Below are 111,866 nucleotides of genomic sequence, written 5' to 3'. Positions count from 1 at the left end.
GACGCGCTTTCACTATGAGTGAAATGAATTCAGTTTCTTACGAGGGCCGTCCTATCCATGGCGAAGAAAAATGGTGGCGGAGGAAGACGCGCAGCCCCCTTGGTCGGAAACGGCACGGATGCTGAAGAAAGCAAGCATCCAGAAATTATCAATCCAGAAAATTTGTACAATTTTTCTTGGTGGTCGAAGACCGCCGAAGCAAAAATTTCGTCTATTATTTCGTCTATCGATGTCCATGCTCGCGGGGAGCGTGACAGAACGCCTTTGATGATGGCAGCACGGAACGGGTCCCCCAGCCAAATCCGCATATTGTTAAACGCCGGTGCCGATGTAAATGCGCAAGATGATACCGGTTGGACGGCGCTACTGTGGGCCACCCGATCAGAAAAGCCAGAGAATATAGAGGTTTTGCTCAATGCTGGCGCTGATAGCAACTTGCGTGACAAGCACAATCGAACAGCGTTTAGCTACGCTCAAGAATGCAAGGTCCTTCGGGGCACAGTGCCGTACTGGCGATTGGCGAATGACCCGGATGCGCAACGAAAACCACTCGCCGACGTAGTAAAAGAGATACTCCGTTACTCCGCCGATGAAGGGAGTGACTTGATCATGGGAGGTGAACCGAGCTTCGTGAACCTCTCCTTAGTCTTTGACAAGGATAGGAGCCCCATAGTCACAAAAGAGGCATGGATCACAGCGCTCAAGGCAGGCGAGCATAAGCGAATAATTGGTGCAAGGATAGACGAGCCAGGCCTTATAGCCATAAGAGAACATGACTTGCCAAACCTACTCTCGCTTGAAGAGGTGGAAGATGCTCAAGCCGCAAATGAATTAGAAAAACAGATCCGACGGTTCATGAAAGATCGCCTAAAAGAAGGGCCGCCATACTTTCGAGCCATCGGCGGCCACCCGCATTGGGGCTATCAAGAAAAGCACTCGTTCAGAATCTATTCAGACCACAATGTGGAACCCGATAAGATTAAGTCGAAAATTGAAAAATTCTGGAGGTACGGCGCAAGCGCTCATATTTCCCATCAAGTTCTTTCCGTAAGCTACCGAGACAATATCGGCGTCTATATTGAGAAGCCTGACGAGGCGCTAATACTTTCATGGGCGGGCCAAAGCGCAAGTGATGGCGACGAGAATATTATTTCGCGAAGCAGCATGAGAATGAAGGATTCGGCTAAGCGGTACAAACGGCTTGTCTACGCAAGACTTGCTGAGAAGACGGCCATGTCGATCTACTCGTCTCTGTCAAACGAGACGGTCGAAGACTGCTCCATACTTCAAACCGGGGGAAAGGATAACCGATGGCGAGATTTCGATATCTGGGCGAGCAGGCCTCTAGATGTCAAGAATGCGACCATCTATCGACAAAATGCTCGTCAGAACTTTGTTCCCAAGTTCAAGAGGTCAGGATGCCACGATGTTGTGATTTCAGCTTTTGCGACTGCGCGCGGTACTTTTGGTGGGATTGAACAAACCTATCTCGGAGAGGTTTCACAAAACGATCTGGAGTTATCGAGATCGGCGGTTAAACGCGCTTTCCCCGGCCTGGAGACAATACAAGTTCGCTTTGATGATCAGCATCTCCCAGCGTGGTCATTCGAGTATCCCTTTGGGCATTTAAATTATGAAGAGCTGTTCGACGCATACTTTCTGCTTGCTGAACGGCCGGAATCGATCCTTGCTGCGGCTCTTGCCGCTGGAAATGTTCACGAGATCGGCGCATACACGCGGCTGAGTGCTCGACAGAGGCGGATTATTGATTCATTTTCGCAGGCAGTTCTCGAGTCGACATACTCGAAGAGAACAATCGTATTATTCGCAGTTTCGGGGTTTATCTCCGAGGCCTTGTCAGGCGGGGCGCCACTCAGGTTTGTAAGATTTTTTCGAAAGCTTTTCCAAATGGAGGAGCTCGGAAGGCGCTACGGGGACGGTGTTGGCGCAAAAAAATGCCCTCCTTTTCCTGAAAGCAAGACTGGTGGTCTCCCCGACCCACTACATTCAGTACGCAACATGTTCGACTTGCTCGAACGTGCAGCGGAGGCAATTTCAGAATCTGGTCTCGATTTCGAGGCGTTTCATGCGCAAAATCCACATGTCCTTCTCGGACGCCTTAAAGGCGGAAGGCAGATCACAGTTTATGCTTATTGTGGCGGGCGATCGGAAGCCGGCATTCCTTGCGACACATTTCCTCTTATATTGGGGAAAAATGATACTTGTCATAGATGCGGAAAACTCGTGTGCCATGAATGCGGTTTCTGTAGCAGTGGTTGTAAGTAGGTATCTCAACAAAAACTTGCCTGAAAGGACGTCGCGGTCAGTGAGACATGCGCGTCCAGCGGTGGAAGCAGCTCGAACGCCTTCGGCTCACGCGCGAAATTCCAGAGGCGAAACAGGGACCATTCCGAACGCCGCTCCTCGGCGACGGCCAGTTCATTCCGACTGATGTGGAAAGGCGTGCGCTCCCATCCATTCGTCGTCTTCACCTCGATCAGGCGCGGGCGTCCGTTCGGCGCGAAGCTGGCGATATCGTAGCCAGCACCATCCCCATCCTCTTCCGAAACCCACCGGACCTTGCGCGCAAGGTCATCGCGGCCCGCTGATTTAAGGGCTGCACGCTCGTGCGCCAGGACGCGCTCCTCACCGGCACGGCCGAGCGTGCGGTTCCGCTCGTCTCTCGCCGCGACATCGAACTTTCGCGCGATGTGCAGCATCTGCTCCAGCTCCTGTGGCGGTGGCTGGTTCGACAGTGTCGGCGGTGGCCCGATCCAGATCGGCGCGGCGTCAGCCAGGCCGGTCGGCGGTCGCACAGCAGGATGGCGACCAAGCCAAGCCGGGTTCAGCGCCAGCCAGCGCGCCACGGCATCCAGCAATGTCATCTGGAAATTGAAAGCAGGCTTGTAGCCAGGGATCCAATCTTCCCCGAGCCCCTTGAGTACTGCGCTGATGTTCTGATGCTTGAACTCGACCGATCCCTCGGACCGACCTTTCAACAATGGCATAAGCGCCCGTCGATGCTCGGCCTTGTTATAGCGGTGCCCAGCGATGTCATCGGCTAGCATCGCAAAGTAATCTGCGACGATCAGGTCGTTTTCTTCGTTTGTCCAGGGCCCATTCGACATGCCACCAGGCTATGAGCGGAAAGTCTCTTTGTCATCAGAGACTTCTCGCGATCGTTCGCGCCAACACGCACAACCACGCCGCCTTCGGGTGTCTCTGTTCGCTTCGATAGCAGCCGAACTCACCTCAACTGCGGCGCAATCATATTTCCCTAACTACCTGAAATGTAGACAACTTTTTAATCCGCCTCGATCTGAGTGAAGGGCGGGTGGAAAGAGACGCCGGGCGTTCAGAGACTGATTTCGGGCCAAAGGCCAGTCTCCGAAAGTCGGATGGCTCCGCTAAACCCCTTTGAAACAAAAAGAAAAAAGGCCCGCATCGGGGCCTCGTCTCGAGTTCGCGAATGGTTTGTGGCGGAGACGAAGGGATTCGAACCCTCGAGACCCTTCCGGGCCTACTCCCTTAGCAGGGGAGCGCCTTCGACCACTCGGCCACGTCTCCGTCGACGGGTTTATCTAGGCTTGCAGGCAGGGACAAGAGGAAAATCGCACATTCTTCACAAAGCTTCCAATTGGCAGAAAAGCCCCCTCAACAGCGCAAGATCGCCCTACCACTGTGGGCGAGCGACAACGCCGGGCATCAAGTGCCGGGCGCAACGCAATGAAACATGGACAGGATGACGCAATTTCCATAGGCAGGAAGGGACTGATCTTTTAGAATTTGGATTGCCGCTACCATGGTTCGCCATTTGCCTCCCCGCCCTGCCTCAGTGCATCGCCGCCACGGCCTTACGGGTGTTGCAGGCGGCAGGCGAAAAATGGTGCTGCTGTCAGGGGTTGCGGCGGTTTGCCTGTGGCCAATACAGGCGGGCGCGGAAGATCCGTTTACCGCACCTCTGGCACCGTCGCATAACCTCTATGGCATGCCCGGGCTGATCGATATGCCGACCGCGGACATGTCACCTGATGCACAGCTGACGACCACCGTTGGACATTTCGCCGGCACCACGCGTGCGAGCCTAAGTTTCCAGATCCTGCCACGGCTGACCGGTAGCTTCCGCTATTCGGCGCTGGCAGGCTATGTTCCGGACAACTACGATCTGAGCACCTATTACGACCGCAGCTTCGATCTGCGCTATCAACTGGTCGAAGAGGGCGACCTGCGCCCAGCGATTGCAGTTGGCCTGCGGGATTTCATTGGCACCGGACTTTATGGCGGTGAGTATATCGTGGCCACCAAAGGGATTGGTGATAAGCTGCGCGTGACGGCAGGTCTGGGTTGGGGCCGACTGGGCAGTCACGGCTCCATTGGCAGCACCGGCACCCGCCCGAGTGAGTTGCTGGGCGAAGGTGGTATCCCCACCTATGATCGCTGGTTCCGCGGTGATGTGGCGCCATTTGGCGGTATTTCCTATCAGGTCACTGAGCGGCTGGCGGTTTCGGCAGAATATTCCTCGGACGCTTATGAGCCCGAGCGCGGCATCAGCCCGATCAGCGAATACGGCAATACCGAGCCAGCGCTGTTTGACCGCAAATCCTCACTAAACTTCGGGATCGATTACCGGTTCAAAAACGGCAATCAGCTGTCTGTCTATTCGCTTTATGGCGATACGATTGGCGCGCAGCTGACCCTGTCAACAAACCCGCGTTATGCCAATACGCCGACCGGCCTTGAAAAAGCCCCTGCCCCGATCATCCCACGTCAAAGGGCCAGCCTGAACGATCTGGGTTGGAGCACGGATGACACCCAGATCAACAGCGCCAAACGCACGCTTCGCGCCGCGCTGGAAGGTGATGGGTTGGCCTATCAGAACCTAAGCCTGTCGCCGCGTGAGGCGACGCTGCAGATCCGCAATCCGCGATACAGCGCCGAACCACAGGCCATCGGCCGCGCAGCGCGTCAAATGGCGCGGGTGCTCCCTGCATCGGTCGAAGTGTTCCACATCATCCCGACGTCCAAAGGCATGCCGCTGGCGAACATCACCATCAAGCGCAGCGATCTGGAAGCGTTGGAACACGCCCCTGCCGAGGCTTTGCTGGAACGAGTTGCGGTGACGGATGCCGCAGGTCTGGGTCTTGGGCAGGAGGCGGGACTGCCGGCGCGAAGCAGCCTCAGCCTGGCGCCCTATCTGACCTTCAGCGTCTTTGACCCCGACAACCCAATTCGGATCGACACCGGTCTGCGCCTGAGCGGCAGCTATTTCGTGACACCTGGGCTGGAGCTGTCGGGCTCCGTCACTCATAAGCTGGCGGGCAACCTGGACAGTGTGACCCGTGAAATCCCCTCCAACCTACCCCGGGTGCGCACCGATTATGCCGAATACAGCCGGCAAGGCGATACCGCGATTGAGCATCTGACCCTCAGCCATTTTGGTCGCCCTGGCAAAGACCTCTACAGCCGGGTCACGGCGGGCTACCTTGAAACCATGTATGCCGGGATCTCGGGCGAAGTGTTGTGGAAACCGGTGGACAGCCGCCTGGCGCTTGGCGCGGAGGTCAATCATGTTAAACAACGAGACTTCGATCAGAAGTTCGGGCTGCGGGAATATGAAACCACAACCGGCCACCTGTCGGCCTATTACGATTTTGGCAATGGTTTCCACGGTCAAGTCGACGCCGGGCGTTATCTGGCAGGCGATATCGGGGCAACCTTCTCGCTGGACCGCGAATTTTCCAACGGCTGGCGTATCGGCGCCTATGCAACCTTCACCGATGTCAGCGCTGAGGAATACGGCGAAGGCTCCTTTGACAAAGGTATCCGCCTGACGATCCCGATGAGCTGGGCCCTGGGCAAACCAAGCCGCCGTGACAACACCGTGACTCTGCAATCCCTGACCCGGGACGGCGGCGCGCGCGTGAATGTGCGGGACCGTTTGTACCAGCGTGTGCGCGATTATCACCAACCCGAATTGAACAAAGAATGGGGGCGCGTGTGGCGATGATACGCGGACTGAGCCTTGTTTTCTGCGCCGCAATTGGCCTTGCAGGCTGTGGCACACTGTATGAAACCGGATCTGCAACAGGGGAAAGCAACGATGGATTTGCCAACCGCCTGTTAGGGCGCGGCAAGGACGCGGGACCACAGCAGGTGGATGTGCAGAAGATCCTGACAGAAACGACCGGTCCGCTGGCGATCCTGTCGCAAGAGCAAACGCAGGTGACAATCCTGCTGCGCAAGATCGCCCAGAATGGCGGACATAGCACCTATGTCAGCGATGATGGTCAGTCGCTCAGCTTCCGGCGTGGCATCATCACGGCCACCCGCGGCGGCGGCAATGACCTGATGGCCACCGAGATGGAAAGCTCTGTTGCCCTGATCAGCAGCAAACGCGAAGGCAAAAGCAACCGGCGCATGCATTACCTGAACGGGGAGGGTGAGCGTTTTTCACTGTCGTTTGACTGTGAGGTGCTGCGGGGCAAACGTGAACCCTTCGTCAGCGGTCTGATTTCGACCACCACCCAACTGATGGTCGAGCAATGTAGAAGTGATCAGTATGAGTTTGCCAATACCTATCTGATCAGCAGTGACGGCCAAGTCTTGGGGTCACGCCAGTGGATCAACCCGCAGGTGGGCAGCGTCGTCTTCCAGATGATCCGTCGATAGTCGGTATCGGTTGGTGGCCCGTCTTGAGCGTCACCACACCATTCGACTAAGATAACTGGTCAAAAAAATGAAAAGGCCCCGCGCACTGCGCCGGGCCTTCTGAATTCATATGATCGTAAGATCAGGAATCGCCAGCTGCCATTACACCAACCAGGATAAGACCACCGAGGATCAGTGCAGGCGAGATGCCGCCACCGGCGGTTACAACCGGGGCCTCAACAACAGGGTTCGAGAACGGGTCGATGGCACCTGCGGTTGCAGGAACTGCGGAAGCCAGGGCCAGGGTCGCTGCGATAGCGAGGGTAACTTTTTTCATAGTGCTGCTCCAGACGTCAAGAATTGAAGGGCCCAGAGAATCCCCGAGCCGGCTAGCCCCTAAAACGTAGCATGAAATTCTTCGTTGCGCCTATAGCGGAAACACGGGAAACAGTAAAATATGTCCAAAATCCCACAATTCACGCTACCGAATTGGGTTTTTTGGCCTGTTTGCGGGCTTTTCCAATGGAATTGACGGCGACGCAGACGCGAATCCCGGCAAAATTATCGGGATGGGAAGATGTCTGCGGGGTGGTCAATCCACCCCGCCTTTTGTGTCAGGTGTTAAAAAGGAAGTGCATGACGTCGCCGTCCTTCACTTCATACCCCTTTCCTTCAGCGCGCATTTTGCCCGCTTCTTTGGCACCTTGCTCACCATTGTTGGCAACGTAATCGTCATAGGCGATGGTTTCTGCACGGATGAAGCCGCGCTCAAAGTCGCCGTGGATCACACCTGCGGCCTGCGGGGCCATGGTGCCGACCTTGATCGTCCAGGCACGCGCCTCTTTCGGGCCAACGGTGAAGTAGGTTTCCAGATGCAGCAGGCCGTAACCGGCGCGGATCAGGCGATCCAGACCCGGCTCTTCGAGCCCCATTTCGCCCAGGAACATCTCAGCTTCTTCCGCTTCCAGCTGGCTGATCTCTTCTTCGATCTTGGCGGAGATAATCACGTGGCTGTTGCCCTGCGCAGCCGCCATTTCGGCAACACGCGCGGAGTGTTCATTGCCGGTCGCGGATTCATCTTCGGCGACGTTGCAGACATAGAGAACCGGCTTGGTGGTCAGCAGCTGCAGCATCTTCCACGCCTTGAGGTCTTCGTCATCCACCTCAACCAAACGGGCGGGCTTGCCATCTTCCAGCATGGCCTGTGCTTCGGCCAGCAAGCGGTCCTGCTGCTGGGCTTCTTTGTCGTTGCCTTTAAGCTTACGCACCAGATTGGCGCGGCGCTTCTCGATCGATTCCAGATCGGCCAGCATCAGCTCGGTCTCAATGGTGTCGGCATCGGTCACCGGATCCACGCGACCTTCAACATGGGTCACGTCGCCATCTTCAAAGCAGCGCAGCACATGGGCGATGGCGTCCACTTCGCGAATATTGGCCAGGAACTGGTTGCCCAGACCTTCGCCCTGCGAAGCGCCTTTCACCAGACCGGCAATGTCCACAAAGGTCATACGGGCCGGAATGATGTTGGCGGACTTGGCGATGCCGGCCAATGTGTCCAGACGCTGATCAGGCACATTCACCTCACCGACGTTCGGCTCAATGGTGCAAAACGGGAAGTTTGCCGCCTGCGCCGCAGCGGTTTTCGTCAGTGCGTTGAACAGGGTCGATTTGCCCACGTTCGGCAGACCCACGATTCCCATCTTGAAGCCCATGACCGGCCCTTTCTCAATCCTTGTTTCAAGGGGCTTCTAGGCAGTTGCTGACCGCGTGGCAAGACACCTGTTCTGCGAAGGCGCCAAGCAGCATTGATTTTCGGCGACAAAGCAGGCACATGCAAAGGACGTGATTTTGAAGGACTGCCCGCATGACCCGCATTGACGCCAAATTCGCCGAATTGAAAGCTGAAGGCAAAAAGGCTTTTGTCTCTTATATCATGGCGGGTGACCCCGACTATGACACCTCGCTGGAGATCGTCAAAGCGCTGCCCAAGGCGGGTGTTGATATCATTGAACTTGGCCTGCCCTTCACCGATCCGATGGCCGATGGTGAAACCATCCAACTGGCCGGTCAGCGCGCGCTGGAAGCAGGTCAAACCCTGCAACGCACCCTGGATCTGGCAGCCGAGTTCCGCAAAGAAGACAACACCACCCCGATCGTTCTGATGGGGTACTACAACCCGATCTACAATCGCGGTGTGGAACAGTTCCTGCAGGATGCCAAAGCAGCCGGCATCGACGGGCTGATCGTTGTGGACCTGCCCCCCGAAGAAGATGACGAGCTGTGCATCCCCGCGCAGGCCGCTGGGCTGAACTTCATCCGGCTAGCGACCCCAACAACCGATGACAAACGCCTGCCAACGGTTCTGCAAAACACCAGCGGTTTTGTCTATTACGTTTCGGTCACCGGCATCACCGGTTCGGCCGAGGCCCAGGCGGGCAACGTCGGCCCTGAAGTTGCCCGCATCAAGGCGGCAACCGATCTGCCGGTCATCGTTGGCTTTGGCATCAACACGCCCGAGGCTGCAGAAAACATCGCCTCAGTTGCAGATGGCTGTGTTGTTGGCTCCGCCATCGTGAAAGAAATCGGCGCTAGCAAATCGGTGGAGGATGTGGCCAATTTCGTTGCCTCGCTGGCCGACGGAGCCCATCGCGCCTAACCAGATTTTTCATGCAAGTTTGAAAGGCACGCCATGACGGCGTGCCTTTTTTCTTGGGGCTCTGCCCCAACCCCCGGAGTATTTCGGGAAACATTGAAAGGAAAATGGGCGAGAACGGCGCAAAAATCCGCGAAATTGGTTCGCATTCTGCATCGGGGGATTGCCCCAACCTCATCTCATTGGTAAGGAAACTTCACCAATACAGGGCCAAACTGAGGGGAAAGTGAGTCACCATGCCCGTGATTACCAATATTGAAGACCTCAAACGGATCTATAAGCGCCGCGCGCCGCGGATGTTTTACGACTATGCGGAAAGCGGCAGCTGGACCGAACAGACCTTCCGCGAAAACTGTTCCGACTTTGATCAGCTGTATCTGCGCCAGCGCGTGGCCGTAGACATGACAGGCCGCACCACCGCCAGCCAGATGATTGGCCAAGACGTTGCGATGCCGGTTGCCCTGGCCCCGGTTGGCCTGACCGGCATGCAATGCGCCGATGGTGAGATTAAAGCGGCACGGGCGGCGGAGAAGTTTGGCGTGCCCTTTACGCTTTCGACCATGTCGATCAACTCAATCGAGGATGTGGCCGAGGCGACCAGCAAACCGTTCTGGTTTCAGCTTTACACCATGAAGGATCAGGACTTCGTCAGCCGGTTGATCCAACGCGCCAAAGACGCCAAATGCTCGGCCCTGGTGATCACGCTGGACCTGCAAATTCTGGGGCAGCGTCATAAAGACCTGAAAAACGGCCTGTCTGCCCCGCCCAAACTGACCCCATCGACCATCGCCAACCTGATGACCAAATGGTCCTGGGGTCTGCAGATGCTGGGGGCGAAACGGCGCAACTTTGGCAATATCGTCGGACATGTCGACGGGGTGACCGACACAGCAAACCTTGGCGCCTGGACGGCAGAGCAGTTTGACCCTTCGCTGGACTGGGGCAAGATCGCCAAGATCAAAGAGGAATGGGGCGGCCCGGTGATCCTCAAAGGTATTCTGGACGCCGAAGATGCCAAAATGGCCCTTTCAGTTGGCGCGGATGCACTTGTTGTCTCAAACCACGGCGGCCGTCAGCTGGATGGCGCGATGAGTTCGATCAAGGCGCTGCCCTCCATTCTGGATGCGGTCGGCGATCAGGTTGAGGTCCATCTGGACAGCGGCATCCGGTCAGGTCAGGATGTGCTGAAGGCTTTGGCGATGGGCGCAAAAGGCACCTACATCGGCCGCGCGTTTGTCTATGGTCTGGGCGCTATGGGCGAAGCAGGCGTCACCAAAGCACTGGAGGTGATCCATAAAGAGCTGGATGTTTCCATGGCGCTGTGCGGTCGCCGCCGGGTGGATGAGCTGGACAAGGACATCCTGCTGATCCCCGATGACTTTGAAGGGCGCTGGCAATAACAACGCCTATCACCGAGAAAGCAGGGCCCGGGGGTTTTGACACCCCGGGCCTTTTCAGTGCAGGGTGAGCCGAAAGCGCCCGACGGCGCGCAAGAGGTTGTTCATGCTGGTTTTTGTCGACGCCAATATTGCCCTGTTTGCGGTGCCTAAAACCGGCTCTACCGCCTATCATCTGGCGTTGAAAAGCAAGGCCGACATCACGTTGGCGGGCAAACAGGCGCTGAAGCACATGCCCCTGCGCAAATATGACCGCCATTTTGCACCTTTCCTAAAAGAGGCCTACAATCTCACGCCCGAAAGGGTCGCCGTGATGCGCGATCCCGTTGAACAGATCCGCAGCTGGTACAAATACCGCAGCCGCGACAAGGTGCGCGGCGGCAATGCGGTGCCCGAGGGGATGAGCTTCGACGATTTTGTGGCGGAGGTCATCGACCGCAAGCCACACCCCTGCGCCAAATTGGGCAGTCAGTTTACCTTTCTGACCTCCGATGACGGCGCATTGCGCACCGATCACCTGTTTGCCTATGAGCGCCCGGTGAAGCTGGTCACCTTCCTGCAGGACCGCATCGGTAAACCGTTTGAGACCCAGCAGAAAAACGTCTCCCCCCATCGTGATGCACCCTTGAGCGGTGAGATGGAGGCAGAGCTGCGCCAAGCCCGAGCTGAAGAATTTGCCCTTTATGACCGGGTGATGCAGGCCGGTGGACATCTTCACACCCCAATCGAAACCTAATCGGGCCGCATCAGACTGTAGTGAACTCAGACCAACCTGCTGCACCCGTATTACAGCGCATAACTTTCGACAAAAACATTGACCACCACACACCTACAGCCGCCAAATCCCATCAAAACCGTATGGATCGCCCTTAAGGAGCTTGCGCGGTTCCTCGCGCTATTGCTGCCCGGGTTCCTTGCCCTGTTTTTGATCGTGCGCGCTTTTGTGAATGGTCACGTCAGCGACATCACCTTTGCCCTTTGGCTGCTGGTCATGCAGGCGCTGTCCCTGCTGGTGCCGAACCCGATAACCGAAACGCGGGTGGACCGGAAGGCCATCCTGATCAAGCTGGCCGCGCTATTGCCGGCGATCCTAATGCTTTTCCCGCTGACTGTGGTGGTGTTGATTTTCGGTGAACTGGACACGGCCGCCTTTGTTTTCCATCTGGCGTTTGGCATTGGCGGCACCCCGCTTGGAGAGTTTGTGCCCTATCTCGTCACCGTTGCGATTTACTGGTGCGCGATCCTGATCACCCTCTACCGTTTGCGCAATTGGCTGCGCCGCATCCCGTTCTGGTGGAGCCTGTGCTGTTTTGGCCTGATCGCCGGAAACCCATTGGTCCGCGATGTGCTCTTCAATCAGTTTCAGGCAAAATACAGCCGGGGCGAAAGCCTGATCACCGCGTTTCAGGACCCCGTGTTGATCGCGCCAACTGAAGGGGAAAACCCGGACCTCATCATCCTGTACCTCGAAGGGATGGAACGCACCTACGGGATCAAAGACAGCTTTGGTGAGATCTATGCCCCAATTGAACGGCTTGCTGAAAGCGGTGTTTCCTTTTCCGATGTGGCACAGATCGACGGCACCGGCTGGAGCTTGGCCGGTATGACCGCCACCCAATGTGGGATGCCGCTGATGCCGATGGGGTCACTCCCCCTCAACCGCACCGCGGATATGAAGCAGATTGGCGCAGGCGTGACTTGCCTCACCGATATCTTGCACGCGCGCGGATACCACTCAACCTATGCTTCCACGACCGAAATCATAGGCAGCGATCGGGGTCACTATGGTTTTGATAACTTCTACCGGACGCATCAACTCGACCAGATTGTGGACAAGGCCAATGCGATGACACCCGGGGCCATTGCTGCGCGCGAGGCCGGTGACACCTCCTGGGCGCTACGGGACGGCGAAGGCTACGCCATCGCCCTGGCCCATGTGGAGGCGCGGTTGAAAAGCGATCAACCCTATGCGCTGATATTGTCGACAATGGACACCCACGGCCCCAAGGCCCATATGTCCGAAAAATGCGTGACAGACGGCCAGCCAAAGGTGTCTGATGACCTCACCGATGCTGTGGCCTGCACCAGCAAGCTGACCGAAACCTTTATCGCTGAATTGCGCGACCTGACCAAGCACCGCAACACCCGCATTGTGGTGGCCAGCGATCATCTGGCGCATCACAACAACCTGTCCCCGCAACTGGATCAACACCCCCGGCGAAACATGGTGATGTTCCTGAACGGGCCGGATGCGCCCCGGGTGATTGATAAACCTGCCGCCATGCCGGATGTCTTTCCGACGCTCCTGCACTGGCTGGGTTGGCTGGACAGTGGTGCGCCGCAGGCTGCTGGCATTGGCAAATCCCTCCTCCATGATCCGACAACTTTGATCGAAACCTTTGGGATTGACGGGGTCAATGACAGGCTGCGCAGGGATGTGGAACTGGCCGCGAAGTTCTGGCATTCTGCGCCATAGGACCCTGGCCAATGGACCCAAGGAAATAAGCCCTTTCAAAATTCCCCGGACTCGTCTATACGCGCGGCTTCATGCGGGCATACAGCCTTGGAGGATGCCCGTGATTCTAACTAATTTATGGAGAATTCCAAATGGCTGGAACTATTCCTGACCTCCACGCAGAGGTCCGCACGGGGACAGGCAAGGGCGCCGCTCGTCAAGCACGCCGTGAAGGCAAAGTACCCGGTGTTGTATTCGGTGGCGAAGCAGAGCCGCTGGCGATCAACGTTCCCTTCAACGACCTGCTGAAGCGCCTGAAAGCTGGCCGCTTCAAGTCGACCCTCTTCAACCTGAAAGTTGAAGGCCAAGAAGATGTACGTGTGATCTGCCGTGACGTTCAGCGTGACGTGGTCAAAGACCTGCCGACCCACGTTGACTTCATGCGTCTGCGCCGCACCACCCGCATCGCGCTGTTCATCAACGTGAACTTCGAAAACCAGGAAACCTGCCCCGGCATCAAAAAAGGTGGCGTACTGACCGTTGTACGTCCCGAAGTTGAGCTGGAAGTTCTGGCCGGCGACATCCCTGAGTCGATCACCATCGACCTGGCAGAAGCCAACGTCGGCGACGTTCTGCACATCAGCGACGTAACCCTGCCGGAAGGCGCCAAGCCGACCATCGATCGTGACTTCGTGATTGCAAACATCTCGGCTCCGTCGGGTCTGCGTTCGGAAGAGAACGAAGCCGAAGACGGCGAAGAAGCTGCAGCAGAAGAGTAATCTCTGCGCCCGTCGCACCTCTGCGCTGATTGCTAAGGTGCTGACGAACGGCTTTGACGAAAAAGAAACGCGGACCTTCGGGTCCGCGTTTTTTGTTTGGCGGCGCTTAGGCGCTTTCATGCAGGACGGTTTTGAAACCTTCAAACTGCGGCGGGCCAACCAGAACGTCTTTGGTTGCTGAACGGCCTGCATTGGCATGGGCTGCACGGAACTGTTCCGATTTGGTCCAGGCAAGGAAATCCTCTTCGGTCGCCCATGTGGTGTGAGACGAATAGAGGCAATAGTCCTCAGTGGCGGCGCCTTTCAGCATGCGGAACTCTTGGTAGCCCTTCATTTCATTCAGGCGCCCTTCGCGCGCGCGCCAGATCTCTTCAAATGCCTCTTCCTGGCCCAGGGCGACCTTGAAGCGGTTCATGGCGATGTAGGACATGCCATTTCCTTTCATGTTTCGTATTTTCGGGATAGCTGGCATGAACGCGCCCGTTCGGCTGGCAGCTCTCCTCTTGCACGGGATCGGTGCAAAAGGTCAATCACTCTGCGCTGATTGAATTTGCCGCAGTGACGCTTTAGTCAGTGGACAAGATCTAATCGAGGGAAAGCAACGATGCAGCTGTTTGTGGGACTGGGCAACCCGGGTGCAAAATATGCGGGCAACCGTCACAACATCGGCTTCATGGCGCTGGATGAGATTGCCCGCGACCATGGCTTTGCCCCCTGGCGGTCCAAGTTTCAGGGCCAGGTCAGCGAAGGTCGTCTGGGCCGTGAAAAGGTGATCCTGCTCAAGCCTGAAACCTTCATGAACCTTTCCGGCCAATCGGTGGGCGAGGCGATGCGGTTTTACAAGCTGACCTCGGACGATGTGGTGGTCTTTCACGATGAACTGGATCTTGCCCCGGGCAAATGCCGCGTAAAACAGGGTGGTGGTCATGCCGGCCACAACGGGCTGCGGTCCATTCATCAGCATATAAGCCCGGAGTATACCCGGGTGCGCTTGGGCATCGGCCATCCGGGTCACAAAGACCGCGTTGCCGGCTATGTGCTGGCGGATTTTGCCAAGGCCGAACAGGGCTGGCTGGATGACCTGATGCGCGGCATTTCTGATGGGGCCGCCCATCTGGCCGAAGGTGACAACGGCAAGTTTCAAAATGCCGTGGCGCTGCGGGTCAACCCGCCGCGCAGTTCGGGCGGCCAGAAAAATGGCGCGAACAAGGGACCAAAGGACAACAAGCCAAAGGCGACGGATGGCAAACAAACCGCTGCCAAACCGGCAGCTCCGGCGCAAGACGATCAACCTGACACCCGTTCTGCGATGGAGCGTTTGTTGAACAAGTTCAAGTGACGGCGACGCTTTCCGATTAGCTTAGAAGTAAACCAAAGCCTTTAAGCACTCGGATCTCAATCGGGCTGAGCCTCTGACCCGATGGGTTGCCAATTGATCTGGGACGCATGGATTTGCACAAGCGCCTGTTTCAAACCAACTGACCCAGCGGCACCCTTGCCCCCTGCCCCATCCGCGTGATGAGTAAAGGCACTAACCTTTGGGAGGGGTTCAGATGTTGAGAGTGTTGCTGCGCGTTCTGGTGGTTTTGGTACTGGCCATTGCCGTTGTCGCCTTTTGGAAGAAGGACGAAATCAGCCGTCTGCTGGCGGTGAACAGCCTGTTTGCCGAAGATAAAATCGTCCACAACTTCTCACACATGGATCAGCTGTTCTGGACCAAGGAGATCAACCGCGGCACCGGCCCTGTGTCGCCCCTGCCCGCGGGTACTGAAATGGCCCTGCCAGCGGGCAGCGATGATTGGATCAGCAGCCGCGCCCTGACCGCCCTTGTTGTTCTGAAAGACGGGGAACTGCGGCACGAAAGCTATTATCTGGACACCGGGGCCGAAGATCGCCGTATCAGCTGGTCGGTTGCCAAATCCTATATTTCGGCCCTGCTGGGCATCTTGGAGGCCGAAGGCGCGCTGACACTTGAGGATCAGCTGACCCAACATGTGCCCAGCCTGAAAGGATCCGCCTATGACGGTGCACGCATCATTGATGCGTTGCATATGTCCAGCGGCATTGAGTTTGATGAGGACTATCTCGACTTCAACTCTGACATCAACAAAATGGGGCGTGTTCTGGCGCTTGGCGGGTCCATGGATGCCTTTTCTGCCGGCCAGGATCGCACCCGCGGCACCCCCGGTGCGGCCTGGCACTACGTCTCGATCGATACGCACGTGATCGGCATGGCCATTCGCGGCGCCACGGGTCGCGACATCCCCGATCTAATGCAGGAAAAGCTGATCGCCCCCTTGGGGTTGGAGGCCAGCCCGTTGATGATCACCGATGGGAATGGCGTCAGCTTTGTGCTGGGTGGCTTGAACCAGCGCACCCGCGACTATGCGCGTTTCGGTCAGATGGCACTGCAGGACGGCATGTGGCAAGGCCAGCGCATCCTGCCAGAGGGCTGGATCACACGCTCAGCCCAGTTCACCGCCCCGACAGAGGCCGGTGAGGAAGCCTATGGTCTGCACTGGTGGGGCGCCGTTGACCCACGCGAAGGTGAGTTTTATGCACGCGGCGTTTATGGTCAGTATATCTATATCAACAAACCGCTGAACGTGGTGATTGCTGTTAACTCCGCCGACCGGCAGTTCCGGGAAGACGGCGTGAACGTTGAAATGATCGCCATGTTCCGCAAAATCGCCGAAGCTGCGCAAAACTGATCTCAGTCACCCGATCACGGGGCGCGTGGCACAGTAGATGGAGATATCCATGGTCACGCCCCTGCCCGCCATCAATGTGCTTGGCTCCGCGCTAAAGCCGTGTTCCCAAGATCCCAAAACCGGGTTCTTCCGCGATGGGTCCTGCAACACCTGCCGGGAAGATCGCGGCTCCCATACGGTCTGCGCCGTGATGACGGCGGAGTTTTTGGCGCTGTCCAAATACCTTGGCAACGATCTGTCCACACCGGTTCCGGAATATGGCTTTCCGGGGCTGAAACCTGGTGACCAATGGTGCCTCTGCGCCAGCAGGTTCCTGCAGGCGCATGCTGAAGACTGTGCCCCCAAGGTTCATCTAGCGGCCACGCACCAGCAAGCCTTGGAAATTGTACCCCTGGAAGTACTGGAGGCCTACGCCTGCGATTGATCTGCAGGCGCGGCTTCGAGTGACCCGTCCATCATGTCCTCAATGAACAGGCTGAGCAGTTGGGCCCGGCTGCTGACCTCCGCCTTGCGGTAAATCGCATTGCTCTGCGCTTTCACTGTACCGGGGGAGGTTTGGCGTAGACCTGCGATTTCTTCCACGCTGAACCCTTTCAGGGAAAACAGCGCCACCTCACGTTCGGCCGGCGTCAGCTGCCATTCCCGAAAGCGGCTTTCCAGATGGTCATGAAACGCCCCTTGCAACAGGCGCAGGCTGGCTTCAGCAGCTTCCGTGCGCTGCATTGAACGGCGATAGGCAATCCAGCCCAGCACCACCCCCATCACAAGGCCCAGCGCAGCGCCGACCTCCAGCAATTCACGTGTTTGCCAGCTGATTGGTGCGGCGCGCACGCCAATGACCGTGGCCAGAATGTCCGAGACAAAGAAGACCGCGCAGACGCTTTGCAACAGGATCAGAATAAGAAGAGGCCAGGGTGTTTTCACGTCACGCCCCGTGCGAGATCTGGACCGAGAGAGGAAGGCGGTCATCAATCATCCTCGCCTTCATCATCTTCACCGTCGTCTTCTTCATCATCCTCCTCATTGTCTTCTTCGTCGTCTTCCTCGTCGTCCTCCTCATCCTCTTCTTCGTCATCTGCCTCATCGTCAGAAGAATCGTCTGCTTCGTCCTCTTCGTCTTCGGCATCATCTTCTTCATCTTCGGGGTCTTCCCCATCTTCTACAGTCTTATCCCCAGCAACCCGGCGCCCAGTCCCGATCAAGCCCACTGCGTCCTCGGCGTCTTCGGCTTCCCAATAGTCGCGCAGAATTTCCCCGGTGCGCGGGTTCAGGATGATTTCACGTTCGGCATTACCGCCAGTGGCCTCAATTCGAATGCGCCCCAGAAACGTGCGGGAGACGACGATGCGCGTATATCCCTGCTGGGCCAGCTGATCGGTGACGCGATCCACCAAAGGATCGGCCTGCGCCGGGTTGGCAAGCACGGCAAACGCCAAGGCTACAATTGTCCTGCGGGTCATGTTCTTTCCTCACTTCGGCCCCGTTGCGAGCAAATGGATGCGCCGGCATCGGTTGTGGAACTCGATGCCGGCCAGAGAGAGTGGGACCCTCCCCCTAAGGTCTGAGATACCAGTGCTTCTACCACTCCCTCATCCCGGAAGGCAAAACCATCGGCACTTAGCCCGCCAGCAGCAGCGGGCGTAGTGCGTTTGGATCAATCGTCGCCTTCTTCGTCATCTTCCTCGTCGTCTTCTTCATCGTCGTCATCATCTTCTTCGTCGTCATCATCTTCTTCGTCGTCATCGTCTTCTTCGTCGTCATCGTCTTCTTCGTCGTCATCGTCTTCTTCATCATCATCGTCATCTTCTTCATCATCCTCCTCGTCCTCTTCGTCTTCTTCATCCTCCTCTTCTTCTTCCTCCTCCTCGTCATCTTCATCGTCATCTTCTTCGACTTCGTGCGAGAGGACCGCCCCGGTTTCTGCGTCATAGACAGTTTCAATGACAAAGCCGTCCTTCACCGCCTCAACGGTGACTTCCATACCGTCGACATAGACTTCCACTTCTTCGTAGCCTTCCCGTGCGAAGTGTTCGACAACGGCGCGCACAAAGTCCGAGGCCTGCGCCTGCGCCTGTACGGCGAAGCCTACAACAAGGGCGGTAGAGGTAATCAAAAGGCGTTTCATGTGGGGGCTCCTTGATCTGCGATAGTGATCTGCAATTGGGTCTGTTCGGCACACGCCTCATGCGTTGCCTGCTGACAGATCAGCCGGTCACGAGCCCCAATAGCTATTCACCGCAGGATTAGACCGGCGCACACCAAACGCCGGTTTATGTCCATAAACCTGAGTTTATGCGTTTCATTTCAGAGGCTTCTAAAACAGAAGCGCCCCCTGCCGTGTGATCAGAGCTGTTTTTCCATCTCAATCAGATGGTCTTCGAACTCGGAGCAGAATATCACTTCGCGCCGTTCAGGATCGTAGAAGGCATTGGCCTCGCCGCAGCTTTCCTCGACAATCCGCAGGGGCGCTGACAGGGACAGCTCATCGTTTAAGGCGGCAACTTCATCGGCAATGATCCGGGCGCTGAAACTGTCGGCCTCGCCGTCAAACACAAGGGTTGAACCAGCGCCACGTTCAATCAATTCATCCAACACCGCGCCCCAGCTGGCCTCGGCCTGTTCAAATTCGATCGGACAGTAGGCAGCGCGTTCTTCGGGCAGTTCAAACTCGGCTGCAAAATCTTCGCGTGCGTCGGGGTTGGCCCCGTAGAAGATGCAGACCGTGTTGTAGAAACGTTGTTCATCCGGGCCATGAGTATCCCACCACGGAATATCTTCCAGACCGCCACCGCGCATTTCAGCTTCGCCGATGAAGCCCCAGGCGGCCTCATAAGCCAATTCCTGCGCGACCTCTTCTTCGTAGAGCGCGTGGATCATGAGGATGGAAAACACATCCGCCGCATCCTCTTCCTGACCGAAGATCGGCACCCCTTCGATGTCGATCAGCGCATGGGCCAGTTCGTGATAGAAAATCCCCAGGACATTGGCCTCAACAAAGGCGCTGCCCTCATCCTGCGCAGCGGCAGAAAGCGGCAGGGCCATAAGGGCAAGAGCGGCGGTGAGTTGTTTCATCATGATCTCCCTCGAAGCGGTGATATCAGTATGCCGCGCCCTGTCGCCATCGGCTAGGAAAATGCGCCCGATGCAAAACGGCCCGGGACATGCCCGGGCCGCTCCTTCACTCTTTCAACGACACGAGGTCGCTCAGCAGGCCTTTGGTGCCGTTGTGCACCGTCAGGCGCTCAACCTTACCGGCCACTTTTTCCAGCGCTTCCAGTTCTTTCAGCCGCAGCATGACCGGGTTTTCAGCCATGACCTTAGCCGTGTTCAGAAGCGCCCGGGTGGCGTTGGTTTCTTCGCGACGCCGGATCACGTTGGCCTCAGCCTCTTTTTCAGCGGTCACAACCTTGTTCAGGATGTCCCGCATCTCACCCGGCAGGATCACGTCCTTCAACGCAATCTCACCGACCTCAAGGCCCAGTCCGGACATCTCTGCCCGCACCTTTTCAGCCGCCTCGGCGTCCACCGTCACCTTCTCAGCCAGGAGCCGGTCCAGCGTCAGCGCACCCAGCGTTTTCCGGAAGGCCAGTTGCAGTGCCTTGTGCAGGGCTTCTTCGAAGTCCTTCACTTTGGTGACCGCCACTTCGGCGTCCACAACCCGGAACTGCGCCGTCAGGTTCACCCGCAGGGTCACCCGGTCTTTGGTCAGGATTTCCTGGCCCAAGACCTCATGGGTCCGCATCCGCAGGTCAACCTGCTTCAGCGACAGGGCGCGACCGGCCTTCCAGAAACCGTGCACACCGGGCTGCAGCTGCCCTGACGGTTTGCCATCAACGGACAGCAAACCAATATGGCCTTCTGCAACGGTGACTTGTGTCAGCCCTGCGGTCACACCGGCTGCGGTCAAACGCGATAGCAGCGCGCCCGGCACCTGCAGCCCCTCAGACAGCTGAAAGGTCTCAAAGGCCCATTCACCCGCGTCTTTCCAATAGACGACGCGGCTGTCGGGCATCCGCACCTCCAAGGGCCGTCCATCGCGGGTGACCAGCACCAGCTCTTCCGGCCCGGTCCGCACCTCCAGGAGATGTGCCTGAGCCAGATCCGGACGTTGCCGGAACAGGGCCCGATCATAGGGCGATACGAAACGGAGCTGATCGATGGTGTGGACTTCGCGCAGACTGTCCTTGACCTTCACCCGATGCCGGCCTGCACCAAGGATCGCGGCAAAACGCCCCTCGTCCAGCACAAGCATCCGCTCGGTTTCCTGCAGTGTGACCCGCTCATAGCCGGTCAGCGTGTCCAATATTTTCTCAACGATATTCATACCTAAACTCCTTTTCGTATTGTCCTATCGTCGTCGCAAAGCGATCTCCTTTGGTTGGAATTGGGTTGGGGTCAGCATGACCCGCAGGTGTTGTGCCCAAGATGGGCGATAGGTCCGGGACACGCCCCGCGCCAAAGCCGATGGCGAAAGCAGAACCGAGAGGGGCGCAGCATCGCGGCGCGCCTGTCAGAGAAGCCTCTGATCAGCGGACCACAAAGCGGCGGAACCGTCATGTCCTGCTCCGGCCAAGACCAGAGCGGGCCGGGATGCCCATTGGCGGCGAAACCTCACCAGCCAATCTACCGGTCAACCTGCCCCGCTGGGACGGTCCCGGACCCTGATATGTGAACCGTAAAGAACGGTCCGGCGTGAAAGGCCGGTGCTGACTTAACAGCTTTTCAAATGGTGGGAGTCGAACCCACTACCCCTTGATTAAACGTCAAGTGCTCTACCCGAATGAGCTACATTTTGTGCACGATGCAGGAATCGAACCTGCAACTCACAGAATCTCAATCTGCTGCTCTACCGTTGAGCTAATCACGCGGTCTCGCTGTTGGGGCAACCTCCAGGCATACGGGAACGGCAGCGCCGACCGCACCGGACGTGTGTACAGCACGCACCGTTTGGATGATGGCCCCCGACATCGGGAGTGCAGAAGTAAGGCGAGAGGTGGATTCGCCGCAATCACACACTTTTATCGTGAAATGTAGCGTTGCCGACAGGACACAAAATTGTATCTGCGCGCAACAATGCGTCGCGCCACGAGGGCATGCACCACCGGCACGACGGAATATCGCTGCCGGGATTGCCAGAAATGTCCGGAAATTGAACGGCTGCTTTCTCAGGCGGCACCGGCCTGTGCGGCCGCAAGTTGCGTCAGGATGCTGGCGTAATTCTCAACGCCCTGCGCGCCGGTCACCAGATGCTGACGCTCAAACACCATCGCTGGCACGCCCGAAATCCCCTTGGAGGTCCAGAATTGCTGCTTCGCACGGACTTCTTCGGCGTAGTCATCGCCGGTCAGGATCTCGAGCGCGCGGGCACGGTCCAACCCCAAAGCGGCGGCGACATCTGCCATCACCTGCGGATCGTTCATCTCTTTGCTGTCGGTAAAGTAGGCCTCAAACAGGGCCAGTTTCAGCGCCCCGGCCTGACCGCTTTCGGCGGCCCAATGTAGCAAGCGATGTAGGGCGAAGGTATTGTAGATCCGTTTGCCATCGGTAAAGCGGATCGGCGCATTCAGCTCGTCCCCGATCGCCTCCAACCGGGCGCGGGCTTCGATGCTTTGCTCTACGGTGATGCCGTATTTCCCCATCAAATGTTCCCGCAGTTCTTCGCCCTCGGGCGCCATCTGCGGGTTCAGCTCAAAGGGATGCCAGAACACCTCAATCGGGATTGCGGTCTGTTCCTGCGCCAAACGCAGCTGGTGGTAGCCGACAAAGCACCAGGGGCACATCACATCCGATACAATATCGATCCGCAGTGTCTGTCCCGTAGCCTGTGCCATGTCGGCCCCTTTCTCAGATCAATCGCTGTCGCGCCCTTCAAGACCCGAGAGGTCAACGCCAAGGTGACGCGCAACGGTGAAGATGTCCTTATCGCCACGGCCGCACATGTTCATCACGATGATATGGTCCTTGGGCAGATCGCCTGCGATCTTCATCACATGGGCAAGCGCATGACAGGGTTCAAGGGCAGGAATGATGCCTTCGCTCTCACAAGAGAACTGGAACGCCTCCAGCGCTTCCTTATCGGTGATCGAGACATATTCCGCGCGGCCGATCTGGTGCAGCCAGCTGTGTTCCGGCCCGATACCCGGATAGTCGAGACCGGCCGAGATTGAATAGCCGTCCAGAATCTGGCCATCGTCATCCTGCAACAGGAAGGTGCGGTTGCCGTGCAGCACGCCGGGGCGGCCGCCGGTCAGTGAGGCACAGTGTTCCATATCGTCGTTGACGCCTTTTCCACCGGCCTCAACACCGATGATGTTGACCTCTTTGTCATCCAGGAACGGGTGGAACAGGCCAATCGCGTTGGACCCGCCGCCAATGGCCGCAATCACGGTATCAGGCAGGCGGCCCTCGCCTTCCTGCTCGGCCAGCTGCCAGCGCACCTCTTTGCCGATGATCGACTGGAAGTCGCGCACCATCGCCGGATAGGGGTGCGGGCCCGCGGCGGTGCCGATGCAGTAGAAGGTATCGTGCACGTTGGTCACCCAGTCGCGCAGCGCGTCGTTCATCGCGTCCTTCAGCGTGCCACGGCCGGATTCCACGGCGATCACCTCGGCCCCCAGCAGCTTCATGCGGAACACGTTGGGTTTCTGGCGGGCCACATCATGGGCGCCCATATAAACCACACATTTCAGGCCAAACTTGGCACAAACCGTCGCGGTGGCCACACCGTGCTGACCGGCGCCGGTTTCGGCGATGATCCGGGTCTTGCCCATGCGGCGCGCCAACAGGATCTGGCCCAACACGTTATTCACCTTGTGCGCGCCAGTGTGGTTCAGCTCATCCCGCTTCAGGTAGATCTTGGCGCCACCCAGACGTTTGGTCATGCCTTCAGCGTAGTAAAGCGGCGAGGGGCGACCCACATAGTGCTGCCAAAGATAATTCATCTCCTCCCAGAACTCAGGATCGTCCTTGGCCTTTTCGTATTCCTCCTCCAGCGAAAGGATCAGCGGCATCAGCGTCTCAGACACGAAACGTCCGCCGAAATCTCCGAAGCGGCCCTTGTCGTCGGGGCCGGTCATGAAGCTGTTGAAAAGGTCGTTGGCCATCGGGTGCTCCTCAGGTCAGAAAGTCTGTATCCCCATGTGCATAGGGCGCGGGGGACGGTTTTACCAGCCTGTTTTCCATGCATCAGGGCCGCGGGCTGAAATCGGGAAGATAACGCACAGCCATGCCGTGACAAGCCCTGCGACAAAGACGCCGCAGCCATCGGTGTTTCAGGGGAAATTGCGGGGTGTATTGAGGTCAGTTTTTGGCCTGAACGAGAGGGGATCGATGGAATCCTCAGGCTCAATCCAGCGTCTTTTTATAGCCGACGTGGCTGTCAACATAGCCAAGGCGATCATAAAAACGCTGCGCATCATTGCGCGCCTTATTGGTGGTCAGTTGCAGCAGACCACAGCCCGCCGCACGCGCCCGGTCCTCAGCATCCGCAAACATCGCCTCACCCAGTCCTTGCCCACGCAGATCACTGTGCACCCGCACGCTTTCGATCTGCGCCCGCCGCGCCGCTTTCAGCGACAGACCCGAAATGAACGTCAGTTGATAGGTTGCCACAACACGCGCCCCCTCGGCGCGGCTGTCATCGATGCCCACAAACAGTAGGTTTCCGCGCTCAGCTTGCATCTGATCAAAGGCCGCGAAATAGGGATCCAGCGTCGCAGCTTCGCGCCCCTGCCCCAATACATCATCGCGCAGCAAGGCAACGATTTCCGGAACCTCGTCACGGTTGGCTTCTCGGAAAACAACGCCCATTACCTGCCCCCTATGCCAGTGCGGCCTTGATAAAGGCCTCCATCAAGGCGGGATCTTTCACGCCCGGGGCGCTTTCCACACCAGAGCTCACATCAACCTGACGGGCCCCGGTCAGGTTTTGCGCCCGGCCGACGTTTTCAGGGTTAAGCCCGCCGGCCAGCATCCAGGGCAGCGACCAGTATTTGCGCTTCACCAGCTGCCAATCGAAGGACAGGCCGTTGCCACCCGGTAAAACAGCGTCTTTCGGGGCCTTGGCATCAATCAGCAATTGGTCAGCGACCTTTGCATAGCTGTCGATCTGGGCAACATCTGCTTCTGTTGCGACACCGATCGCCTTCATGACCGGCAGGCCGTAGCGCGCCTTGACCTCAGCCACCCGTTCGGGGCTTTCCGACCCGTGCAGCTGCCACATGTCGATTGCGACGTTATCGTTGATCTGATCCAGCAGTGCGTCATCGGCGTTGACCACCAAGGCCACCTTGGCCAGCCCAACAGGGGCGGCCCAAGCCAGTTCACGCGCCTCAGCCACGGTGACGGCACGGGGCGATTTTGGGAAAAACACGAAGCCCACGTAGGCCGCACCCAGTGTCCCTGCCAATTCGACGTGATCAGGGTCACGCAGACCGCAGATCTTTACCTTACTGTCTGCAGGCATCGGATCAGGACGCTTCATCCAGAAGGGCGAGCACCTCGTCCTTCTGTTCCGCAGTGTCGGCACGCCGCTTTTCGCGCTTCAGCTGGCGGCTCAAATCCTGCACTTCCTGTGATTTGCGCGCCGCTTCCGCCCGATGTTTGTATTCGCGCAGCCATTCCCAGACAAAACCGATCAGCAAACCCGCAATGATCGCACCAAGGATCACCACAAAGAGCGGCATCTCAATCGTGTAGTTGAGGCCAATCAGATTAGCAAAAGCATCAGGTAGCAGCGACAGTGTCACCGCATCACGATTGGCAAAGGCCACCGACACCAAAAGAAGCCCCAGAGAGCCGAGAAATACATAGCGAATGTAGCGCATGAGCGATTTACTTTCCGTTCAGTCGGTCGCGCAGCAGTTTGCCGGTCTTGAAGAAAGGCACGTGCTTCTCTTCAACTTCTACCGATTCCCCGGTGCGCGGGTTGCGGCCAACCCTAGCATCCCGCTTCTTTACCGAAAACGCGCCGAAACCACGCAGCTCAACTCGGTCACCGCGCGACATCGCGCCGGTAATCTCATCAAAGATCGTATTTACGATCTTCTCAACATCACGTTGGAACAAGTGTGGGTTCTCGTCAGCGATCTTCTGAATCAGTTCCGATCGGATCATCGGCAAATACTCCCCCGGCAAAATGCTTTGGCCAATATCAGCGCAATTAGTTGAACTATAGAAAGAAACAAGGGCTACGGAAACCTGCCTTTGCGGCAAATGGCAAGTTTCCGCGACAAATACTCAACCATTAGAAGAAACAAACCTGTCATCTGGGGCAGAAAGTTACCGCAAAGCTGTATTTTGCGTGATCTTAGTCAACCCTGAAGTCATTGATTCGGCATCGCTTTCCACTCGCCTTTCAGATGATTCTGTCAAAGCCCGTGAATAGAAAAACCCCGCGGTCCGTGCAGACCGCGGGGTTTCCCTGATTTAATCTCGCCTAAGCGGCGAAAGATCTTACTCGTCGCCGCCTTTCAGCGCTGCGCCGAGGATGTCGCCCAGCGATGCGCCGGAGTCCGAGGAACCGTACTGTTCTACGGCTTCTTTCTCTTCGGCGATCTCACGTGCTTTGATCGACAGGCCCAGACGACGGGTCTTGCTGTCAACGTTGGTCACGCGGACGTCAACCTTGTCACCAACCGAGAAACGCTCAGGGCGCTGCTCAGCACGGTCACGCGACAGGTCCGAACGACGGATGAAGGACTTCATGCCTTCATATTCGACTTCGATACCACCGTCTTCGATCGCGGTAACCTCAACGGTTACGATCGAGCCGCGCTTCACGCCGCCGGTTGCTTCAGCGAACTTGTCGCCGCCCAGGGCTTTGATCGACAGCGAGATACGCTCTTTCTCGACGTCCACTTCGGAGACAACGGCCGAAACCATGTCGCCTTTGCGGTAGTTCTGAATCGCGTCTTCGCCACGCTCGTCCCAGGACAGGTCGGAGAGGTGAACCATGCCGTCGATTTCGCCGGGCAGGCCGATGAACAGACCGAATTCGGTGATGTTCTTGACTTCGCCTTCGACCTGAGTGCCCTCGGGGTGAGTTTCCGAGAAGACTTCCCACGGGTTGCGCATGGTCTGCTTGAGGCCCAGCGACACGCGGCGCTTGCCGGCGTCGATTTCCAGAACCATGACGTCCACTTCCTGCGAGGTCGAAACGATCTTGCCGGGGTGTACGTTTTTCTTGGTCCAAGACATTTCGGACACGTGAACCAGACCTTCAACACCGGGCTCCAGCTCAACAAATGCACCGTAGTCGGTGATGTTGGTGACGCGACCTTTGTGAACCGATTCCAGCGGGTACTTGGCAGCAACCAGATCCCACGGATCTTCCTGCAGCTGCTTCATGCCCAGGCTGATGCGGTGGGTGTCTTTGTTGATCTTGATGACCTGAACCTTAACGGTTTCACCGATCGACAGGATCTCGGACGGGTGGTTCACACGGCGCCATGCCATGTCGGTGACGTGCAGCAGGCCGTCTACGCCGCCCAGGTCAACGAATGCACCGTATTCGGTGATGTTCTTAACAACACCTTCAACCGCGTCGCCTTCGGCCAGTTTACCGATAACTTCGGCACGCTGTTCGGCACGCGATTCTTCCAGAATGGCGCGACGCGATACAACGATGTTGCCACGACGACGGTCCATTTTCAGGATCTGGAACGGCTGCTTCAGACCCATCAGCGGGCCAGCGTCACGTACGGGACGTACGTCAACCTGCGAACCGGGCAGGAATGCAACAGCACCGCCCAGATCGACGGTGAAGCCGCCTTTGACGCGGCCGAAGATCGCGCCGTCGACGCGCTGCTCGTCTGCGTATGCTTTTTCCAGGCGATCCCATGCTTCTTCGCGGCGGGCCATCTCACGCGAGATAACAGCTTCGCCACGGGCGTTTTCAGCCGCGCGCAGGTAAACTTCTACTTCGTCGCCAACAGCGATTTCAGGAGCTTCACCGGGGTTTGCGAATTCTTTCAGCTCAACGCGGCCTTCCATCTTGTAGCCAACGTCGATAATGGCCTGGCCCGCTTCAATTGCGATTACCTTGCCTTTAACAACGGAACCCTCAGTCGGGGTGTCCATTTCGAAGCTTTCGTTCAAGAGTGCTTCAAACTCTTCCATCGAGGTCATAGCCATCTGGCGTATCAATCCTTTACAAGTCGATTTAACTGGCCAACGGTTGTCTCCGCAGGTCTTGGTTTCATGTTTTCTTGAGCCGCGACAACGAAGCCGAAAGATGAGATCACACAAACAAAGAAGAAGGGCCTGAGAGATTCTCAAACCCTACTCACCTCATCCGCGACTCTTGACGGTCACAAGAATGAGGTGCCTATAAGTTTTTTTGGCCTTATTGGCAAGGGCCACGAGGTAGAAAAGGCCGGATCGCGCCGATGAGACAAATGACAAAATGACGGACATCCGCGACATCTCCGCTGATGAGGCGCTTTGGATCCGGCATCAAGTCCTCTGGCCAGACAAACCAGCCGAGTTTTGTCGCGTCGAGGGCGATGATCAGGCGGTGCACCTGGGTGGGTTTATCAGCAACCAGTTGGTGACGGTGTTAAGCCTTTTTGACGAAGGCGCGTTCATTCAACTGCGCAAATTCGCGACACTACCAACGTATCAAGGTGAGGGTCACGGCACTGCCCTGATGCAGGCTGCCATGGAGCGCGCGGATGGGCTGTGCAAACCCATCAGGCTACATGCGCGGGCTGGCGCCATATCGTTTTATGAACGCCACGGTTTCACCCAACAGGGTGAGCCCTTCCAGAAGTACAGCACCGAAACCTCTATCGGCCCGACCTACATCTGGATGCAGCAAACAAAAAACGGGACCTGATGACAGGCCCCGCTTAGATCACGATGTGATCGCAATCAGATGGTGGTGATGAATTTGTCGCGCGGACGACGGACCTTTTTCATGTTGACCAGCCAGTCGCCTTCCTCAGCGCGGTACCCCAACGGCAGCAACAACACCGAACGCAAGCCACGTTCCTTCAGGCCCAGGATTTCATCCACAGCAGCAGGATCGAACCCTTCCATCGGGGTGCTGTCGACCTCTTCCACCGCGGCCGCGGCCAGAGCGAAGCCCAAAGCGATATAGGCCTGGCGGGCAGCGTGCTCAAAATTCACATCCGCGTCGCGCGGCAGGTACATGTTTTTGAGGTTAGTGTAATATGCGTCCAGCGTTTCACTGCGACCACCACGTTCTTCGGCCATCTGATCGGTAACACTGTCCACGCGGGCTTCGGTGTAGTTGTCCCAAGCGGCGAAGACCAACAGGTGCGAGCCATCGACGATCTGTCCCTGGTTCCAGGCCACATCTTTGATCTTGGCGCGCACATCGGGATTGGTCACGACCAGAACCTCATAGGGCTGCAGACCGCTGGAGGTCGGCGCCAGTTCGATCGCCTTCAGGATCGCTTCCAGCTTCTCATCAGATACGGCTTTCGAAGGGTCCATCTTCTTGGTGGCATAGCGCCAGTTCAACTTGTCGTTCAGCATTTCAGTCTCGTCTTTCAAAAGCCCAAACAGGGAGGAGTCATTCGGAGTTGGCTATCTAGGCTTTCCGCGCGACAGCACAAGGGTTCACCCAATGCGCTATACCAACGGAGAGGTGTTCGCTGCGTTACAGTTCCGCGCGGGGTTTACCGGCGCGCCTCAATCGCTGCAATAGCAGCGGCAATGGCAGCCTCGATCGACAGATCAGAGGTATCGATCTGCACAGCATCCTCAGCCGGCTTCAGGGGGGCCGTCGCACGTTCGCTGTCACGTTTGTCACGTTCGATCACATCCTGCAGGACCGCCTCGTAACTCTGCGTGCCGCCTTTTTCGGCCAGTTCCTTGTGGCGGCGCGTTGCGCGCACTTCGGCACTGGCGGTGACGAACAGCTTCACCTCCGCATCCGGGCAGATGACCGTTCCAATGTCGCGCCCATCCAGAACGGCGCCGCCATCGCGCCGCGCAAACGCTTGCTGGAAGGCCACCAAAGCGGCCCGCACCTCTGGGATCACCGCAACTTTGCTGGCCGCTTGTGCCACATCCGGGGTACGCAGATTGTCGGCTTCCAGATCCTCGGCCTGCAAGGCTTGCGCTGCAGCGATCGGTTCTGCCCCCTGGAGCGTTCTGGCCCCTACCGCACGATAAAGCAGACCTGTGTCCAAATGCGCATAACCAAAATGCGCCGCAACAGCCTTGGATAACGTGCCTTTGCCGGCCGCCGCAGGCCCGTCGATTGCGATGGTGAATGCCATTGTCTGCTCCTCTTCCTGATCGCAGGGGTACTGCACCCCCTGCCCCACCTCAAGATGAAATCCAGACCAACTTGACATGTAGCATGTCATTATGACACCATAGATGTCATGACAGATCCCCTCTATCATCTGACCTGGCTTCCCCGCCCTCTCATGCAACAGGTAGAAACCGCGGTTGAGAGCGGGCTGCAAGGCACCGGACTAACCGTGCGCACCCGCGCCGTGATGGAGGTTCTGTTGCAGGGCCCGTTGCCCGTGCCCGCTTTGGCAGAGGCGCTGCATATTCAACGACAATACGTACAGGTCTTGGTGAATGAGGCGCTGGCAGCCGGGTTTGTCTGCAAACAAGCCAACCCAAGGCACGCCAGATCCCACCTGATTGCCCTAACCCCGAACGGCAGCGCGCTGATTGAACATGTCATGACGCAGGAACATACATTGCTGGCAGAGCTTGCCGGTGACCTGCCCGCCGATGAGGTGGCCACGGCATTGCGCATTGTCAAAACCCTCATCACCCGTTTCCAATCCCATAACCAAGGCCTCACACCATGATCTGGATCCTTCCCGCCCTCCTCGCCGCGGCATGTTTTTGGCTGAACTACACCTCTAACCTGATCGGTCAGGTGACCAAGGGCGACCGCATCCCCAACCGTGACGGCAAGGCGCTGCTACTGGTCGATCTGCAAAGCTGTTTCTGGGAGGAAAAACTCTATGACGCCGACACCCGCGCCCGCGTTGAGGCCGCGGTGGGTCAAGCTGTGGCCGAAGCGAAGGCGGCAGGCCATCCGGTGATTGCCCTGCGTCAGGAATGGTCCATCCCTAGCACCCGCGTGCTGGCGCGGATGTTCATGGGTGGCAAGGCGCTGGCGGGCGGCACGGGTCTGGAACTGGCCGCACCGTTCGCAGGCATGGCGGACCGGGAGGTGGTGAAACCCATTCAGGATGGGTTCAAAACCGGGGAATTGACCCATGTTCTGGATGAAATAGGCGTTGGTCATCTGACCATTGCGGGCCTTGATGGGATCTACTGCGTCAACAAAACCGCTCAGGCCGCTTTGGGCCGGGGCTATGGCGTCACCCTACTGGCAGATGGCATCGCCTCCACCGAGCCGAAAAAGCTGGAGGAGGTTTACACCGACCTGCAGGCCAAAGGGGCAAAGGTGGCCTGAGCCACCCCACACTGCTAAAGGGTCAATCGCGCCGCAGATCCGCGCCAAGGCCGCCCATCAGATCCTCAAAGATTGGGAAGGATGTGGCGATTGGGCTGCCATCATCCACGCTGACGGGCGCCTCAGTGGCCATGCCCATCACCATGAAGCTCATGGCGATCCGGTGGTCCAAATGGCTGACGCAGGTCGCCCCGCCCGGCACATTGCCGTGACCGCGGCCTTTGACGATCCACCAATCGTCGCCATCCTCAACCTCAACACCGTTCAGACGCAGGCCGGAGGCCATCGCCCCAATCCGGTCCGATTCCTTCACCCGCAGCTCCTTGACGCCGCGCATCACAGTGTCGCCTTCCGCAAAAGAGGCCACAACAGACAGCACCGGGTATTCGTCAATCATACTGGCCGCACGGGCGGGAGGCACCTCAATGCCTTTAAGGTTGGGCGAAAACTTGGCGCGCAGATCGGCAACCGGCTCACCGCCTTCTTCGCGCAGGTTCTCATAGGTCAGATCCGCCCCCATATCGCGCAGGGTCTCAAACAGACCAGCGCGGGTGGGGTTCAGCCCAATATTGGGCACCAGCACGTCAGACCCTTCAACGATCAACGCAGCACAGACCGGAAACGCGGCCGAGGACGGATCACGCGGCACCACAATGGTTTGCGGCTTCAGCTCAGGACGGCCTTTCAGGGTAATCACCCGGCCTTCTTCAGTATCGACCGAGGTGATATCGGCGCCAAAACCGGCCAGCATCCGTTCGGTATGGTCACGGGTGGCTTCTTTCTCGATCACAACGGTCTCGCCCGGTGCATTCAAACCTGCCAGCAGCACCGCCGATTTCACCTGCGCCGAAGGCATCGGTGTTGTGTAGCGCACAGGAACTGGATCCGCGGCGCCAACAATAGTCATCGGCAGGCGCCCACCCGACCGGCCAACCGAGGTCGCGCCAAACAATGCAATTGGATCCGTGACCCGCGCCATCGGACGCGAGTTTAGCGAGGCATCACCGGTAAAGGTCGCCGTGATGTTCGTGGTTGCCATCGCGCCCATGATCAGGCGCACACCGGTGCCCGAGTTGCCGCAGTCGATCACATTGTCTGGCTCAGCAAAGCCGCCAACACCAACACCGTGCACGTGCCAGGTGCCATCCTCATCGCGGTTCACCTCGGCGCCGAAGGCCTGCATCGCCTTGGCGGTGTCCAGCACATCTTCGCCTTCCAGCAGACCGGTGATGACCGTCTCACCAACCGCCATCGCGCCAAAAATCAGCGAACGGTGGCTGATGGATTTGTCGCCGGGCACATGGGCCTCGCCCTTCAGCGGGCCGCATTTATGCGATGACATCGGGATCGGGGTGCCGTGGCCGGACATATGTGCTCTCCTCATGCTTCCAAAGCCTGATAGCGCAAACCCTAAGGGCCGTCCATATCAGCCGAAACGACAAAAGGCAGAAGCGTTGCCCCTGCCTTTCACTGTTTCCAAAATACTCAAAAATCCCAACGCTTACAGGCGGCGGAACGTCAGATAGTGCGGCGTTCGGCCTTCGCGCAGGGCTTTCTGCTCATAACGGGTGGAAATCCAGTCATCCCAGGGCTGGCGCCAGTCGGTTGGGCCCTCGGCCAGCCACTCAAAACCGGCCTTCGGCACCTCTTGCAGGGTCTGGCGCACATAATCGGGAATGTCTGTCGCCACACGGAAGATCGCGCCGGGTTTCAGCACCTCGGCCAGCGGCTGCAGATGTTCCTGTGTCACAAACCGACGGCGGTGGTGGCGCTTCTTTGGCCAGGGATCGGGGTAGAGCAGAAAGGCCTTGCTGATCGATTGCGCCGGCAGCACATCCATCATGTCACGTGCATCACCGGGGTGCACTTTAACGTTGTCGACCTCGGCATCGCGGATCTTGCCCAGCAGCATTGCGACCCCGTTGATATATGGCTCACAGCCAATGATCCCAACGTCACGGTTGCTGGCGGCCTGATGCACCATATGTTCGCCGCCGCCAAAGCCGACCTCCAGCCAGACGTCCTTGCCCGGAAACATCTCGCCCAGATCCAATTCGCTCCGGTCGGGGTTTTCTTCCCAGGTCACCGCACCAGGTGACAGGGCCGCCAGATCCTCATCCAGATACTTCTGCTGGCTGTCGCGCAGGCCTTTGCCTTTGAAGCGGCCGTAGAAATTGCGCCATGGGGCGCCCGAAGGGTGCTTGTCGCTAGGTTGGTCTGCCATGATCTCGAACGGTCTCTTGCGCGGTTGATTGGCCCGAGCCTTTGCCGCAGAGCGCGGCAGGGGTCAAGTCCCCCTGCCCGATTGCACCTTCTGATCATGCTTAGGCGCAGGCTTAGCCCTTGGAAAACAGCGCCCGCAGAACAAACAGCCCTGGAATGGTCACCAGATACATCGTGATCCCATATAGCGCAGACGGCAGCGCGTATTCCGGAATGCCCGCCACCTGCGCCACCAATCCCGCAACCGTGATGCCCAGCGTGGCGTTCTGCACCCCCATCTCAACCGAGATACAGATCCCCTCAGCGCCGCTCAGACCCAGAAGCCGCGCCACAGCCACGCCGAGGATTAGCAAGACCACATTCAGCGCGATCAGGACAGGCCCCAGAACCGTGATGTTTTCAACGATCAGCACCCAGTTGGTTGCAATCGCGGCAGCCACGATCAGCACAAACAGAACGATCGCCGCGCGTGAAATCACCCGCTCTGCCGCATCCGCCTTGGCGCCTGAAAACCGCCGCCCCAACAGGCCCAGCAGAACCGGCACCGCAGTGATGGCAAACATTGCCAGCCCGATCGACATCACATCAATCTCAGGCGCGGTTTCCTTCAGAAAGGTCTGTCCGGCCCAGCCCACGAGGAAAGGCACAGTCAAAACGGACAACAGGCTCACCACCGCCGTCAGGGTGATCGACAGCGCAACCGAACCGCCGCCCAGTTTGGTCAGAATGTTTGAGGTCACGCCGCCCGGGCAGAACGACAGGATCATCACCCCAAAGGCCAAGGCGGGCGGCAACGACATGACCTGCAACAAAAGATAGGCAACCGCGGGAATGGCCGCGACCTGCAGCCCCACCCCGGTCAGCACCGCGCGCGGCATGGTCAAAACCCGGCCGAAATCCGCAAAGGTCAGGCCGAAGCCCAGCGAAAACATGATGAACGCCAGCGACAGCGGCAGCCCCACCTCAAGCAACATTGCAAATCCTCCCTATTCGCGGCGGCAGGTTTACATGAAGCCTCCGGAGGCCAAAGCCTGCCGTTAGGTCAGGCGTGAAGGTTAAGGCGCGTCACGCAACACCCCGGCCGCAACCAACTCCTTGCGTGAGGGGAACCAGACCGCATCGCTTGACCCGATGGTCTCAATCGCGAAGGCCGGATCAACACCACGTTTCAGCAAGGTGGTCAGGTTGGTATAAACCTCGGTCTGGGTGTCCTGATACATCCATGAGGCAAAATCAAAGGGTGTTTTCCAGCCGCTGTCTTCGCGCCGGTCGTTGTAATAGCCCTCAATCGACGCTGGGGACCAATTGGTCTGATGGAACCCGATCTTGGACCCACGGGTCATCTGCCGCGACTGGCCTGCCAGGAACAGCAAGACGCAGGTGCTGCTGCATTCGCCGTCAGCCACGGTGTCCAATTCATAATCCTCAACGATGCGCGCCATTTCTTCGCCCACCCAGACAATCCCGCCGGGGGAATTCAGGCGCAGTGTGGTGATGCCTTCGTTTTCTTTCAGCATGCGCCGCATCACCGGCAGGTCCGTCGCCACAATCTCCCTGCCCGAGGCCAGCCCACCTTTATCGGTGTCGTAAATCAATTGATCGCCTTCAACCGTCAGCTTGTCGGCCAGAACTGGCCCTGCCAACAGAAGGGAAAACACTGCGATGCCAATACCACGCATGTCATGAAACTCCGATAAATGCTTGTTGGGGAACACCTTAGAAAGCTGGGACAGGTGATGCCAAGCAAAGTTTCCCTGAGGCTGTGATTTCTGAGGCCCAGGCAAAGAAAAAGGGGGCCGAAGCCCCCTTTTCGTGTGTCATATGTTGAGACGTGGATCAGCCAACCGGCGCGAAGGCGGTTTTGCCAACCTCCTTTTTCAGCTGCTCGACCAGATCCACATTCTCCCAGGAGAAGCCACCGTCGGCCTCCGGGGTGCGGCCAAAGTGGCCATAAGCAGCGGTGCGCGCATAGATCGGGCGGTTCAGACCCAGATGGGTGCGGATACCGCGGGGGGTCAGATCCATCACCTTGGGGATTGCCGCTTCAATCTCAGCGGGGTCCACCTCACCAGTGCCGTGCAGATCTGCATAGATCGACAGCGGGTGCGATACACCGATGGCGTAGCTCAGCTGGATGGTGCAGCGTTCAGCCAGACCGGCCGCCACAACGTTTTTGGCCAAATAGCGCGCCGCATAGGCTGCCGAGCGGTCCACCTTGGTCGGGTCTTTGCCTGAGAAGGCACCGCCACCATGCGGCGCAGCGCCGCCGTAGGTGTCCACGATGATCTTACGGCCAGTCAGGCCAGCGTCACCATCGGGGCCGCCAATCACAAAGGTCCCGGTCGGGTTCACGTGCCATGCAGTGTCAGGCTGGACCCAGCCCTCGGGCAGGGTCTGACGGATATAGGGTTCAACAATCGCGCGGATGTCTTCGCTGGTCTGGCTTTCATCGGCGTGCTGGGTGGACAGAACGATCGAGGTCACGCCAACCGGCTTGCCATTTTCGTATTTGACCGAGATCTGCGACTTGGCATCCGGGCGCAGCGTCGGCTCAGCGCCGGATTTACGCTCCTCCGCCAGACGACGCAGGATCGCGTGGCTGTACTGGATCGGGGCCGGCATCAGCTCAGGGGTTTCAGTAGTGGCATAGCCAAACATGATGCCCTGATCGCCTGCGCCTTCCTCTTTGTCGGCAGCGGCGTCAACGCCCTGCGCGATATGGGCGGATTGTTCGTGCAGCAAGTTGGTCACTTCCACGGTTTCGTGGTGGAACTTGTCCTGCTCATAGCCAATGTCTTTGATGCAATCACGGGCGATTTGGTCAACCTTGCCCACAAATTCTGTCAGTTTGCCCTGGTCGGACAGACCAACTTCACCCCCGATCACAACACGGTTTGTGGTGGCGAAAGTCTCAGCCGCAACGCGCGCCTCGGGCTCCTCTGCCAGGAAGGCGTCCAGAACTGCGTCCGAGATACGGTCACATACCTTGTCAGGATGCCCCTCCGAAACCGATTCAGAGGTGAAAATATAGTTCGATCTTGTCATGAAAGTGCTCCATTAGGGTCTGCCCGCCACGTCAGGAAGCCGTTGTGGCAGGGGGATGTGTACTGGTTACGCCTCGGGTTCACCCGGGTCAATCTGCAAACGTCGCTTTGGCCAGCGCCTGAGTGTGATAACGGCAAGAAACAGCCCCATGATAGCAACCAAGGCAAGATAATCACCGGTTTGGGCATAAACCGTGCGGTGCAATGGCTGTGGCAATGCATGGTCCAGATGTCCGGTTTCCCCCAGCCCCAGCTGCGCAATCACGCGGCCCTTGCCATCAATAACCGCCGAAACCCCTGTATTTGCCGCCCGCACCATCGGCAGCCCCTGCTCAATCGCGCGCAGGCGGGCCTGCGCCAGATGTTGGTAGGGGCCTGAGATCTGGCCAAACCAGGCGTCATTGGTCAACTGCATCAACAAGTCCGGGCGCTCTGCCGCCGCGTTCACGTCATTTGGGAACACTGCCTCATAACAAATCAGCGGCAGGGCACGCCCCAAGGCCCCCAACGGCATCAACTGCGCCCCCGGCCCGGCGGAAAACCCATCCCCGTCACGTGCAGCCATACCATGAATGCCCAGCCGCCCCAGCAGATCGCCAAAGGGCACGTATTCCCCAAATGGCACCAGATGCGCCTTATCGTAGACATTTGTGACCTGCCCCAGACCGTCCATCAGGACAGCTGAGTTATAGATTTGCCGCCCCTCCCAACGTTGGATGCCAAAGACAACCGGCACCCCGCCCGCCGCCTGCGCCATCACCTGCAGCGTTTCCTCGGACCGATCCAGCGACACGGGGACAGATGTTTCGGGCCAGATCACCAGATCCGGGCGCGGCGCGGCGCGGGTTGCCTCGATCTGGCGGCGGAAGAACACCGGGACATGAGCGGGATCCCATTTCTGATGCTGCGGCGCGTTGGGCTGCACCAACCGCACGACCGGCCGGCCCTTCAGGTCCTGTGGCTCACCTGCCAGATAAGCCCCGCCCAGCCAAAGCAGCGCAATGGCTGAAAGCGTCACCACGCCCCCCGTCACATGCCGCGCCGACTGTGCCATCCCGGTTGCAACAGCTAGCGCCAACAGGGTCAGGCCATGGGGCCCAATCAGACTGGCCCATTGCGCAACAGGTGTTGGGATCCACAGATGGCCGATCAGCGCCCATGGGAACCCCGTAAAGAGGTAGGACCGCACCAGTTCAGCCGCAGCCAAGGTCGCAATCAGGGCAAGTGGGACTCCCCCCAATCGTCGCGCCACGGCAGCGGCAGCACCCCAAAACAGCGCCAGCCCCCCCGCCATAAAGAACAAGGCGAAAGGCGCCATCCAGCCGTGCCGGGCAATATCGACCAGAAACGGCTCAACGATCCAGCTGAGGGCCAGCGCGAAATACCCAAGGCCAAAGCCCCAGCCACGCCAGAACGCTGCTTTAGCTTCGCTTGCGGCCTGCATACGCAGCAGACCTAGCGCCAGCCCAAGCAACGCCAGCGGCCACAAATCCAGCGGCGCCTGCCCCAGCGCGGTGATCGCCCCCGCCAGAACCGAAAGCGCAAAGCCAGGCAGGCGCTGAGCCGCCCCAAATCGTGTCAGCGCAGCGGCCAGCACCCGTTACCCACCTGCATCCGTTTTCAGACGCACGCGCAGGCGCTTGATCCGGCGGGGATCTGCATCCACCACCATGATCTCATGACCATCCGGGTGTTGCACCACCTCACCACGCACCGGCACCCGGCCACACAATACAAAGACCAGACCGCCCAGCGTGTCGATCTCTTCTTCGTCGATCTCAGGACTGTCGGTGAGGGAGAAGCCAATCTCCTCCTCAAACTCATCCAGCGGGGTTTTTGACAGCGCCAGATACTGACCGGGGTTTTCAGCAACCCACAGCTGATCCTCTTCGGCGTCATGTTCGTCTTCGATCTCACCGACAACCTGTTCGATCAGATCTTCGATGGTCAAAACCCCATCAACACCGCCATACTCATCGATCACCAGCGCCATGTGCCGGCGTTCCGTCTGCATTTTTTGCAGCAAAACCCCCAGCGACATCGATGGCGGCACATAGAGCAGCGGGCGCAGCATACCTGCCATCGAAAACTCTTCGCTCTGGCCGCCGTTAAACCCATGCTGCAGGGCAAAGTCCTTCAGGTGGATCATGCCCAGCGGGGTGTCCAAGGTGCCGCTGTAAACAGGCAGTCGGGTAAATCCGGTGTCGCGGAAGACCTGCACCAGTTCATCCTTGGTGATGCTTTCCGGCACCGCCACAATATCCGCTTTGGGAATAGCCACTTCACGCACGCGGTAGCGCGCCAAAGTGTTCATCAATGTCTGGTGTTCACCGCGCGGGTGGGCGTGGCCATTTGCCGAGGCCTCAGCCTCCAGTGCCACTGCCGTGCCTTTGGCTCCGAACAGTCGTTTCAAAAGCCCCGGTTGCGGGGGGTCGCTCTCTGGCTGCGCGCTGTGCGCTGCCGTAGAAGAGCCTTCAGGTGCGTCGCCCATCTTACCTTTCCAAATTCAAACAGAACTCATCTGTCACGGGGTGATCCCCGCTAAGACCCATTATATGGGTCAGCAAACCCCATTTTGCCAAGTATTTCGACCTCAATCGCCTCCATTAACGTGGCATCCTTGTCACGAATATGGTCATAGCCCAGCAAATGCAGGGTCGCATGGATCAACAAATGGGTGCAATGTTCGCTCATCGGCTTCGCGGCGGCCTCGGCCTCACGCTGGCAGGTCTCATAAGAAATGGCGATATCACCTAGTTCCGGGTCGGGTCCTTCCGGGGCCAGCGGCACACCGCCCTCTTCTGCAGCCCCCCGTTCCTCTGAGGGCCAGGACAGCACATTGGTTGCCTTGCCCTTGTCGCGAAATTCTTCATTCAGCTCGGCAATTCGGGCATCATCACAGCCCATCACACAAAGTTCCCAATCCTCAGGCTCATATCCCAGATGGCGCAGGGTCGCGTCGCTGGCCACCTCGGCCATTTGGACAAGCCCAGCCGCCTCCCAGCGTGTATCTTCAAAGATCACATCAACAGTCATAGGCCCGCCATATCCTGATTGAGCGCACAAGAAAAGGCGACAGCCCGCTGGCCGCCGCCCTTTTCAATGTTCCTCAAATACTCACGCCGGAGGTGGCGCAACCGGATCAACCGCGCGCTTCTTCTTCCTCATAGGCCTCAATGATGGCGGCCACCAGCGGGTGACGGACCACATCCTTGGAGGTGAAATAGTTGAAGCTGATCTTGGGGATCTGTTTCAACAGACGCTCGGCATCATGCAGGCCCGAAGAAACGCCGCGTGGCAGGTCCACCTGACTGCGGTCGCCAGTAATCACCATGCGGGAGCCTTCGCCAAGACGGGTCAGGAACATTTTCATCTGCATCGAGGTGGCGTTCTGCGCCTCATCCAGAACCACAAATGCATTCGCCAGCGTCCGGCCGCGCATGAAAGCCAGCGGCGCAATCTCGATCCGCTTTTCCTCAATCAGCTTGGCCACCTGCTTGGCCGGCAGGAAGTCGTTCAGCGCGTCATAAAGCGGCTGCATATAGGGGTCGACTTTGTCTTTCATGTCGCCCGGCAGGTAGCCCAGTTTCTCCCCGGCCTCCACGGCAGGGCGGCTGAGGATGATCCGGTCCACGGCACCATCAATGAACATCGACACACCTGCGGCCACCGCCAGATAGGTCTTGCCGGTCCCCGCCGGGCCAATACCAAAGGCCAGTTCATTCTGAAACAGATTCTGCACATAGGCCTGCTGCGCTTCGGTGCGCGGCTCGACCCGTTTCTTGCGGGTTTTGATCTCAACCCGGCCACCGCGGAACATTTCCAGCTGGTCGCCATCGCGGGCGCCATGATCCGCAGTAACAGAATCGGCAGGGCCCATACGAATTTCGCGGTCGATGTCACCGGTTTCAACGTCGCGCCCTTCCTCCAGACGCTCATAAAGACCGCGCAGTACTGTTTCACATTCGGCCACCGCTTCGCTGCCACCATGCACTGACAGTTGATTGCCCCGGCGCAGGATATGCACCCCCATCTTCTGCTCTATGGCCGCCAAGTTGCGGTCATACTCGCCACAAAGGTCGATCAGCAAACGATTGTCGGGGAATTCCAGTACCGCTTCGCTGAGGCTGTCGGGGTCATTGGGGGTCAGAACGCTGGTAGGCAAATAGATCTCCTTAGCTGAGGTCAAATCCCAAAATTTGAGTCGGGGGCCTAGGCCCAATGGTGCCAAACACGCCCCCTCTCCGCAAGATGTAGTGTCTAATTGTGACAGTTCCGGCACAGAAAAGCCGCCGGTTTGTGCACCGGCGGCTGAGCGTTCTTCTCGGGATGTCGCGTGCTTTACAGCGGGTCGAAGATCCGGGTGCCATCCTTAAACGGGCCTGTGGCCGTTTCCGGTGGTGCCACGTTCGAACAGACCGGCTTGCCGTATTTGTCACGGCGCGCATCCGCGTAGCCTTCCACACCATCGTCGATGATCCAGTGATCACAGCCGTTCGGGTCAACCCAAATGCCCGCCACCAATTGGCTAAGGTGTTTCTTGTCGGTGCCGCGGTCGCGCGTTTTGTCCCCCTGCACTGGGGCGTGACCACCGGTGGTACAGGCGGCCATCAGACCAGCAACTGCGAGGGCCATTGTGGCTTTTACCAAAGTCATAGTCTCTCTCCCTCGGTTACTGGAAACACAGGATTTCAACGCGGCGGTTTTTCTGCATGCCAGCGGCGGTCGAGTTTGACGCCACCGGCATCCGCTCACCGTAGCCACGCACATCGATCACCTGCGCCCCAACGCCAGCGGCCACTTTCGCCACCGAGTTGGCCCGGTTGTAGCTCAGCTTCATGTTGTAGCTGTCCGAGGCCCGGCTGTCGGTGTGACCAACAATCACAAAGGCCCGCGCTGACGCCGAGTTGAAGAAATCCGCCAGACGCTGACGTCCAGCAGAGTTGATCCGGTAGCTGTCGGTTGCAAACAGCTGATCGGTGTTCACGGTGCCACAAAGGTTCAGGTCACGGCAAACCGGCAGACCCTCTTTGGTCAGGTGTGGTGTCATGTAGCCTTCGGCACCATCATCCATCACCCAATGCTCACAACCGTCCGGGTCGATCCAGATGGTTGGAATATAACGTTCGCTCCGCACCGTGGTAGATTGCTGCGCCATAGCCGACTGCATCGTCGAGGTTACGCCCAGAACCGACACCACAGCACAAGCCATTGCAGTACGAAATGCTTTGGTCATCATTTTCGCCAGCCCTGTCCTTATGTTTCGTGTCCCCACGAAGCCGCCCCAGGTTTCAGCAGAAAAGGGTGCTTCGACAAAGTAATTATTCGTTAAGCTTAACATTTCTCCCTCTTAAAGGAAGGAGAAACCTTGGCTGATTGCACAAGATTTGGAAACAATGGCAATCAGGAACACTAATAGCAGTGGTCGGGGCGACAATTCGGCGGGCAAATCGAGCGGAACGTCCCCTTACCGCTGCCTGAAAAAGGCCCGCCCCAATGGGACAGGCCTCAAAGATCAGAGATTCTCTGATGTAAATCCAAGCCAATCAGGGGCTTAACGGATGATCTCACCGGCCAATGAATTGCTGCCGCTCTCGACAATTTTCACCCGTGCGATCTCACCGACCTGCATGCCTGCATTGGCCACATGAACCGCGTGCAGATATTCAGACTTGCCGACCATCTGGCCCTCAAACCGACCTGCCTTTTCAAACAGAACCGACACTTCACGCCCGACCATGCTGTCCTGAATGGCGCGCTGCTGTTCGGTGATCAGGGCCTGCAAGCGATGCAGACGTTCAGTCGCCACGGCGTCATCCACCAGCGGCCGTTCTGCTGCAGGGGTGCCGGGGCGGGTCGAATATTTGAAGCTGAAGGCCTGGCCGTAATTCACTTCACGGATCAGCGACATGGTGTCTTCAAAGTCCTGATCGTCCTCTTCCGGGAAGCCGACAATGAAGTCCCCTGAGATCAAGATGTCGGGACGCGCCGCACGGATCCGCTCAATCAACCGCAGATAGCTCTCTGCGGTGTGGCTGCGGTTCATCCGCTTAAGGATCTTGTCACTGCCCGACTGGACCGGCAGATGCAGGTAAGGCATCAACTTTTTGCACTCGCCATGGGCCGCGATCAGGTCATCGTCCATGTCGTTGGGATGCGATGTGGTGAAACGGATCCGCTCCAGCCCATCGATTTCATTCAGCGACCAGATCAGCTCGGCCAACGACCAGGTGCCTTTCGGCCCTTGCCCGTGATAGGCGTTCACATTCTGACCCAGCAGGGTGATTTCACGCACCCCACGATCCACCAGATCGCGCGCCTCATTCAGTACACGTTCTACCGGGCGGCTCACTTCGGCACCACGGGTGTAGGGCACCACACAGAAGGCGCAGAACTTATCGCAACCCTCCTGAACGGTCAGGAATGCCGCCGGGGCACGGCGCGCCTTGGGGCGGCTTTTCAGCTTCTCGAATTTGTCTTCTTCCGGGAAGTCCGTATCCAACGCCTTTTCACCGGCGCGGGTTTTGGCCTCCATCTCGGGCAGGCGGTGGTAGGCCTGCGGACCGACAACCAGATCGACCAGCGGCTGCCGGCGCATGATCTCCTCACCCTCAGCCTGCGCGACGCAGCCTGCAACACCGATTTTCAGATCCGGCTTTTCCGCTTTCAGCGTCTTGAAACGGCCCAGTTCTGAATAAACCTTCTCAGCCGCTTTTTCACGGATGTGACAGGTGTTGAGCAGGATCATATCCGCATCATCAGGGCTTTTGGTCTCAACATAGCCCTTGCCACCCAGCGCCTCTGCCATGCGCTCACTGTCATAGACATTCATCTGACAGCCGTAGGTCTTGATGAAGAGTTTCTTTGGCTCGCTATTTTTCGCTTCGCTCATGCGCTTATCCTGGCCCGGTCTGTTGCGCTCTATCTTGATGCAGCGCGGCTTGGTTTCAAGGCGGCGTCCTATACCACAAAGGGGGTGACTTGCAATGCAGACCGATATGGCCGAGTTTGGGCGCAAAGCAGGCAGGACACAAGCAATGCACTACAATAGTTTGGCAGAGTTTCTCAAAACCAGCCAAGGCGCATTGGCCAAAGGGCCGATCGCGCTGGTCTTTGCCGAGGATGAGGCCGAGATTGACACCACCCTGCGCCATCATCTGAACACCGGCTTTGCAACCGTTTTGGTCTTCATGCCCGATGAATTTGGCCTGGCCGAAGATGTTGAACCCACCGTCCACCGCATCAGTTTTGACACCCTGCAGCAGGGCGCGGTGCCGCAGGCCGTCAATCAGATCAACGACGCCGCGATCGGCCAATGGATCTTTTACTGCTACAACGCGGAATACCTGTTCTACCCGTTCTGTGAGACCCGCACCGTTGGCGAAATGCTGGCCTTCCACACCGAAGAGCGGCGGTTTTCCATGCTGACCTATGTGGTCGACCTTTACGCTGAAAACCTGCAACGCCATCCCAATGCAGTCTCCCTCGACACGGCGCATCTGGACAAATCAGGCTATTACGCACTGGCACGGCCCGATCCGGCCAATCACAACCATCCCAAAGAACGCCAGCTGGATTTCTTTGGCGGGTTGCGCTGGCGTTATGAGGAACACATCCCCGCTAAACGGCGCAAGATTGACCGGATATCCCTGTTCCGCGCCAAACCAGAGCTGCGCCTTGGTGAAGATCACACCTTCAATGACGAAGAATACAACACCTACGCCTGCCCCTGGCACCACAATCTGACCGCGGCCATCTGTTCGTTCCGCACCGCCAAGGCGCTGAAGCGCAACCCGGGCTCCAAGTTCGATATCGACAGTTTCCGCTGGCACAACTCGGCCCCCTTTGAATGGCATTCACGTCAACTGCTGGACCTCGGGCTGATGGAACCAGGGCAATGGTTCTGAACAGACGCTGACCGCTTTTACGTGGTGACAGGTGCCGCCTCCGGCGGGAGTATTTTGGGCAAGATGAAAGTCGTTTGCACTTTGCCACAGATGCGCATCGTGGGCCGCAAGGCCCAAAAAGAAAGAGCGCCCCAAAGGGCGCCCAATCTAAAAACTCTGAGTGCACAGCTTAGTCGCGGTATTTCGACATCAGCATCGACCCATTAGTGCCACCAAACCCGAATGAGTTGGTCATCACCGTATCAAGGCCTGCATTTTCGACCAGCGAGGTGGCAATCTCGGCCGGGTTCAGCGCCGGATCCAGCGTTTCGACGTTGATCGAGGGGATGATGAAATCATGTTCCAGCGCCAGCAGGCAGTAGATCGCTTCCTGTGCGCCGGTGGCGCCCTGGCTGTGGCCAGTCATCGATTTGGTCGAGGAGATCACAGGCGTCTGGCCTTCGCCAAAGACGCGGCGCACCGCTTCAACTTCGCCTACATCGCCCACTGGGGTCGAGGTACCATGTGCGTTGATGTAGCTGACCTTGCGGTCGTTGGCCAAGGTCGACAGGGCCACACGCATCGCGCGCTCACCACCTTCGCCCGAGGGGGCCACCATATCGGCACCGTCCGAAGTGGCGCCGTAGCCGGTGACTTCGGCATAGATCTTGGCGCCGCGCGCTTTGGCGTGCTCCAGCTCTTCTAGCACCACAATGCCGCCACCGCCGCCGATCACAAAACCGTCGCGGTTTGCATCAAAGGCGCGCGAAGCTTTCTCGGGCGTGTCGTTGTATTTCGACGACATCGCGCCCATCGCATCAAACAGGCAGCTGAGCGTCCAGTCCAGCTCTTCACCGCCGCCAGCAAACATCACATCCTGCTTGCCCATCATGATCTGCTCGGCTGCGTTGCCGATGCAGTGCAGCGAGGTCGAACAGGCCGAGGTGATCGAGTAGTTGATGCCTTTGATCTGGAACGCCGTCGCAAGGTTTGCCGACACGGTCGAACACATGGTTTTTGGCACCGCAAACGGGCCGATCCGTTTGGTTGCACCGGTTTTCAGCACGGTCTGATGCGCCGCCAGCATGGCGGAGGTTGACGGGCCACCAGACCCTGCCACCAGACCAGTGCGCGGGTTGATGATCTCTTTTTCTTCCAGACCGGAATCAGCGATTGCCTGCTGCATCGCGATATGGGCGTAGGCTGCGCCGGGCCCCATGAAGCGCAGGGTCCGTTTGTCGACATGATCGGCGACATTCAGTTTGATGTCGCCTGCAATTTGGCTGCGGAACCCATGTTCCTTCATGGACTCATTGGCGGTGATGCCGGACTTGCCAGCCTTCAGCGAGGCCAGAACCTCTTCTGCATTGTTGCCGATGGACGAAACAACGCCCAAGCCGGTTACGACGACACGACGCATACGTGCACTCCCTTCATAGCTTATGCCTTAGTAGGGCATTGCGGTGGGAAGGTGCAAGGTGGGTTGGGGACAGCGTGTTCAAGGCAATGAACCCTAAATGCCCCCTCCTCAAGCATTGGTTTGACCAAAGACGTAGACAAACCAATATAACACCATCTAAAATTGCACAATTATTGAAAAATTATCTTTTGCGGGATTTTCGATGGAATATGTCGTCTTACTTTTGCTTGTCTTAGGGATTTGGTTGCTACGTGAGTTGAGACCAAAATCTCAATGGCCAGAAAGTAACGACCCTCAATGGCCACCCGAAGATGAAAGATGGGATCGACGTTCATCAAATCGCGCATCACCACCGCATCGCCGCCGCCAGCAAAGCCCTGCACCTTTTGATGCTTCGAGTTCACGCCCTGCTAACACCAACGAGGTGCTGAAAGGTTCCGCTTACGTGGTTGATGGCGACACAATCACCATAAGCAAACGGCAAATCCGTCTATTTGGAATAGATGCACCAGAAATGAACCATCCATTTGGCAAAAAGGCAAAATGGGCCTTGGTGGCTCTATGCAAAGGGCAAACTGTCCGTGCTGAGGTCATAGCATCCGATGATCACGGTCGCAGTGTCGCCAAATGCACTTTGCCAGATGGACGCGACCTATCTGCAGAAATGGTCCGTCAAGGCCTAGCTATTGACTGGCCTAAGTACTCAAATGGAGCCTATTTGGCACTTGAACCAGACGGTGTCCGCAAAAAACTCTGGCTAGCGACTGCCCGCCAAAAAGGACATATGCACGTCTGGCATAAATTTGAGGCCTCGAAAAAGGCAGATTAATCGCAGGCTTCGCTTATCTTTTTGGCAATCTAATTTTTGTTCGGAGCTTGAGACACCTAGATTATTTTGGATCTCGGCAATCGGACTTTTTCACAACGACCTGCCGATCGACGCAGATCAACTCCAACTGGTGCCGTTTCTGCCGTAGAAAGGTATGGATTGCGCCTGCCGGGTTGTCAGCGGCGTCGGGATAGTAGCGCCAGAAATAGTCGTCAAAGATCAGCAAACCTCCGCCTTTCAGCACGTCAAACGCCTTCATGGCATCCAAAAGCACATCCTCAGCTTGGTGCGAGCCGTCGACATAGATCAGGTCAAACTTGGGGGCTGCATTTCCCCCACTGAAAAACGCCTGCGATGTGCCGCGAAACTTGGTCAGCCGATCCGCGAAAGGGGCAAGGTTGCGATCAAAACTCTGTTCAATCCGGCGCATTGCTGCCTGGTCGAAACGGAGTTCAACCAAATGTTCATCCGCCCCTTCCCATGTATCCACACAGGTGAGCGTCGCATTGGGCAGGGTGGTAAGGATGAAATGGGCTGAAAGCCCCTGCCAGCTGCCGATTTCCAGACAAGTCAAAGGCGCCTCTGTGTCCAGATCAACAGCCTTGAACGCCCGCAACCAGATCGGCAGTTTGCGGGAAAACCAGTCCTGATCGATCTCCAAAGATTTGGCCTGCACCCGAAACGCGGCCCGTTTTCTGGCCCAGATACGATTGTCACCGGAGAGTTGGTTTGACAGCTTGTGCTGCAGGTAGGACGTGATCACCCAAAGCGGCGCATTGGTGCGCCACATGTAGCGGATCAAATCGATCTGCCGCGCCACCTGTCCCCATCTAGAGAGTTTTCGCACCTGCCACGCATCCCCGCCGTTTCTCAGCCAGACGCGATCCGTTCGGCGTTAGTTTAAGAGGGTAAGGCAAGCGGAATACCGCTGTAAACCTCTGTTACAAAACATGTAATGCAGAATAATGGCACTGCGCCTAACCGCAGCGCTGGCCCAGTAACAGCCAAAGACCAAGCGGTACGATCAGGGTCAGCATCATGATAGTGGCCGAGGCTTTGGTGTGGCGCACCTTCTCAACCCCGACCATCGCCTTGAAGGTTTGGGCAAGCGTCAGCTGATATTTACGCTTCAGATAAGCGGCCAGGGTCAGCGCCCCGATGACGAACAAGATCGACGGCAGCGGAAAGGCGGCATTGACGCAGGCGGTGATTTCTTCCGGGGTCATGGGGCGCTCCTGCAGCGGGGTCCTAAAACGATCAGACCGGCCCACCGGGCCGGCCTGCAAAGCAACACGAAACGCCTGCGATCAGCTTTCGCTGAGGGCGACTTTCATGTCTTTCACCTGATAAATCACCTCACCATCCGCTTCGACGATACCGTCAGCAACGCCCATGGTCAGGCGGCGGGTTTGGATCGCCTTGGTGAAATCAATCTTGTAGGTCAGCATCTTACGGTCAGGGCGCACCATGCCGGTCAGCTTCACCTCACCGACGCCCAGCGCGTAGCCACGGCCCAGCCAGCCGCGCCAGCCAAGGTTGAAGCCGGTCAGCTGCCACAGACCGTCCAGACCCAGACAGCCGGGCATGATCGGGTTACCCGGGAAGTGACAATCGAAGAACCACAGGTCATGGGTGATGTCGAATTCGGCCAGCACGTGGCCCTTGCCGTGGGCACCGCCATCTTCCGAGATTTCGGTGATGCGGTCCATCATCAGCATCGGCGGGGCCGGCAGTTGGGCGTTGCCAGGGCCAAACAGCTCGCCTCGGGCGCATTTCAGAAGATCGTCTTTGTCAAAGCTGCTCGGATATTGTGCCATGCGTGGCGCCCCCTCCGGGATAATTCTGTTACATTCCCGCCCCCTCTAGCACCGTAAAAGCCGCTGGCGCAAGCCTTGCGGGTCTGGGCGCACCGCAACGGCGCGGCACGGCGCACGCCGCAAATCAGGCAAAGCTCACCCAAGGGAATGCAGCGGGATTCTGGTCACAGAAAATGTCGGAGCGCAGTTGCAAATGGTTTTCATTTGAACATCCGGACCTAGAACCGTTATAAAAAGGGATATTGGAACTAGGACACGAGTCGATGACAGTATCGCCTGAGGCAACCCAGAGGGGCTCCAAATGGCTGGCAGGTGCCGGTCTACGCCCCACGAGGCAGCGTCTCGCCCTCGCCACTTTGCTGGTCGGGGACGGGCAGGATCGCCATGTCACCGCCGAAAGCCTGTTTGCGTCCGTACGCGACAATGGCGAAAGCGTCTCTCTGGCAACCGTCTACAACACCCTGCGCGCCTTCTGTGAGGCAGGCCTGATGCAGGAAGTCACGGTAGATGGCTCCAAAAGCTATTTTGACACCAACACCCACGATCATCCGCACTTCTTCTGGGAAGATGACGGCGCGCTGACCGATGCACCGGCGGAGCAGCTGAAGATCATTCAGCTGCCCGAACCACCCGAAGGCGCCGAGATCAGCGCCGTGGATGTTGTGATTAAACTGCGCCGGAAGTAATCCATACGTCGACCACACGTGTCGACCAAATGAAAAAGGCCCCGCTGTTGCGAGGCCTTTTCTGTTTTCACAGCATAACGCTTAGCTGATCGAGACCAGCTCAATCGCAAATGTCAGATCCTTGCCGGCCAGCGGGTGGTTGGCATCTAGGGTGATCTCATCATCTGTCAGATCAACGATGGTCACGGGCAGCACCTGGCCATCCGGGGTCTGCATCTGCAGCTGCAGGCCAATTTCGGCCGGGATGTCGGCGGGGAAATCCGCGCGCGGCAGGCTTTGGCGGGCGCCGGGCTGGATCGGGCCATAGGCCTCCATCGCGGGCACTTCGACGGTTTTCTTGTCACCAATCGCCATGCCCGGCAGCGCCTTATCAAGGCCCGGGATGATCTGGCCGCTGCCCACTTCAAAGGTCAGCGGATCGCGCCCTTCGGAGCTGTCGAAAACCGAACCGTCTTTCAGCGTTCCGGTATAGTGAATGCCTACGGTGTCACCCGTTTTGACCTGGGTCATAGCTGTTCCAATACTGTCTGGGAGTGTGATTACATGAGGGGCGCGTCGCTTTCCTCTCCGGTCGGGCGCCCTCGGCTGGCAGGCACCCTAGCGGCGCGGGCGCATGAATGCAAATTCGGCCTGATTTGGCACAATCTACGCTGTCATGTTGGTACAATTGCGTGCTTTCCTTCGCGGCAAGGCCATGCAACCCTGCGCCGTAAAAGAGGAGGCGCCGATGGCCATCACAACCTGTATCTTTGATGCCTATGGCACCCTGTTTGATGTGGCCTCTGCCGCGCGCCGCGCCGCTACCGAACCGGGGCGCGAAGCGCTGGCGCAATCCTGGCCCAAACTGGCAGAACATTGGCGATTGAAACAGCTGCAATACAGCTGGCTGCGGGCCGTCACGGGGGATTACACCGATTTCTGGCAGGTCACGCAGGACGGGCTGGATTGGGCGCTGGAGGCCACAGACCTTGGCGGCGATCCTGAACTGCGTGAACGTCTACTGGCGCTTTACTGGGAACTGCAGGCCTATCCAGAAGTGCCCCAGATGCTGGCGCAGCTGAAAGAGGCCGGGTTCAACACCGCCATTCTGTCAAACGGCAGCCCGGACATGCTGGACGGGGCGGTGCAATCCGCAGGCATTGGCGCGGTGCTGGACGATGTGTTGTCGGTGCAGGATGTCGGCATCTTCAAACCCGCACCGCAGGTATATGACCTTGTTGGGCAGCGCTTCGGTTGCGCTAAGGAGGAGGTTTTGTTCATCTCATCCAATGGATGGGATGCGGGGGCGGCCGCCGGATATGGCTTCACCACCGCATGGGTCAATCGGGCCGCCGAGCCTGTGGACCGACTACCGGCCCGGCCGCAGCACACATTGACCAACCTGACCACTATTCCTGACCTCGCGCGCGCCTGATCCCTTACTAATTTCCCGAGTTTTCAATGCCCCGCTTTACCACCTCCGACGGACTGTCCCTCTATTACGAAGATGAAGGCGAAGGGCTGCCAATACTGTGTCTGTCCGGCCTGACCCGCAATGTGCGGGACTTTGACCATGTAGCGCCGCAACTCCTTGCAGGCCATCGGATGATCCGCATGGATTATCGCGGTCGGGGCCGGTCAGATTATGCCCCAGACCCGATGAGCTACACCCTGCCCCGTGAAGCGCAGGATGCGCTGGAGCTGATGGATCACCTTGGCATCGCGCAGTTTGCGCTGTTGGGCACCTCCCGGGGCGGGCTGATCGGCATGGGGTTGGCCGCGACCGCCAAAACCCGGCTGCTGGGCGTCGCGCTCAACGACATTGGGCCGGTTCTGGACGCCGAGGGCCTGACCGCAATCATGGGGTATCTGGGTATCCAGCCCACATTTGCGGACCTCGACGCCATGGCCGCAGCCCGCAAAACGGTGATGGAGGCGCAGTTTCCCGGCGTCCCCCTCAGCCGGTGGCGGCAAGAGGTGGCCACAACACATGTGCATACCGCCGAAGGTGTCGCGCTGAATTACGATCCAAAACTGCGGGACGCGATTATTGCGGCGGGGGCCGAAGGCGGCGTAGACCTCTGGCCTTTTTTTGAGGCGATTGCCCCCCTGCCCTGCGCGGTGATCCATGGTGCAAATTCCGATCTGCTCAGCCATGCCACCGTGGATGAAATGCAGCGCCGCATGCCAGACCTGCGCGTTGCCCATGTGGCGGACCGCGCGCATATCCCCTTCCTTGATGAACCCGAAGCCAAGGCCGTTCTGGCCGATTGGCTCAACGATTTGCAAAAGGCATCCTGATGAACATCGACATGATCCGCGCCGCCGCGCAGCGGCTTGAGGGCCACGCCCGCAAAACACCTCTGCTGTCCTCCCCCTTTCTGGATGAGATCGCAGGTCGCCGTCTGTTTGTGAAACCCGAATGCCTGCAACACACCGGCAGTTTCAAGTTCCGCGGTGGCTGGTCGGCCCTGTCAGCGATGGATGAGGCAACGCGCCAGAAGGGCGTCCTGGCCTTTTCCAGCGGCAATCATGCACAGGGTGTAGCCTTTGCCGCCCAGCAGCATGGGGTGCCAGCCGTCATCATCATGCCCGCAGATGCACCGCAACTGAAGATCGACAACACCCGGGCACTGGGGGCTGAGGTTGTGCTTTACGATCGCGCCAAGGAGAGCCGCGAAGAGATCGGCGCCCGGCTGGAGGCCGAGCGTGGTCTGACGCTGGTCAAACCCTATGATGAACCTCAGGTGATCGCCGGTCAGGGCACTTGCGGGCTGGAGATTGCCCAGCAGGCGGCGGATCTGGGGATTTCCGAGGCTGAAGTGGTAGTCTGTTGCGGTGGCGGTGGATTGACCAGCGGCATTGCACTGGCACTGGAGGCAGACGCGCCCGGCCTCAAGGTACGCCCGGCGGAACCGGAAGGGTTTGACGATGTGAAACGGTCGCTGGCCTCAGGTCAGATCGAGACGAACCCGGCAATGAGCGGCAATATCTGTGATGCAATCCTGACCCCAGCGGCGGGGGATCTGACCTTCCCGATCATGCATCGCCTCTGTGGCCCGGGCATCGCAGTGAGCGAAGACGAATGCTTGCACGCCATGGCACTAGCCTTTCTGCGGCTGAAGCTGGTGGTGGAACCCGGCGGTGCCGCCGCGATGGCCGCCGCGCTGTTTCACGGCGATGAGCTGGAGGGCGACACCGTCATCGCCACAATTTCCGGCGGCAATGTCGATCCAGAGATGTTCACACGCGCCCTGCAAAGCTACGCTCGCTGACACACCACACCGGAGGAGAAGATGACCCGCGTCACCGTAGCCAGTTTCAACCTGAAGAACCTGATTGGGGCCGATCAGGAATATTACAAATTCCAAAGCTACACGCCTGAGGAATTTGCCTGGAAACAAGACTGGTGCGCGGATCAGATCCTATCGATGGATGCCGATGTGATCGGCTTTCAGGAAGTCTTTGAAGAAGATGCGCTGCGCGCTGTCATCGCCGAAGCGGACGCGCGCGGGCAGGCCCTGAATGAGGCGGTGCTGCCGGACCGATCCAAAAGCTACCGGAAGAAGGCGATCTTCCGAAAACTTGGCTACACCCCCTGTGGTCAGGCCGCTTTGGCCGTCGCGCCAAACGCCAATGATGGTGCACCGGGCGAACGTCGCCCCGGTGTTGCGGTGCTGTCACGGCAGGGCTTTGCCGGAACGCCAGAGGTGATCCAGATCCTGCCGGAACCGCTGGAAATCCCATTTCGCGATCTGACCGGGGAAGAGGCTGGACACTACCGCATTACCCGCCTGTCCCGCCCCATTCTAAAGGTGCGGATCCCGATGGGATCGCAGATCGTGACGCTGTTTTGCTGCCACCTGAAATCAAAGCTGGGTGAATACGACCGCGCGCCCGGTGCGCCCTTCGCCCCTGCTGCAGATCTAACGCAATATGATCCGATGGCCCGTGCCCTTGGCAATCTGCGGGCCGGGTTGCGCCGCATGGCCGAAGCCTGGGTGATGCGCCGCGCCATTGTGGAAGAACTGAGCGCAGGCCGACCGGTTATTGCGCTGGGGGATTTCAACGATGGCGAACACTCCGTCAGTTCGGAAATCATTGCCGGTGAGGTGCCGTTCCGCAACTACGCCTGGATGCTGCGCCATGACGCCGAGGCACCAAATGACCGCTACAGCCGCGAAGAAAACGATCAGATCACCGAAGCGATTGAGGCCCTGAGGCTGCATTCCGCGGAGAAACTGTTCATCCGCAAAAGCCTGCGCGACATGGTCTTCACCTCGGCCTTTGGTGGCAGTTATGAAAGCATCGATCAGATCTATCTCAGCCGCCATTTCCTGCCCGAAAGCAGTGGCGCGGTGGGCGAGATGGAATACTTCAGCTGCTTTAATGACCACATCACCGACGGCGCCCATGCTGAGGCCCCCTATAACAAACTGGCCTCGGATCACGGGCAGATCATGGCGCATCTGAACATACGCGATTGAACGGGCTGTTGCGGACCTGCAGAGCTGAGGCACGATTTTAATTGACGATGACAATTAAAATCTGTTTCTATCAGGCAACGCGATTGACGCTTTGGCCCCACCAGATCAGTCTGTTGGCCAATTTGCTTCTAGGACAGGACAGATCGATGGCGACGGCACATCTGAACGACATCACCTTGCACTACGTCGAAGACGGTGACCCTGAGGGCGCACCGCTGGTCTTTATCAACTCTCTCGGCACTGACGTGCGGGTCTGGGACGATGTCCTGCCGCTGCTGCCCAAGGGCCTGCGCATCATCCGTTTTGACAAACGCGGCCACGGCCAGAGCGATTGCCCCCCTGCGCCCTATGCAATGGGCACGCTTGTGCGCGACACCGAAACCCTGCTGGACCACTTAGAGGTCAAGGATGCCGTTCTGGTCGGCCTGTCCATTGGCGGGATGATCACCCAGGGGCTGGCGGTCAAACGTCTGGATCTGGTCCGCGCCATGGTGCTGTCAAACACCGCCGCCAAGATCGGCCAGCCGTCGATGTGGCAGGATCGGATCACCGCGTTACAGGCGGGTGGCATGGAAGCGCTGGTTGATAACATCCTGGAACGCTGGTTCACCAAAGCCTTCCGCGAAAGTGATGCCGCAGGTGTTTGGCGCCAGCGTCTGCTGGACACCCCGCTGGAAGGTTACATCGGCTGCTGTCATGCAATTGCCGGGACAGATTTCTACACCCCAACCAGCGGATTGCGCCTGCCAACACTGGGCATTGCCGGCTCCGATGATGGCTCCACCCCGGCGGATCTGGTGCGTGAAACCACCGATCTGGTGCCGGGCAGCAAGTTCAAACTGATCCGCCGCGCCGGTCACATCCCCTGCGTGGAACAGCCCGAAACCTATGCCGAGGCCCTCACCCATTTCCTGCAGGAGATCGGCCATGTCTGAGCGCTTTGATCGCTATGAAAAGGGTATGACCGTACGGCGTCGTATTTTGGGCGATGCCCATGTGGACCGCGCCGAAGCGGCCAAAACCCCGTTGGACGAACCGTTTCAGCAACTGATAACCGAAGGCGCCTGGGGCAACGTCTGGGCCAGCGATGGGATCAGCGACCGCGAACGGTCCATGCTGACCTTGGCGCTGCTGGCCGCCTTGGGCAATTTTGACGAAATCCCGATGCACATCCGGGCCACCGCCCGCACCGGGGCCAGCAAGGAGGACGTGCTGGAAGTGTTCCAGCATGTTGCAATCTACGCAGGCGTGCCACGTGCCAATCATGCTTTGAAATTGGCCAAAGCCACCTACGCCGAAATGGAGACCACGCCAGAATGAGCGACCAAGCTTACATCGATCAGGGGCCGCTGATCCCGCGCAACCGCGCGGCGCATCCGGTGCCTTATGACCCGGATTACAAAACCTCGGTGCCGCGATCGCCGAACCAACCGCTGCTGTCGATGGAAAGCACCCTGTCCGAGGAAACCGGCCCGCGTTTTGGCCACTCCATGCTGGGTCCGTTGGATAACAACCTGATCCTCAACTACTCCAAAGATGCGGCCAAACCAGCGGTGGGCGAACGCATCCTGATGCATGGCCGGGTGCTGGATGAAATGGGTCGGCCGGTGCCGCATACCCTTGTCGAGATCTGGCAGGCCAATGCCGGTGGCCGTTATCGCCATGTGAAGGACGGCTATCTGGCCCCACTGGATCCGAACTTCGGCGGCTGCGGTCGCACATTGACCGATGAAAACGGATGTTATGAGTTTCTGACCATCCGCCCCGGCGCCTACCCCTGGCCCAACCGGGGCAATGACTGGCGCCCGATGCACATCCACATCTCGGTCTTTGGTCACAGCTTCGGTCAGCGCCTGATCACCCAGATGTATTTCGAAGGCGACCCTTTGATCGAACGTTGCCCGATCGCCGCCACGGTGAAGTCGCGCAGCCAGCTGGACCGCCTCGTCGCACCGCTGGATATGGCCAAGGCCCGCCCGCTGGATTTCCTGGCGTATAAATTTGACATCGTGCTGCGCGGCCGTCGCCAGACCATGTTTGAAAACCGGATGGAGGGTCTGTGATGGTCCAGAAACTCGACACATTGGTGGAAACCCCCAGCCAGACCGCCGGACCTTACGTGCATATCGGCTGCATCCCCAGCTTCGCCGGGCTCGAAGGTGTCTATCCCGAGGACCTGGGCCTACGCGCCATCGAAGACGGTGCGGAAGGTGAGGTGATCACCATCACCGGTTCAATCTATGACGGCACCGGCTGGGCCATGCGCGACGCCATGTTTGAAAGCTGGCAGGCCGATGCCAGCGGGCGCTTTGCCGGTCAGCAGGGCGCGGACCCCAAGGTCAATGGGTTCTGCCGGTTTGCCGCAGACAAAGACACCGGGGAATTCACACTCACCACCGTCAAACCCGGCGCAACCCCGACCCGCGCGGGCGGCCAACAAGCCCCCCACATCGCGCTGTGGATTGTCGCCCGTGGCATCAACATTGGCCTGCAGACCCGCATCTATTTCGAAGATGAAGACAACAGCGCGGATCCGCTGCTGGCGCGCATCGAACAACGCAACCGGGTTGAGACATTGGTCGCCAAAAAGACCGGCGAAGGTCAGTACCGTTTTGACATCTATCTGCAAGGGGCGCAGGAAACCGTGTTTCTGGATCTCTGATGGCGCGATTTTTGTTGATCCATGGCTCCGCCCATGGCGCATGGTGCTGGCGCGATCTGATCCCAGCGCTTGAGGCACAAGGCCACACGGCCCACGCCATCGACCTGCCCAGCCACGGCGCAGACACGACGCCCTATCAAGAGGCGACACTGGCCAGCTATGGCGCCCGGATCGTGGAAGAACTGCAGGCGGCCGGTGAAAAGGTCATTCTGGTCGGCCACTCCATGGGCGGCTATCCAATATCCCTTGCGGCGGAACAGTGCCCCGAGTTTGTCAGCCACCTCGTCTACCTCTGTGCCTATGTGCCGAAACCGGGTTTCTCGCTCAACGATCGCCGCCGCGAGGCACCTGAGCAGCCCTTGATGGACGCAATCCAACTGACCGAGGATGGGCTGGGCTGGACCGTTGGGGATGGGGACCTTGAACGGCTGTTCTACCATGACTGCTCCCCCGAAACCCTGGAGTTTGCCCGTGCCAACCTGACCATTCAGGCCCGCGAGCCTTCGACCCAGCCGGTTGCGACAACCGCACGATATGAGGCGATCCCGCGCAGCTACATCCGCTGTATGCAGGATGGCACCATCCCCCCGGCCTATCAGGTCACCATGTCCCAGGACTGGCCAAGCGCGCGGGTCTTCTCTATGGACTGCGGGCATTCGCCCTTCTTCGCCGACCCAAAGGGTCTGGCCGGGCATCTGGATACGATCGCGCGCGACACAACATAAGGGTTTCCCATGGCCGCCTCCGTCTTTGGTTCTGAGCTCTACAATCGTCTGTTCCCTGTGGGTGAGGTGGGCAAGCTGTTCACCGACACCGCTGAGGTGCGCGCGATGCTGCTAGTCGAAGGGGCGCTGGCCAAGGTGCAGGGGCAGATGGGGATCATCCCCGAAGAAAGCGCTGCGTTTATCCACCGCTCCGCGATGGAACTGCAGGTCGATCCCGGTGGTCTGGCAGCTGCGACAGGTCAGAACGGCGTGCCGGTGCCCGGTCTTGTCGCCGCCTTTCGCAAACTGATGGAGGCCCCGGAACACGCGCAATATGTGCATTTCGGTGCCACATCGCAGGACATCTCGGAAACCGCACAAATGCTGCGCCTGCGCCAGTTCATCACCCATATGGACAAGGCGCTGAGCGCTATTCTGACCGACCTGGGCCGGCTGGCCGAAACCCACGCAGATCTGCCGATGGCGGCGCGGACCTATGGTCAGCACGCCACGCCCACCAGCTTTGGCGCTGTAGCGGCCGCTTGGGGGCAACCGCTGCTGACTCTGCGCAACGAACTGCCTGAACTGCGCAAACAAGTGCTGTTTGTGTCGCTGTCCGGCGCCGCGGGAACCGCCGGTGCATTGGGCCCGAACGCACCTGAGGTGCGCGCCGAATTGGCCAAGGCGCTGAACCTGCAAGATCCCGGTCGCACCTGGCACGCAGATCGCAGCGGTGTGCTGGCCCTTTGTGGCTGGATGGCCCGACTGGCGGCGGCCCTCGGCAAATGGGGGGAGGATCTGATCCTGATGACCCAGACCGGGATTGGTGAGGTCACACTGGGGGCATCTGGTGCCTCCTCCACCATGCCGCAGAAACAAAACCCCGTTGCCCCCTCAGCCATGGTTGCGCTGGCGCGGCAGGCCATCGGCCTCAACGCGATTTTGCAGGGTGCCGGGCTGCACCGGCAGGAACGCGACGGCGCTGCTTGGTTCACCGAATGGCTGACCCTGCCGCAATACTGTCTGGCGCTGGCCTCGCAGCTGGAACACGGCAAAGCGCTGGCCGCAGGTCTGCAGCCAAACCCGCAGGCTATGGCGGCGGCACTGGCGGCGGGCCAAGGGTTGATCCACGCCGAAGCGCTATCGTTCAGACTGGCCGAAACCATGCCCCGCCCCGAGGCGCAGGCCGCGGTAAAGGCCCTGTGTCAGTCCCTGGGACAAACGCATCTGGCCGAGGCGACCGCAGCAGCCTATCCGGATCTGGAGATCGCGGATATCTTTGATCCTGCGCAACAATTGGGTCAGGCCCCGGCGGAGGCCCGCGCCTTTGCTGCAGCAACTGCTGCGGATTAAGCCCCTCTCACTGGTCTACTCTGGCGTTTCATCGGCGCCAGATCCCTGCCCTGTTTCAGCGTCCTGCAGCCCCCCAAGATCCACGTCAGCCAAATTCCACCAAACGCGCCCTAGAGTGGTGAGTGGCGTTGCAATTTCCCCGTTCTCACCCATGGTCACATTCAGTTTTTCACCCACCCACTAGGCAGGTCCATGTCCGCGCGCGCCCCCTCTGAGACCTCACATCGTCTGCCGATCCTGTTCATCCTGATCACTGTGATGATCGATGCCATGGGCATTGGTCTGATCATGCCGGTGATGCCTGATCTGATCCGTGAAGTCTCCGCCGGGGGGTTGGGGCAAGCCGCGATTTGGGGCGGAATCCTGTCCTCTTCTTTCGCTGTGATGCAGTTTCTGTTTGCCCCGATGATCGGGCGCCTGTCGGATGCCTTTGGCCGCCGGCCGGTGCTGCTGGTGTCCCTTCTGGTGATGGCAGCAGACTATATCGTTGTGGCGCTGGCCGGCACGGTCTGGCTGCTGCTGGCAGGCCGGATCATCGGTGGCATCACCGCCGCCACGCATTCTACGGCCTTTGCCTATATGGCAGATATTTCCAGCGGCGAGGAAAAGGCCAAACGCTTTGGCTTCATCGGGGCGGCCTTTGGCCTGGGCTTCGTGCTGGGGCCGGGTCTGGGTGGCCTGATGGCTGAGTTCGGCACCCGCGCACCTTTCTACATGGCGGCGGCACTGGCCTTTACCAATGCGATTTTCGGCTGGATGGTGCTGCCAGAAACCGTGACCGACAAGACCCGCCGGGCCTTCCGCCTGAAAGGAGTGAACCCGCTGTCGGCCTTTGCCACCCTGTCGCAACTGCCCGCAATCCGCCCGCTGAGCGCCGTCTATTTCCTCTATCAGATCGCAACCGTGGTTTACCCGGCGGTCTGGGCCTATTTCGCGACTGAGCGGTTCAATTGGACCCCCGGAATGATCGGCGTCTCGCTGATGCTTTATGGGATCGGCGCGGCCTTTGTGCAGGGCGTTCTGGTCGGGCCGGTGATCGCGCGCCTCGGACAACGCGGCGCGGTGATGTTTGGCCTGTTGATTGAGGTGGCCACCTTTGGATTGCTTGGCTTTATCAGCTCGGGGCTGATCACCCTGATCCTGACCCCGTTTATCGCCATCGGCAACGTTGGCCTGCCTGCCCTGCAGGGCATCGTTTCTCAGACCGTGCCGGATGACAGTCAGGGCGAGTTGCAAGGCGTCTTGTCCTCGATCACCTCCATCGGGATGATCATCGGGCCATTGGTGCTGACCCAGATCTTTGCCTGGGCCACGGCCGACGGTGGGGCGATCTACCTGCCTGGTGCGCCCTTCCTGTTGTCCGGGGTGTTCATGAGCATTGCAGTGGTCATATTCCTGCGTTCTACGCCCAAAGTCATTGCAGCACATAACGAACCCACGAGTGCGGAATAAAGCAAAAACAAGAGGATCACTCATGCGCCAAATTCAAGCTGCCCTTTGCCACGAACACGGTGCACCGCTCACGATTGAAACGGTCGGCCTGCGCGCGCCACTCGCTGGTGAGGTTGAGGTGATCATCGACGCGGTGGCGGTCTGCCATTCCGATATTTCCTTCTGGCAGGGTGGGTTTGGCGGCAGCTTGCCAGCTGTTTTTGGTCATGAGGCCGCGGGCCGTATCGCCGCAGTCGGCGCCGGGGTTCAGGGTTTTGAGGTGGGCGATGATGTGGTCGTCACCCTAATCCGCGCCTGTGGCCATTGCCCCTGTTGCGCCAGCGGCCAGCCGACGATCTGCGAAACCCCGGTGGATGCCGCCAATAGCCCGTTACACATGGCTGACGGCACACCGGTCTATCAGGCGATGGACACCGCCGCCTTTGCTGAACGAGTGGTGGTTGATCACAGCCAGATCGCCAAAGTCCCCGCCGACCTGCCGAAAGATATCGCGGCCCTTCTGGCCTGTGGTGTCATCACGGGTGTGGGGGCTGCGGTGCATGCGGCCAATTTGACGGCTGGTCAGGATGTCGTCGTCATCGGTGCCGGCGGTGTTGGTCTGAACGCGATCCAGGGTGCCCGTATCGCCGGCGCGCGTCGGATCATCGCCATCGATATGTCCGAAGATAAACTGGAAACCGCATTGGATTTTGGCGCCACCGATGGCGTGTTGGCCACCCATATGAAACCCTGGAAACACGTTCAGCGCATTCTGGGCCGTGGCGCGGATGCCGTTCTGGTCACCGTTGGCAGTGCCGCGGTCTACGATCAGGCGCCGCGTTACCTTGCCAATGGCGGCAAGGTGGTAATGGTCGGGATGCCACACGCCGGTGAAACGGCCAGCTACCCACCGCTGCAAATGGCCTATGCCGGCCAGTCCCTGATCGGATCAAAGATGGGTGACGTTGTGCTCCGCCGCGATATTCCCTGGCTGGTCGACCTTTATAAACAGGGCCGTTTGAAACTGGATGAACTGATTTCGGGGCGCTGGGACTTTACCCAGATTAATGAGGCAATTGCAGACACTCTTAGCGGGGCAGCGCGGCGCAATGTCATCATGATGACCTCAGACACCACAACCGACCGGGACTGAGGCCGAAACACCCATGTGCCTGTAAAGATGCGTACTAATTACACCTTAGCGCATCGTAATGCTTGCAAAGCCTTGCAAACTCCACATTTTAAGGAATGCGATAACGCTATCGCATTATGCATTCGCATATACTAATATATCTAAGATCGAAACCGGACCCCACGCCGATGCCCTACCAGCCCCCCTCTGCCACGCCCCCTGCGCCCGCAGCCGCCGAAATGGCCGGCAATGCGCAGGCCGCTGCAGCCTACCTCAAGACACTTGCCCATGAAGGGCGGTTGATGATCCTGTGCCATCTGGGTGCAGGCGAAAAATCTGTGGGGGAGTTGGAAAACCTCTTGGAAATCCGGCAGGCCGCGGTCAGCCAGATGCTGGCACGGCTGCGCGAAGAAGGGCTGGTTTCCACCCGGCGCGAAGGCAAGACGATCTACTATTCCCTGGCGGATGAGAACACCAGCGAGGTGATCGCCCTGCTCTACCGGCTGTTCTGTGGCCCGGCGGCCCACAGCTGACCCTGTGAGCCCTTCTGCCCTCCGCTTATGATCGAGGCGGGGTGGTCCTTCGCCAGACGCGGGCTTGCCAATCCCCTGATATCGCAAGAAACTGCGCCCATGTTTCGCCGATACCGCCTCTGCCTTGCGCTGATGTTCAGCCTCTTCGCCGCCCCCCTGTGGGCGGAGCAGATTACGGTTTTTGCCGCCGCCAGCCTGCGCAACGCATTGGAAGAGGTCGGCAACACCTGGGCAGAAAACACCGGCCATCGCCTGCGCTATTCCTTTGCAGGTTCCTCAGCCCTGGCACGTCAGGTTGAGGCCGGCGCGCCTGCCGATCTGATCATTCTGGCCAATGAGGCCTGGATGGATCATCTGGATGGGCAGCGCCTGCTGCAACAGGACAGCCGTGTCGATCTTCTTGGCAACGCGCTGGCGCTGATCGGCCCGGCGGGCGCTGCGCCGCTGGACCTTGGCCCGGGCATCATCGAACGGCTTGGCGACGGTCGGATGGCCATGGCGCTGATCAACGCTGTGCCTGCCGGGATCTACGGCAAGGCCGCGCTGGAAACACTTGGCCTGTGGCAAGAAATTGCACTGCAGGTGGCGCAGACGGACAATGTGCGTGCCGCCCTTGCGCTGGTCGCACTGGGGGAGGCCCCATTGGGCATTGTCTATCACTCCGATGTTTTGGCGGAACCGCGTGTGCAGCAACTGGCACGGTTTCCCAGCGACAGCCACCCTGCGATCCTCTACCCGGCCGCCCTGACTGTGGACAGCCGATCAGAGGCCGCTGCGGATCTGCTGGAACATCTGCAAAGCCCCATTGCCAAAGAGGTTTTCCTGCGCCACGGTTTCACCATCCCAAGCGAATAGGCCCAGCCCGTGATGCAGTTTCTCAGCCCCGAAGAATGGACCGCCGTTGCGTTGTCGCTGCGCGTGGCCTTCTGGGCCACTCTGCTGGCGCTGCCGCTGGCGATTGCCGTGGCCTGGTGGCTGGCCCGGCGGGAGTTCTGGGGTAAACAGCTGCTGAACGGGCTGGTGCATCTGCCGCTGATCCTGCCGCCCGTGGTGACCGGTTACTTGCTACTGTTGACCTTTGGGCGCCGTGCCCCGGCAGGTGCCTGGCTCGAGGAAACCTTTGGCCTGATCTTCGCCTTTCGCTGGACGGGGGCTGCACTGGCGGCGGGGATCATGGGCTTCCCGCTGATGGTACGCGCCATCCGCTTGGCGATTGAGGCAGTGGACCCAAAACTGGAAGAGGCCGCCAGCACGCTTGGCGCTTCCCGCGCTTGGGTCTTTGTCACCGTGACACTGCCGCTGATCCTGCCCGGTGTGATCGCCGGAACGCTTTTGGGTTTCGCCAAGGCGATGGGCGAGTTTGGTGCAACAATCACCTTTGTGTCGAACATCCCCGGCGAAACACAGACCCTGCCCTCGGCCATTTACGCCTTCTTGCAGGTGCCGGGCGGTGAGGCCTCAGCCTTGAGGCTGGTCGTCATTTCGGTGGTCATCGCAATGACCGCGTTGTTGTTGTCAGAGACGCTGGCGCGCCGCGCCGCTAAACGGGTGTCCGGCAGATGAGCATTTCGATCAACCTGCATCACCAGTTTCCCGAGCTGACACTCGATGTCGATTTTGACGCCCCTGCTGGAGTGACCGCCCTTTTCGGCGCCTCGGGGTCCGGTAAAACAACGGTGGTCAATGCGGTTGCGGGGCTGCTACAGCCGGATCGTGGCCGGATCAGCGTTGCGGGCACGGCCCTGTTGGACACCTCGGCAGGCCTGAGGTTGCCGCCCCACAAACGCCGCATCGGCTATGTTTTTCAGGAGGGGCGGCTGTTCCCCCATCTGTCGGTGCAGCAAAACCTGCGATATGGCCGCTGGTTCGCCGGGCTGCGTGGCCCCTCACAGGCAGAGGATCATCTGGTCGAAATGCTTGGCCTTGGTGCCCTGCTGAACCGGCGCCCCGGGGATCTGTCAGGCGGTGAGAAACAGCGCGTCGCCATCGGCCGCGCCCTGCTGAGTGAACCGCGCCTGTTGCTGATGGACGAACCGCTGGCGGCGCTGGACGGTCCCCGCAAGGCCGAAATCCTGCCCTACCTGGAGCGCCTGCGCGACGAAACACAGGTGCCTATCCTCTATGTCAGTCATGCCATCAGCGAAATCGCCCGATTGGCCACCACGGTTGCCGTGATGGAACGTGGCCAACTGCGCAAGGCCGGGCCAACAGGGGATATTCTGGCCGATCCCAGTCTGGCCCATGCCATCGGGCTGCGGGACACTGGCGCCTTGCTGACCGGCCGGGTGGTCGCGCATCACATGGACGGGCTGAGTGAACTGGCGGCGGGTGGGGGTAAGCTGTTCCTGCCCAAGGTCCCGAATGCCCTTGGCGAACAGCTGCGTGTTCGGATAAGCGCCAAGGATGTGATGCTGTCCCGCGACCGCCCCGTCGGCATCTCAGCGCTGAACATATTGGACTGTGAGGTTAGCGAGATTCGCCCCGGCCGTGGCCCGGGTGCCTTTGTCCGACTGAAAGCGGGGGCGGATCACATTCTGGCCCGGGTGACCAAACGGTCGGTTAACGCATTGGGTTTGGCGCCTGGCCTTTCCTGCTATGCGGTGATCAAATCCGTATCCGTCGCCCGTGCCGATGTTGGGGCTGATGTGGGCACCGAGGCAAGTTCCGACCACGCATAGGGCGTGGATTAACCCTCCCAGCCTTCGCGTTTCATATAGCGCTGCAGCCCTGCCATGCCGCCCAACCAGCGTTCATAATCCTGCGCTTTGTTCTGCATATAACCCAGAACCTGCTGATGCGGCAGGATCAGGAACCGCCCCTCTGCGACCGCATCAAGGGTGAACTGCGCCACGTATTCCGCGCTCAGCACCCCGTCTTTGGATTGCGGCCCCTGCGAAATCCCCGCCAGCATCGCGGTATCCACACCCTGGGGGCAAAGGATGGAGACCTTTATCCCATCATCGCGGTGGGTGATCGCCAGATTTTCGGCAAACCCAACAGCTGCATGTTTGGTGGTGGAATAGACCGCACTGCCCACCTGGCTCAGCAATCCCGCGGCCGAGATCGTGTGCAGGAAATGCCCCTGCCCGCGCGCCTTCATCCGCGGGATCAACACCCGCGCCGCCCGCACATGGGCCAGCACGTTGACCTCCCACGCTTGCTGCCAAACCGCATCAGACGCGCCACCTGCATTGTCAAATTCCGGGTCAAACCCCGTCGCGATCCCCGCGTTGGAACAGAACAGATCAATCGGACCTTCACGCCCCTCTACATCGTCGATCAGGGCTGTCAGCGCGGCCCCGTCACGCACGTCCAGCACCACACCCCGGCCACCGATCTGTTGCGCCAGCGCCTGCGCCCCATCGCCGTCCAGATCCGCGACCACCACAGTGGCCCCGCGTTCAGCAAGTTCGCGCGCCAAGGCAGCGCCAATGCCTGCGGCACCACCGGTGACCACCGCAACCTGTCCCTGAAACCCTGTTTGCTCTGTCTGCATGGTGTCCCCCTCTTGCCGCAGGTTGAGAGTGACCTGCCCGCCACGACCTTGCAATGGGCCGGGCGCTTTGACACAACGTCACTACCGCAACTGAGGCAAACCGCGATGTCGAAACTAATCCTGATCCTGAATGGCCCTAACCTGAACCTGCTGGGCACCCGCCAGCCTGAGGTTTACGGCGGCGACACGCTGGCAGATGTGGAACGGGACTGCGCAGCGCAGGCGGCTGAACTGGGGCTGGACGTTCAGTTCCAGCAATCCAACCACGAAGGTGCGCTGGTGGAAATGATCCAGGAGGCCCGCGAAACCTCGGCCGGGATCATCATCAACCCGGCAGCCTATTCGCATACCTCTGTGGCCATCCTTGATGCGCTGAACATGTTTGATGGCCCGGTGCTGGAGGTGCATATCTCCAACATCCACAAACGTGAGGCGTTCCGCCACCACTCCTACATCTCAGCCCGCGCAGACGGGGTAATCGCCGGTTTCGGGGTAGAGGGCTATCAACTGGCCCTGCGTCGCATGGCCAGCCTGTTGGGCTGAGGCCTCAGTACGGCAGGCCCACGTAGTTTTCCGCCATGGAGATCTGGGCGGCCTCACTCTGTTCCAGATAGGCCAGATCCGCCAATTGCATCTTTCGGTCAAACGCCCCCTGATCGGGATAGCGATGCAGAAGGTTCGACATCCACCAGCTGAAGCGTTCGGCCTTCCAAACACGGGCCAGCGCTTTTTCTGAATAGCGCTCCAACCCCTCGTCCTCACCATGCAGGTAGTGCTGCATCATCCCGTGGTAAAGATAGAAGATATCAGACGCCGCGGTATTAAGGCCCTTGGCCCCTGTGGGTGGCACGATATGCGCCGCATCGCCACATAGGAACAGCTGCCCCCAGCGCATCGGCTCGGTCACAAAAGACCGCAGCGGTGCGATGGATTTCTCAATCGACGGCCCGGTGATCAGCTGGTCCGCCGCTGCATCTGGAATACGGCGTTTCAACTCCTCCCAGAAGGCCGCGTCAGACCAATCATCGGGCCGGTGATCCAACGGACACTGCACGTAATACCGGCTGAGATTGTCATTGCGCATCGAACACAGGGCAAACCCACGGTCCGAATTTGCATAGATCAACTCATGATGCACTGGTGGGGTTTCTGACAGGATGCCCAGCCAGCCAAACGGGTAGATCTTTTCATACTCACGGCGCTTTTCTTCGGGGATCGTTTTGCGCGACACACCGTGAAAGCCATCGCAGCCCACCACGTAATCACATTCAATCCGATGGCTCTTACCGTCCATGGCAAACGTCACATGCGGGCTCTGCGTGGTGACATCTTCGATCTGCACGTCGTCCACATTGTAGAGGATCTGTCCATCCATCGCTTCACGCGCCTCATAGAGGTCACGGGTCAGCTCCGTCTGGCCGTAGACCATGACCGAGGCCCCGGCACGGGCGGCAAAGTCGACGCGGAATTGGTGATTGTCATAAGCGATCAGCGTGCCGTCATGGGTAAATCCTTCGACATCCATCCGCGCGCCAACGCCCGCTTCGCGCATGAGGTCAACAAACCCACGTTCCAGCACCCCGGCACGGATCCGGCTCAGCACATAGGCTTTGGTCTTGCGCTCCAGCACGATGGTGTCGATGCCCTTGCGATGCAGCAGTTGCGACAACAACAACCCCGAGGGCCCCGCCCCAATGATACAGACCTGCGTGCGCATATTCTTCTCCTGTTCGCTGGCCTCCACCCTACCAGCCCTACCGAAAACGGGAATGGCACCACACGGCAGAAGATGGTAGAAATCGAACATCCAGATCTCGGAGCGGCCCATGTCAGAAATTCCCGCCTATACCCTTTACGGCGAAGAGCGTTTCTTGCCCGACGCCCTGCATATCGAAGCCATCAAAGATCGGGCGGGCACCCTGGATTGGAGTATCTCTGCACATCAGCACCCGCATCTGCACCAGCTGTTTCTGATTGAGGCCGGCGGCGTGACCCTGCGGGTTGAGGGTGAAGCCCAGCGCCCTGAGCTGCCCTGCCTTATCTCCATCCCGCGCGGCGTGGTGCATGGGTTTACTTTTACCCCGGGCACCCGCGGCTGGGTGATCACCGTACAAACCGCCGCCCTGCCTGACATGTTCGCCCCTGCCAGCGATCTGGCCGGTGTTTTGGCCGCTTGGGGCATCGTGCCCGGTACCGGTGTGATGCGGCAGACGGCAATGGCGCTGGCGGCGGAACATGCCCAGCCCGATAAGGGCCGTGCCACGATGTTGCGGGCTTTGGCGGCGCAGATGCTGTGCCAGGCCGCCCGCGCCCTGCCCGATCCGCAAGCCCAGGCGCCGGGCACCCGCGCTGCCGAAATCCTTGCCGGTTTCGAACATCTGCTACAGACCCATGTGCGAAATCGTTGGCAGGTGGCAGATTACGCGACCGCGCTGGCACTGACGCCCACCCACTTAAGCCGTGTTTTGCGCGCAGCAACGGGGCAGTCTGCCTCGGCCACGATTGAGGCGCGCACTTTTCAAGAGGCCTGCCGCCAACTGGCCTATACGCGCCTGGATGTGCGCCAAATCGGCTTTGACCTCGGTTATGAGGATCCGGCCTATTTCTCACGCCAGTTCCGCCGCCACGTCGGCGTGACGCCCAGCGCCTATCGCAAAAGGGTGAACGCTGGCTAAGCCCTGATCCAGACCCCTAGACATTCCACCCCAGATCGGGTGCTCTGCGCGCAAGTGCATTGCAAGGAACATCCAGATGGCCCGTATCGTTTTTGACCTCGACGGCACGCTGATCAACAGCGCGCCGGAAATCCAGTTTGTCGCCAACTCCCTTTTGGCGGATCGCGGGCTGGACCCGCTGAGCCTGCAGGAAACCATCGGGTTCATCGGCAATGGGGCCGCCGTGTTGATCGAAAAGATGAGCCTGGCGCGCGGCATTGAGCCCAGCGAACACGCTTCTTTGCTGGCCACGCTAGAGGAACGCTACATGCATTCCTCGGACAAATCCGAGGTCTATCCGAATGTCGTGGCGGCACTGGACAACCTGCACGGGGCGGGCCATCGCCTGGGCGTTTGCACCAACAAGCCACTTGCCCCGGCCAAGGCGGTTCTGGCCCATCTGGATCTGGCCAAACATTTCGATGTGGTTCTGGGCGGCGACAGTCTGCCTCAGCGCAAGCCTGACCCGGCACCGCTGCACGCCACGTTTGACGCGCTTGGGGAGGGGCCAGTGATCTACGTAGGTGACAGCGATGTAGACGCGGAAACCGCCCATCGGGCCGGGGTGTCTTTCCTGTTGTTCACTAAAGGCTATTGCAAGGTGCCCCATGCCGAGCTGCCCCATCACGCACTGTTTGATGATTTTGCGCGGCTGCCGGAATTGGTTGAGGCGTTGGTCTAACGGAGGGACCGCGCCCGAACCGAGGGGTGGAAGCAAAGCGCCCGCCCCGTGGGGGCGGTTCGGACGCTGCCAAATCAGAGATTTGGCGTGACTACACTTTGGCAACGAAAAAAGGCGGACCAGATGGCCCGCCTTCTCAAATTCACGGCAGCGCCGCTCAGAAGCTCAGGCTGGCAAGCGCATCTGCGTAGATGTCAAACAGCTCATTCAGCTGCGCCTCGGTGATGATCAGCGGCGGACACAGGGCCACGGTGTCACCAAGGTTCCGCACGATCAGACCACGCTCCATACAGGCCGCCGACATGGCCGCGCCCGCAACGCCAACCGCATCGCCCTGCTGTTTCAGCTCCAACGCGCCGATCAGGCCAATGCCGCGCATCTCTTTGACCAGCGGATTGTCAGTCAATGCCGTCAGGCGTTCGATGAACAGCGGTGACAGCTTGGCAGCATTGCCAACCAGATCACGCTCTTCGATGATCTTGATGTTTTCCAGCGCCACGGCTGCACCAACCGGATGGCCGGACCCGGTATACCCGTGACCAAAGGTGCCGATCTTGTCGCTTTCGTCCGCAACCGGTTGATAGACACGATCGTTCATCATCACCGCCGAGATCGGCATGTAGGAAGAGGACAGCTGCTTCGACATCACCATGATGTCAGGCTCAATCCCCATGGTTTCACAGCCAAACATCTTGCCGGTACGGCCAAACCCACAGATCACCTCATCCGCGATCAGCAGGATATCGTATTTCTTCAGCACGGCCTGAATAGCGGCCCAGTAACCCTCAGGCGGAACAATCACGCCGCCTGCACCCATCACCGGTTCACCAATGAAGGCAGCGATCGTGTCGGGGCCCTCGGACTGGATCATATCGTCAAGCTCCTGCGCCAGACGGGCGACGAACTGTTCCTCGCTCTCGCCGTCCTGCGCGAAGCCACCGTAATGCGGGCAGCCGGTGTGCAGGATGCCGGGCAGCGGCAGGTCAAAGGACATGTGGTTATAGGGCAGACCGGTCAGGCTGGCCGAGGCCACGGTAACACCGTGATAGCCTTTGATCCGGCTGATGATCTTCTTCTTTTCCGGGGTGCCCATCGCATTGGCGCGATACCACAGCAGCTTCACCACCGTGTCGTTCGCTTCTGAGCCGGAGTTGGTGAAGAACACCTTGGACATCGGCACCGGTGCCATCTCGATCAGCTTCTCAGCCAGTTCCACCGAGGGGGTGTGCGATTTCTGGGCGAAGGTGTGGTAATAGGGCAGCTTCTGCATCTGCGCGTTGGCGGCATCAATCAGGCGCTGTTCACCAAACCCAACGGCAACCGACCACAGGCCAGACAGGCCTTCGATATAACGCTTGCCGGTGTTGTCAGTGACATAGATGCCCTCACCCTCTTCCAAGATCAGGGAGCCTTCGGCCTCCATCTTGCGGGCGTTAGAATAGGAATGCAGCTGATAAGCGGCGTCCCGCGCCTCGATCGAGTTTGGCTGCACAGTCATGGGCGATCCTCCAAAGGGGCGGGCGCAGGGCCCGTCAGGTTGTCTTTGCAACTTGATGCGCGGATTCGCGGGCGCGGCTCAAGTCGTTTTTCAGAATATGATCAAATTTTTCCCCCCCTGCCAAGAGCGAACGACCCGCCAACCTTCCGTTGCGACATTCGCCGCCTAAATGCTGGACACATGTGCCCGCTCTCATCGAAGCTGTGGCAAAGACGCAAGCGGTGGAGGGGACAATGGAATTTGACTACGTGATTGTGGGCGGCGGATCCGGCGGGGCAACGCTTGCGGCGCGCCTCAGCGAAGATCCAGAGGTTTCCGTTTGTCTGCTGGAGGCCGGTGGCGCCGGCAAAAGCATCTTTGTACGCGCGCCCATGGCGGTGGTTGCGATGCTGCCCAACTATGTACGGCTGAACAACTGGTGTTTTGAAACCGTCCCACAGAAAGGCCTGAACGGCCGCAAAGGCTACCAGCCGCGCGGCAAGGCGCTGGGGGGATCGTCAGCCATCAATGCCATGCTCTACGTGCGGGGCCATGCGGGCGACTACGATGAATGGGTGGATCTGGGCTGCACGGGCTGGGGCTGGCAGGATGTGCTGCCCTATTTCCAGAAGTCCGAAAACAACGAACATGGCGGCGATGAGGTGCACGGCGGCGACGGGCCGCTTCAGGTCAGCGACCAGAAAGCGCCGCGCCCGATCTCCCGCGCCTTTGTCGAAGCGGGCGCGCAATTGCAGCACCGCGTGGTGGAGGATTTCAACCGCGGTGACAACGAAGGCATCGGCCTCTATCAGGTCACCCAGTTTCACGACCCCGCCAAGAACGGCGAACGTTGTTCAGCCGCCGCGGCCTATCTGCACCCGGTGATGGAGCGGCCCAACCTCACCGTCCTCACCGGCGCGCATGCGGAACGGATCCTGTTTGACGGCAAGCGCGCCACAGGTGTCAGCTATCGCCAGAAACGGCAGAGCCATAAGGTCAGCGCCAATCGTGAAGTGGTGTTATGTGGCGGGGCCTTTAACTCCCCCCAGCTGTTGCAGCTGTCTGGGGTTGGTCGCGCGGAAGACATCACACCGCATGGGATCGACATGGTGCATGAACTGCCGGGTGTCGGGCAGAACCTGCAGGACCATCTGGATTTCACCCTCGCCTATAAGACCAAGGATACGGACAACGTCGGCATCGGGCTGCGCGCCTCCTGGCATGCGCTAAAAGAAATGCTGCGCTGGCGCAAGGATGGCAACTCGATGGTGGCCACCCCCTTTGCCGAAGGCGCGGCCTTCCTGAAAACCTCCCCTACGGAGGAGCGGCCGGACATTCAGCTGCATTTTGTGATCTCGATTGTCGACGACCATGCCCGCAAGCTGCATCTGGGGCACGGGTATTCCTGCCACATCTGTGCGCTGCGGCCCTATTCGCGGGGGTCGGTTGGTCTGTCCTCGGCTGATCCGATGGCGCCGCCGCGCATTGATCCGGCCTATCTGAGTGACCAGCGCGACCTGGATCTGATGATCAAAGGCGCCAAGATGACCCGCGACATCATGAAAACCGAGCCGCTGAAATCCTACGAAAGCAAAGAGCTGTTCGGCATTTCCGACGGGATGAGTGATGCCGACTGGGCCGCGAAAATTCGCGAACGGGCCGATACGATCTACCATCCGGTGGGCACCTGCAAAATGGGCGTCGATGATATGGCCGTGGTGGATCCCGAACTGCGTGTGCATGGGCTTGAAGCGCTGCGTGTTGTCGATGCCTCGGTCATGCCGCGGCTGATTGGCGGCAACACAAATGCCCCCACCATCATGATCGCAGAAAAAGCCGCAGACATGATGAAATCGGCCAGATCAGCCTAACACCCCGCGCCGGACACGCGGTGTTTCACCAGAAAAAAGGCCGCCCAATAAAGGGCGGCCAAAACGTTGCAGGTGGGGAGATCACGCCGCAACTGAAGGAGAATATCCTTGGTCTGGCACAGATTTCTGTGCCTTTCCCGCGACGTAGACCTGATCCACCGATCGGTCATCGCCCAACATCTGCAGGATGAACAACTCTTCCGACAAGCTCTCAGCGCGTTCCATCCGCAATTCCATCGCGGCCGTGGCCCGGGCGTTCAGCACCACGACATCTGCCTCGGTGCCAGCCTCCAGCGTGCCGATTTTATCGTCCAAACCCAAGGCAACCGCATTGCCGCGGGTGATCCAGTGGAAGGCCCGCAGCGGGTGCAGTTTCTGGCCCTGCAATTGCAGGATCTTGTAGCCCTCATTCAGGGTCTGCAGCATCGAATAGCTGGTGCCGGCCCCGATATCCGTGGCGATGGCATTGGTGATCCCGCTGTCGCGCAACCCGCCATCGTCAAACAGGCCAGAGCCCAAAAACAGGTTAGAGGTCGGGCAGAACACCGGCTTGGCACCGGTGCTGGTCATCACATCAATCTCACGCTGTTCCAGATGGATGGCATGGCCCAACAGCGCCTTATCCGACAGCAGTCCGTATTTTTCATAGACGCCCAAATAATCCGGCGCCTCTGGGTAAAGCTCCTTGGTAAAGACGATCTCATCATGGTTTTCGCTGAGGTGGGTCTGCATGTAGCACTCGGGGTGCTCAGCCATCAGGGTGCCCGCCATCTCCAGCTGCTCAGGGGTTGAGGTGATCGCAAATCGCGGCGACACCGCATAAAGCGCCCTACCCCGGCCATGCCATTTGGCAATCAGCTCCTTGGTTTCGTCATAGCCCGTTTGCGCCGTATCGCGCAGCGCGTCAGGGGCATTGCGATCCATCATCACCTTGCCGCCGATCATCCGCATGTCGCGGCGCGCGGCCTCCTCGAAGTAAGCCTCGGCCGAGGTTTTATGCACCGAACAAAACGCCACTGCTGTTGTGGTGCCGTGACCCACGATCAGCTCATAGAACCGGCGGGCCATCGCGGCGCTATGTTCCGGCGCGACGAAACGGGTCTCTTCAGGGAAGGTGTAGTTGTTCAGCCAGTCCAGCAGCTGATCCCCCCAGGAAGCAATCACCTGCACCTGCGGGAAATGCATATGGGTGTCGATGAACCCCGGCATCAGCAAATGCGGACGGTGGTCCACAACCGGGACGCCGGCCGCCTGAGGTGCAACATCCTCATATGCGCCCATCGCCGCGATCCGGCCCCCTTCAATCAGCAGCGCACCGTCTTCGATATAGCGATAGGCGTCTGTGTCGCGGTGATCCAGCGGTTCGGCGGTAAAGCTCAGCACGCGCCCCCGCAGGAGCTTCTTCTCAGGCGTTGCATTCATCGGTTCAGTCATCCCTTCATGAGAGGAGTAAGGGGTAAAATTCAGGTTTATGTGGTGCGGGCCGTGACGGGGAAATGCCGGGCCCGCACCGTCAGGCTGTCGGATGCCGGACAGCCTATCTTGGTGGCTTATTCAGCCGGGTTTGCTGTGGGTTCATCCACCACGGCGTATTCGTTCACCAGTTCGTCTTCCTTGTGGAAGGCGGGATAGATGAACAGGAACGCAGCCGAGATCAGATAGCCCATCGAGACGGCATTCAGATCCGGCCAATGCAGGCTGGCGCCGTGGATGATGCCGACCATCGACATGCCGGTTGCCGCCAGGGCAAAGCCCCCTGCAGCGCGGAACTTGCCGTCGATGACATAGGCCACGATGGCGCCCCAGATCAGACCGGTCAGGATGGCGCCCTGGCTGAGGGCCAGATGCCCCTCAAAATGCGCGCCTTGCTGCAGCAGGGCGGCGGTCAGCGCCGGGTCCCCCATCTGCGGCAGCCCTTCAACCCCGGTGGCGCCAAGCGCCCCCATCAGCGATCCCCATTTGGTCATTAGGAAAGCCGACACATGCGGCATCATCGCGATGGTCACCGCGGCCACATGTTCGGTTTTGATCGAATGGGCGGTGTTGGTGATCAGGCTCAGCGCCACAAAAACCAGAACCGGCGCAGCAGCCGCCACGGGGATCAGGTTGTTGAGGAACGCCAGCAGGCCAAAGAAGGCCGCCACCGGGATCACCACACCAACGCCGATGATGTAACCGGCATGTGCCCCCATCCGCTTATAGGCCGGGTGGCCGATATAGGCGGTGGTCGGGAAAGGCGAGCCAAAGACCGCACCCACCATAGTGCCCAGACCATCGGTGATCTGGCAGGTGGCCACAGGGTAGTGATCGCCCGCCGCTTCGGCACTTTCGACGTTGTTCATGGTTTCGATGAAGTTGTAGATCTGCACCGGCACCAGAACCAAGAACAGCTCGGGGTTGGCGAAGAGGTGCTGGATCCCCGCAATCAGGTCCCCCACATAGGGCAGCGGCGGGTAGAACCCGACCCCCTCGGCCGAGATCTTGGCCTCCCCCATCGCCAGCGCCACCACGGTGCCGACGATCAGCGCCAACAGACCCGCAGGAATGTTGAACGGCAGGCGGAAGCGACCAACCAAGCCCCAAAGGATGATGATCATCGAGGCAAAGCCGATGAACGGATGTTCAAACACCGTTGCCAGTGGCACCGTGCCGATAAAGACCAGCGCAATACCGCAAAGCGTGCCCAGCATACCGGCGCGCGGGGTGACCCTCTTCAGCCAGGGGCCAACAACTGCGCCAAGCGCCGCTACAATACCGCCCATGAAGCCCGCGCCAATACCAACCTGCTAGGCCAGCATCGGATCGTTTGTGGACCAGTAGATCGGGCCGATCACACCGAAAAGATAGACAAACATCACCGGGGTGGAGATGCCATAAGGCAGTGCGGTGACATCGCGACCGTGCTGCTTTGCTGCGCGTTTGGCCAGGCCAACATAAACCGCGATACCAGCCAGTATAGCGACCGCAGCCCCCGGTACGATACGTCCAAAGACAATCTCGGCAGGCATGCCAAAGACAAACTGACAGATGCCCGCAAGCACCATCAGGTTGATCAGATTATCCGTAAAAAGCGCCCAAAAGGCACTGAAATCGCTGCGTGAAAACAGCGCATAGTTATAGCTCCCTGCCCGCATGGGTGGGTCCTCCTTTGTTCACCGTCGTAAACCGCTGCGCCTGTCCTCCTTTGGCGCGCGGGTGCGATTACTGCGCCGCCAGTGGCGGTTCAGCAGCCCCCGAGGGGGCGGTTGCGGCAGTTTCAGAGGTCAGCGCCGTGATCACTTCGGCCACCACAAGGGCGGCGATCACAGCAGGCCGCTTGTCGCGGCTACCGCCTGCCCCAATGGGGCAGTTCAATGCTGCGATGGAGCTCAGCTCCTCGCAGTGTTTCTCGGTCCATTTGCGGAACTTCACCCGCTTGGTGGCCGAACCAATCATCCCGACATAGGCCGCATCACCACGGCTGAGCGCCGCCGATGTCAGCAGGAAATCCAACCCATGATCATGGGTCAGTACAATGTAGGCGCTGCCGGGTGGCGCCGTCATGATGTCAAACTCAGGGATCGCGCTCTGGCGCTCTTCGACCTTGGCCTGCGACAGCGCCAGCTCTTCGCTGCGCTGATCCACCAGAACGCAATGCACAGGCATATGCTGGAACTGATCCGCCAGGGCACGGCCAACATGGCCCGCCCCCAGGATATAGACATGCGGCAGCAGCCCCGCCTCAACCTCAGCCCGGGCCAAAGCAGCGTCACGGTCGCCGTCGCTCATCCGGGTGAGGGACACCTCAACCCGGCCACCGCAGCATTGACCTATTTCCGGTCCCAGCGGCAGATCCAACTGGCAAGCGATATCACCATTGGCCAGCAGACGGCGTGCCGCATCTATGGCACGATGTTCCAACTGGCCGCCGCCAATAGTGCCAAACAGCGCCTCTTCGGTGACAAACATCTCCGTTCCCATTTCCCGCGGCGACGAGCCACGCACCCGGGTCAGGCGCACGCTGACCACAGGCTCACCTGAGGTGAGAAAGGTTTGAAGATCCGCCACCGAAGCCATCCCTTCAGCCCCCGGCCTTCAGGCGTTCACAGGCCATCAGCACACGTTCAGGCGTAGCCGGCGCATCCAGACGCGGGCACTCACGATAGTTATTGACCGAAGCCACCGCCATCGACAGCGCCTCAAAGACCGAGATACCCAGCATAAAGGGCGGCTCACCCACGGCCTTGGACCGTTTGATGGTGCGTTCCTTGTTCACCGACCATTCCGCCAGTTCCACGTTAAACTCACGCGGGCGGTCGCTGGCCAGCGGGATCTTATAGGTCGAGGGTGCGTGGGTCCGCAGACGCCCCGCATCATCCCACCACAGCTCTTCCGTGGTCAGCCAGCCCATCCCCTGAACAAAGGCGCCTTCGACCTGGCCTTTATCAAGGATCGGGTTCAGCGAACGGCCCACATCATGCAGGATATCGGTGCGATCCACGGTGTATTCCCCGGTCAGCGTGTCGATCGACACCTCAGAACAGGAGGCACCATAAGCGTAGTAGAAGAACGGACGCCCCTTACCGGCCGCGCGGTCCCAGTGGATCTTGGGTGTTTTATAAAAACCCGCCGCAGACAGGTGCACACGGGCCATATAGGCTTCTTTCACCAGCGTGTTGAACGGCACCATCTCTTCGCCGATCTGCACCGTGTTGGGCAGGAATTTCACCTGATCTTCCGGCACGCCACGCGATTCAGCGGCGAAGGCCACCAGCCGCGCTTTGATCTGCTCAGCCCCGTCCAAAGCGGCCATGCCGTTCAGGTCAGACCCCGACGATGCCGCCGTGGCCGAGGTGTTCGGCACTTTCTCAGTGGTGGTTTTGGTGATCTTCACCCGGTCGAAATCCACCTGGAACGCATCGGCCACGATCTGTGCGATCTTGGTGTTGAGGCCCTGCCCCATCTCCGTGCCGCCATGGTTCAGATGGATTGAGCCATCATTGTAGATGTGGATCAGCGATCCAGCCTGATTGTACCAGGTCGCCGTGAAAGAGATGCCAAATTTCACCGGTGTCAACGCAATGCCTTTGCGGATCACACCACCTTTGGCGTTGTGCTCCAGCACGGCCTGGCGGCGCGCCTGATAGTCGGCGTTTTCTTCCAACTCTTCCACCACGCGGTGGATGATGTTGTCTTCGACGGTCTGGTGATACGGCGTCAGGTTGCGGCCATCGGTTTCGTCGCCGTAGAAGTTCGCCTTGCGCACCTCCAGCGGGTCTTTGCCCAGTTTATAGGCGATCTCTTCGATCATCCGTTCGGCCGCCACAACACCCTGCGGACCACCAAAGCCACGGAAGGCGGTGTTGGACACGGTGTTGGTTTTCAGCGGTTCACTTTTCAGACGCACATTGGGGTAGAAATAGGCGTTATCGGCGTGGAACAGCGCCCGATCCGTCACCGGCCCCGACAGGTCCGAGGTATAGCCGCAGCGCGCTGCAAACACGCCGTCCACCGCAGTGATCTTGCCCTGATCGTCAAAGCCAACATCATAGTCGACCACAAAGTCATGCCGCTTGCCGGTGGCGGTCATATCCTGATCGCGATCGGGGCGGATTTTACAGGGGCGGTTCCATTTTTTGGCCGCCAGCGCGGCAACCGCGCAGAACAGGTTCATCTGGCTTTCTTTGCCACCAAAACCGCCGCCCATCCGACGCACATTGATGGTCACCGCATTGGACGGCACGCCCAGAACATGGGCCACCATATGCTGCGCTTCGCTTGGATGCTGGGTGGAGCTGGTGACAACAACATCGTCATCCTCGCCGGGCACAGCAAAGGCGATGTGGCCTTCCAGATACATGTGATCCTGACCGCCGATTTCCATCCGGCCGGTGATGCGATGGGGCGCTTCTGCCATTGCAGGCGCGACCTCACCCCGTTCCAGTTTCAGCGGATCGGTGACAAGGGCGCCCCCCGCTGCACGCGCCGCCAGAGGGTCCAGCGCCAGCGGCAGTTCTTCATATTCAACCTTGGCCAACTCCGCTGCGCGCCGTGCCGCATCGCGGCTGTCGGCAACCACGGCAAAGATCGGGTGGCCGTGAAACTCAACCTTCTCCGTCGGGAAAACGGGCTCATCGTTTTTACCGGTTGGGCTGACATCATTGTGACCGGGAATATCCTCGGCGGTCAGAATCCCGATGACCCCCGGTGCGGCGGCAACAGCGCTCAGATCCATCGACAGGATCCGGCCATGCGCTACCGTGGACGTGCCCAGATAGGCATGCATGGTGCCCACAGGTTCTGCGATATCATCGCAATATTCGGCGCGGCCGGTCACATGTTTGATCGCGCTGTCGTGCTGACGATCGGTGCTGACAAGGCCCTTGAGTGCGGTTTGATGTTCCATGATCGCGCCTCCCTTCACGCCGTCAGGCGGACCGGTTGATCGGTCGCCTCATCATGTTCCAGGAAGAAGCGGCGCAACAGGTTCTGTGCCGACAGCATACGATAATCGGAGGACGCACGCCAATCTGTGAGCGGTGCGAAGTCTGCGCCAACCGCCTTGGCAGCCGCGTCAAAGCTGGCTTCCGCGAAGGGCTGGCCCACCAGTGCGGCCTCCGCTGCAGCGGCCCGTTTCGGGGTTGCAGCCATGCCGCCAAAGGCGATGCGCGCGGCGCTGATCTGGCCGCCCTCAACGGTGACCGAAATACCCACTGCCACGGCCGAGATATCCTCATCCCGGCGTTTGGAGATCTTATAGGCCGCGTTGATCTGCGACTTGCCCGGCAGCGGGATTTGTACGCTTTCCAGGAACTCACCTTCGCCAAGGTCCTGTTTACCGTAATCGATGAAATAGTCCTCCAGCGGCACGGTCCGGCGGTCAGCGCCGCGCCGCAGGGTGACGGTCGCGCCCAGCGCGATCAGAACGGGCGGCGTATCCCCGATGGGCGAGCCGTTGGCGATGTTTCCGCCGACCGTGCCCATGTTCCGCACCTGCCAGCCGGCAATGCGGTTCCAGTATTCCAGCAGGAAGGGGAAATGCGCCTTCACCATCGGCAGGAAGTCCGAATAGCTGACGCCTGCACCCAGGGTGATGCCCTCTTCGGTCATCTCGATCTGTTTCAGCGCATCGATCTGATTGATGTGGATCGCCGGGCTGATCGGACGCAGGAACTTGGTCACCCAGAGGCCCACATCCGTGGCACCCGCCACAATTGTGGCTTTTGGGTTTTCGACCAGAACCGTGGCAAAATCATCCAGATCCGCCGGCACAATCGCCTGATTGTCCGCCGGGCCCGTCACCACACGGGCGCCATCCTGCAGATCCTGCAACTGTGCCACGATGCCTGTGCGGGTTTCATTCAGATAATCCGCCGACGGGGTGCCATATTGGCTGACAGCCACGGCCGCTTTGATGATCGGCTCATAGCCGGTGCAACGGCAAAGGTTGCCCTGCAGCGCCACCTCAACCTGCGCCGGGGTCGGCTCGGGCTGTTCCATCCACAGCGCATAAAGGGACATCACGATGCCCGGGGTGCAGAACCCGCATTGCGCGCCGTGAAATTCCACCATGGCCTGTTGCACCGGATGCAGTCCGCCATCGGCACCACGGATGTGTTCAATCGTCACCACGTGGCAGCCATCCAATGAGGCCAGGAAGCGGATGCAGGCGTTGACCGCCTCATACTTCAGCCCACCATCGTTCAGCCGGCCAACCAGAACCGTACAGGCGCCGCAATCGCCCTCGGCGCAGCCTTCTTTGGTGCCGGTGAGGCGCTGATCAATGCGCAGAAAATCCAACAGGGTTTGGGATGCTGTGACCGAGGGCACGGTCACCGGCCGCCCGTTCAACAGAAACCGAATGTCGCTGCGCAAGTTCATCTCGTCCTCCAACTGCGTGGCCACCCGTTTGTCTGCATTCAGTGCTGATCCAGTCACGGGCGCGGTATTTGCAGTAAAAATACCATTCCAAACTATCAATGAATATGACGCTATCCGCTAAATACTTTCTACATTTCGTTGATAATGCTACTCTGCCCAGATCTTGAGCGATCCGCTAAAAGGCCGCGCAGGACGTCAATGCACATTGGCCCAGAGCCGGCCCACACTCAGGATGACATAGCCCCAATGCCTTATATTGAAAGCCTCCAGGTCTTTGTTCGTGTTGTGGAATTGGGTTCGATCACCTCAGGGGGGCGGGATCTGCGCTTGACACCGGCTGTGGCCTCTAAACGCATCAAGGAGCTTGAGGCCCACCTGGGCGTGCGCCTGTTTAACCGTACCACCCGGTCGATCATCCCAACCGAGGTGGGTCAGCGTTTCTATGAGGAGGCCAAGAAAGTCCTCGATTCGCTGGAAGCAGCCGAAGCGGTGGTGGCCAACTTTTCCGACCGGCCCCGCGGTGTAATCCGGGTGACCGCGCCCCTGGGCGTCGGGCGACGGATCATCGCGCCTTTGGTGCCGGAATTTGTCAAAGCCTACCCTGAGACCGAGGTGCAGATGCGCCTGTCGGACCGGGCTGTGGATCTGATGAGCGAACGTCTGGATGTGGCGTTTTTCGTCGGGGTGCCGAAGGATTCCAACCTCAAACTGCGCCGGATCGCCGAGGTAGATCGTGTCTTGGTCGCCGCGCCGGACTACATCGCCGAACATGGCGCACCATCCTCCCCGCAGGATCTGCTGAAAAACCACAATTGCCTGCTGCTGCGATATCCGCGTTCGCCTGAATACTTCTGGCAACTGCAAACCGCATCTGGCCTGCGCAAGCTTGAGGTGTCAGGCAAGTTTGACGCGGATGACAGCGATGTTTTGACGGAATGGGCGCTGGCAGGCCACGGCATCGCCAACAAACCCCGTTTCGATATCGCGCAGCATCTTGCCTCAGGGGCGCTGGTGCAGGTGATGGAGGATACGCCGCCCTCACCCTCGATCTTCGGTTGTCTCTATCCGCACCGGAAACTGCAGGACCCGAAAGTCCGCGCGTTTGTGGATTTCATGACCGAACGCGGTCAGCGCGCTGTTGTGACCCCCAGCTAATCGGCTGGCCGCGCCCTAGATTTTCAGCTAGAAACGAATAAGAGCGCGACACTTTCATCAAAAACCGGACAATCCTATGGCCTATCTCGACAATATCCGCACGTTTGTTCGGGTCTATGAGCTGGGCAATATGTCCGCCGCGGCGCGTGACCTCAGGGTGTCGGCCGCCGTCGCCTCCAGCCGGATTTCCCAGCTTGAGGATCATCTGGGCGTGCGCCTGTTTCACCGCACGACCCGCACCCTGACCCCGACCGAACAGGGCAAGACCTTCTACAGCGGGGCCAGCAAAATCCTGGAAGCCGTTGAGGAAGCCGAGGCCGATATTTCCGACATCACCGACAGCCCGCGCGGTACACTCTACGTGGCGGCGCCGCTGGGGGTCGGGCAACGGTTCATCGCGCCGGCTGTCCCTGCTTTCAAGGCCGAATATCCGCAGATCAACATTCGCCTGCGTCTGTCAGACCGCAAACTGGATCTGGCGGCTGAGGGGTTGGATGCGGCGTTTTTCCTGGGCCTTCCCGAAGACAGCAACCTGCGCATTCGCAAGATCACCGATTGCCCCCGCGTCCTCTGTGCCGCGCCCAGCTATCTGGACCGGATGGGCGCCCCGCAACACAGCGATGAGTTGCGCACCGACGCCCATGACTGCCTGAACCTGCGCTACCCCGGCGCACCTGAATTTCAATGGCCGCTGGAAGGACCGAACGGTGTGCAACGTGTGCCTGTCACCGGCCCGTTTGAAACCGACCATGGTGAGGTGCTGACCCAATGGGCCCTGGGTGGTCATGGCATTGTGATGAAACCCGTTTTTGAGATTGCCGAACATCTGTCCGCCGGCCGTCTTGAGGTTGTTCTGCCAGACGAACCACCGGTGCCAATTCAATTGGCCTGCCTCTATATGCACCGCCGCCGGCAGGACCCAAAGGCGCGGTTGTTCATCGATTTCATGGTGGATCACATCCAATCTGAAATGGCCCAGCTGCCGCTGTAACAGAAAAGCCCCGGCACGTTCTGACGCACCGGGGCTTCCCTGTTCTCTTCGGCAATGCGGCGATCAGAAGTCCACTTCGATCGCGGTGCCTTTTTCGATCGCCAGCTCCACCACACGGGCGGCGACCGCCAGATCCTGCAGGCCAACGCCGGTGCCATCAAACAGGGTCACTTCTCTGTCCGAAGCCCGCCCACCATGGGTGCCGTTGATAACCGCGCCCAGCTGGGTGATTTGATCCGCCGTGAGCGAACCATTCGCTACCGCATGTTGCGCTTCACCCAGGGTGGTGGATTGCGCAACCTCATCGGTGAAGACCGTGGCACGGGTCAGCAGATCCGCCGCAACCTCTTGTTTGCCAATGGTATCGGTGCCCATGCAGGCGACATGGGTGCCATCGCTGATATGCTCCGACAGGACAATCGGATCAAAGGAGGAGGTGATGGTGATCACGACATCGGCCTCTTTCAAACCGGGCAGGTCCACCGCTTCAAACGGCAGCCCGGCCTCAGCCGCGACCTTTTCCAGATTGGGCAGCATTTCGGGGTGCAGGTTCCAGCCGATTACCTTTTCAAAGCTGCGCTGCTCCAAGGCAGCCCGCAGTTGGAACGTTGCCTGATGCCCTGCCCCAACCATGCCGATGACCTTGGCATCTTCGCGTGCCAGATGTTTGATCGAAACAGAAGACGCCGCCGCAGTGCGCAACGCGGTCAACAAGTTGCCGCCCACCATCGCCGAGACCTTGCCGGTGTCCGGATCGAACAGAAACACGGTGGACTGGTGATTGATCAGCCCGCGTTTTTCCAGATTGTGCGGCCAGTAGCCGCCTGCCTTCAGACCCAGGGTCGAACCGGCGCGGTCAAAGCCACCCTTGAAGCCATAAAGCGCCTCTTCATGGCCCAGCGCCTCGCGGATGACCGGGAAGTTATAGGCGTCTTCGGCCGCCATCGCAGCAAAGACTTTTTCCACCGCGTCAAAGGCGGCGGCGCGGGTCATCAGATCCGCGATGTCACGTTCAGGAACGATATGCATTTGTTTTCCTTACGAGTTTGATCCCAAAAAGAACTGGCAGAGCCTATGATGGAAGGGACATGAAGCTCTGCCAGCGAGGGGGGGATCAGTAGGCCTTGCCGCGTGCGGAGACGGGCCAGAGGGTTTCAACCTTGCCGTTGCGCACACCGACATACCAGTCATGGACATTGGCGGTCGGATCACAGTGGCCGGGCACAAGGCGTAGCTTTTCCCCCACGGCCAGCTTGCCGTCAGGATCGGCGACAACACCGTGTTCGTCCGAGCATTTCACGTATTCCACATCATCACGGCCAAAGATCACCGGCAGACCGCTATCCACCGACTGGGCCTTCAGACCTGCATCCACAATGGCCTTATCCGCCTTCGCGTGGCTCATCACCTGGGTCAGAATGAAGAAAGCGTTTTCCCATTCACCCTGATCAATGCGCTTGCCGTCCTTGTCGAGGATCCGACCGTAATCCGCATCCATGAAGGCGTAGGATCCACACTGCAACTCGTTGTAAACGCCCGAGTTGCTTTCGAAGTAGTACGACCCGGTGCCGCCGCCCGAAACCAACTCGCACTCAATGCCTGCAGTTTTCAGCCCTTCGACTGCGTCCTGAACCTGCGCGATGGCAACGTCCAGCTTGGCTTTGCGGTCCTCATAGCTGTCCATGTGCTGCATCGCGCCTTGGTAGGCCTGGATGCCGGTGAACTTCAGCCCTTCGGCCGCGTCCACGGCCTGCGCGATTTCCACCACAGCCTCGGTGGTGGTCACACCACAGCGGCCCGCGCCACAGTCAATCTCAACAAACACCTCCAATTGGGTGCCGTGCTTCTGCGCCGCCGCCGACAGCTCTGCCACATTGGCCAAGTCGTCAACACAGACGATGATCCGGCTGCCCAGCGTCGGCAACTGCGCCAGCCGATCGATTTTCATCGGGTCCCGCACCTGGTTGGACACCAGCACATCCTTGATGCCACCACGTACGAACACCTCAGCCTCGGAAACCTTCTGACAGCAGACACCAACCGCGCCGCCCAGACGTTCCTGCAGCTTGGCCACATCCACCGATTTGTGCATCTTGCCATGCACGCGGTGGCGCATCCCATGCGCCGCCGCATAGTCGCCCATCTTTTTGATATTGCGCTCCAGCGCGTCCAGGTCCAGCACCAGCGCCGGGGTCTGAATATCGGCCTCATCCATGCCCGGCAGCGCCGGAACGTCATAGCCCACGATCATTTTCGACAGATCAGTTTGCACGTTCATTTTCCTTTTCCCCTTATACTTTAGCCGTTCAGCCAGGGCAGTTTGTCAAGATCGACATTGCCGCCGGTGACGATCAGACCAACGCGCTTGCCGGCGAAGGCCTCTTTGTTTTTCAGAATGCAGGCCAGCGGCACCGCCGAGGACGGCTCCATCACGATCCGCAGGTGTTTCCAGATCAGCTTCATCGCATCGATGATTTCCTGTTCGGAAGCGGTGTAGATCTCGCTGACGTGGTTCGAGACGAAGTGCCAGGTCAAATCCTTCAGCGGCACCAGCAACCCGTCGGCGATGGTTTTCGGCGCGTCATCCGCAATGATGTGGCCCGCCTTGAAGCTGCGGTAGGCGTCATCTGCCTGCTCGGGCTCGACCGCGATCACCTGGGTTTCCGGCGCCAGCGTTGCCAGCGTCAGACAGGTGCCGGAAATCATGCCGCCGCCGCCAATCGGGGCGACAACCGCGTCCAGACCATCAACCTGCTCCACAAACTCGCGCGAACAGGTGCCCTGCCCGGCAATCACCCGCGGGTCATTGTAGGGATGCACAAAATCGCCACCGGTTTCCGCCTGCACCTCGGCAAAGGTCGCTTCGCGGGATGAGGTCGAGGGCTCACATTCGGTGATGATGCCACCATAGCGGCGCACGGTGTCTTTCTTGGCCTGCGGCGCGGTGCGCGGCATGACCACGTTGCAGGGAATGCCCCGCTTCATCGCCGCATAGCTGAGGCAGGAGGCATGGTTGCCAGAACTGTGCGTTGCCACACCCTTGGCGGCCTGCGCCTCATCCAGCCCAAAGACCGCATTGGAGGCCCCGCGCACCTTGAAAGCGCCCGGTTCCTGAAAGTTTTCGCATTTGAAGAACAGCTGCGCGCCGCTCAGTTCATTGAGGAAATCCGACGTCCGCACCGGTGTGCGCCGGATGTAGGGCCGGATCCGCGCATGTGCGTCCAGCATGTCCTCATAGGTCGGGATATACATCGCGTTGTCCTTCATCACGCCGCCGCCTTGGCCGGTGCGGCATCCTGATTGCGGTAGTAATCCTGTGCAGCAGCAACGCCTGAGCCCAGCGTGATATCCAGACCCAGATCGACCATGCACATTTCCGCAGTGGCGATACCCGAGAGCGCCATGACATCCGTCAGGCTACCCAGATGACCGATGCGGAAGACCTTGCCCGCGACCTCACCCAGACCAACCCCGAAGGCGACACCGTATTTTTCAGCCGCAAGGGTCACAATATCGGTGGCGTTGAACCCCTCAGGGGTGCGGATGGCGCTGACACTGTCCGAATAGACATCTGGCGAAGCGGCGCAGAGGTCCAGCCCCCAGGCGCCCACCGCGGCGCGAACGCCCGAAGCAATGCGATTGTGACGGGCAAAGACGTTTTCCAACCCTTCGCCCAGCAGCATATCACAGCTGAGTTTCAGCCCGTTCAGCAGGCCAACGGCTGGGGTGTAGGGGTAAGCATTGTTGGCATAGCCCGCCGCCATGTCGCGCACGTCAAAGAAGGTGCGCGGCAGTTTGGCGGTTTCAATCACCTCCATCGCCTTGGGTGAGAAGCCAACAATGGCCAGACCGGCGGGCAGCATGAAGCCTTTCTGCGATCCGGTCACCGCAACATCCACGCCCCATTCCTCCATGCGGAAATCCATCGACGCGATGGAGCTGACGCCATCCACAAACAACAGCGCCGGGTGGCCCGCCGCATCCAGCGCACGGCGCACCGCCGCAATGTCGGATTTCACGCCGGTGGCGGTTTCATTGTGGGTGGCCAGAACGGCTTGGATTTCGTGGTTTGTATCGGCTGTCAGGATCTCTTCGTAGCGATCCGCCGGCAGGCCTTCGCCCCACGGGGTTTCTACAATGGTGACATCCAGATCGTGGCGCTGGCACATGTCGATCCAGCGATGGCTGAACATGCCGTTGCGGGCCGCAAGGATCTTGTCACCTGCGCTCAGCGTGTTGGTCAGGGCGGTTTCCCACCCACCGGTGCCGGAGGCCGGGAAAATGAAAACCTCGGCCGATTTTGATTTCAGCACCTGTTTCACACCGGCAATTGCGGGATGCAGGATCTGGCCAAACAGTGGTGACCGGTGGTCCAGCGTCGGCATATCCACCGCCTTGCGCAGCACCTCAGGCATGTTGGTTGGGCCGGGGATGAATACGGGGTTTTGAAAGCTCATGATCTGCCCTCCTGTGGCGATTAGATCCAGCCTATCCCGGTCAAATGACGGATGAAATTTTTTTGAAAAACGTTTTCAAAAATCTGAAAATATAGGAAAAATCGTTTAAAAACAGTTCTGTTGATTTTTTCATTCAGCAAAAGCTATTTTCAACAAAATGGAAAAACACCTCTACAAAACCACAAAGAGGATGAAAATGAGTGACGAAATCCGCCGCAAAGGCCGGCCCAAAGCCTTCAGCGCAGACCCCAAGGCCAGCACCATTCAGGCGCTGGACCGGGCCTTTGATGTGCTGGATGTCATTGCAGCGCACAGCGGTCTGACCCTGTCTGAAATTGCCACCGCGCTGGATCAATCGCCCGCCACGATGCACCGGGTGCTGGCCACGCTGGAGGCCCGCCAAGTGGTGGAAACCGACCCTGTCCGCCAGACCTGGCATATCGGCGCTGCGGCCTTTCGGTTGGGCTCCGCCTTTCTGCGTCGCTCCTCCGTGGTAGAGAGGGCCCGCCCGGTGATGCGCGCCTTGATGGAGGAAACCGGAGAGACGTCAAATCTGGGGATTGAGCGCAATAGTGAGGTGATGTTCCTCAGCCAGGTCGAAACCCATGAATCGATCCGCGCCTTTTTCCCGCCCGGCACCCTGTCGCCCATGCATGCCTCCGGTATTGGCAAGGCGTTGCTTGCTGCTATGCCCGAAGACGCGGTCAGCAAGCGGTTGCGTCACCTGACGTTGGAACGGTTCACCGACAAAACCATCCTCACCACGGCTGAGCTGCAGGCGGATCTGGTCCAGATCCAACGCCGTGGCTGGGCCTTTGATGATGAGGAAAAGGCACTGGGGATGCGTTGCGTCGCGGCGCCCATCCGCAATCTGCATGGTGAACCTGTCGCGGGCCTGTCCATCTCAGGCCCGGTGCAGCGCCTGCCGCTGGACCGGATTGAGCATATCGGCGCAAGGGTCCGCGCAGCCGCCCAACAATTGTCGCAGGATCTTGGTGCCCCAGACGGGCCAAACGGATCACCCACCGGTTAGAAATGCGTCGCCCAGCGGGGGTGGTCGCCATCAATAACCAGCGCATGACTGTGGCGGTGTCCGCCGCCCTGCAGATGTGGATGGTCGGCTGGCAGATTGTCATGGGTGTGCTCAACTTCAACCGGATCCCCAACCGGCCAGAGCCGCAGCGCAACCACCATGCCCAGCGCCGCCAAAGCCGCCAGCACCAGCAAGGCCGGCTGCAGCCCGAACCGCGCCATCAGCCAACCGGCCAGCGGATAGGTGATCAGCCAACAGGCATGCGACAGGGCAAATTGCGCGGCAAAGACGGCCGGGCGATCCTCCGCATGTGCAGAACGACGTAGCAGCCGCCCCGACGGTGTCAGCACCGCGGAATAGCCCAGCCCCATAATAGCCCAGGTGATCAACAGCATGGCCCAGCTCAACCCGTTGAGCGCAGTTGTGACGGAAAGCAGCAGTAAGGCCGCCACCATCGCGCCCGCCCCCGTCAACATCACTGGCCTGTCGGCCACCCGCTCCAGCAGGCGCGGCAACAGGAACGCCGCCACCATCGATCCAAAGCCAAAGGCAAACATCGTCCAGGCCAGTGCGGTTTCCGACAGGGCCAAATCTGCGCGCACCAAAACGACCGAGTTCACCAGCACCATTGCGCCCGCGGCCGACACAGCCAGGTTCAACCCCATCAACCCACGCAAACGCGGGGTGGCGAAGAAGATCCGCGCACCCAGCGTGGTGCGTTCATAGACACCCCGTGGGGCCGTGGGTTTGGGGCTGGGGATCATCACCGAAACGATCAACACGGCCGAGGCCAGGAACCCCGCCATCGTGCCAAAAAATAGCGTGTTATAGCTGAGCACCATCAGCACCAACGCAGCCAAGGTTGGGCTGATGATGTTTTCCAGATCATAAGCCAGACGCGACAGTGCCAATCCACGGGTGTAGCGGTCTTCCTCTGGCAGGATATCGGGAATGGTGGCCTGAAACGTCGGTGTAAATCCGGCCGAAGCCGCCTGCAGCAGGAAGATCAGCACATAGACCTGCCAGATCTCACTGACAAAGGGCAAAGCCACCGCAACACCTGCGCGGATCAGATCCAGCGCCACCAGCAGCCTGCGCCGGTTGATCCGATCCGCAAATGCGCCGGCGACCGGCGCGATAGTCACATAGGCCACCATCTTGATGGTGAAGACCGCCCCCAGCACCATCCCCGCCTGATCACCGGCCAGATCATAAGCCAGCAGCCCCAGCGCGACCGAGGCCAACCCGGTGCCCAAAAGCGCAACGATCTGCGCCCCGAACAGATGGCGGAACCGACGGTCTGACAGAATGGAAAACATGGCTGGCCCTTACAAATATCGGGAAATGGCTTTTAACTCGGCGCGCTGTTCCTCCAGCGTGCCCTCTTCCAGACAGTGGTCCATGTGGTCGTGGATCAGGGTCTGTTTGGCGTTGCGCAGAGCGCTTTCCACTGCCTGCAGCTGCTGCGCCACTTCGCGGCAGGGTTTGCCCTCTTCAATCATCCGAATGACCGCCGACAGATGCCCGTTGGCCCTGTTCAGACGGGAAATGATCTTGGGGTGGCTCTCATGTCGATGCGGATGTGTCATGTTGACAACATCCTCCCCCGGAGGATTGGTGTCAATATCCTCCCCCGGGGGTTATTGAGGGCAAGTGTACCGGAAAGGATCCCCCGTCGTGTCACGCAGCGGACCGATCGATTTCAACGCGCGATGCCGCAGGCAGGTCTGCCTGTGGCTGCTCAGTGCTTTGATACTGCTCTGGTCGCTGACCCCAATGGGGACACACCTGCCGTCACAGACAAACCTCATCGCGGCACAGTCCGAAATGATCGCGGATCAATACCAATCAAACCTATTCACAAGCCCAGCCATCTCCATCTCGGTCCAGTCGGTACACATCTGGCCCAATCACGCGAACCGGGCCGCGCACGTAGGCAGGCCCGTTTCCACGCCCGCCTGCGCAATCAACGTCGCTGGCGATGGGAACGCATTTGCCGGAATAGTTTGGATGGCAGATTGATTGCCTGCTTTGCGCGACCACGGGCGGCTTGCTGGCATTACGGGGTGCCGATGGTTGCGTTGCGGAGATATAGCGGGCAGACATCCAGGCAGGGCCTGACGGGCTGCTCAGCTTAGCCCAACCGCCTTCAATTCGGATCACGCCGACACGATCCCCTTTTCGAACCTGATCGATACGTTGATAGGATGTTCCCGGGCCTGTACGAACGTTCACAACATTCCCCGTCACATAGTAGACGTCATAGGCCCGTGACTGCACCGCTTCGGCGGATGGAACGCTCGCCCGCACGGAATGCGACGGCAGGCCGTCACCCCCCAAATGGCCCAGCCCCCAAATGGTGCCAGCAGTCACAAGCCCCCACTTCAAACGTCTCATCAAAAACCAGATTCGTTGCCAAATATGAAACTAGTTAAGATTTGGTTAACGCACAGGTCAAGGCTGTAGCGTTTGAAAATAGACACGCCAAAATAGGCAAGCCAGTTGTGGCTCCTCTTTCACTCTGATGCGCCTCAACAACACCTGAGTTTTGCCTCCCGCTTGCTTCCGTATTGCCTCCAGCAGCAAGAGGACTTCACATTCCGCACACGGAATAATTTACAAGTATTGATATTATTCTGAAATATGGCGATCCCTGAAGGACTCGAACCCTCAACCTGCTGATTAGAAGTCAGCTGCTCTATCCAGTTGAGCTAAGGGACCGCTCTTTGGGCCGGGGGCTGGCGGGGTATCTCGCCCTCTCGGGCCCCTGTGGCACTCGGATCCGTATAGCGGATCGGATTTGAAAGAAAAAGGCCAGCGGCGCCGGTTGTGGCACAAAATCTAACCTGCCGGGAACCGGTGATCAGAGGGTGGGAATCCAGGCCGCGGCGCTTTGGCAGATCTGGTCCAGCTGGCTGGCGTGATCACGGCCGGTGACACGTTTGCGGGGTTTCAGATCATGATCGCCGTCTTCGGCCCAACATATGGAAATCATGGGCGACAGCGCATAATGCGCGACCTCTTCGCGGGTGCCAAAAGGATCGCGGGTGCCATGGCAGATCAGCGTTGGCAGACGCAGGTTGGCCAGATGGGTGGTGCGCAGGTTTTCCGGTTTGCCCTGCGGGTGAAATGGGTAGCCGAAACACAACAAGCCCTGAACCTGCCCCCCGTCACCCAGATCATCCGCGATCAGGCTGGCCACCCGGCCGCCCATGGATTTGCCACCGATGATCAAGGGACCGCCGCCAATTTGGCCCCGCAGGTCTGTGACGGCCTGACGATATTCTTCGCATAGCAGCTCCACCTTGGGCGGCGGGCGTTTTGGCCCGCCACTGCGCCGTGCCGCCATATAGGCAAACTCAAACCGTGCCACGCGCAGCCCGGATGCCGCCAGCCGTTCGGCCAGCATGTTCATCACCGGGTTGTCCATCGCCGCCCCGGCCCCATGCGCCAGTAGCACGGTGGCAGGGGCCTCGATTGACCCGTCAAACAGGAACTCGACCGCCACGGCAGATCACCCAGCCGCCGCCACAGCCAGATCGGCCATGGCGAGGATCGCCGCCCGGCTGTTTGCCACCGCGATAAACAGGCCGTTGTGGCAGAACTGCGCCCCAACCACGCCCGAGGCCTCTTCCAGCGCGGCGCCGGTCAGGCCGGCCCAGGCGGCAGGCAGGTCGGCGCGAGCTTCGAACGTGCCACCGCCTTTGCGGATGGTGGTCAGCGCCCAATCGCCGCCGTCGCGGGGATGGATGACAAAAAGCAGATGATCGGCGCCGGCTTTCTCAACCGCAGAGCGGAACGGCATGCCCATCGAAAGCTCCAGCACCTGTGACGGGCCCGCGGCGGCAATGGCCTCCAACACCATGGCCTCTGCGCGGCATTTGCCCGCTTTTGCCCGCACCGCAGCCTCAACAAAGGCACCGGCAATGGGCAGCGCCGCCATAAAGGCACTTGTGTCCGCCTCGGGGCTGCGATCATCAAAGGCGGGTTTCAGCGTTTCCAGCAGTTGCGGCAGAGTGATATCCGCCAAAGGCCCGGCAACAGACGGATTCACCGCGCCATTGTCCAAGAGGTCCACCGGCAGGACAAAGTTTTGATCGATGGCGCCATGCACCTCCTCCAGATCCGCCTCGGGCACGTCAAGCGCCCGCAGATAATCACGGCCATAGTGGTGCCAGATCAGACCAAAGGAACTGTAGGGATCACCGCTGGGGCGCAGCGGATTGGGGCGCTGGTGGTGGTCAAAAATCCCCGCCTCGGCGTCATAGGCCCGGCCCACATCATAGATCAGCTTGCCTGCGCCCGGTGTCGTCATCGCCGCATCGCGGGTGCGGATCAGCTGGGCGTCAGGAAACAGGCGGGTCAGCACCACCGAGGACAGCAGCTCATCCGCGTGAAAGCCGCCAGAATGGGTGATCAGATGGGTGATGGTCATCGGGCTTCCCCTGCTCAGAAGTAAAACAGGCGGCCCGCTGGCCGCCCTTCTGTCTGCGAGACCCTAAAATGGGCCATATCTCTGCGCTCAGTGTGTCCAGGGACCGCGGCGGTTGGTGGCAAAGTTCTCACCGTAGCCGCCAGCGCGCAGGTTGGGCTTGCGGGTCTGCGGCGTCAGCACAACGGCCTCCAGCCCTTTTTCCTCAGCGTATTCCAATGCGGCTTCTTTGCTGTCGAACTTCAGGCGCACCTGCGTCTGGGTGTCCCCGCTTGAGGTCCAGCCCATCAGCGGATCGATATCGCGGGCCTCAGCCGGTTCGTAGTCCAATACCCACTGACGGGTTTTGGCCATGCCGGACTGCATCGCGTTACGGGCGGGCTGATAGATTCGTGCGCGCATCGGCATCTCCTCTTGTTTGGGCTGTTATCGGGAAACTTACCCCATTTTGCAAGCATCTCCTGACGACCGCCACCCTACTGACAGAAGGCTGTCAGCAGCCCCCTGTTAGGACGGGCCAGTCAATCAAATCAGCATCCCAAAAGGAGACAAACCGATGCAAGACACCACACAGAACCACGTGATGGAAACCGTTCTGTTCAAACTCAAAGACGGCGTGACCACCGATGCCTTCCTCAAAGCCGCCGAAGCCTCCGTTACCTATGTGGAAAACTGCAGCGGTTTCATCTCCCGGCGCCTGTCCGGCGCAGCGGGCACCCAATGGGTTGAAACCATCGAATGGGCTTCACTGGCAGATGCCGAGGCAGCATCTGCAGGGTTGGCCGCAGCCGAGGGGATTGGCGATTTTCTGGCAGCGGTGGATGAGACCAGCGTCGCAATGCATCACACCCAGGTGCAGCTGAGCCTGCGCTGAGCCACATAAAACAAAGGCCCTCACCCGAAATGGGTTTGGGCCACGTTTTATTGAAATGTTCAAAACACTTTAACCAAGAACCCTAACAGGACATTGGCTGCCAGCCAAACCGCAGGGAGCGAGGGGTGGGTGAAGTGCGGTCCACCCGGCAGCCAAGCCTGCCACTTGCCCGGTCACCTTAGTCCGACAGCCTTAAATTGGCAACTTTATTTCAAATGACGCCCGGTAATTTGAAATATTTATAAACCAACAGTAGCACCCTCTGCCACCAGATGCCCGCCAAAGCCGAAGCGCGCGATGGCTTTCAGCGTTTTCCCCATTGCGATTGCCCTTGAACCGGAACAAAAAGAGATCAAATCTGGGGTACCCGCCCGGGACTCAGCCCGAGACTCAGACATGAGAGCCGCACATGCCCTACGCCCATTCGGACAAGACCATGCCGATGATGACCGCCGCAGACGGCGCAGCCAAGACACGCGACAAGCTTGAGGGCGGCAAACGCTTTGTCATGCATACCGAATTTTCGCCCGCTGGCGACCAGCCCACCGCTATTGCGGAACTGTCGGGAGGGATCACTGATGGTGAGCGCGATCAGGTTCTGCTAGGTGCAACCGGCACCGGCAAAACCTTCACCATGGCCAAGGTCATCGAAGAGACCCAGCGCCCCGCCATCATTCTGGCGCCGAACAAAACGCTGGCGGCCCAGCTTTATGGTGAGTTCAAAGGTTTCTTCCCGGAAAACTCGGTCGAGTATTTCGTGTCCTTCTATGACTACTACCAGCCCGAAGCCTATGTGCCGCGCTCGGACACTTATATTGAGAAGGAAAGCCAGATCAACGAACAGATCGACCGGATGCGCCACTCAGCCACCCGGTCCCTGCTGGAACGTGATGATGTGATCATCGTCGCCTCGGTCTCTTGTATCTACGGCATCGGTTCGGTCGAAACCTATTCGGCAATGACACAGGATCTGGTTGCGGGCGAGGAATACGACCAGCGCCAGATCATGGCGGATCTGGTGGCACAGCAATACAAACGCAACGATCAGGCGTTTCAGCGTGGTTCTTTCCGGGTACGCGGCGATGTGCTGGAGATTTTCCCGGCCCACCTTGAAGATCGCGCATGGCGACTGTCCTTCTTTGGGGAAGAGCTGGAAACCATCACTGAATTTGACCCGCTAACCGGGGAAAAGACCGACACGTTCGAAAAGATCCGGGTCTATGCAAACTCGCACTATGTGACGCCCAAACCAACGCTGCAGCAGGCCGTCATTTCGATCAAGAAAGAACTGAAGGAACGGCTGAACCAACTGGTGGATGAGGGCAAGCTGCTGGAGGCACAGCGGCTGGAACAGCGCACCAACTTTGACATCGAAATGCTGGAGGCCACCGGCCACTGCAACGGCATCGAAAACTATTCGCGCTATCTGACGGGACGTGCCCCGGGCGAACCGCCCCCCACCCTGTTTGAGTTCATCCCCGACAACGCCATTGTCTTTGCCGATGAAAGCCACGTCTCCGTGCCGCAAATCGGCGGCATGTATCGCGGTGACCACCGGCGCAAGTTTACGCTGGCCGAACATGGCTTCCGCCTGCCCTCTTGTATGGACAACCGGCCTTTGAAGTTTGAGGAATGGGATGCGATGCGGCCCCAGTCGATCTTCGTTTCGGCCACCCCCGCCGCCTGGGAGATGGAGCAAGCCGGCGGCGTCTTTGCCGAACAGGTGATCCGCCCCACCGGCCTGTTGGACCCTGAGGTGGAAATTCGTCCCGTCGATATGCAGGTGGATGATCTGCTGGATGAAATCCGCCGCGTGACAGCTGGCGGTTACCGGACGCTTGTCACCACGCTGACCAAACGCATGGCCGAGGATCTGACAGAATATCTCCACGAACAGGGCATCAAGGTGCGCTACATGCACAGCGATATCGACACGCTGGAACGGATTGAGATCCTGCGCGACCTGCGGCTTGGCGCCTTCGACGTGCTGATTGGCATCAACCTGCTGCGCGAGGGCCTCGACATCCCGGAATGTGGGCTTGTGGCTATTTTGGATGCCGACAAAGAGGGCTTCCTGCGTTCGGAAACCTCACTCATCCAGACCATTGGCCGGGCGGCACGAAACGCCGATGGCCGGGTTATCATGTATGCGGACAAGATCACCGGCTCGATGGAACGCGCCCTGGCGGAGACCTCGCGCCGCCGCGAAAAGCAGATCGCCTATAACGAACTGCACGGCATCACCCCGGAAACGGTCAAGAAAAACGTCGAGGATGTGCTGGCCGGCCTCTATCAGGGTGACACCGATCAATCCCGCGTCACCGCCAAGATCGACAAGCCGATGCATGGCGCCAATCTTGAGGCCCATCTGGCAGGTCTGCGCGACGAAATGCGCAAAGCCGCCGAAAACCTTGAGTTCGAAGAGGCCGCCCGCCTGCGCGATGAGGTCAAGCGGTTGGAAGCGGTCGATCTGGCCATTGCGGATGATCCGCTGGCGCGGCAATCCGCCGTTGATGCCGCCGTGGAAGAGTCCACCAACAAACGCGGCCGCTCCACCGCCGGCCGCGCCGGCCAGCGTGGCGGCAATGTGAAACGACGGGGCCGCTAGACGCGCGCCCTGTCAACCGTCCTTCGGACAGGTTGAGATCAGCTCCCACCCTTCGGTATTTGCGACATAGGCATCACGGACATATTGAATGTTTTGCTTTTCGACAGTCGTTGTATCCTCTCTAGCTTCAACAGCTGCATGTACTGCGCGCCCCTTTGCTCTGGCGGTGGCCAGAAAGTCCTGCAAAGGTAACGAGGCTGTTGTGGGATTGTAAACGACGCCATAATGCTGGCTGGGCGACAAGGCGACCTGCACAACACCGCCCTTCAAATCCCTTGCAAAATAATCGGCCAGCACCCCCCGCGCCTCACCGGCGGTTTTACATTTTCCCAAACGATATGATGCCATCACAACCACCTGGGGCGCCAACTGCCCCTCCCCCGCTGGCACAACTGTTTCGCTGAGAATGCCCCGTGCTTTTGCGTTGGCCGCTGCGTCATCGCTACGCGCCCGGCAAAGATCCGAAGCGGTCACATCTACAGACGGACGCATATCCAAGTATTTCTGGTGAAGCGTTATAATGTGGCTGGATTTCCCAGATTCCAGCTCAACAAGACCCAGTTCCAGCGCAACATTGCAAGCCCGATGTCTGGCTTCTGAGGTTGTGCCATCAACCATGCGTTCCAAGTGTTTAAAACTCGCCTCGATCAGTTGAAGGCGCGCTTGACCTGCCAGCAAGTCTTGCGAGGCCTTTTCAAGCTTTGCTTTGTTTCCATTAGCGATACCAGCTGATATCCCGCCAGCAACAGTCGCAAAAATCGAGAACACAAGCGACGCCCAGGCAAGCCTGCTCTTACTGGTTGCGGCAGCGTCAGACCGGTCCGAGATCCGCTCAATCGCAGCATTCAAATCATCTTTGGTCAGAGTCATCAGATTCTCCGAAATACAGAAGTAAAAGTGAGTTTTGCAAATAGCAGCAGGTTTGCGCCTCACAGATTGTTTGTCCAGCCGCCTCTTCCCCTCCTTCGCCGCTTGCGTCATACTCGCCGCAACAACAAGGCCAACAAATTCGGGGATCAATCCCCAACGGCCGAACCCTGAGGCACGACCATGAAACGCATTCTCAGCGCCGCCATGCTTGCGGCCTTTGTCGCCCCTGTTGCAGCGCCCGCTTTTGCCGGGCCGATTGAGCGCGCCTGCCTGGCGTCCCCGCGCAAGGAATCCAGCCGCCCACTGTGCAGCTGCATCGGACAGGTGGCCAACCAGATGCTCAGCTCTGCTGATCAGCGCAAAGCCGCCAAGTTCTTCAAAGACCCGCACAGCGCACAAGAGGTCCGGCAATCCGACCGCCGCGCAGATGAACGGTTCTGGGAACGCTATGTCGATTTCGGCTCCACCGCGGCGGCGGTCTGCGGCTGATAATCCAGCGGCGATATGCGAAACTTGCCAGCATCCTATGCTTGCGTCATGATCCGGTCGCAGAGGGTCTGCCAGTGAGCAACCGTTCTGTGGGCGAGCGTTCTGTGGGAGGGAGCGATGCGTAAATTTCTGGTCATTCTGGATGACAGCCGCGAATGCCTGAATGCCATGCGCTTTGCCGCCATGCGCGCAGCCAAAACCGGCGGAGGGGTGGAAATCCTCTCGGTGATTGAGCCTGAAGAGTTCAACCATTGGATTGGTGTCGGTGACATCATGCGCGAAGAGGCCCGGGAACGGATCGAAGTGCATTATGAGGTTTTTGCCAAATGGATGCGCGACCGTCAGGGCATCGACCCCGAATTGGTGATCCGCGAAGGTGAACCTGTGGCGCAGATCTTGGCGCAGATCCAAGATGACCCGGACATTGGCGTTCTGGTGCTGGGCGCGGGCACCGATAAAAAGGGCCCCGGCCCGCTGGTCACCCAGCTGAGCCGTTCGGCCGGCACGCTGCCTATTCCGATCACCATCGTCCCCGGTGATCTGTCCAAGGACCGGCTGGAAGCGATCACCTGATCTGGCGCAAAGACCCGCGGCCAGCCCGCCCCTACGCTATGTCGGCCCCACCGCAGGAGCTGCCATGCCCGCCGCCACCACCAAAACCGATCTTTTGGCGACCACCGAAGCAGAATTCAGCAAGCTGACCCGCCTGCTGGATAGGGTTCCCGTGGCCGCGCAGACACTGCCGGATGCCGGGGCGGAGGGCACAACGCTGAAAGACACCGTCGGTCACCGGGCCCATTGGATTGATCTGTTCCTGGGCTGGTACAAGGCCGGTCCAACCGGCGCGCAGGTCGCCATCCCCGCCCCGGGCTACAAGTGGAATGACCTGAAACGCTACAACGCAGATCTACGCATCGCGCAACAAGACATGACGTGGGATGACGCCCGGGATCTGCTAGAGGCCAACCACAAAAGGCTGCTCACCTTCCTGAACGCGCTATCCGAAACCGACCTCTACGGCGCGCCGATGAAAGGGGGGAACAGCAAGTGGACCACCGGGCGATGGGCCGAAGCTGCCGGGGCGGCCCATTATCGGTCGGCAGCGAAATACATCCGGGCGCGGTTGCGGGCGTTTGAGGCCACGCATTGCGACTAGTTTTAGAACCATTCTAATCCTTGACTCTGACCCTGACGAAGCGCATATCAAGGTCAAGCGATAAGGATTGCACGATATGTTTATTCAGACTGAATCCACCCCGAACCCCGCCACCCTGAAGTTCCTGCCGGGTCAGGCCGTTTTGGGCACCGGCACCGCCGACTTCCCCAGCGCCGATAGCTCGGATGCTTCGCCGCTGGCCAAACGTGTGTTTGCCGTCGCCGGCGTCACCGGCGTGTTCTTTGGCGGCGACTTCATCACCGTCACCAAAGGCGATGATGTCGAGTGGGATCATATCAAACCGGGCATCCTCGGCGCGATCATGGAACACTTCCAGTCTGGCGACCCGGTCATGGCAGGCGACGCCACCGCCGCCTCAGGTCACGCAGAACACACCGGCGAAGATGGTGAGATCGTTGGCCAGATCAAAGAGCTGCTGGACACCCGCGTGCGCCCCGCTGTGGCTCAGGATGGCGGTGACATCACCTTCCACGGTTTTGATCGCGGCGTTGTCTATCTGCACATGCAGGGCGCTTGCGCTGGCTGCCCCTCCTCGACCCTGACGTTGAAAATGGGAATCGAGAACCTGCTGCGCCACTACATCCCCGAAGTGACCGAGGTACGCCCCGTTGCCGTCTGACGCACTGATCCTGGGATTTGACACATCGGCCGCGCATTGCGCGGCCGCTTTGTTGTTGGGTGATCAGGTTCTGGCCCAACATCACGATGAGATGGGCCGGGGTCAGGCAGAACGGCTGATGCCCCTGCTGGAGGAGGTTCTGGCCAGCGCGGGCAAGACCTGGGCGGATCTGGACGCCATTGCTGTGGGCATCGGCCCCGGCAACTTCACCGGCATTCGCATCTCCGTCTCGGCGGCGCGTGGTCTGGCCTTGGGTCTGGGCATTCCGGCGATCGGGGTGAACAGCTTTGAGGCCGTCGACATGTCCGAAGGTTTGGGCGTGGCAGCGGTGCCGGGCCCGCGCGGTCAGGCCTACCTGGCGCCTGCGGACCGGGCGCCCTACCTTGCCTCCGCTGATGAGATCAGCGATATTCTGCAGGATGGGCCGCTCAAAACGCCTCAGGCGGATCAGATCGCGGTTCAAATCGCACAGGTCGCAGCCCAAAAATTGCCCAACGGATCCCACGCCGCGCCTGCGCCTCTCTATATCAAGGCCGCGGATGCTGCGCCACCACGTGATCCGGCGCCGGTCATCTTGCAGAATGATCCCGCCCCATAATCTTACCCAAGCGCCACAACATGACACCTGATGCCCTTGCCCGGACCCATGCCGAGGCTTTCACCGACCAACGTCCTTGGACCGCGGCGGAGTTTGCAAATCTGCTCAGCTCGCCACATGTCTTTGTGGTTGGGGACGCGGATAGCTTTGCACTGGGCCGGGTCATCGCCGGTGAAGCGGAACTGCTGACATTGGCCACTGCCCCTGCCGCACAGGGGCAAGGAAAAGGCCGCGACACCCTGCGCGCCTACCATCAGGCGGCCAGCACCCGCGGCGCACAGGATGGGTTTCTGGAAGTGGCCGAAACCAACCGGGTGGCGATTCGACTGTATCAGAGCGAAGGCTACAGCCAGACAGCGAAACGCACGAATTACTACCGCCTGACCAATGGTCAACGTGTAGCCGCCCTGATCCTGAACCGTCCGTTCTGAGGTCATTTCCTATTGGACAGAGCGTTTTTGACCGGATAGTCAAAGCAGATCATTCAGTTTCCTGTTGACCCTAGGCCGTGGCTGCGGCCTAAATCTGGGTTGGACAGACCTGATCTGCTCACTTGCCGGAGGTTGTAGAAAGCAGCCCCGAGTTTAACAATATGGGAGAGTATTATGACTCTGATGCAGAAGTTCCTTGGCGCTGCCGCCGCCGTTGCCCTGAGCGCGGGCGCCGTGGCCGCTGAGCCCGCCCTGATTTTCGACCTGGGTGGCAAATTCGACAAATCCTTCAACGAAGCAGCGTTCAACGGCGCATCCCGCTGGGCCGAAGAGACCGGCGGCAAGTTCCTGGAAATCGAACTGCAGTCCGAAGCACAGCGTGAGCAGGCGCTGCGTCGTTTCGCCGAAGCGGGCGCAAACCCGGTGATCACCACCGGTTTCGCCTTCGCAACCCCGGTTGAAGCTGTTGCCGGCGACTACCCCGACACCAAATTCGTCAACATCGACGGCTGGATGCCCGAAGTGCCCTCCAACGTTCAGCTGATCGGCTTCCAGGAGCACGAAGGTTCTTATCTGGTTGGAATGATGGCTGCCATGGCGTCGAAGTCCGGCACCGTTGGCTTCATCGGCGGCATGGACATCCCGCTGATCCGTCACTTCGGCTGCGGCTACGCCCAGGGCGCCAAAGCGGTGAACCCCGACATCAAAGTTGTCACCAACATGACCGGCACCACCCCGGCGGCTTGGAACGACCCGGTAAAAGGCTCCGAGCTGACCAAAGCACAGATCGGTCAGGGCGCGGATGTTGTTTACGCAGCAGCAGGCGGCACCGGTGTTGGTGTTCTGCAGACCGCAGCTGACGAAGGCATCCTGTCGATCGGCGTGGACAGCAACCAGAACCACCTGCACTCGGGCAAAGTTCTGACCTCGATGCTGAAGCGCGTTGACGTTGCCGTTTACAACTCGATGAAAGCTGGCGCCGATCTGGAAACCGGTGGTTTCACCATCCTGGGTCTGGCCGAAGAAGGTGTTGGCGTTGCAATGGACGAGCATAACGCCGCCCTGGTCACCGAAGACATGAAAGCTGCCGTGGAAGAAGCCCGCGCCAAAATCATCTCGGGCGACCTGAAGGTTGAAGCCTACTACACCAACGACAGCTGCCCCGTACACCAGTTCTAATCGGCGCCTGTCGCACAGTCATCGGGGGCCGCGCCAATAAACGGCGCGGCCTTCTCCTATAGGGAAAATCAAATGACACATCCCGTTAATCTCTTTTTTTCTGCCTGGGGCGAGAGCGATGCCGATGCGCGGGGCACTGCCCTGTCCGCCGTTCTGGCCCAGGATGTTTACTACGCTGACCCCAACACGCCCGAACCATTACACGGGGCAGATGCGGTGATCGGCTATATCGCTATGTTTTCCGCCAACATGCCCGGCGCTGGCGCCGCTGTTGCCGCTTTGGATGAGCACAACGACCACGTTCGGGCCACGGTGGATTTCTTGAAAGACGGAACCGCGATGATGCGCGGCCAGTATTTTGCTGATCTGGAGGCGGGGAAAATCACGCGTCTGGTTGGCTTTACCGGAATGGGGGACAACACGTGACGTCAACACCGGCACTAGAACTCAAAGGCATCTCCAAAGCCTTTGGCCCGGTCCAGGCTAACAAGGACATTTCGATCTCGGTGCAGCCGGGAACGATCCACGGGATCATCGGGGAAAACGGCGCAGGGAAATCCACCCTGATGTCGATCCTCTATGGTTTCTACAAGGCAGACGCTGGTGAGATCTTTATCAAAGGTCAAAAGACCGCCATCCCGGACAGCCAGGCGGCGATCTCGGCTGGCATTGGCATGGTGTTTCAGCACTTCAAACTGGTGGAAAACTTCACCGTTCTGGAAAACATCATCCTGGGCGCCGAAGACGGCGGCCTGCTGCGCCCCTCGCTGGCCAAGGCCCGCAAGGAACTGAAGCACCTCGCCGAAGAATATGAACTGAACGTCGACCCCGACGCGCTGATCGAAAACCTCAGCGTGGGCCACCAGCAGCGGGTTGAGATCCTCAAAGCGCTCTATCGTCAGGCCGAAATCCTGATCCTTGATGAGCCGACCGGCGTGCTGACCCCGGCCGAGGCCGATCAGCTGTTCCGGATCCTGGATCGCCTGCGCGAAGAGGGCAAAACGATCATCCTGATCACCCACAAGCTGCGTGAAATCATGGACACCACCGACACGGTGAGCGTGATGCGCCGCGGCGAAATGACCGCAACGGTCAAGACCGCAGAAACCAGCCCAGAACAGCTGGCAGAGCTGATGGTTGGCCGTAAGGTGTTGCTGCAGGTGGAAAAAGCCCCAGCGCAACCCGGTGCAACCATCCTTGAGGTCAAGAACCTCTCGGTCACCGATGACAAAGGTGTGCAGCGTCTGAAGGACGTTTCATTGAACATCCGTGCCGGTGAAATTCTGGGCATCGCCGGTGTGGCGGGCAATGGCCAGTCCGAACTGATGGAAATTCTGGGCGGCATGATCTCGGGCACCGGCGCTGTCACGCTCAACGGCGAGCCGCTGGATCTGACCGGCAGATTCTCCGATGGGCGCTCACGCCGGGCGCGCGGCGTGGCCCACGTGCCAGAAGACCGTCAGAGCGAAGGCCTGATCATGGACTTCCACGCCTGGGAAAACGTCGCCTTCGGCTATCACCACGACGAGAAGTACCAGAAAAACGCGCTGTTCATGGACAACAACGCGTTGCGCGAAGACACCCAGCGCAAGATGGACAAGTTCGACGTGCGCCCGCCCCTGCCTTGGCTGGCGGCCAAGAACTTCTCCGGCGGCAACCAGCAGAAAATCGTTGTTGCCCGTGAGATTGAGCGCAACCCCGACCTGCTGTTGGTGGGCCAGCCCACCCGTGGCGTCGACATCGGCGCGATTGAATTCATCCACAAACAGATCATCGAACTGCGCGATCAGGGCAAAGCCATCCTGCTGGTTTCGGTGGAACTGGATGAAATCATGTCCCTGTCGGATCGCATCGCGGTCATGTTTGACGGGAAAATCATGGGCGAACGCATGCCCGAAGACACTAACGCACAAGAACTTGGCCTGCTGATGGCCGGTGTTGCCGGAAACGGAGGAGCCGCCTGATGGACAAGATGCCTAAATGGGCCGATGTGGTCCTGATCCCGCTGATCTCATTGATCCTCGCTGCTGTGATCTCCTCTCTGGTGATCCTGGCGATCGGTGAAGACCCGATAGCTGCCGTGAAACTGATGGTTTCCGGCGCGTTGGGATCCTCCAACGGCTGGGGCTACACGCTCTATTACGCCACCAACTTCATGTTCACCGGCCTTGCCGTGGCCGTGGCCTTCCACGCCAGCCTGTTCAACATCGGCGGCGAAGGCCAGGCGATGCTGGGCGGCCTGGGCGTGGCCCTGGTCTGCCTGTTCATTCCATGGCCCCATTGGAGCCTTGCCATCGTGGGTGCTGCGGGTGCTGCGGCACTGTTTGGGGCGGCCTGGGCAATGATCCCGGCCTATCTGCAGGTGCGTCGCGGCAGCCACGTGGTGATCACCACCATCATGTTCAACTTCATCGCCTTTTCGCTGCTGAACTACCTGCTGGTAAACCAGCTGCGCCCGCCACGGGCGATGGATCCGGCCTCGGCGAAATTCCCCGAAGCCACCCACCTGCCCAGCCTGCATGACATTCTGGGCACCGTTGGGATCGAGTTTTCCAAACACGCCCCGGCCAACGTCAGCCTGCTGATCGCTGTCGCCGCCTGTTTTGCGGTTTGGGCGCTGATCTGGCGCACCCGTTTCGGCTTTGAGCTGCGGGCCTTTGGTAAATCCGAAAGCGCCGCACGCTACGCCGGCATCTCACCGTTCAAAATCACCATGGTTGCCATGCTGATTTCCGGCGGTCTGGCCGGCATGATGGCCATCAACAACGTCATGGGTGAAAGCGAACGACTGGTTCTGAACGCGGTCGAAGGCGCTGGCTTCATCGGCATCGCCGTTTCGCTGATGGGCCGCAACCACCCGTTTGGGGTCTTCCTGGCCGCTATCCTCTTCGGCTTCCTCTATCAGGGCGGCGCGGAACTGGCGCTCTGGACTGACATCCCGCGCGAGCTGATCATCGTCATTCAGGCGCTGGTCATCATGTTCACAGGTGCCCTCGACAATATGGTGCGGATGCCGCTGGAGCGGATCTTCCTGGCCCTCAACACCAAGAAGGAGGGTTAAGCGATGGATTTCCTCACACTCCTACAGGTTCTCGACACCACCATCCGCTTCGCCACGCCTCTGCTGTTGGCCTGTCTGGCGGGCCTTTATTCCGAACGTGCCGGGATCTTTGACATCGGCCTCGAAGGCAAGATGCTGGCCGCGGCCTTCTTCTCGGCGGCGGTGGCCTATACCTCAGGCAACGTCTGGATCGGCCTTTTGGCCGGTGTAGCGGTCTCGGTGCTGCTGTCGATCCTGCACGGTCTGGCCTCCATCACCTTCCGGGGCAATCAGCTGATCTCAGGCCTAGCCATCACCATGCTGGTCGGCGGCATGACCGTCCTTGTTGCACAGGATTGGTTCAAACAGGGGGGGCGCACCCCGCAGCTGGAAGGTGCAGCGCGGTTTGAGCCGATCACCCTGCCCTTCGCTATTGGGCCAGCAGACGCCGAAGCCAAAGGAGAGCAGCTGTCCAAACTGATCGCCGAGGCTTCACCGCTGCAACAGATCTATTCCGAGCTGATCTCGGGCCACCCGATCCTGGTCTACCTTGCACTCGCGCTTGTGCCGCTGACCTGGTGGGTGCTGTTCCGCACCCGCTTTGGCCTGCGTCTGCGTGCGGTGGGGGAAAACCCTGCCTCGGTTGATACGGCCGGTGTCTCGGTTGTGTCGCTGCGCTATTCGGCGGTGCTGATCTGTGGCGTGCTCTGCGGTTTGGCCGGGGCCTATCTGGCCACCGCGATGCAGGCCGGTTTTGTCAAAGACATGACCACAGGTCGGGGCTATATCGCCCTGGCAGCGCTGATCTTTGCCAAGTGGCGGCCGTGGTACGCACTCTGGACGACGCTGCTCTTTGGTCTGTTCCAGGCGCTGGAACTGCGCACTGATGTGATCGAAAACGTGATTGGCATGGCCGTTCAAAGCCAGCTGTTGGGCGCCCTGCCCTATATCCTGACCGTGGTGATCCTGGCCGGTTTCGTCGGCAAGGCGATCCCGCCGCGCGCCGGTGGCCAGCCCTACGTGAAAGAGCGCTAAGCCACCTTTCACCCCCTCAACATTCAGCCCGGACGGTTCCGCACCGCCCGGGCTTTTTCTTTGCGGCATCAAGCGTTCTGCGTCAGATTTCCACAGCTTCCCCTTGCGATATACGCGACGGGCGGGCTAGGAAAACATATGTATATCTACCTCCCTATCGCCGAAGTTTCGGTCAATATTTTCCTGCTCTTCGGGCTTGGGGGGATTGTGGGGGTGCTGTCAGGCATTTTTGGCGTCGGCGGCGGCTTCCTGATCACACCGCTATTGTTCTTTGTTGGCATCCCGCCTGCCGTTGCGGTGGCCACCTCAGCCAACCAGATCGTCGCCTCTTCGGTCTCTGGCCTCTTTGCGCATCTGAAGCGCAAAACCGTGGATCTGCGCATGGGCAGTGTGTTGCTAGCCGGCGGGCTTGTCGGCTCGGCCTTTGGGATCATGCTGTTCAACTACCTCAAGGCTTTGGGGCAGGTCGATCTGCTGGTTCAGCTCTGCTACGTCATCTTCCTCGGGGTGATCGGTGGCCTGATGTTCATCGAAAGCCTGCGCGCCATCCGCCGGGCCCGCAAAGCCGGTGGCGTTCTGCGCAAACGCAGTCAGCACAATTGGGTGCACGGCCTACCATTCAAAGTGCGATTTCGCGCCTCCGGGCTCTATATCTCGGTGATCCCCGTGCTGCTGGTCGGCGCCTGCGTTGGTGTGCTGTCGGCGGTGATGGGGGTTGGCGGCGGCTTCATCATGGTGCCAGCGATGATCTATATCCTCGGTATGCCGACCAAGGTTGTGGTGGGCACCTCGCTGTTTCAGATCATCTTTGTCGCCGGGTTCAACACGCTGCTGCATGCGATCACCAATAAAACGGTCGATCTGCCGCTGGCGCTGTTCCTCTTGATCGGCGGCGTGGTCGGCGCCCAGTTTGGCAGCTCCATCGGGGTGAAGCTTAAGGCCGAAACCCTGCGCATCCTGCTGGCGCTTCTGGTGCTGTCGGTCTGTGGCAAAATCGCGCTGGATCTGCTGCTGGAACCAAGTGAGCTTTACACGATCAGCCGTCCCAATGCAGCGGGGGGCAGCCAATGACACGCCTGTTGCTGATCTTTACCCTTCTGCTGACCCCGTTCTTTGCAGCGGCGGAAGAGGAAATCGTGCTGGGCCTCAGCCAGGATAAGGTTGCCATCACCGCGCAGTTTGATGGCTCTGACATCCTGATCTTCGGCGCCGTCAAACGTGAGGTGGCGATCCCCGAAAACGAGCTGGATGTCATCATCGCCATCGAAGGCCCCACCGGCCCAATGGTGGTGCGCCGCAAGGAAAAGAAGTTCGGCATTTGGATCAACGGCGCCGCGCTAGAGGTCGACAAAGCCCCCGCGTTTTACGCCGTGGCCTCTTCGGCCCCGCTGGCCGATATCCTGCGCCGCATCGAAAATGAGCGGTATCAGATCACCGTCGACAAAGCGATCCAATCGGTCAGCGCCACGGTCCAGTTCGGCAACACCCAGGCCTTCACCGAAGCCCTGATGCGCATTCAGGCCAACAACGGGTCCTACCAATTGCTGGAAGAGGCGGTCGAGGTCGATCAACAGACCCTGTTCCGCTCCTCAATTTCGCTGCCGTCCAACCTGACCGAAGGCGATTACAACGCCCGGATCTTTCTGGTGCGCAACGGCCATGTGGTGGCGGATCTGGAAACCGTTATCGATGTGCGCAAGGTGGGGCTGGAACGGTTCCTCTATAACCTCGCGCAGGAACAGGCGCCTATATATGGCCTGCTGTCGATCCTGATGGCCATTGCCGCGGGCTGGGGCGCCTCGGCCCTGTTCCGCCTGATCCGGGACGGCTAAGCCGCCCCGGCTGAGCCCCCAGTCAACCGCGCCCGATATAGGGCATGTTGGTCGCCATCAGCGTCATGAACTGCACATTGGCCTCCGGCGGCAGCACCGCCATGTTCATCACCGCATCCGCCACGTGCGACACATCCATCGTGGGCGGCGCATTCTCAGGATCCCGGTCGATAATGCCCTGCAACAGCTCAGTTCTTGCGTTGCCAATATCGATCTGGCTACACGCAATGCCAAAGGCGCGACCATCCAGCGACAGGGACTTGGTCATGCCGGTGATGGCATGTTTCGTGGTGGTATAGGTGACTGAGCCTTCGCGTGGCGCATGGGCTGAGATTGAGCCGTTGTTGATGATCCGCCCGCCCTGCGGGTCCTGTCGGCGCATCAGACCAAAGGCAGCATGGGCGCAATAGATCATCCCATCCAGATTGACCGCCCGCACGCGGTCCCATTCCTCGGTCGCGATCTCATCGATTGGGGCTGCGGTGCCGAACATGCCTGCGTTGTTGAACAGCACATCCAGCCGACCGGCCTGCGCCACGAAACCTTCGAAGGCGTCCTTCACCGCTGCGGCATCGGTCACATCGCAGGGCAGAACCACCGCGTTGTCATAGCCCTTGGCCACCTCAGCCAATGCCTCAGCACGACGCGCCAACAGGCCAACCTGCCAACCCGCCTGCAAAAACCGGCTGGCACAGGCGGCGCCGATACCGGCGCTGGCCCCGGTGATAATGATCGATTTCATGCCTCGCTCTCCTCTTGCGTGGTCAAGGTCAGGGTGGGCGCGGCTTTGGCTTTCAGATCGTCAATCCGCAAAGGCTCGCTGGGTTTTGACAGCCGTGGGCGCACAACCCAGTGCAGCCGTTCCTCCGCCCGGGTGATCGCGACGTAGGCCAGTCGTTTCCACAGGGGTTGCCCCGCCTCAACGCGCCCCATACGCGCCGCCGCATAAAGGTCCGGTGCAAAGACCTGCACGTCTTTCCATTGAGACCCCTGCGCCTTGTGAATAGTCACCGCAGCCCCATGCAGGAACACCGCCCCCATACGGGCCGCGAAAGGGATAAACGGCTCTTCCTCATCGGGTTTTTCGATCTTCACGATTGAGGCCGCAGACACCTGCGGGTCCTCAGCCCCCATCACATGCAGACGGGAAAACCCCGGCTTGCGCCCCTTGCCCAGAAACACCACCTGCGCCCCTTTGATGAGGCCGCGCGCCTCCAGATCAAGGCGTTTCTTGCGGTGTTTCAACGGCAGTTCAATCCCGTCACAGATCAGCGGCTCACCTGACAGCAGCTCATCCTCCGGTGCGCCATAGACCGAGCGGAAGGCGTTGATCAGCCGGATCCGTGTCGCATTGCGCCAGACCAGAACTGGCGAGCGCGCCATCAGATCCACCTCCACCCGCTGGCCCCAGACCACCCGATCATCCCGCCGCGCCGTGTCTTCGACCAGCCGTTCGAAATCCTCGAAGCCCACCTGCGGATCGGCCAGCGCATGAGCCAGATCCAAGATGGGGTTGTCCGCCTCCTGCCGGTGGATCCGGCTGAGGTTCATCACCGCCTCTTTCGGTAGCGTGTCAAAAACCATCTGACCCGATTGCCCCACCGGTGCCAGCTGAGCCGGATCGCCAAACAGCACCAGCGTCGGGAAGATCTCTTTCAAATCGGTGACCTGCTTGTCATCCAGCATCGAGCTTTCATCGATAAAGCCGATGTCCAACGGCTCATCCCGGCGTTTCCAGCCGGTGATGAAATCCGATCCGCGCAGACCTGCCGCTGCCAGCGCACCGGGGATGGATTTATGCAACTCATAGAAGGCTTTGGCGCGCTCCAGCGCTTCTTCGGTCAGCTCTTCAATCTCGGGCTTGTCACCGCTGCCCGACAGCCATTCGGCAATCTTTTCATACTCCGGATCATAAACCGGTGTGTAAAGGATACGGTGGATCGTGGTCGCCGGCACGCCGCGCATGCGCAAAACGCTTGCCGCCTTGTTGGTTGGGGCAAGAATGGCCAGCGTCCGGCGGTCTTTGGATTTCTTGCCCTCATAGTCGCCAGACACAACGCTGACGCCCGCCGCTTCCAAGGCTTTGTAGAGCTGCGCCAGCAGCAGCGTTTTGCCCGATCCCGCTTTACCGGTCACCGCCACCACACGGTTGCGCCCATCATGGGGCGGGGTCAGCAGATCCTCATCCAGATCAACCCCCGCAGCGCGCAGGATGTCGGAAATACGGTCATAGGCAACGGCCTGATCATCGGAGAATTGCAGCGCGGGAACAGTCATGGCGCGACCCTATAGCGGGGCGTGACGAAGGGCCAGAGGCCATCGGCTGCAGCCCGGTTTCAAACGGCGCATAGGCCCTGTTCCACCACCGCCGGATCTGCGCTGGTGAACAGCGCGCCACCCGGCACAATGCGGGCGATCCCATGGCGGCAAGCCCCTGCATTTTCGGCGCATTTTGCAGATCTACATGCAATTGGTCCAACACTAGGGCCAGCCCCGCCGCAGCCTCAGGATCACACAGGTCGGTTTGCTGCAGATCCCCAAGGTTACGCCATAGCGCCTGTCTAAGGTGCAGGGAAATTGCCGCCTGTGAGACCATCGCCCGATCCTCCCACCAAAGACGAAAACACCTGCCTGTTTGGGTGCCAGCGGTATTGGCGCAGGGCTTCACGAGGGCAAGACGCAACATAAGCGAAGGATAGGCAGCTCACCTTGCCAAAACCTGAGTCTACCGAACGGTGACCAGCGACCTATCTGCCGCTTGCCTGCGCCCTGCCCGCTTCCATGCCGCGACCTGCCTCCAACAGGATCTCAGCCAGTGCCACCCGTTCCGTAGCTTCAAGCTGATGCGCCAGCACATCCAAACCGTTGAGATCTGCGTAAGCCTTAAGGTCGCGCAGAACCTCCAATATCCAGTCGTTTTTCATCATGGACCCTTTTGTCGGTCCCTACGCCCGGGCGCACGCTAGCACATTTTCGCGCCAAAGGAGAATGGCGAAATACCTCAAATTAGAAATGCCGCGCCCCAGGTCAGGGGCACGGCATCAAACTTTCGCAAGAAGCGATCCGTGGATCAGGATTTCCCCGCGTCCAGCACATCCTCAAGTGTGCGCAGCCCGGTCTTGGGGGCCTGAACCAGCACCGACATGTTGCCGGGCTTATGTTCGTTGCGGTACATTTTCATATGTGCCTCAGGGATTTCCGCCCAGGGGAAGACCTCAGACATATAGGGGTCAATGCGGCGCTCAATCATCAGCTTGTTGGCGGCAGCAGCCTGCTTCAGATGAGCAAAGTGTGAGCCCTGCAAACGCTTCTGGTGCATCCAAGTGTAGCGCACGTCAAAGGTACAGTTGAACCCGGTGGTGCCGGCGCAGATTACAACCATGCCGCCCTTTTTACAGACCAGGTTCGACACCGGGAAGGTGGCTTCGCCGGGGTGTTCGAACACGATGTCGACGTTGTTGCCTTTGCCGGTGATGTCCCAGATCGCCTTGCCAAAGCGGCGCGCCTCTTTGAACCAGGCCTCATATTCCGGCGTGTTCACCGTGGGCAGCTGGCCCCAGCAATCAAAGTCCTTACGGTTGATCACGCCTTTGGCGCCCAGCCCCATGACAAAGTCCCGCTTGTCCTCGCCCGAGATCACGCCAATCGCGTTTGCACCCGCAGCATTTGCCAGCTGGATCGCATAGGACCCTAGGCCACCCGAGGCACCCCATACCAGAACGTTCTGGCCCGGCTTCAGCTCATGCGGATGGTGACCGAACAGCATCCGATAGGCGGTGGCCAGCGTCAGTGTGTAGCAGGCGCTTTCTTCCCAGGTCAGATGCTTGGGACGCGGCAGCAACTGCTGTGCCTGCACCCGGGTGAACTGAGCGAAGGAGCCATCAGGCGTCTCATAGCCCCAGATCCGCTGGCTGGGCGAATACATCGGGTCGCCGCCGTTGCATTCCTCATCATCGCCATCATCCTGGTTACAGTGGATCACAACCTCGTCGCCCACTTTCCAGTTCTTAACCTTATCACCCACGGCCCAAACGATGCCCGAGGCATCGGAACCGGCGATATGGTAGGGCTGCTTGTGCACGTCGAACATGCTGATCGGCACGCCCAGACCGGCCCAGATGCCGTTGTAGTTCACACCTGCCGCCATCACCAGAACCAGCACTTCGTGGCTGTCCAATTTGGGGGTGTCTACGACTTCGACCTGCATGGCCTTGTTAGGTTCACCCTGACGATCGCGACGGATCGCCCAGGCGTACATCTTTGCCGGGACATAGCCCAAGGGGGGCATTTCGCCGACTTCGTAGAGTTCCTTTTCAGGCGCGTCATAGGGCGCAATGCCGGTGTTGGTATCCAGAGCCATCTGAGCCTCCATAAGTGATCATGCCGCGACGCAGAATCGCGGGTCTGATCCGAGAGATAAAGATGGGCGCGAAACAAAGCAATCCTGTTTGCGCAATTTTTGTAATTTTATGACCCAGCAGTCGCAGCATTATCCGGCGGATCTTCGCTGCGATCGCGAAACAGATGCCCAATGGAGGCCGCGTAAAACACCAGAATGTCGTGCTTTTCCTCAACAATTGTGACCTTATCGACCTCGACGGTCACCACTCCCCGCCCCTCCAGCAGGGCGATAGATTGTTGCACGGCCAGGCTTGTGCGACGTCGCGGCAGGTAGATGTTGCCTTCGGGCAAACGCTTCATCGCTTTCTCCAGACGGATCTCCAGCGCAGTCATCTCGACCGGTCCGCCATCCTCCAACAGCAGATGCGCAATCAGTGGCACGGGCAGCACCGGCATGTCGCGCGAAATCTGCGCCATCAGGCCCTCGGCCAGATCCTCAACCTCACCGGTGAACTGGCTGAGCGCCACCGGCTGACCAAAGCGCACTGCGGCCGACCCATAGCGGCGGCGGCGTTCCTGACGGCCCAGCCACCAGATCTTCAGCGTGCCCCACAGGGCGCGGCGCAGCTTGACGCGGAACTTGCCCTTGCCCTTGGTCTGCGCTGCAATCAGCACCTGATCTTCCAACAAACGGTCGTAATTCATCGCGACCGGCACAAAGACCACTTCGCGCCCGCCCTCCTGATGAGCATCAAAGATATATTTCAAAATACCCAGTTTTGGCGGCGCCAGTTTTGCATCCAGGCTCAACCGTCCTTCGGGGAACACTGCCTGGCTGACGCCGGCCTGAGTTGCCTGCCGCACAAAAGTCGCCAGCACCACGCGGTATAGGTCATTGCCATCGCGGCGCCTGATAAAATAGGCCCCCATCGCGCGCACCAAAGGCCCCAACGGCCAGCCCCGCGCCCATTCCCCCACCGCATAGGACAGCGCACCATTGCGGGACGCCAGGAAGGTCAGCAGCACGTAATCCATGTTGGAGCGGTGGTTAGACACCAGCACCACGGTGGCGTCTTTGTCGATCTCTTCGATCTTCTGCAGATCCTTGTTCAGCACCCGCACCCGGTAAAAACTGCGCCCCAGCAGTTCAGCAATGCGCGAGCCAAAGCGGAAATAGGTCCAGGCACTGAAGGCCGGCACGATTTCACGCGCGTAGCCGCGTGCCTTTTCAAACGCCACGGCCTCAGGAATTTTCTGCTCCTTTGCGTAATCAGACACCGCCTGACTGACCTCGGGATCATAGATCAGCCTCTCGATCATGTCGTAGCGCCGGGCCAGTTTGAACGGCTCAATTGGC

Annotated in this window: 114 protein-coding genes, 4 tRNA genes, 1 pseudogene and 1 riboswitch (1 of these 120 only partly in view); of the genes and pseudogenes, 55 read left to right on the top strand and 64 right to left on the bottom strand. The window is 59.4% G+C overall.

Going from position 1 to position 111,866, the window contains the following annotated elements; all coding sequences use genetic code 11:
- Positions 1 to 57: 57 nt before the first annotated feature.
- Positions 58 to 2,286 (top strand): ankyrin repeat domain-containing protein, encoded by a 2,229-nt coding sequence (locus TL5118_RS02395; protein ID WP_082626246.1) that lies wholly within the window; start codon positions 58 to 60, stop codon positions 2,284 to 2,286.
- A 5-nt stretch (positions 2,287 to 2,291) separates the two neighbouring features.
- On the opposite strand, the gene TL5118_RS02390 is transcribed toward TL5118_RS02395, so the two are convergent.
- On the bottom strand, positions 2,292 to 3,128 hold the full coding sequence (locus TL5118_RS02390; RefSeq protein ID WP_058243168.1) for a protein NO VEIN domain-containing protein: 837 nt from the start codon (positions 3,126 to 3,128) through the stop codon (positions 2,292 to 2,294).
- A 349-nt stretch (positions 3,129 to 3,477) separates the two neighbouring features.
- Positions 3,478 to 3,567, bottom strand: a tRNA-Ser gene (locus tag TL5118_RS02385).
- Positions 3,568 to 3,883: 316 nt separating this feature from the next.
- On the opposite strand from TL5118_RS02385, the gene TL5118_RS02380 reads away from it, so the two are divergent.
- Complete coding sequence (locus TL5118_RS02380; protein ID WP_082626247.1) at positions 3,884 to 6,007, top strand: YjbH domain-containing protein; 2,124 nt, start codon at positions 3,884 to 3,886, stop codon at positions 6,005 to 6,007.
- The gene (locus TL5118_RS02375; protein WP_165590007.1) at positions 6,004 to 6,669 is read left to right on the top strand and encodes a YjbF family lipoprotein; all 666 of its coding nucleotides are present in this window, start codon (positions 6,004 to 6,006) and stop codon (positions 6,667 to 6,669) included. Before TL5118_RS02380 ends, TL5118_RS02375 begins: the two co-directional genes overlap by 4 nt.
- Positions 6,670 to 6,790: 121 nt before the next feature.
- Here the strand turns inward: TL5118_RS02375 and TL5118_RS02370 are convergent, their stop codons facing one another.
- Together TL5118_RS02370 and ychF are read right to left on the bottom strand one after the other, a co-directional pair.
- Positions 6,791 to 6,985, bottom strand: a complete 195-nt coding sequence (locus TL5118_RS02370) for a hypothetical protein (RefSeq protein WP_058243170.1) — start codon at positions 6,983 to 6,985, stop codon at positions 6,791 to 6,793.
- 277 nt (positions 6,986 to 7,262) lie between these two features.
- Positions 7,263 to 8,360, bottom strand: coding sequence for a redox-regulated ATPase YchF (gene ychF, locus TL5118_RS02365; RefSeq protein ID WP_058243171.1), 1,098 nt, complete (start codon positions 8,358 to 8,360; stop codon positions 7,263 to 7,265).
- A gap of 152 nt (positions 8,361 to 8,512) precedes the next feature.
- Between ychF and trpA the strand changes: the two genes are divergently transcribed.
- The 5 genes from trpA (at position 8,513) to TL5118_RS02340 (ending at position 13,932) form a co-directional block, all read left to right on the top strand.
- Positions 8,513 to 9,304, top strand: a complete 792-nt coding sequence (gene trpA / locus TL5118_RS02360) for a tryptophan synthase subunit alpha (protein ID WP_058243172.1) — start codon at positions 8,513 to 8,515, stop codon at positions 9,302 to 9,304.
- A gap of 233 nt (positions 9,305 to 9,537) precedes the next feature.
- Entirely contained in the window at positions 9,538 to 10,701 is a 1,164-nt protein-coding gene (locus tag TL5118_RS02355) for an alpha-hydroxy acid oxidase (protein WP_058243173.1), read from the top strand.
- A gap of 103 nt (positions 10,702 to 10,804) precedes the next feature.
- The gene (locus TL5118_RS02350; protein WP_058243174.1) at positions 10,805 to 11,434 is read left to right on the top strand and encodes a sulfotransferase family protein; all 630 of its coding nucleotides are present in this window, start codon (positions 10,805 to 10,807) and stop codon (positions 11,432 to 11,434) included.
- A 78-nt stretch (positions 11,435 to 11,512) separates the two neighbouring features.
- Entirely contained in the window at positions 11,513 to 13,174 is a 1,662-nt protein-coding gene (locus TL5118_RS02345) for a sulfatase-like hydrolase/transferase (RefSeq protein WP_131727393.1), read from the top strand.
- A 131-nt stretch (positions 13,175 to 13,305) separates the two neighbouring features.
- Positions 13,306 to 13,932 carry a 50S ribosomal protein L25/general stress protein Ctc gene (locus TL5118_RS02340; RefSeq protein WP_058243176.1) on the top strand — a complete coding sequence of 209 codons (627 nt, stop codon included), beginning with the start codon at positions 13,306 to 13,308 and terminating at the stop codon, positions 13,930 to 13,932.
- Positions 13,933 to 14,038: 106 nt separating this feature from the next.
- On the opposite strand, the gene hmuQ is transcribed toward TL5118_RS02340, so the two are convergent.
- Positions 14,039 to 14,362, bottom strand: a complete 324-nt coding sequence (hmuQ, locus tag TL5118_RS02335) for a heme-degrading protein HmuQ (protein ID WP_058243177.1) — start codon at positions 14,360 to 14,362, stop codon at positions 14,039 to 14,041.
- A 174-nt stretch (positions 14,363 to 14,536) separates the two neighbouring features.
- Here hmuQ and pth point away from each other — a divergent pair, with 174 nt between their 5' ends.
- From pth to TL5118_RS02320, 3 genes are all read left to right on the top strand, one after another.
- Positions 14,537 to 15,271, top strand: a complete 735-nt coding sequence (gene pth / locus TL5118_RS02330; protein WP_058243178.1) for an aminoacyl-tRNA hydrolase — start codon at positions 14,537 to 14,539, stop codon at positions 15,269 to 15,271.
- 214 nt (positions 15,272 to 15,485) lie between these two features.
- The gene (locus tag TL5118_RS02325; protein ID WP_058243179.1) at positions 15,486 to 16,643 is read left to right on the top strand and encodes a serine hydrolase domain-containing protein; all 1,158 of its coding nucleotides are present in this window, start codon (positions 15,486 to 15,488) and stop codon (positions 16,641 to 16,643) included.
- 49 nt (positions 16,644 to 16,692) lie between these two features.
- Positions 16,693 to 17,067, top strand: coding sequence for a DUF2237 family protein (locus TL5118_RS02320; protein ID WP_058243180.1), 375 nt, complete (start codon positions 16,693 to 16,695; stop codon positions 17,065 to 17,067).
- On the opposite strand, the gene TL5118_RS02315 is transcribed toward TL5118_RS02320, so the two are convergent.
- The 14 genes from TL5118_RS02315 to rpsA form a co-directional block, all read right to left on the bottom strand.
- Positions 17,052 to 17,567 carry a helix-turn-helix transcriptional regulator gene (locus tag TL5118_RS02315; RefSeq protein ID WP_058243432.1) on the bottom strand — a complete coding sequence of 172 codons (516 nt, stop codon included), beginning with the start codon at positions 17,565 to 17,567 and terminating at the stop codon, positions 17,052 to 17,054. The two genes, TL5118_RS02320 and TL5118_RS02315, sit on opposite strands and share 16 nt — an antisense overlap.
- A gap of 44 nt (positions 17,568 to 17,611) precedes the next feature.
- Positions 17,612 to 18,103 (bottom strand): hypothetical protein, encoded by a 492-nt coding sequence (locus TL5118_RS21495; protein ID WP_058243181.1) that lies wholly within the window; start codon positions 18,101 to 18,103, stop codon positions 17,612 to 17,614.
- Between the two features lie 194 nt (positions 18,104 to 18,297).
- The gene (locus TL5118_RS21490; RefSeq protein WP_207383431.1) at positions 18,298 to 18,756 is read right to left on the bottom strand and encodes a PepSY domain-containing protein; all 459 of its coding nucleotides are present in this window, start codon (positions 18,754 to 18,756) and stop codon (positions 18,298 to 18,300) included.
- A gap of 230 nt (positions 18,757 to 18,986) precedes the next feature.
- On the bottom strand, positions 18,987 to 19,715 hold the full coding sequence (locus tag TL5118_RS02300) for a DUF4344 domain-containing metallopeptidase (protein ID WP_242601707.1): 729 nt from the start codon (positions 19,713 to 19,715) through the stop codon (positions 18,987 to 18,989).
- Positions 19,716 to 19,821: 106 nt separating this feature from the next.
- Positions 19,822 to 20,967: a slipin family protein gene (locus TL5118_RS02295; RefSeq protein WP_058243184.1), complete on the bottom strand. Its 1,146-nt coding sequence runs from the start codon at positions 20,965 to 20,967 to the stop codon at positions 19,822 to 19,824.
- Positions 20,968 to 21,365: 398 nt separating this feature from the next.
- Positions 21,366 to 21,438: transfer RNA gene (locus tag TL5118_RS02290), tRNA-Lys, on the bottom strand.
- A tRNA-Leu gene (locus tag TL5118_RS02285) sits at positions 21,439 to 21,510 on the bottom strand.
- Between the two features lie 298 nt (positions 21,511 to 21,808).
- Positions 21,809 to 22,474, bottom strand: a complete 666-nt coding sequence (locus tag TL5118_RS02280; RefSeq protein WP_058243185.1) for a DsbA family oxidoreductase — start codon at positions 22,472 to 22,474, stop codon at positions 21,809 to 21,811.
- An 18-nt stretch (positions 22,475 to 22,492) separates the two neighbouring features.
- Positions 22,493 to 23,746, bottom strand: coding sequence for a tryptophan synthase subunit beta (gene trpB, locus TL5118_RS02275; RefSeq protein WP_058243186.1), 1,254 nt, complete (start codon positions 23,744 to 23,746; stop codon positions 22,493 to 22,495).
- A 241-nt stretch (positions 23,747 to 23,987) separates the two neighbouring features.
- Positions 23,988 to 24,452 carry a GNAT family N-acetyltransferase gene (locus TL5118_RS02270; RefSeq protein ID WP_058243187.1) on the bottom strand — a complete coding sequence of 155 codons (465 nt, stop codon included), beginning with the start codon at positions 24,450 to 24,452 and terminating at the stop codon, positions 23,988 to 23,990.
- A gap of 10 nt (positions 24,453 to 24,462) precedes the next feature.
- Positions 24,463 to 25,125 carry a phosphoribosylanthranilate isomerase gene (locus TL5118_RS02265; RefSeq protein WP_242601706.1) on the bottom strand — a complete coding sequence of 221 codons (663 nt, stop codon included), beginning with the start codon at positions 25,123 to 25,125 and terminating at the stop codon, positions 24,463 to 24,465.
- A complete protein-coding gene (locus TL5118_RS02260; protein ID WP_058243188.1) occupies positions 25,112 to 25,468 on the bottom strand; it encodes a LapA family protein in 357 nt (118 codons plus the stop codon). The genes TL5118_RS02265 and TL5118_RS02260 overlap by 14 nt, the downstream gene beginning before the upstream one ends.
- A gap of 7 nt (positions 25,469 to 25,475) precedes the next feature.
- Positions 25,476 to 25,757, bottom strand: a complete 282-nt coding sequence (gene ihfB, locus TL5118_RS02255; protein WP_058243189.1) for an integration host factor subunit beta — start codon at positions 25,755 to 25,757, stop codon at positions 25,476 to 25,478.
- A 339-nt stretch (positions 25,758 to 26,096) separates the two neighbouring features.
- Complete coding sequence (gene rpsA, locus TL5118_RS02250; RefSeq protein ID WP_058243190.1) at positions 26,097 to 27,776, bottom strand: 30S ribosomal protein S1; 1,680 nt, start codon at positions 27,774 to 27,776, stop codon at positions 26,097 to 26,099.
- A 271-nt stretch (positions 27,777 to 28,047) separates the two neighbouring features.
- Here rpsA and TL5118_RS02245 point away from each other — a divergent pair, with 271 nt between their 5' ends.
- On the top strand, positions 28,048 to 28,479 hold the full coding sequence (locus TL5118_RS02245; RefSeq protein ID WP_058243191.1) for a GNAT family N-acetyltransferase: 432 nt from the start codon (positions 28,048 to 28,050) through the stop codon (positions 28,477 to 28,479).
- A 35-nt stretch (positions 28,480 to 28,514) separates the two neighbouring features.
- Here the strand turns inward: TL5118_RS02245 and TL5118_RS02240 are convergent, their stop codons facing one another.
- Positions 28,515 to 29,144, bottom strand: a complete 630-nt coding sequence (locus TL5118_RS02240; protein ID WP_058243192.1) for an NAD(P)H-dependent oxidoreductase — start codon at positions 29,142 to 29,144, stop codon at positions 28,515 to 28,517.
- 143 nt (positions 29,145 to 29,287) lie between these two features.
- Positions 29,288 to 29,893 (bottom strand): (d)CMP kinase, encoded by a 606-nt coding sequence (cmk, locus tag TL5118_RS02235; RefSeq protein WP_058243193.1) that lies wholly within the window; start codon positions 29,891 to 29,893, stop codon positions 29,288 to 29,290.
- Between the two features lie 108 nt (positions 29,894 to 30,001).
- Here cmk and TL5118_RS02230 point away from each other — a divergent pair, with 108 nt between their 5' ends.
- Together TL5118_RS02230 and TL5118_RS02225 are read left to right on the top strand one after the other, a co-directional pair.
- Positions 30,002 to 30,445 (top strand): MarR family winged helix-turn-helix transcriptional regulator, encoded by a 444-nt coding sequence (locus TL5118_RS02230; protein ID WP_058243194.1) that lies wholly within the window; start codon positions 30,002 to 30,004, stop codon positions 30,443 to 30,445.
- Positions 30,442 to 31,062 (top strand): cysteine hydrolase family protein, encoded by a 621-nt coding sequence (locus tag TL5118_RS02225; RefSeq protein WP_058243195.1) that lies wholly within the window; start codon positions 30,442 to 30,444, stop codon positions 31,060 to 31,062. The genes TL5118_RS02230 and TL5118_RS02225 overlap by 4 nt, the downstream gene beginning before the upstream one ends.
- A 22-nt stretch (positions 31,063 to 31,084) precedes the next feature.
- On the opposite strand, the gene aroA is transcribed toward TL5118_RS02225, so the two are convergent.
- From aroA to miaB, 12 genes are all read right to left on the bottom strand, one after another.
- A complete protein-coding gene (gene aroA, locus TL5118_RS02220; RefSeq protein WP_058243196.1) occupies positions 31,085 to 32,431 on the bottom strand; it encodes a 3-phosphoshikimate 1-carboxyvinyltransferase in 1,347 nt (448 codons plus the stop codon).
- Positions 32,432 to 32,563: 132 nt separating this feature from the next.
- Complete coding sequence (trmB, locus tag TL5118_RS02215) at positions 32,564 to 33,286, bottom strand: tRNA (guanine(46)-N(7))-methyltransferase TrmB (protein WP_058243197.1); 723 nt, start codon at positions 33,284 to 33,286, stop codon at positions 32,564 to 32,566.
- A 112-nt stretch (positions 33,287 to 33,398) separates the two neighbouring features.
- Positions 33,399 to 34,259: a bile acid:sodium symporter family protein gene (locus TL5118_RS02210; RefSeq protein ID WP_058243198.1), complete on the bottom strand. Its 861-nt coding sequence runs from the start codon at positions 34,257 to 34,259 to the stop codon at positions 33,399 to 33,401.
- An 81-nt stretch (positions 34,260 to 34,340) separates the two neighbouring features.
- On the bottom strand, positions 34,341 to 34,964 hold the full coding sequence (locus TL5118_RS02205) for a hypothetical protein (protein WP_058243199.1): 624 nt from the start codon (positions 34,962 to 34,964) through the stop codon (positions 34,341 to 34,343).
- Between the two features lie 157 nt (positions 34,965 to 35,121).
- Positions 35,122 to 36,330, bottom strand: coding sequence for a methionine adenosyltransferase (gene metK / locus TL5118_RS02200; RefSeq protein ID WP_058243200.1), 1,209 nt, complete (start codon positions 36,328 to 36,330; stop codon positions 35,122 to 35,124).
- A 5-nt stretch (positions 36,331 to 36,335) separates the two neighbouring features.
- Positions 36,336 to 36,384, bottom strand: a riboswitch (SAM-SAH riboswitch).
- A 12-nt stretch (positions 36,385 to 36,396) separates the two neighbouring features.
- Positions 36,397 to 37,926, bottom strand: coding sequence for an apolipoprotein N-acyltransferase (gene lnt / locus TL5118_RS02195; protein WP_242601705.1), 1,530 nt, complete (start codon positions 37,924 to 37,926; stop codon positions 36,397 to 36,399).
- Positions 37,927 to 37,929: 3 nt separating this feature from the next.
- Complete coding sequence (locus TL5118_RS02190) at positions 37,930 to 38,820, bottom strand: hemolysin family protein (RefSeq protein ID WP_058243201.1); 891 nt, start codon at positions 38,818 to 38,820, stop codon at positions 37,930 to 37,932.
- Positions 38,821 to 38,870: 50 nt separating this feature from the next.
- A complete protein-coding gene (ybeY, locus tag TL5118_RS02185) occupies positions 38,871 to 39,365 on the bottom strand; it encodes an rRNA maturation RNase YbeY (protein ID WP_058243202.1) in 495 nt (164 codons plus the stop codon).
- Between the two features lie 106 nt (positions 39,366 to 39,471).
- Positions 39,472 to 40,494: a PhoH family protein gene (locus tag TL5118_RS02180; protein WP_058243203.1), complete on the bottom strand. Its 1,023-nt coding sequence runs from the start codon at positions 40,492 to 40,494 to the stop codon at positions 39,472 to 39,474.
- Positions 40,495 to 40,670: 176 nt separating this feature from the next.
- Entirely contained in the window at positions 40,671 to 40,985 is a 315-nt protein-coding gene (locus TL5118_RS02175) for a hypothetical protein (RefSeq protein WP_106404163.1), read from the bottom strand.
- A gap of 16 nt (positions 40,986 to 41,001) precedes the next feature.
- The gene (locus tag TL5118_RS02170) at positions 41,002 to 41,565 is read right to left on the bottom strand and encodes an OmpA family protein (protein ID WP_082626264.1); all 564 of its coding nucleotides are present in this window, start codon (positions 41,563 to 41,565) and stop codon (positions 41,002 to 41,004) included.
- Positions 41,566 to 41,883: 318 nt separating this feature from the next.
- Positions 41,884 to 43,221, bottom strand: a complete 1,338-nt coding sequence (miaB, locus tag TL5118_RS02165) for a tRNA (N6-isopentenyl adenosine(37)-C2)-methylthiotransferase MiaB (protein WP_058243204.1) — start codon at positions 43,219 to 43,221, stop codon at positions 41,884 to 41,886.
- Positions 43,222 to 43,366: 145 nt separating this feature from the next.
- Between miaB and TL5118_RS02160 the strand changes: the two genes are divergently transcribed.
- A complete protein-coding gene (locus TL5118_RS02160; RefSeq protein ID WP_058243437.1) occupies positions 43,367 to 44,236 on the top strand; it encodes a hypothetical protein in 870 nt (289 codons plus the stop codon).
- Between the two features lie 169 nt (positions 44,237 to 44,405).
- On the opposite strand, the gene fabB is transcribed toward TL5118_RS02160, so the two are convergent.
- On the bottom strand, positions 44,406 to 45,635 hold the full coding sequence (gene fabB, locus TL5118_RS02155) for a beta-ketoacyl-ACP synthase I (RefSeq protein ID WP_058243205.1): 1,230 nt from the start codon (positions 45,633 to 45,635) through the stop codon (positions 44,406 to 44,408).
- 202 nt (positions 45,636 to 45,837) lie between these two features.
- Between fabB and TL5118_RS20800 the strand changes: the two genes are divergently transcribed.
- Positions 45,838 to 46,464 (top strand): thermonuclease family protein, encoded by a 627-nt coding sequence (locus tag TL5118_RS20800; RefSeq protein ID WP_082626250.1) that lies wholly within the window; start codon positions 45,838 to 45,840, stop codon positions 46,462 to 46,464.
- 61 nt (positions 46,465 to 46,525) lie between these two features.
- Here TL5118_RS20800 and TL5118_RS02150 read toward each other — a convergent pair whose 3' ends face one another.
- The 3 genes from TL5118_RS02150 to fabA form a co-directional block, all read right to left on the bottom strand.
- The gene (locus TL5118_RS02150; protein WP_058243206.1) at positions 46,526 to 47,284 is read right to left on the bottom strand and encodes a class I SAM-dependent methyltransferase; all 759 of its coding nucleotides are present in this window, start codon (positions 47,282 to 47,284) and stop codon (positions 46,526 to 46,528) included.
- 157 nt (positions 47,285 to 47,441) lie between these two features.
- Positions 47,442 to 47,690, bottom strand: a complete 249-nt coding sequence (locus tag TL5118_RS02145) for a hypothetical protein (protein ID WP_058243207.1) — start codon at positions 47,688 to 47,690, stop codon at positions 47,442 to 47,444.
- An 81-nt stretch (positions 47,691 to 47,771) separates the two neighbouring features.
- The gene (gene fabA, locus TL5118_RS02140) at positions 47,772 to 48,281 is read right to left on the bottom strand and encodes a bifunctional 3-hydroxydecanoyl-ACP dehydratase/trans-2-decenoyl-ACP isomerase (protein ID WP_058243208.1); all 510 of its coding nucleotides are present in this window, start codon (positions 48,279 to 48,281) and stop codon (positions 47,772 to 47,774) included.
- Between the two features lie 263 nt (positions 48,282 to 48,544).
- Between fabA and irrA the strand changes: the two genes are divergently transcribed.
- Positions 48,545 to 48,967, top strand: a complete 423-nt coding sequence (gene irrA, locus TL5118_RS02135; RefSeq protein ID WP_058243209.1) for an iron response transcriptional regulator IrrA — start codon at positions 48,545 to 48,547, stop codon at positions 48,965 to 48,967.
- An 81-nt stretch (positions 48,968 to 49,048) separates the two neighbouring features.
- On the opposite strand, the gene TL5118_RS02130 is transcribed toward irrA, so the two are convergent.
- The gene (locus tag TL5118_RS02130; protein WP_058243210.1) at positions 49,049 to 49,477 is read right to left on the bottom strand and encodes an FKBP-type peptidyl-prolyl cis-trans isomerase; all 429 of its coding nucleotides are present in this window, start codon (positions 49,475 to 49,477) and stop codon (positions 49,049 to 49,051) included.
- Positions 49,478 to 49,694: 217 nt separating this feature from the next.
- On the opposite strand from TL5118_RS02130, the gene TL5118_RS02125 reads away from it, so the two are divergent.
- From TL5118_RS02125 to modC, 16 genes are all read left to right on the top strand, one after another.
- Positions 49,695 to 50,381, top strand: coding sequence for a haloacid dehalogenase type II (locus tag TL5118_RS02125; RefSeq protein WP_058243211.1), 687 nt, complete (start codon positions 49,695 to 49,697; stop codon positions 50,379 to 50,381).
- A gap of 26 nt (positions 50,382 to 50,407) precedes the next feature.
- On the top strand, positions 50,408 to 51,247 hold the full coding sequence (locus TL5118_RS02120) for an alpha/beta fold hydrolase (protein WP_058243212.1): 840 nt from the start codon (positions 50,408 to 50,410) through the stop codon (positions 51,245 to 51,247).
- Complete coding sequence (locus TL5118_RS02115; RefSeq protein WP_058243213.1) at positions 51,247 to 52,221, top strand: threonine ammonia-lyase; 975 nt, start codon at positions 51,247 to 51,249, stop codon at positions 52,219 to 52,221. Before TL5118_RS02120 ends, TL5118_RS02115 begins: the two co-directional genes overlap by 1 nt.
- Before the next feature lie 21 nt (positions 52,222 to 52,242).
- The gene (locus tag TL5118_RS02110; protein ID WP_058243214.1) at positions 52,243 to 53,433 is read left to right on the top strand and encodes an endonuclease/exonuclease/phosphatase family protein; all 1,191 of its coding nucleotides are present in this window, start codon (positions 52,243 to 52,245) and stop codon (positions 53,431 to 53,433) included.
- Between the two features lie 146 nt (positions 53,434 to 53,579).
- A complete protein-coding gene (gene pcaD, locus TL5118_RS02105; protein ID WP_058243215.1) occupies positions 53,580 to 54,368 on the top strand; it encodes a 3-oxoadipate enol-lactonase in 789 nt (262 codons plus the stop codon).
- Positions 54,361 to 54,753, top strand: coding sequence for a 4-carboxymuconolactone decarboxylase (pcaC, locus tag TL5118_RS02100; protein ID WP_058243216.1), 393 nt, complete (start codon positions 54,361 to 54,363; stop codon positions 54,751 to 54,753). Before pcaD ends, pcaC begins: the two co-directional genes overlap by 8 nt.
- Entirely contained in the window at positions 54,750 to 55,496 is a 747-nt protein-coding gene (pcaH, locus tag TL5118_RS02095; RefSeq protein ID WP_058243217.1) for a protocatechuate 3,4-dioxygenase subunit beta, read from the top strand. The genes pcaC and pcaH overlap by 4 nt, the downstream gene beginning before the upstream one ends.
- Complete coding sequence (pcaG, locus tag TL5118_RS02090) at positions 55,496 to 56,095, top strand: protocatechuate 3,4-dioxygenase subunit alpha (protein ID WP_058243218.1); 600 nt, start codon at positions 55,496 to 55,498, stop codon at positions 56,093 to 56,095. Before pcaH ends, pcaG begins: the two co-directional genes overlap by 1 nt.
- Positions 56,095 to 56,820, top strand: coding sequence for an alpha/beta fold hydrolase (locus tag TL5118_RS02085; protein ID WP_058243219.1), 726 nt, complete (start codon positions 56,095 to 56,097; stop codon positions 56,818 to 56,820). The genes pcaG and TL5118_RS02085 overlap by 1 nt, the downstream gene beginning before the upstream one ends.
- 9 nt (positions 56,821 to 56,829) lie before the next feature.
- Positions 56,830 to 58,152: a lyase family protein gene (locus TL5118_RS02080; RefSeq protein WP_058243220.1), complete on the top strand. Its 1,323-nt coding sequence runs from the start codon at positions 56,830 to 56,832 to the stop codon at positions 58,150 to 58,152.
- A 192-nt stretch (positions 58,153 to 58,344) separates the two neighbouring features.
- Positions 58,345 to 59,604: a TCR/Tet family MFS transporter gene (locus tag TL5118_RS02075; protein WP_058243221.1), complete on the top strand. Its 1,260-nt coding sequence runs from the start codon at positions 58,345 to 58,347 to the stop codon at positions 59,602 to 59,604.
- Positions 59,605 to 59,626: 22 nt separating this feature from the next.
- Positions 59,627 to 60,736: a zinc-binding dehydrogenase gene (locus TL5118_RS02070; protein WP_058243222.1), complete on the top strand. Its 1,110-nt coding sequence runs from the start codon at positions 59,627 to 59,629 to the stop codon at positions 60,734 to 60,736.
- A gap of 167 nt (positions 60,737 to 60,903) precedes the next feature.
- Complete coding sequence (locus tag TL5118_RS02065; protein WP_058243223.1) at positions 60,904 to 61,248, top strand: ArsR/SmtB family transcription factor; 345 nt, start codon at positions 60,904 to 60,906, stop codon at positions 61,246 to 61,248.
- A 99-nt stretch (positions 61,249 to 61,347) separates the two neighbouring features.
- Entirely contained in the window at positions 61,348 to 62,103 is a 756-nt protein-coding gene (gene modA, locus TL5118_RS02060) for a molybdate ABC transporter substrate-binding protein (protein WP_058243224.1), read from the top strand.
- 12 nt (positions 62,104 to 62,115) lie between these two features.
- Positions 62,116 to 62,811 carry a molybdate ABC transporter permease subunit gene (modB, locus tag TL5118_RS02055; protein ID WP_058243225.1) on the top strand — a complete coding sequence of 232 codons (696 nt, stop codon included), beginning with the start codon at positions 62,116 to 62,118 and terminating at the stop codon, positions 62,809 to 62,811.
- Entirely contained in the window at positions 62,808 to 63,926 is a 1,119-nt protein-coding gene (gene modC / locus TL5118_RS02050; RefSeq protein WP_058243226.1) for a molybdenum ABC transporter ATP-binding protein, read from the top strand. The genes modB and modC overlap by 4 nt, the downstream gene beginning before the upstream one ends.
- A gap of 8 nt (positions 63,927 to 63,934) precedes the next feature.
- Here modC and TL5118_RS02045 read toward each other — a convergent pair whose 3' ends face one another.
- The gene (locus tag TL5118_RS02045; protein WP_058243227.1) at positions 63,935 to 64,744 is read right to left on the bottom strand and encodes an SDR family oxidoreductase; all 810 of its coding nucleotides are present in this window, start codon (positions 64,742 to 64,744) and stop codon (positions 63,935 to 63,937) included.
- Positions 64,745 to 64,849: 105 nt separating this feature from the next.
- On the opposite strand from TL5118_RS02045, the gene aroQ reads away from it, so the two are divergent.
- Positions 64,850 to 65,287 (top strand): type II 3-dehydroquinate dehydratase, encoded by a 438-nt coding sequence (gene aroQ, locus TL5118_RS02040; protein WP_058243228.1) that lies wholly within the window; start codon positions 64,850 to 64,852, stop codon positions 65,285 to 65,287.
- A gap of 4 nt (positions 65,288 to 65,291) precedes the next feature.
- Here the strand turns inward: aroQ and pobA are convergent, their stop codons facing one another.
- Positions 65,292 to 66,461 (bottom strand): 4-hydroxybenzoate 3-monooxygenase, encoded by a 1,170-nt coding sequence (gene pobA / locus TL5118_RS02035; RefSeq protein WP_058243229.1) that lies wholly within the window; start codon positions 66,459 to 66,461, stop codon positions 65,292 to 65,294.
- Between the two features lie 109 nt (positions 66,462 to 66,570).
- Here pobA and TL5118_RS02030 point away from each other — a divergent pair, with 109 nt between their 5' ends.
- Positions 66,571 to 67,419 carry a helix-turn-helix domain-containing protein gene (locus TL5118_RS02030; protein ID WP_058243230.1) on the top strand — a complete coding sequence of 283 codons (849 nt, stop codon included), beginning with the start codon at positions 66,571 to 66,573 and terminating at the stop codon, positions 67,417 to 67,419.
- Between the two features lie 76 nt (positions 67,420 to 67,495).
- The gene (gph, locus tag TL5118_RS02025) at positions 67,496 to 68,140 is read left to right on the top strand and encodes a phosphoglycolate phosphatase (protein ID WP_058243231.1); all 645 of its coding nucleotides are present in this window, start codon (positions 67,496 to 67,498) and stop codon (positions 68,138 to 68,140) included.
- 157 nt (positions 68,141 to 68,297) lie between these two features.
- Here gph and TL5118_RS02020 read toward each other — a convergent pair whose 3' ends face one another.
- The gene (locus TL5118_RS02020; RefSeq protein ID WP_058243232.1) at positions 68,298 to 69,638 is read right to left on the bottom strand and encodes an aspartate aminotransferase family protein; all 1,341 of its coding nucleotides are present in this window, start codon (positions 69,636 to 69,638) and stop codon (positions 68,298 to 68,300) included.
- Between the two features lie 233 nt (positions 69,639 to 69,871).
- Here TL5118_RS02020 and TL5118_RS02015 point away from each other — a divergent pair, with 233 nt between their 5' ends.
- Positions 69,872 to 71,488, top strand: a complete 1,617-nt coding sequence (locus TL5118_RS02015) for a GMC family oxidoreductase (protein ID WP_058243233.1) — start codon at positions 69,872 to 69,874, stop codon at positions 71,486 to 71,488.
- An 81-nt stretch (positions 71,489 to 71,569) separates the two neighbouring features.
- Here the strand turns inward: TL5118_RS02015 and guaD are convergent, their stop codons facing one another.
- The 5 genes and pseudogenes from guaD to xdhA form a co-directional block, all read right to left on the bottom strand.
- On the bottom strand, positions 71,570 to 72,922 hold the full coding sequence (gene guaD / locus TL5118_RS02010) for a guanine deaminase (protein WP_242601704.1): 1,353 nt from the start codon (positions 72,920 to 72,922) through the stop codon (positions 71,570 to 71,572).
- A gap of 116 nt (positions 72,923 to 73,038) precedes the next feature.
- Positions 73,039 to 74,622, bottom strand: a pseudogene (locus tag TL5118_RS02005) (permease family protein).
- Positions 74,623 to 74,689: 67 nt separating this feature from the next.
- Positions 74,690 to 75,544 carry a xanthine dehydrogenase accessory protein XdhC gene (gene xdhC, locus TL5118_RS02000; protein WP_058243236.1) on the bottom strand — a complete coding sequence of 285 codons (855 nt, stop codon included), beginning with the start codon at positions 75,542 to 75,544 and terminating at the stop codon, positions 74,690 to 74,692.
- A gap of 4 nt (positions 75,545 to 75,548) precedes the next feature.
- A complete protein-coding gene (gene xdhB / locus TL5118_RS01995; RefSeq protein WP_058243237.1) occupies positions 75,549 to 77,873 on the bottom strand; it encodes a xanthine dehydrogenase molybdopterin binding subunit in 2,325 nt (774 codons plus the stop codon).
- 14 nt (positions 77,874 to 77,887) lie between these two features.
- The gene (gene xdhA, locus TL5118_RS01990; protein ID WP_058243238.1) at positions 77,888 to 79,348 is read right to left on the bottom strand and encodes a xanthine dehydrogenase small subunit; all 1,461 of its coding nucleotides are present in this window, start codon (positions 79,346 to 79,348) and stop codon (positions 77,888 to 77,890) included.
- Between the two features lie 246 nt (positions 79,349 to 79,594).
- Between xdhA and TL5118_RS01985 the strand changes: the two genes are divergently transcribed.
- Positions 79,595 to 80,503, top strand: coding sequence for a LysR family transcriptional regulator (locus tag TL5118_RS01985; protein ID WP_058243239.1), 909 nt, complete (start codon positions 79,595 to 79,597; stop codon positions 80,501 to 80,503).
- A gap of 76 nt (positions 80,504 to 80,579) precedes the next feature.
- Positions 80,580 to 81,494: a LysR family transcriptional regulator gene (locus tag TL5118_RS01980; RefSeq protein ID WP_058243240.1), complete on the top strand. Its 915-nt coding sequence runs from the start codon at positions 80,580 to 80,582 to the stop codon at positions 81,492 to 81,494.
- 63 nt (positions 81,495 to 81,557) lie between these two features.
- On the opposite strand, the gene bhcD is transcribed toward TL5118_RS01980, so the two are convergent.
- The 4 genes from bhcD to bhcA all read right to left on the bottom strand — a co-directional run bounded on the left by bhcD (position 81,558) and on the right by bhcA (position 85,951).
- Complete coding sequence (bhcD, locus tag TL5118_RS01975; RefSeq protein WP_058243241.1) at positions 81,558 to 82,523, bottom strand: iminosuccinate reductase BhcD; 966 nt, start codon at positions 82,521 to 82,523, stop codon at positions 81,558 to 81,560.
- Between the two features lie 85 nt (positions 82,524 to 82,608).
- Positions 82,609 to 83,772, bottom strand: a complete 1,164-nt coding sequence (bhcC, locus tag TL5118_RS01970) for a 3-hydroxy-D-aspartate aldolase BhcC (RefSeq protein ID WP_058243242.1) — start codon at positions 83,770 to 83,772, stop codon at positions 82,609 to 82,611.
- A gap of 20 nt (positions 83,773 to 83,792) precedes the next feature.
- Positions 83,793 to 84,761 carry a beta-hydroxyaspartate dehydratase BhcB gene (bhcB, locus tag TL5118_RS01965; protein WP_058243243.1) on the bottom strand — a complete coding sequence of 323 codons (969 nt, stop codon included), beginning with the start codon at positions 84,759 to 84,761 and terminating at the stop codon, positions 83,793 to 83,795.
- Positions 84,761 to 85,951, bottom strand: a complete 1,191-nt coding sequence (gene bhcA, locus TL5118_RS01960; RefSeq protein ID WP_058243244.1) for an L-aspartate--glyoxylate aminotransferase BhcA — start codon at positions 85,949 to 85,951, stop codon at positions 84,761 to 84,763. The genes bhcB and bhcA overlap by 1 nt, the downstream gene beginning before the upstream one ends.
- A gap of 196 nt (positions 85,952 to 86,147) precedes the next feature.
- On the opposite strand from bhcA, the gene bhcR reads away from it, so the two are divergent.
- Entirely contained in the window at positions 86,148 to 86,984 is an 837-nt protein-coding gene (gene bhcR / locus TL5118_RS01955; protein ID WP_058243245.1) for an HTH-type transcriptional regulator BhcR, read from the top strand.
- Here bhcR and TL5118_RS01950 read toward each other — a convergent pair.
- The 7 genes from TL5118_RS01950 to TL5118_RS01920 form a co-directional block, all read right to left on the bottom strand.
- Positions 86,981 to 88,303: an MFS transporter gene (locus tag TL5118_RS01950; protein ID WP_058243246.1), complete on the bottom strand. Its 1,323-nt coding sequence runs from the start codon at positions 88,301 to 88,303 to the stop codon at positions 86,981 to 86,983. The two genes, bhcR and TL5118_RS01950, sit on opposite strands and share 4 nt — an antisense overlap.
- Before the next feature lie 9 nt (positions 88,304 to 88,312).
- The gene (locus TL5118_RS01945; RefSeq protein WP_058243247.1) at positions 88,313 to 88,573 is read right to left on the bottom strand and encodes a metal-sensing transcriptional repressor; all 261 of its coding nucleotides are present in this window, start codon (positions 88,571 to 88,573) and stop codon (positions 88,313 to 88,315) included.
- 265 nt (positions 88,574 to 88,838) lie between these two features.
- On the bottom strand, positions 88,839 to 89,381 hold the full coding sequence (locus tag TL5118_RS21780; RefSeq protein ID WP_082626251.1) for an SH3 domain-containing protein: 543 nt from the start codon (positions 89,379 to 89,381) through the stop codon (positions 88,839 to 88,841).
- Positions 89,382 to 89,628: 247 nt separating this feature from the next.
- Positions 89,629 to 89,705, bottom strand: a tRNA-Arg gene (locus tag TL5118_RS01935).
- A 142-nt stretch (positions 89,706 to 89,847) separates the two neighbouring features.
- A complete protein-coding gene (locus TL5118_RS01930) occupies positions 89,848 to 90,492 on the bottom strand; it encodes an alpha/beta family hydrolase (protein WP_058243249.1) in 645 nt (214 codons plus the stop codon).
- Between the two features lie 6 nt (positions 90,493 to 90,498).
- Positions 90,499 to 91,419: an MYG1 family protein gene (locus tag TL5118_RS01925; protein ID WP_058243250.1), complete on the bottom strand. Its 921-nt coding sequence runs from the start codon at positions 91,417 to 91,419 to the stop codon at positions 90,499 to 90,501.
- 87 nt (positions 91,420 to 91,506) lie between these two features.
- Positions 91,507 to 91,818 (bottom strand): ETC complex I subunit, encoded by a 312-nt coding sequence (locus TL5118_RS01920; protein ID WP_058243251.1) that lies wholly within the window; start codon positions 91,816 to 91,818, stop codon positions 91,507 to 91,509.
- A gap of 154 nt (positions 91,819 to 91,972) precedes the next feature.
- Between TL5118_RS01920 and TL5118_RS01915 the strand changes: the two genes are divergently transcribed.
- Both TL5118_RS01915 and uvrB read left to right on the top strand, forming a co-directional pair.
- Positions 91,973 to 92,290: a hypothetical protein gene (locus TL5118_RS01915; RefSeq protein ID WP_058243252.1), complete on the top strand. Its 318-nt coding sequence runs from the start codon at positions 91,973 to 91,975 to the stop codon at positions 92,288 to 92,290.
- A gap of 409 nt (positions 92,291 to 92,699) precedes the next feature.
- Complete coding sequence (uvrB, locus tag TL5118_RS01910; RefSeq protein WP_058243253.1) at positions 92,700 to 94,898, top strand: excinuclease ABC subunit UvrB; 2,199 nt, start codon at positions 92,700 to 92,702, stop codon at positions 94,896 to 94,898.
- 12 nt (positions 94,899 to 94,910) lie between these two features.
- Here the strand turns inward: uvrB and TL5118_RS01905 are convergent, their stop codons facing one another.
- Entirely contained in the window at positions 94,911 to 95,768 is an 858-nt protein-coding gene (locus TL5118_RS01905; protein WP_058243254.1) for a hypothetical protein, read from the bottom strand.
- 180 nt (positions 95,769 to 95,948) lie between these two features.
- Here TL5118_RS01905 and TL5118_RS01900 point away from each other — a divergent pair, with 180 nt between their 5' ends.
- The 13 genes from TL5118_RS01900 to TL5118_RS01840 all read left to right on the top strand — a co-directional run bounded on the left by TL5118_RS01900 (position 95,949) and on the right by TL5118_RS01840 (position 106,168).
- Positions 95,949 to 96,257: a hypothetical protein gene (locus TL5118_RS01900; protein ID WP_058243255.1), complete on the top strand. Its 309-nt coding sequence runs from the start codon at positions 95,949 to 95,951 to the stop codon at positions 96,255 to 96,257.
- 117 nt (positions 96,258 to 96,374) lie between these two features.
- On the top strand, positions 96,375 to 96,830 hold the full coding sequence (locus TL5118_RS01895; RefSeq protein ID WP_058243256.1) for a universal stress protein: 456 nt from the start codon (positions 96,375 to 96,377) through the stop codon (positions 96,828 to 96,830).
- A gap of 64 nt (positions 96,831 to 96,894) precedes the next feature.
- The gene (locus tag TL5118_RS01890; protein WP_058243257.1) at positions 96,895 to 97,413 is read left to right on the top strand and encodes a ClbS/DfsB family four-helix bundle protein; all 519 of its coding nucleotides are present in this window, start codon (positions 96,895 to 96,897) and stop codon (positions 97,411 to 97,413) included.
- A gap of 76 nt (positions 97,414 to 97,489) precedes the next feature.
- Positions 97,490 to 98,053, top strand: a complete 564-nt coding sequence (locus TL5118_RS01885) for a NifU family protein (RefSeq protein WP_058243258.1) — start codon at positions 97,490 to 97,492, stop codon at positions 98,051 to 98,053.
- A complete protein-coding gene (tsaB, locus tag TL5118_RS01880; RefSeq protein ID WP_058243259.1) occupies positions 98,043 to 98,651 on the top strand; it encodes a tRNA (adenosine(37)-N6)-threonylcarbamoyltransferase complex dimerization subunit type 1 TsaB in 609 nt (202 codons plus the stop codon). Before TL5118_RS01885 ends, tsaB begins: the two co-directional genes overlap by 11 nt.
- A 20-nt stretch (positions 98,652 to 98,671) precedes the next feature.
- Positions 98,672 to 99,082, top strand: a complete 411-nt coding sequence (locus TL5118_RS01875) for a GNAT family N-acetyltransferase (RefSeq protein WP_058243260.1) — start codon at positions 98,672 to 98,674, stop codon at positions 99,080 to 99,082.
- 174 nt (positions 99,083 to 99,256) lie between these two features.
- A complete protein-coding gene (locus TL5118_RS01870) occupies positions 99,257 to 100,261 on the top strand; it encodes a BMP family lipoprotein (RefSeq protein ID WP_058243261.1) in 1,005 nt (334 codons plus the stop codon).
- Between the two features lie 72 nt (positions 100,262 to 100,333).
- Entirely contained in the window at positions 100,334 to 100,687 is a 354-nt protein-coding gene (locus tag TL5118_RS01865; protein ID WP_058243262.1) for a nuclear transport factor 2 family protein, read from the top strand.
- Positions 100,684 to 102,225 (top strand): ABC transporter ATP-binding protein, encoded by a 1,542-nt coding sequence (locus tag TL5118_RS01860; RefSeq protein WP_058243263.1) that lies wholly within the window; start codon positions 100,684 to 100,686, stop codon positions 102,223 to 102,225. The genes TL5118_RS01865 and TL5118_RS01860 overlap by 4 nt, the downstream gene beginning before the upstream one ends.
- Entirely contained in the window at positions 102,225 to 103,322 is a 1,098-nt protein-coding gene (locus TL5118_RS01855; protein ID WP_058243264.1) for an ABC transporter permease, read from the top strand. Before TL5118_RS01860 ends, TL5118_RS01855 begins: the two co-directional genes overlap by 1 nt.
- Positions 103,323 to 103,325: 3 nt before the next feature.
- On the top strand, positions 103,326 to 104,336 hold the full coding sequence (locus tag TL5118_RS01850) for an ABC transporter permease (RefSeq protein ID WP_058243265.1): 1,011 nt from the start codon (positions 103,326 to 103,328) through the stop codon (positions 104,334 to 104,336).
- 138 nt (positions 104,337 to 104,474) lie between these two features.
- Positions 104,475 to 105,407: a sulfite exporter TauE/SafE family protein gene (locus TL5118_RS01845; protein WP_058243266.1), complete on the top strand. Its 933-nt coding sequence runs from the start codon at positions 104,475 to 104,477 to the stop codon at positions 105,405 to 105,407.
- Entirely contained in the window at positions 105,404 to 106,168 is a 765-nt protein-coding gene (locus tag TL5118_RS01840; RefSeq protein ID WP_058243267.1) for a TIGR02186 family protein, read from the top strand. Before TL5118_RS01845 ends, TL5118_RS01840 begins: the two co-directional genes overlap by 4 nt.
- 22 nt (positions 106,169 to 106,190) lie before the next feature.
- Here the strand turns inward: TL5118_RS01840 and TL5118_RS01835 are convergent, their stop codons facing one another.
- The 6 genes from TL5118_RS01835 to TL5118_RS01820 form a co-directional block, all read right to left on the bottom strand.
- Complete coding sequence (locus TL5118_RS01835) at positions 106,191 to 106,910, bottom strand: SDR family oxidoreductase (protein ID WP_058243268.1); 720 nt, start codon at positions 106,908 to 106,910, stop codon at positions 106,191 to 106,193.
- Positions 106,907 to 108,445, bottom strand: a complete 1,539-nt coding sequence (locus tag TL5118_RS01830; RefSeq protein ID WP_058243269.1) for an ATP-dependent DNA helicase — start codon at positions 108,443 to 108,445, stop codon at positions 106,907 to 106,909. The genes TL5118_RS01835 and TL5118_RS01830 overlap by 4 nt, the downstream gene beginning before the upstream one ends.
- The gene (locus TL5118_RS21140; RefSeq protein ID WP_131727392.1) at positions 108,414 to 108,764 is read right to left on the bottom strand and encodes a hypothetical protein; all 351 of its coding nucleotides are present in this window, start codon (positions 108,762 to 108,764) and stop codon (positions 108,414 to 108,416) included. Before TL5118_RS21140 ends, TL5118_RS01830 begins: the two co-directional genes overlap by 32 nt.
- 151 nt (positions 108,765 to 108,915) lie before the next feature.
- On the bottom strand, positions 108,916 to 109,092 hold the full coding sequence (locus TL5118_RS21285; RefSeq protein WP_165590005.1) for a hypothetical protein: 177 nt from the start codon (positions 109,090 to 109,092) through the stop codon (positions 108,916 to 108,918).
- Positions 109,093 to 109,238: 146 nt separating this feature from the next.
- On the bottom strand, positions 109,239 to 110,528 hold the full coding sequence (gene ccrA / locus TL5118_RS01825) for a crotonyl-CoA carboxylase/reductase (protein ID WP_058243438.1): 1,290 nt from the start codon (positions 110,526 to 110,528) through the stop codon (positions 109,239 to 109,241).
- 107 nt (positions 110,529 to 110,635) lie between these two features.
- Positions 110,636 to 111,866, bottom strand: partial view of a 1-acyl-sn-glycerol-3-phosphate acyltransferase gene (locus TL5118_RS01820; protein ID WP_058260713.1) — the 3' portion only. 158 nt of this gene lie beyond the right edge of the window; the window shows 1,231 of its 1,389 coding nt (coding positions 159–1,389); its start codon lies off the right edge, out of view — the gene reads right to left on this strand; the stop codon is at positions 110,636 to 110,638.

The organism is Thalassovita autumnalis, assembly GCF_001458255.1.
Classification (GTDB): Bacteria; Pseudomonadota; Alphaproteobacteria; order Rhodobacterales; family Rhodobacteraceae; genus Thalassobius; species Thalassobius autumnalis.
The sequence above is the reverse complement of the archived record's forward strand: the minus strand, read 5'-3'. Positions and strand labels throughout refer to the sequence as shown.

Excerpts from the sequence above, each read along its gene's own strand:
- TL5118_RS01830 (WP_058243269.1), bottom strand. The coding sequence starts at position 108,445 with ATGACTGTTCCCGCGCTGCAATTCTCCGATGATCAGGCCGTTGCCTAT.
- uvrB (WP_058243253.1), top strand. The coding sequence starts at position 92,700 with ATGCCCTACGCCCATTCGGACAAGACCATGCCGATGATGACCGCCGCA.
- TL5118_RS01875 (WP_058243260.1), top strand. The coding sequence starts at position 98,672 with ATGACACCTGATGCCCTTGCCCGGACCCATGCCGAGGCTTTCACCGAC.
- TL5118_RS02370 (WP_058243170.1), bottom strand. The coding sequence starts at position 6,985 with ATGAAAAAAGTTACCCTCGCTATCGCAGCGACCCTGGCCCTGGCTTCC.
- TL5118_RS02085 (WP_058243219.1), top strand. The coding sequence starts at position 56,095 with ATGGCGCGATTTTTGTTGATCCATGGCTCCGCCCATGGCGCATGGTGC.
- TL5118_RS01870 (WP_058243261.1), top strand. The coding sequence starts at position 99,257 with ATGACTCTGATGCAGAAGTTCCTTGGCGCTGCCGCCGCCGTTGCCCTG.
- TL5118_RS02110 (WP_058243214.1), top strand. The coding sequence starts at position 52,243 with ATGACCCGCGTCACCGTAGCCAGTTTCAACCTGAAGAACCTGATTGGG.
- TL5118_RS01885 (WP_058243258.1), top strand. The coding sequence starts at position 97,490 with ATGTTTATTCAGACTGAATCCACCCCGAACCCCGCCACCCTGAAGTTC.
- ychF (WP_058243171.1), bottom strand. The coding sequence starts at position 8,360 with ATGGGCTTCAAGATGGGAATCGTGGGTCTGCCGAACGTGGGCAAATCG.
- pcaC (WP_058243216.1), top strand. The coding sequence starts at position 54,361 with ATGTCTGAGCGCTTTGATCGCTATGAAAAGGGTATGACCGTACGGCGT.
- ihfB (WP_058243189.1), bottom strand. The coding sequence starts at position 25,757 with ATGATCCGATCGGAACTGATTCAGAAGATCGCTGACGAGAACCCACAC.
- TL5118_RS21495 (WP_058243181.1), bottom strand. The coding sequence starts at position 18,103 with ATGACCCGCAGGACAATTGTAGCCTTGGCGTTTGCCGTGCTTGCCAAC.
- ccrA (WP_058243438.1), bottom strand. The coding sequence starts at position 110,528 with ATGGCTCTGGATACCAACACCGGCATTGCGCCCTATGACGCGCCTGAA.
- TL5118_RS02270 (WP_058243187.1), bottom strand. The coding sequence starts at position 24,452 with ATGGGCGTTGTTTTCCGAGAAGCCAACCGTGACGAGGTTCCGGAAATC.
- guaD (WP_242601704.1), bottom strand. The coding sequence starts at position 72,922 with ATGACTGAACCGATGAATGCAACGCCTGAGAAGAAGCTCCTGCGGGGG.
- pcaD (WP_058243215.1), top strand. The coding sequence starts at position 53,580 with ATGGCGACGGCACATCTGAACGACATCACCTTGCACTACGTCGAAGAC.
- ybeY (WP_058243202.1), bottom strand. The coding sequence starts at position 39,365 with ATGACTGTTGATGTGATCTTTGAAGATACACGCTGGGAGGCGGCTGGG.
- TL5118_RS02080 (WP_058243220.1), top strand. The coding sequence starts at position 56,830 with ATGGCCGCCTCCGTCTTTGGTTCTGAGCTCTACAATCGTCTGTTCCCT.
- TL5118_RS01980 (WP_058243240.1), top strand. The coding sequence starts at position 80,580 with ATGGCCTATCTCGACAATATCCGCACGTTTGTTCGGGTCTATGAGCTG.
- TL5118_RS20800 (WP_082626250.1), top strand. The coding sequence starts at position 45,838 with ATGGAATATGTCGTCTTACTTTTGCTTGTCTTAGGGATTTGGTTGCTA.
- TL5118_RS02015 (WP_058243233.1), top strand. The coding sequence starts at position 69,872 with ATGGAATTTGACTACGTGATTGTGGGCGGCGGATCCGGCGGGGCAACG.
- TL5118_RS02320 (WP_058243180.1), top strand. The coding sequence starts at position 16,693 with ATGGTCACGCCCCTGCCCGCCATCAATGTGCTTGGCTCCGCGCTAAAG.
- TL5118_RS02210 (WP_058243198.1), bottom strand. The coding sequence starts at position 34,259 with ATGTTGCTTGAGGTGGGGCTGCCGCTGTCGCTGGCGTTCATCATGTTT.
- irrA (WP_058243209.1), top strand. The coding sequence starts at position 48,545 with ATGACAGTATCGCCTGAGGCAACCCAGAGGGGCTCCAAATGGCTGGCA.
- trmB (WP_058243197.1), bottom strand. The coding sequence starts at position 33,286 with ATGGCAGACCAACCTAGCGACAAGCACCCTTCGGGCGCCCCATGGCGC.
- TL5118_RS01905 (WP_058243254.1), bottom strand. The coding sequence starts at position 95,768 with ATGACTCTGACCAAAGATGATTTGAATGCTGCGATTGAGCGGATCTCG.
- TL5118_RS01915 (WP_058243252.1), top strand. The coding sequence starts at position 91,973 with ATGCAAGACACCACACAGAACCACGTGATGGAAACCGTTCTGTTCAAA.
- TL5118_RS02325 (WP_058243179.1), top strand. The coding sequence starts at position 15,486 with ATGTTGAGAGTGTTGCTGCGCGTTCTGGTGGTTTTGGTACTGGCCATT.
- TL5118_RS02205 (WP_058243199.1), bottom strand. The coding sequence starts at position 34,964 with ATGCGTGGTATTGGCATCGCAGTGTTTTCCCTTCTGTTGGCAGGGCCA.
- TL5118_RS02355 (WP_058243173.1), top strand. The coding sequence starts at position 9,538 with ATGCCCGTGATTACCAATATTGAAGACCTCAAACGGATCTATAAGCGC.
- TL5118_RS02375 (WP_165590007.1), top strand. The coding sequence starts at position 6,004 with ATGATACGCGGACTGAGCCTTGTTTTCTGCGCCGCAATTGGCCTTGCA.
- bhcD (WP_058243241.1), bottom strand. The coding sequence starts at position 82,523 with ATGCATATCGTTCCTGAACGTGACATCGCGGATCTGATGACCCGCGCC.
- TL5118_RS02020 (WP_058243232.1), bottom strand. The coding sequence starts at position 69,638 with ATGACTGTGCAGCCAAACTCGATCGAGGCGCGGGACGCCGCTTATCAG.
- pobA (WP_058243229.1), bottom strand. The coding sequence starts at position 66,461 with ATGCGCACGCAGGTCTGTATCATTGGGGCGGGGCCCTCGGGGTTGTTG.
- xdhC (WP_058243236.1), bottom strand. The coding sequence starts at position 75,544 with ATGGCTTCGGTGGCGGATCTTCAAACCTTTCTCACCTCAGGTGAGCCT.
- TL5118_RS02030 (WP_058243230.1), top strand. The coding sequence starts at position 66,571 with ATGTCAGAAATTCCCGCCTATACCCTTTACGGCGAAGAGCGTTTCTTG.
- TL5118_RS02340 (WP_058243176.1), top strand. The coding sequence starts at position 13,306 with ATGGCTGGAACTATTCCTGACCTCCACGCAGAGGTCCGCACGGGGACA.
- pcaG (WP_058243218.1), top strand. The coding sequence starts at position 55,496 with ATGGTCCAGAAACTCGACACATTGGTGGAAACCCCCAGCCAGACCGCC.
- TL5118_RS21780 (WP_082626251.1), bottom strand. The coding sequence starts at position 89,381 with ATGAGACGTTTGAAGTGGGGGCTTGTGACTGCTGGCACCATTTGGGGG.
- modB (WP_058243225.1), top strand. The coding sequence starts at position 62,116 with ATGCAGTTTCTCAGCCCCGAAGAATGGACCGCCGTTGCGTTGTCGCTG.
- aroQ (WP_058243228.1), top strand. The coding sequence starts at position 64,850 with ATGTCGAAACTAATCCTGATCCTGAATGGCCCTAACCTGAACCTGCTG.
- bhcC (WP_058243242.1), bottom strand. The coding sequence starts at position 83,772 with ATGAACGTGCAAACTGATCTGTCGAAAATGATCGTGGGCTATGACGTT.
- fabA (WP_058243208.1), bottom strand. The coding sequence starts at position 48,281 with ATGGCACAATATCCGAGCAGCTTTGACAAAGACGATCTTCTGAAATGC.
- TL5118_RS02175 (WP_106404163.1), bottom strand. The coding sequence starts at position 40,985 with ATGACTTTGGTAAAAGCCACAATGGCCCTCGCAGTTGCTGGTCTGATG.
- pcaH (WP_058243217.1), top strand. The coding sequence starts at position 54,750 with ATGAGCGACCAAGCTTACATCGATCAGGGGCCGCTGATCCCGCGCAAC.
- TL5118_RS02045 (WP_058243227.1), bottom strand. The coding sequence starts at position 64,744 with ATGCAGACAGAGCAAACAGGGTTTCAGGGACAGGTTGCGGTGGTCACC.
- TL5118_RS02120 (WP_058243212.1), top strand. The coding sequence starts at position 50,408 with ATGCCCCGCTTTACCACCTCCGACGGACTGTCCCTCTATTACGAAGAT.
- TL5118_RS01950 (WP_058243246.1), bottom strand. The coding sequence starts at position 88,303 with ATGTTTTCCATTCTGTCAGACCGTCGGTTCCGCCATCTGTTCGGGGCG.
- TL5118_RS02390 (WP_058243168.1), bottom strand. The coding sequence starts at position 3,128 with ATGTCGAATGGGCCCTGGACAAACGAAGAAAACGACCTGATCGTCGCA.
- TL5118_RS02190 (WP_058243201.1), bottom strand. The coding sequence starts at position 38,820 with ATGGGCGACGCACCTGAAGGCTCTTCTACGGCAGCGCACAGCGCGCAG.
- TL5118_RS01895 (WP_058243256.1), top strand. The coding sequence starts at position 96,375 with ATGCGTAAATTTCTGGTCATTCTGGATGACAGCCGCGAATGCCTGAAT.
- TL5118_RS02260 (WP_058243188.1), bottom strand. The coding sequence starts at position 25,468 with ATGCGCTACATTCGCTATGTATTTCTCGGCTCTCTGGGGCTTCTTTTG.
- TL5118_RS02070 (WP_058243222.1), top strand. The coding sequence starts at position 59,627 with ATGCGCCAAATTCAAGCTGCCCTTTGCCACGAACACGGTGCACCGCTC.
- TL5118_RS21285 (WP_165590005.1), bottom strand. The coding sequence starts at position 109,092 with ATGAAAAACGACTGGATATTGGAGGTTCTGCGCGACCTTAAGGCTTAC.
- TL5118_RS02350 (WP_058243174.1), top strand. The coding sequence starts at position 10,805 with ATGCTGGTTTTTGTCGACGCCAATATTGCCCTGTTTGCGGTGCCTAAA.
- modC (WP_058243226.1), top strand. The coding sequence starts at position 62,808 with ATGAGCATTTCGATCAACCTGCATCACCAGTTTCCCGAGCTGACACTC.
- rpsA (WP_058243190.1), bottom strand. The coding sequence starts at position 27,776 with ATGGCTATGACCTCGATGGAAGAGTTTGAAGCACTCTTGAACGAAAGC.
- TL5118_RS01845 (WP_058243266.1), top strand. The coding sequence starts at position 104,475 with ATGTATATCTACCTCCCTATCGCCGAAGTTTCGGTCAATATTTTCCTG.
- hmuQ (WP_058243177.1), bottom strand. The coding sequence starts at position 14,362 with ATGTCCTACATCGCCATGAACCGCTTCAAGGTCGCCCTGGGCCAGGAA.
- TL5118_RS01920 (WP_058243251.1), bottom strand. The coding sequence starts at position 91,818 with ATGCGCGCACGAATCTATCAGCCCGCCCGTAACGCGATGCAGTCCGGC.
- TL5118_RS02065 (WP_058243223.1), top strand. The coding sequence starts at position 60,904 with ATGCCCTACCAGCCCCCCTCTGCCACGCCCCCTGCGCCCGCAGCCGCC.
- TL5118_RS02225 (WP_058243195.1), top strand. The coding sequence starts at position 30,442 with ATGATCTGGATCCTTCCCGCCCTCCTCGCCGCGGCATGTTTTTGGCTG.
- trpB (WP_058243186.1), bottom strand. The coding sequence starts at position 23,746 with ATGGCCAACGACCTTTTCAACAGCTTCATGACCGGCCCCGACGACAAG.
- pth (WP_058243178.1), top strand. The coding sequence starts at position 14,537 with ATGCAGCTGTTTGTGGGACTGGGCAACCCGGGTGCAAAATATGCGGGC.
- TL5118_RS01850 (WP_058243265.1), top strand. The coding sequence starts at position 103,326 with ATGGATTTCCTCACACTCCTACAGGTTCTCGACACCACCATCCGCTTC.
- TL5118_RS02160 (WP_058243437.1), top strand. The coding sequence starts at position 43,367 with ATGCACTACAATAGTTTGGCAGAGTTTCTCAAAACCAGCCAAGGCGCA.
- gph (WP_058243231.1), top strand. The coding sequence starts at position 67,496 with ATGGCCCGTATCGTTTTTGACCTCGACGGCACGCTGATCAACAGCGCG.
- TL5118_RS01945 (WP_058243247.1), bottom strand. The coding sequence starts at position 88,573 with ATGACACATCCGCATCGACATGAGAGCCACCCCAAGATCATTTCCCGT.
- modA (WP_058243224.1), top strand. The coding sequence starts at position 61,348 with ATGTTTCGCCGATACCGCCTCTGCCTTGCGCTGATGTTCAGCCTCTTC.
- TL5118_RS01840 (WP_058243267.1), top strand. The coding sequence starts at position 105,404 with ATGACACGCCTGTTGCTGATCTTTACCCTTCTGCTGACCCCGTTCTTT.
- TL5118_RS02280 (WP_058243185.1), bottom strand. The coding sequence starts at position 22,474 with ATGGCACAGGCTACGGGACAGACACTGCGGATCGATATTGTATCGGAT.
- cmk (WP_058243193.1), bottom strand. The coding sequence starts at position 29,893 with ATGGCATTCACCATCGCAATCGACGGGCCTGCGGCGGCCGGCAAAGGC.
- trpA (WP_058243172.1), top strand. The coding sequence starts at position 8,513 with ATGACCCGCATTGACGCCAAATTCGCCGAATTGAAAGCTGAAGGCAAA.
- TL5118_RS02395 (WP_082626246.1), top strand. The coding sequence starts at position 58 with ATGGCGAAGAAAAATGGTGGCGGAGGAAGACGCGCAGCCCCCTTGGTC.
- fabB (WP_058243205.1), bottom strand. The coding sequence starts at position 45,635 with ATGCGTCGTGTCGTCGTAACCGGCTTGGGCGTTGTTTCGTCCATCGGC.
- TL5118_RS01925 (WP_058243250.1), bottom strand. The coding sequence starts at position 91,419 with ATGACCATCACCCATCTGATCACCCATTCTGGCGGCTTTCACGCGGAT.
- TL5118_RS02300 (WP_242601707.1), bottom strand. The coding sequence starts at position 19,715 with ATGAAACAACTCACCGCCGCTCTTGCCCTTATGGCCCTGCCGCTTTCT.
- bhcA (WP_058243244.1), bottom strand. The coding sequence starts at position 85,951 with ATGAGCTTTCAAAACCCCGTATTCATCCCCGGCCCAACCAACATGCCT.
- bhcR (WP_058243245.1), top strand. The coding sequence starts at position 86,148 with ATGAGTGACGAAATCCGCCGCAAAGGCCGGCCCAAAGCCTTCAGCGCA.
- TL5118_RS02130 (WP_058243210.1), bottom strand. The coding sequence starts at position 49,477 with ATGACCCAGGTCAAAACGGGTGACACCGTAGGCATTCACTATACCGGA.
- TL5118_RS01900 (WP_058243255.1), top strand. The coding sequence starts at position 95,949 with ATGAAACGCATTCTCAGCGCCGCCATGCTTGCGGCCTTTGTCGCCCCT.
- TL5118_RS02115 (WP_058243213.1), top strand. The coding sequence starts at position 51,247 with ATGAACATCGACATGATCCGCGCCGCCGCGCAGCGGCTTGAGGGCCAC.
- TL5118_RS01890 (WP_058243257.1), top strand. The coding sequence starts at position 96,895 with ATGCCCGCCGCCACCACCAAAACCGATCTTTTGGCGACCACCGAAGCA.
- TL5118_RS02240 (WP_058243192.1), bottom strand. The coding sequence starts at position 29,144 with ATGCTGAACGACAAGTTGAACTGGCGCTATGCCACCAAGAAGATGGAC.
- TL5118_RS02295 (WP_058243184.1), bottom strand. The coding sequence starts at position 20,967 with ATGAATATCGTTGAGAAAATATTGGACACGCTGACCGGCTATGAGCGG.
- TL5118_RS02125 (WP_058243211.1), top strand. The coding sequence starts at position 49,695 with ATGGCCATCACAACCTGTATCTTTGATGCCTATGGCACCCTGTTTGAT.
- xdhB (WP_058243237.1), bottom strand. The coding sequence starts at position 77,873 with ATGGAACATCAAACCGCACTCAAGGGCCTTGTCAGCACCGATCGTCAG.
- TL5118_RS01865 (WP_058243262.1), top strand. The coding sequence starts at position 100,334 with ATGACACATCCCGTTAATCTCTTTTTTTCTGCCTGGGGCGAGAGCGAT.
- TL5118_RS01855 (WP_058243264.1), top strand. The coding sequence starts at position 102,225 with ATGGACAAGATGCCTAAATGGGCCGATGTGGTCCTGATCCCGCTGATC.
- TL5118_RS02380 (WP_082626247.1), top strand. The coding sequence starts at position 3,884 with ATGGTGCTGCTGTCAGGGGTTGCGGCGGTTTGCCTGTGGCCAATACAG.
- TL5118_RS02145 (WP_058243207.1), bottom strand. The coding sequence starts at position 47,690 with ATGACCCCGGAAGAAATCACCGCCTGCGTCAATGCCGCCTTTCCGCTG.
- TL5118_RS02075 (WP_058243221.1), top strand. The coding sequence starts at position 58,345 with ATGTCCGCGCGCGCCCCCTCTGAGACCTCACATCGTCTGCCGATCCTG.
- TL5118_RS02265 (WP_242601706.1), bottom strand. The coding sequence starts at position 25,125 with ATGAAGCGTCCTGATCCGATGCCTGCAGACAGTAAGGTAAAGATCTGC.
- TL5118_RS02230 (WP_058243194.1), top strand. The coding sequence starts at position 30,002 with ATGACAGATCCCCTCTATCATCTGACCTGGCTTCCCCGCCCTCTCATG.
- TL5118_RS02170 (WP_082626264.1), bottom strand. The coding sequence starts at position 41,565 with ATGACCAAAGCATTTCGTACTGCAATGGCTTGTGCTGTGGTGTCGGTT.
- bhcB (WP_058243243.1), bottom strand. The coding sequence starts at position 84,761 with ATGAAGGACAACGCGATGTATATCCCGACCTATGAGGACATGCTGGAC.
- xdhA (WP_058243238.1), bottom strand. The coding sequence starts at position 79,348 with ATGAACTTGCGCAGCGACATTCGGTTTCTGTTGAACGGGCGGCCGGTG.
- TL5118_RS02245 (WP_058243191.1), top strand. The coding sequence starts at position 28,048 with ATGACGGACATCCGCGACATCTCCGCTGATGAGGCGCTTTGGATCCGG.
- TL5118_RS01985 (WP_058243239.1), top strand. The coding sequence starts at position 79,595 with ATGCCTTATATTGAAAGCCTCCAGGTCTTTGTTCGTGTTGTGGAATTG.
- metK (WP_058243200.1), bottom strand. The coding sequence starts at position 36,330 with ATGACAAGATCGAACTATATTTTCACCTCTGAATCGGTTTCGGAGGGG.
- aroA (WP_058243196.1), bottom strand. The coding sequence starts at position 32,431 with ATGTCCGGCCACGGCACCCCGATCCCGATGTCATCGCATAAATGCGGC.
- TL5118_RS01835 (WP_058243268.1), bottom strand. The coding sequence starts at position 106,910 with ATGAAATCGATCATTATCACCGGGGCCAGCGCCGGTATCGGCGCCGCC.
- TL5118_RS21140 (WP_131727392.1), bottom strand. The coding sequence starts at position 108,764 with ATGGTCTCACAGGCGGCAATTTCCCTGCACCTTAGACAGGCGCTATGG.
- miaB (WP_058243204.1), bottom strand. The coding sequence starts at position 43,221 with ATGAGCGAAGCGAAAAATAGCGAGCCAAAGAAACTCTTCATCAAGACC.